Below are 115,343 nucleotides of genomic sequence, written 5' to 3'. Positions count from 1 at the left end.
ATGAAAGCCCGGTATTGGCTCAGCCCAAAGGAAAAGTTCTGGTAGAAGCGCCCCCGGCTGCCGGTGGCTTTTCGGCCGATCGGCTGGCCCGTCTGGAAGCCGGAATGGCCGATTGGGTCAAACAGAAATGGGTAAACGGTTCGGTCGTTCTGATTGCCCGTCATGGTAAAATCGTGTTCTACAAAGCCAATGGATACAATGACCAGGCCCGAAAAGTACCGCTCGACAAAAACGGAATCTTCCGGGTGGCCTCTCAAACCAAAGCGCTTACCTGTGTGTCGGTGATGATGCTTTGGGAAGAAGGCAAATTTTCGCTGGACGACCCGGTTTCCAAATTCATTCCGTCCTTCGCCAATGCCAAAGTACTGGCGACCTTCAATCCAAAAGATACTACCTACACGACGGTTCCGAGCAAACGACCCGTTACCATCCGCGATCTGCTGACCCACACATCGGGACTGGGCTACCCAGCCATCGGCACACCCGCCGAAAATGCCATTTATGCCAAAGGTAATATGACGGGCGGGGTGGGCGTAAAAGGCCAGAAACTTTCCGATGCCATGACCCGTCTGGGTAGTCTGCCGCTCTTTTTTCAACCCGGCGAACAATGGCGATACGGCCTGAATATGGACGTATTGGGCTATTTGATCGAGTTGTGGTCGGGCATGTCGCTGGAAGATTTTTTTCAGAAGCGAATCTGTCAGCCGCTGGGCATGAAAGATACGTATTTCAATCTACCGGCTGAAAAAGGCCCACGATTGGTCAACTTTTTTGTCGGTGACTCTACCGGAACGATCCAGAAGCAGGCATCGGTCTTTGGTGGAGCACTCGATATGAATTTTCCACTCCAGAAGACCGATTACTTTTCGGGTGGTGGCGGGTTGTCATCTACTGTTTACGATTATGCTATTTTCCTGCAAATGTTGTTGAATGGGGGCGAATACAACGGTGTACGGCTGCTGGCCCGCAACACGGTCCGTTTGATGACGATGAATCAAATTGGTGATCTAACCCCCAACATCGGCGACCATGCCCGCGACAATACATTCGGGTTTGGCTTTTTGGTCATCTCCGAAAATGGCAGCAAGTTTACCCCAAGTCAGGTAGGTACGTATTCGTGGGGCGGTGTGTTTTCTACTTCGTATTGGGTCGATCCGAAAGAGGATATGCTGGTGCTGATTTACCGACAAATGTGGGGACCATACGTATCAAATACCGACAAAGCCTTCAAACCACTGGTCTATCAGGCAATCAATGATTGATAGAAGCTAAGTAAATCATTAAAAATAGATTAGGTTGATTTTTGTCATCCCGACGCAGGAGGGATCTCGAATTTCCCGACACTTGAGATCCCTCCTGCGTCGGGATGACAAAAAATCGAATCCAAATAATCTAACTACCTAGATTGAACACTTGTACTACTTCACATTCACGGGTGCACCGTCGCGGATTTCCTCACTGGCGGTCGCCACGAGTTGATCGCCTTCGGTCAGGTCGCCGAATACTTCGATTTTGTTGTCGGCATCGAGTCCTTTCTTAACCGGAACCCACTCCGCTTTTTTGTCTTTAATCCGAATCACAAAGACGCCCGTTGTGGAGTTGACCAGCGCGGCTTTGGGCACAATAAACGTGTTGTTCTGAGTTGGTAAGGGTAGCGTCACTTCGGCGACCATACCGGGCAGTAGCTTTTTGTCGCTGTTGATCACATCGACCTCTACCCGCTCCGACCGTAACCGCTTGTCCAACGCACCCGATAATCGTTTGATCTTGCCCGTAAAGGTGCGATTGGGAAACGTTTTGACCGTAAAGCTGACCTCACTTCCCTCATGCACATAACCCGTGTACGCTTCGGGCACGGCCACCACCAGACGAAGGCGTTTTTGCTCGGTCAGCACAAACAGCGGGAACTCCGACCCTTTGCCAGCGGGCCCAATGTAGGCCCCCGTACTGGCGTTACGCGCACTGATGATGCCATCGAACGGTGCCCGGATAGCCAGGTAGTTTTTGAGCGTCGCCACTTCCCGATAGGCCGATTTAGCCGCTTCCAGTTGAGCTAAGTCGGCATTCCGTTTGGCCAGTGCCTGATCGACATCGTTTTTCGAGACCGCTCCAGAGAATTTGCTGGCTTCCAACACCCGTTCGTAATTGGCCTTACTCGCAATCGACAGGGCTTCCTGGGCTTTTAGCTTCGAATCGGCGGAAGCCAGTTGCGCACTCAACTCGGGCGCTTCGGCCTGTGCCAGCAACTGTCCTTCCCGCACTTCGGAGCCTACATCCGCATTGAGCGTTTTGATAAACCCACTCACTTTAGCATAAATATCCACATCCCGGTACGCGATCAGTTCGCCGGGAATATTCAGTGACGAAGCCAGCTTGCCTTTGGTTAAGGCGAATACTTCGGTGGGTGCTGGTGCCGTAACCGAATCGCTTTCCTCTTCTTCTTTTTCGGCTTTACTTTCAGACGAATGGCATTGGGTAAACAAACTGGCCAGCAACAAGCCCCCAGCTAGGACAAACAAATTACGGACTGAGATTCGACGGTGCATGTCAATTAGTAGTTACGAAACGGAAAGCCGTTTCGATAGAATGGGCAAATGTATGTCTGATGGTTTATCGTTCACGATTTAATTCAGTACATCCACATTCGTGTAGTACTTACTGTCTTTATCTTCGGGGTCGAGCGATACCGATTCGGTGGATGTTTTCTCCTGTACCCAGGCAAAGGCCAGCGGCAGAATAAACAGGGCGGCAAAGGTCGAAGCAATCAGCCCGCCAATCACAGCCCGGCCCAGTGGAGCCGCCTGCGAACCACCCTCTCCTAAACCAGATGCCATCGGAATCATACCCACCACCATGGCCACGCTGGTCATCAGAATAGGCCGAATCCGAATGGAAGCGGCCTCCCGGGCCGACAATAGGGCGTTGCCATTTCGCAGCCGAAGCTCTTCGGCATTGGTCACCATCAGTACAGCGTTGGAAATGGATACCCCCACCGACATGATCATACCCATGTACGATTGCAGGTTAAGCGTTGAGCCGGTCAGCATCAGTAAAATCAGCGAACCGAGCAGTACGGCAGGCACCGTACACAGTACCACCAGCGACACTTTGAACGACTGGAAGTTGGCCGCCAGCATCAGGAAGATCACCACGATGGCCGTCAATAGCCCCGTTTGCAGACTGTCGAGCGTGTCGATCAGCACCTGGGTCAGGCCCTGCATTTTTATGGTTAACCCACGCGGTAATTCACCCAGTGAGTCGATCGCTTTCTGGACATCGCGGGCGGCTGTCCCTAAATCGATGTCGTTCAGATTGGCCGTGACCGACAGGACCGGAATCGCGCCAATGTTGTCGTTTTCACCGTACGAAGTGCCTTTTTGTAACGTAGCTACATCGCTCAGCACCGGCCGATTGGCATTGGGCAGCACGGGTACCTCGCCCAGGTCATTAACGCTCGTCATCCGGTTTTCGGGTACCTGAACCTGTACGGTATAAGTCTGGCTGGACTTTGGGTCGATCCAGACACTTTTTTCGGTATAGCGCGAAGACGAAGTAGCAGCAATCAACGAACGCGAAATAGCCGAAATATCGGTGCCTAACTGAGCTGCCCGTGTCCGGTCGATGTTGACGTTGATGGTTGGGTATTTGGTCGCCTGCCCAATCTGAACATCCCGGAGGTAGCGGATTTTGTTCAGCTTCGCAATGACCTTGTTGGCATACTCTTCGTTCTGTTTCTTGTTTTTGCCCGACAGTTTGACCTCAATGGGCGTGGGCGATCCCTGGCTCAGAATCTTATCCGTTAGCTCAATCGGTTCGAACGACAGCTTGACATCGGGCAATGCCTGCTTCATGCTCGCCCGGAACTTATCTTTCAGCTCGTCCAGATCGACATCGTAGTCTTCGTTCAGGCTCACCTGCAACACACCTTCCTGCGGCCCCGCCATAAACAGATAAATGGGGCTGGTCGAAAACTGCGCCCCGTGCATACCGACCATGGCGGAGGTGATCTCTATATTTTCGCTACCAACCATTTTCTTCAATACGTCGATGGTCTTCAGCATGGTGGCTTCGGTTTTTTCGAGACGGGTACCATCTGGATTCCGCAACCGCACCTGAAACTGATGCCCCGTTACTTTGGGCAATACATCCCGGCCGATGTTCGTGATGAGCAACGCCACAATCGCCATGGAACCCAGCACGTAGGTTGTCACGATCACTTTTCGATAGGGCAGAATCCGGCGGATGAATCGGGTAAATCGGCTGCGTACGCGCTCGAAGTAGCTAATTTTTCCATCGTTGTTTAAATCCTCCCGTTCGGCCAGTGCCTCTTTCGCCCGCAGCAGGGCTTCCTTTTCGTGGTGACCATTCCCATTGGTCGACACCACCGCATGTTTGAATTTAAGCAACTTCCGGCCTTTACGCTTCGGAGCCTTGCCATTGCTCACGTGCGTATGCTCTTTCATCATCCAGTTGGCGAGCACCGGCACCAGCGTTTGTGCCATCAGGTACGAGGTAATCATCGAAAACCCGATAGCCAATGCCAGCGGCAGGAACAGCGCCCCCGGTATGCCCGTCATGGTAAAGGCGGGGGCAAATACCGCCAGAATACAGAATAGAATCAGGAGTTTCGAGAACGCGATTTCCTTACAGGCATCCCAGATCGCCAGCGCTTTGGGCTTGCCCATGTCCATATGCTGGTGGATATTCTCGATGGTTACCGTACTCTCATCGACCAGAATCCCGATAGCCAGCGACAGACCGCTTAGGGTCATGATGTTGATCGTTTGCCCAAATAGCGACAGGAACAATACCCCCGAAATGATACAGGTCGGAATGGTGATAATAACGATTAATGCCCCCCGAACATCGCCCAGGAACAGGAGTACCATTAGCCCCGTCAGAATCGCGCCAATGGCTCCTTCCGTCATCAGACTCTCGACCGCGTTGATTACATACACCGACTGATCGAAGGTATAGGTGAGCTTCACATCTTCGGGCAGCAGCGCCTGGAAACGCGGCAGGGCGGCTTTCAGATTTTGAACCACTTCCCAGGTGGAGGCATCAGCCGATTTGGTAATGGGCAGATACACCGACCGTTTGCCATTCACCAGCACGTAGCCCTGTGTAATGTCGGCCCCGTCTTCGATGGTGGCTACGTCTTTCAGATACAGGTTTTGTACCGTGCCCGTGTAGAGCGGAATATTGCCAAAATCCTCAATGTTTCGGACGGTGGTGTTGGCCGGGGTAAAATAGTTGTAATCGCCAATCCGAACGTTTCCGGCGGGCGTAGCCGTATTATTAATGCGTAGGGCGGCTACCAACTGATCGGGGGTGAGGTTGTGCGCACGCAGCAGTTCGGGATCAGCTTTAATGACAATAGAACGGGCATTACCACCAAAAGGCGCGGGCGATACCAGCCCCGGTACCGACGTAAACCCTGACCGGATATATACGTTGGCTAAATCCTGAAGTTCGTTGTTGGTTCGTTTGGGACTGCTTAACACCAACTGCCCCACGGGTAGTGTGGACGCATCGAATCGAAGAATAAATGGCGGCTGTGACCCCGGCGGAAAACTCGACTGGGCCCGGTTCGAATAGGCCGACACTTCCGCAGCCGCCTGCGCCATATTGGTACCTTCATAGAACGACAGTTTCAGCAGCGTAATCCCCTGAATGTTTTTGGTTTCGATACTTTTCACCCCCGATACATAGAGGAGCAGGTTGACGTATTGCTTCCCGAAAAACGATTCCATCTGGTCGGGTGTGTAACCGCCAAAGGGCTGCGAAATGTAAATAACGGGGAGATTCAGGTTGGGAAAAATGTCAATCTTGATCGTACGTACGGCCCCAATACCAAAGTAGAACAGACTGGCAACAATCACCAGAATGGAGATCGGTTTCCGTAACGCAGCGCGAATTAAATCCATAGTCTATTAAAATATCCTTAAATACAGACCTTCGCCAGTCTCGTCTACCGTTTTCGATTTTTCAACGGACCGATTTCTGCCTGATTTGACTAAAAGTCAATTTTTTCCACGATCTATCCCATACCGGGAATAGCCCTCTTAAAGGTAATGAAATTAGTACTGAAATTCAGTCATTCTTCACCGCTCTGATTTCAGGCATTTTCAAAACAAAACCCGTCACAACCAGCTGGCTTACAGGCATTCTATAAGTAAAAACACTTACTAAATCATTCATCGTTCTACCCTAGTGAAGTTTATAAAAATCAGTTCCTCATTCCCTAAACTTTAGCTATTCCATTTCACGTCAAGTCAAGATTTTCCAGGCTGAAAATTACCTATTGGATACGGCTTTGCCCTATCAAACAAATTTCTCTCTACGGTTGATTTTTATTGCATTCCTCAGCCGCTCCCTCCCCTTCTGTTCAGGACGTTTTCAGGATGTCGATCATCGATCATGACATCGGCTTGCCTTCGCTAATCCCATAATTTATATTTCACTTATTCAATTTATAAACAAATAATATTTTTATATTTGAACTAAACACATAATTAAATTTTTCAAGAAATGTGTTTTTTTAGGATTTCTTCAAGATTCATTTTCCAGCATCGATCCTTCCTGCCAGCCCGCTCTGGCCTGCACCTCATTTTGTAACTGCACGAACCGTTTTTTACCAACAACTAACGCACTCACTGTAATGACTTTTCCGAATGAGAACTTTTTACTAAACCGCGTTTCAACAGGTGATGAAAAAGCATTCCGTAAACTGTACGATTTTTATCGGCCCGACCTGTATCGGTTCGTATTCAAATTCATCAAATCCAACGAATTATCGAACGACATCTGCCAGGAGGTATTCATGAAAATATGGGAAGACCGCTGGACCATGCAGGAAGTCAGTTCATTCAAATCGTATTTATTCACCGTTACCAAAAATCACACCTTCAACATGCTGAAACGGGCGGCTGTTGAAGACCGGATCAAAGGGGAAGTTTTACGGAATTATACGGTCTCGAAAAACGATACGGAAGAGAGTTTTCAGGCCAAAGAATACCAGCAGTTTTTGCAGCGGGTGCTGGACACCCTACCTCCGCAAAGCCGGGAAGTGTTTAAACTCTGTCGGCAGCAGGAAAAGAGTTACGACGAAGCCGCCCAGATTTTAGGCATTTCGAGCAGTGCCATCAAAAAGCATATGGTGCGGTCGATGAAAGTGCTCAAGTTTGCCGTCGAAAAAGATATGGGCATTGCCTTCAGTGTGTTTATGGAACTCCTGGCACAATCGGGCGACTGGCTGCCCGTGCTTGAGGCTTAACTCCGCTCTCATTCCAGCGAAACAGGCCGAATCACCCTGCGGTACAAGGGGTTACTTGCCCACTTGCCTTCCTGCCAATAGCCTGTTCGCGGCTAAGTCGGGTATATCAGGAAACAATTCCTACATCCTTACTTAGCTGCGTCTCTGCATGGGAAACAAATCTATTTCTTTGTCTATGCTCGTAGTGGGCCTGTCGCTCGGAACGGCCTGGGCCATTCGCGGTCAGTTTGGGCATGAATACGGTGCCGCCTGGGCGGGTGGTATTGGCTCTCTAAGTGTTTTGCTGGTGGCAAAACGCACCGATTGGTATGCCCGGGTTTTTGCTGTCACACTGGCGGGCGCTATTGGCTGGGGGCTCGGTGGGCTGGCGAGCTATGGCATTGTGGTAGGCTACGGCCGCGATACCGAATTTGTCAATGTGTTCTACGGGCTAATCATGCTGTTTGTGATTGGTGGCCTGTATGGGTACGTGGGTGGGGGTCTGTTTGGCCTGGCCCTGACCGACTCGGCCACCAAACCTGTAAAGTGGCATAAGCTGATTGTCGAAATGGTAGTTGGCGGGATATTGTTCTACTTTTTCCTGATCGAAGAATTCGACTGGCGAATGACGCCCCCCCGTTCCGAAATGTGGGCGGTTTGCTTCGGAGCCGCTGTAGCCCTTACCTGGTATCTGGTGCGTCACCGACAGTACTCGGCGTTACGCGTGGCCATATTCACCGGTCTGGGTGGAGGCTTTGGTTTCGCATTCGGCAATTTTCTCCAGGTCCTCGGCAATCTGACCGAAATCAAATTCAATTTCTGGAACGTCATGGAATATTCACTGGGCTTTTTCGGTGGCCTGGGTATGGCCTACGGCACCCTGACATCCGAATGGGAATCGGTCGAAACGACTCAGCCTAAAACTCAGGTATGGTTTCCTCTACTGATGGTGATGCTGGTGATTCCGTACATCGTATGGCAGCAATCGTTTGAAACAGAACGGCTTCAGGACATTTTCAGTAAGATCGGCGTAGCAACTGACAGTCCCATCACTGGCTCGGTTCAATTGGTTTCCATTGGCATGGTACTCGCCATGACAGGCTGGTGCTGGGTGCGTTTTTACCAGACTAAAGCCAATCCCGTCTCCTATTCTCAAAACGAGGTGGTTGGCCTCTTTCTCGGTTTATGGGGGCTGTATATTCTGTTTAGCCTGTTTATTACGGGCGCATTTATGAGCGGCTATCGCATTGAACAATACCTGTACATCGTCAATTGGCTAGTAGTCGCTCTGCTTATCGGCAAAACCCATCCCGTTTTCAGTCCCAGACTTTTAGCGCCGAAAAAATGGGCGATCAATTTTGGGGGCTTACTCGTGTTTTTAGCGCTGCTTACGTTTATTCTCATCCATTCTCACGGAGAATTAAAGGGTTCGCACAAACGCTTCGGTGCCCCTCCCCCTGTCGAAAATCCGCAGTAAGTAGCCTTTATTCAAAGGCTTATTCGTAAGCGTATTTTGTCCTAGCGACGAAGGAGCAATCTTCGGGGAATACATAAACGACTTCTTCGAAAATTGCTCCTTCGTCGCTAGGACAGAATTGCCGTACAGCTCGACGATATTACTTCCCTGATTTCGGAAAATAGCTCGCTTCGATCAACTCTTTTACGTCTTTGAATTTCTTATTGGGCTTGAGGTACTGAGCCAGAAAATCATAGATCTTCATCCGGCTTTCCTTTGCTCCGTACGAATCGATCCGGTTGAAGGTATGTCCGCCGGGAGCGTCTTTATAAATTTCGTATTCGAACTTCTTCCCCTCAGCCTTTAGTGACTTGATCAAATGCTCGACCTCCAGCACGTTTACATCCTCGTCGTTGGTGTTGGTATGAATCAGAAGTGGAGTCTGTAGTTTGTGCGCCTGCCAGGCCGGAGAGCGTTTCCGGTATTCTTCTACATTCTGATCGGCGGTTTTGCCCAGGTGATAGTCAGCCGAATACGCATCCCGGTAGCTTTGACTTTTGTAGCCCATCCGGGCAATCAGATCGCTTACGGGTACGCCCGCATACCCTACGGCATAATCGGAAGGGTGATTGAACAGGTTGAGTAGGGTAATCATACCGCCATGACTCCAGCCCAACATACCGACTCGTTTTTTATCGATGAAATCGTAGTTTTCGAGCATGTAATCCCGGCAGGCTTTGGTGTCTTCCACTTCTAGTCCGCCGTAATCGATGAGCTGGTAAAAGCCCTGCCCATAGCCCGTACTCCCCCGATAATCAGGGGCAATGACAACATATTCCTGCGCGGTTAGCTCCTTGATAATGTGAGCGTAGGCTGTGTTAAAGTTGCTATGTACACCCCCATGTGGCAGCACCAGCAACGGGTATTTTTTCGACGGATCGATTTTGGTAGGAATGAACACATAAGCCGAAAACCGAACGGGGTTTTTTGCGCCCTGACCCGTTGGATTTTTAACGACAGCCGGAGGTGGTCCGGTAATGATGACCTTATCGACCAATACGGCATCGCCCAGCCGCTGCGACCAGGTCAGATCGTCGATGGTTTTGTCCAGCGCATCAAACTGGTGCTGCATGCTGGCTAACTGCCGTTGCAGCGCAGCGACCTGATTACTTTGATTACCTTCTGAGCTTTGGGCACTTGTCGGGCTGTATAGAAGTGTTCCCGCAAAAAGAGAAAGGATGAGTCCGGTAACTTTTTTCATTGGTTGTAAAAAAGAGGAAGATGTTAAAGGGTAATCAGACGGCATCTGAAAGGCTACTGAACGTAAAATCACGAATCCGTAAAGGCGGCACCATACTGCCTCGGGTACGCTCAGGAATCCCGAGGGCTTCGAGGTTGTTGAGCATGATGACCGGGCTTTCGTTGAAGCGGAAGTTTTTGATCGGGTGCTTGATCTGCCCATTGTCGATATAAAACGTTCCGTCGCGGGTAAGGCCCGTGTAGAGCAGGGTTTGCGGGTCCAGCCAGCGCGTATACCAGAACCGGGTGACCAGAATACCTTTCTCAGTGCCTTTAATCATGTCGGCCAGCGACTGCGTTCCACCCTGCATGACAAAGCCAGACGGTTCGGGCAAAGGTTTAACCCCTTTTTGCTTCGCCCAATAGGGGGAATACGACAGATTTTTGACCACCCCTTTATCGAACCAGACCACTTTTTCGTACGGATAGCCATCGCCCGAAAACGGCGAACTGGGCACCTGCGAATCGGTTGGATCGGAGTAAATGGTCACACGTTCGTCCAGTAGTTTTTCGCCCAGGCGTGTACCGCCCCCTTTCTTACTCAGAAAACTCCGGCCTTCGTCGGCAGTGCGTGCATCCATCGCCCGTACCATAAACTGAATCAGTTCGCCAGCCGCCAGCGGTTCCAGAATGACGGTATATTTACCGGGCTCCAGCGCAACCGCCTTTTGCGAAGCGCGGGCTTTCTGAATGGCGATGTCGGTCAATGCGCCCGTCTTAAGTTTACTGACGTCGTTGAAATCGCCCGCAGCATAGCCTGAACCCGTTCCGTCGGGCGTGCGGATGGTCAGCGAGAAATTGGCGTTGGTGCTTTTATGATAGCCAAACAGTCCTTTGCTATTGCCGATGGCGTTGAACGTAGCCGAATCTTCCAGAAACCCCGCCCCGCTCAACTGGCTATCCATAACCGATTTAATACTAGCCCCGGCCAGTTTTGCCCGGTCAGGCGCTTTCATGGTAGCCGTGGTTTCGACAAATGCCTGGGGAGTGGTATAGGTTTGTGGTCCCGGCATGGGCATATACTCCGGGTTTTCGGGCGCCAGCCGGGCCATCTCTTCCGCCCGACGAACCGCCTTTTCGAGCGAAGCGTCGTCAAACTCGTTGATATCCGACGTTCCGATCCGCTTGCCTATTACAGCCGTCACCGACACCGTTAGGTTGTTGGTCGCTCCAGCGGTAGAAACGGAATTACGCGCAAACCGGATATTCCCGGTTCGGCCGCCATTCAGCTCTACCTTCATTTCGTCGGCTTTGGAATAACCCAACACTTTATCAATGAGCCTTTTGGCTTCTTCCTGCGATAAAATAGCCATGTGTTTTTATGAGGTATTAGGAGCGAGTAGTGAGGAGCGAGAATGGCTGACGCATACTCTTTTTGGCTTGCGCCAGCATTCTCGCTCCTCACTACTCGCTCCTACTACTACTTTTTTAAATCTTCCGTCCGGTGTTGATTACGTTTACGCCATTGAAACGGGTAGTAGGGCAACCGTGCGAAACAGCGCTGGCCTGCCCCGGTTGTCCTTTCCCGTCGAAGAAGGTGCCAAACAAGCGGTAGTCGTCCTTGTCGCAGATGCGGGCGCAGGAATTCCAGAACTCCTGGGTGTTGGACTGATAGGCTACGTCGTCGAGCATACCCGCAATTTTGCCGTCTTTGATCTCGTAGAAAAGCTGCCCGCTGAACTGAAAATTATACCGCTGCTGATCAATGGACGACGATCCACGACCAAGAATATAAATACCCTTTTCGGTATCCTTAATCATATCGTGGATGCTGTATTTGCCTTCCGATGGCTGAAGTGATACGTTCGGCATGCGCTGAAACTGAACGCTATCCCAACTTTCGGCGAAGCTGCACCCCTGCGACTCCTTTTCACCCAACAGATGCACCTGATCGCGGGTAGCCTGGAAATTGACCAGGATACCATCTTTTACTAAATTCCACTTTTTGCAGGGCACCCCCTCATCGTCGTAGCCAACCAAACCCATGGTGTTGGGTTGAATCTTATCTGCCACCAGATTGACGATTTTGCTGCCGTACTGGAAGTTTTTCGACTGCAGTTTTTCCATCGTTGCAAAGCTGGTTCCGGCCAGATTGGCTTCGTAGCCCAGCACCCGGTCCAGTTCCAGCGGGTGACCAACCGACTCGTGAATGGTCAGGCCCAGATTCGAGGGGTCCAGAATCATGTCGTACTTACCAGCGGGAACCGATTTGGCGGAGAGTTTTTCCTTCGCCTGCAAAGCCGCTGCCGTAGCATCCTCGATCATGTTGTAGGCATACCGATACACCGTTGGCCCATTGGGTATCACGATCTTTTCGGCCGGGTTATCCGACAGATACTCATAGCCCATTCCAATGGGTGCGCTGAGGGCATCCCGCGATTTGAACCGCCCCGTTTGCCGATTTACGGCCGACACCGTAAAGGTTGGCCACATCCGATGCACATCCTGATCGATATACGAGCCATCGGTTGAGGCAAAGTATTTCTGCTCGTTGACAAAGAAGAGGTTTGAGGTGACGAACGAAGCCCCATTTTTCAGCGCGGCCCCGTTCACGTCCATCAGCAGATCGATCTTTTCCTTGACCGGAATTTCGAAGGCATTTTTCTTAATGGGTGTTTTCCAGACCTTTTCTCCTACCCCTTTCTGCGGAGCCAGTACGACGGGCTCCCGCTGGATTTCGGCATTTGCCTTCGCCATATCCACCGCCATGGCAGCACACTCGGCAATGCTTTCGGGCGACATGGTGTTGGTCGATGCAAATCCCCAGGTTCCGTTGGCAATAACCCGTATTCCAATACCATACGATTCGGAATTGACGATGTTCTGCACTTTATTTTCCCGCGTAAACAGGTACTGACGCAGGTAACGGCCAATGCGTACATCGGCATAGGTAGCCCCTTTGCTTTTGGCCGCGTTGAGCGCCACATCGGCCAGTCGTTTTTTGACGGCAACATCCAGCCCCGGATTCAGTAACTCCTCCGCCGAAATCCGATTCCCGGCTATCAGCCCGGCAGGCAGCATGGTTGCTCCAAGCCCTACGCCAGACAGTTTGACAAAATCACGTCGTTTCATACGATTACTTATCGCCTGGATGATAGATTTTTTCGGCGTGTTTGTACACGTCGTCTTTATAGAAATAGATCTCTTTGTACGTGCCGTCGATGTAGCCTTTCACCTGATCAAGGTAGTGGGGCGATGCGGGGTCCGAACTGGCGCCCCCCGTCAGGATGGTTTTAGCCCGGAGTTTATCCCCAAACTCTACCGCAGCCACGAACGTGTTGCCTGTAATACCGTATCGTTTGTGGGTTTTGGCCGTTTTGCGGCTTACATAGGCATTCAGCGAGCCCATGAAACCCGGCGTAGCCGGAACGCCCCAGCTAAGTTTGTCATCGCTGGGCTCCGAATCCGCTATCCGCTGAAACCGATTATCCATACCCCAGGGCACCTGCCAGGTTCCAAACTCTTTCTCTAGATCAGCCACTACCTGCGCTAAAGCCGTCACCTGCTCTTTCGGTGATAAAAACTCGGTCGTAACAGCGGCCCCATTGGTTAGTGAATACTGTTCTTCGGTGGTGGCAGGCTTTGCCAGTCGCGCCATATCGAGCTGGATAATTTTTTCCAGCCAATGCACCGTAAGCGTTGTAGCTACCGAGTTGGTATCGGTCCGAAAATTCCAGGCTTTCAGCGTTTCGATGGGTTGCGCCAGTTTGGCCTTGAGCGAATCACCAACCGTAGCATAAGCCGCAATCAGACCGGGTACAAAACGTTCGCCACTAGGCAGGTAGGTATCATACGAGGCTTTGATCACGTCGTCCATCGTTGCATTTTTGAGGGGTGTCAACACCTTTACGGCATGAACAGCGCGGGGGGTATGACCATCTGGCAACATGTAGGAGGGCAGCTTGTTTAGCATGTCTGTATTCAGCTCACCAGCACCGTACAAAGGCGTTGAATTACAATTCTGTAGCCAGCCATTGGTCGGGTTGATGTAGTGCGGAAGCTCCGAGAGTTCATGTGTACCCTGCCATTCGGTCGCCGACGTGGTTCCATCGACCGGGCGACGCCAGTCGAGCAAGGGGTTTTTCCTGGGTACGAAATTACCGTGCCAGTACGCAATGTTCCCCGCTTTGTCAGCATAGACGATGTTGCTGCCGACCATAGCACGGGCATTGATGGCGCTGGTAAACTCCTTCATATTCCGGGCCTTCATTTTCAGCCAGTGCATGCCCAGCAGTTCGATGTTTGGCTCGTAGGTTTTGAGCGCAATCCAGCGGGTTGCGGTCGCATACACCACTGGGCCATGGTGCGTGCGGTAGGTCACAAATCGTTTGGTCGCCCAGCTATCCCCTTTCTTGTAGCGCAGTTCAGTCGTTGTGCTATCGACGGGTTTCCAGGCTCCATCGTAGCGATACATCCATTTCCCTTTTTTCCACTCCACATCCTCGGCGTACAAATCTTTGGCATCGGACAGCGAAACGGGGTGCATCCAGCCCAGAAACTCGTTGAAGCCCTGGAAGATGTTGAATTGCCCCAGAAACGGTGCCCCGTATGAATTCAGGCCCTCTTCACTGACCAGATGAATTTCGATACGACCGTAGTATTCCGCGTGGGGATTGATAAAGAGCATGGCCTTTTTGCTCTGGGTACGCGACGGAGCCAGGGCGAACCCATTGGAGCCGTCGTTTTTGGGTGGTTCGGCCGTAAAGCTTCGGCCACCCGTTGCGGGTTGTGTCGCTTCTTTCAGGTAAAACGCTTTGAAATCAGCTTCAGAAACGTTGCTGCCACCCATGGCCGGAACGTTATTCATCAGGATCATCCACGGCTCCACCCGAGTGAGCAGCTTGGGTTTTACGGCTGGATGGGTAATCAGATAATAATTTATGCCACCTGCATAGGCGTCGCACAGTTTTTTGAGCCAGTCGGGGGTTTTCTGATACAACTGAACCGCCTGAACCGAGTCGATAAACATCCGGGTCCAGAGGTCTCGGTAGATAGCCGATTCCCCTTCCAGTTCCGCCGAACGGCCCAACCGCCCAATCAGTGACGTTTCAACCTTATCGAAGAACTCTTCGCACTGGATGTACATTTCACCGAATACGGCATCGGCATCGGTTTTGGCGTACACGTGCGGAACACCGTAGGTATCTTTTACGATCTCAATTCCCTTCGCCTGTTTTTGCAGGGCTTTAGCTTCCTGAGCCGCAAAAGTGGTCTGGGCGGTAGCCGAATGGAAGCCCAGACCAGCGATGAGAAACAGCCAATAAATGGGTCGATGCATTTCTGTTCGATCTAATAAGTTCTTATAAACGAGCCTACTTGAAAATAGTGACCGACTCAAACAGGCTCGGTGCTGAACGTGGACTATTGGGGTTCGAGTTTAGCTCATTCTGCGAATAAATGAACCGACCGGGCAACTGGCTGCCGTTGTTGGGCTTCAGTTTAACGCCCAAGCCTTCGGCACGCGTCCGACGTTCATCATTCCAGCCCAGGTGCTGGCCGTAGAAAGTTACGTATCGCTCTTCCAGAATTTCGCGCAGCAATGCCTTATCAGCAGCGATACCGTCTTTATTTTCGATGCCCCCCGAGGCAAAATCGGCTGCAACATAGGGATCATATTTGTAGGTACCGGCCACTTTATACGTTGCATGCAGATAGCCACCACTGTTCAGAAAGCTCCGGTAGGTATTCAGATGCGCCAATGCCGCGTCGAACCCTTTGCCGGAACGCAAGGCCATTTCAGCCAGCGTCAGAATATTCTCCTGATAGGTTACGAGCGGGAAACTGGCATCACGGGCAAAAAAGCCCCGATTCGTTGTGGTGGTCAGCGTGTTAGGCTCGATCACACCGGGTGCGTTCACGCCATTTTCCAGATAGTAGAACTTGAACCGGGCCGTTTCGTTGGTTTTGGCATTGCCTCGATATGTCGCCGTTTTGGCCGGGTTAAGCAGTTCAGCATTGTAAGCGCCTTCGGCTGTAATACTGCCCGCCCGAATGTTGGTCAGGAAGCTGTAATTCTGGTTTTCGTTGGCGCTGGCTGTTGTTCCGTGTGGCGAATACATCGAGTTGGCATAGGTGCTTACCCCCAACTGAGCCGCTGTGTAGGCTTCGTTATACTGCTTCAGATCGATGTACAACCGGGCTTTTAGCGTATTGGCAACCTGTTTCCATTTAGTCAGGTCACCTGCAAAAAACAGATCTTTAGTACCGACCGTACCGATACCCGATTCCAGGTCCGTGATGGCGTCGTTCAACTGAGCGATCAGCTTGGGAATGAGTTCAGCCTGAGTTTCAAAGCGAGGGTTCGGGAATTTGGTCGTATTGGCGGTTTCGGTAAACGGAACATCTCCCCATAGTTCGGTAGCCGTACCGATGTTGTGCGCCTGAATGATTTTGGTGATACCCGCCATGACCCGGTTGCCCAACTGATTCGCCTTGTCCAGTGCCCGCACCGCATTTTTATTTGTTCCGGTATAGAACAGGTTCCAGTCGTCGTCGAAATTGGCGGCTGTAATCTGATACTGCCCCCAGGTACCAAACTGCTGAAACGCGCCAAATCCATAGCCCGTCCAGACAATCGTGAGTCGGCTGGCCATACCTTCCTGCGAAGCAATATGGGCAACCTGGGTGCCTGTAAAAATGTATTCGGCCGACGCATCGGTCGGGTTGTTGGGGTCCTGGTTCATATCCGATACCAGCGACTCGCAGGAAGAGGAAGCCAGCCCAATCAATACGGCAAAAATGGCTTTATATCGTAGTTTCATGAGTTTCCTTTTGCAATGTCGATGGTAAGACGAATGAGAACCGCCTTACCATCGACATTTGGTTAGTAGTTGATTTTCAGGCTAAACACCAGCGATTTGGTACTGGGATTGTTGAAATAATCGACCCCACGGGCATTGCCAACCCCCGATACGTTGGTTTCGGGATCGATACCCACCACGTTTGTCCAGAGCACCGGATTGCGGGCCGTAACGGCGAAACTGACCGATTCGAGTTTGGTTTTCTTGCGGAAACCGGCCGAGTTGAGCTGATAGCCCAGCGTGATTTCCCGAATCCGGGTCCAGCTTCCATCCCGTACAAACTGCTCGGTCAACTGGCCGGAGTGCCCACCGATGGAGGTGTAGAACGACTGGTCCAGCAATACCGGGCCTCCGCCATAATCTTTTACGTTGCCGCGCAGGGTTGTCCCCGCTTTGAACAGCGTACCGGCGTAGTTGTACATGTCTTTTGACAGCGTCACTTCATTGCCCACATCGGCATAGGTGCCGAAATTGACCAGTACACCACGAGTTCCTTCGTAGAAATCGCCCCCCTGGAAGGTTTCGAACAACACATTCAACGACAGTTTTTTGTAGGAAAGATTCGTCCCAAATCCACCACGCCAGTCGGGGTTAGGGTCGCCTACGATACCCAGCGTCGTGCCCAATTTCGGGAAACCATTGGCCGTCAAATTCATGGAGCCATCTTCGTTACGCTGATACACCCCCCCGTAGAAGGACGACAGAGCATCGCCCACGTGCGCCACCGTGCTCAGAGCACCGCCCGTAAAGGTGATGATTTCGGTGCCGCCCAGGCTGGTAACCCGGTTTTTGTTACGGCTCCAGTTCGCAAATACATTCCACTGGAAATCGTTCTTCTGGAGTACGTTCAGGTTGAAATCGACCTCCATCCCTTTGTTTTCCATGCTCCCGGCGTTGGTGTATTTCTGGCTGAAGCCCGTTGAACCTGCCGATGATACTTGCAGGAGCAAATCGCGGATCTGGTTCTGGTAATACGTATAGCCGATGGTCAGTTTGTTTTTGAAGAGCCGCAGATCGCCCCCAATTTCCCATTCCGTTTTGCGTTCTGGCAAAAGGTTGGGGTCGCCCTGTGTGGCACTCTCTACGTAAGCGCCACCGTAGCCCGAACTGGTCAGGGCAGTACCCCAATCGGTAAACGAGGCTGCGATGTATGGGGTGGTGTTTCGATACGGTTCGGGCTGGATACCGACAATTCCATACGAGGCCCGCAGCTTACCGAACGACAGGGGCGTACCCCGGAAAACGGGCAATTGGCTAAACTGCCAGGCCACATCGGCCGATGGATAGTAGAACGTCGATTTGGAAGCACTGCCAAACGTTGAGCCCGATTCGCTGGCCAGCGATCCATTTACAAAAAGCTGGTTAAAGAATCCCAGATTCAGCGTGGAATATAAACGCGCTGTCCGGCGGTGCGTTTCGGTATTGAACGGGGAGTTGTTGGCCGCAATCGAGTTGGCGAAATTAGCCGGGGCTTCTTCCAGAATGAAGTTGTTCATGGTACCGCCCAGCAGATTGGACGTCCGGTCGTTGATGTTGAAGCCCACAATCAGCGTACTGGTTATGTTCTCGCCAAAATCCTTACTGGCCCGACCGATCACATCCAGGTTCAGTTCTTTTTCGGAGATAATCCGCTGGTCGTACGTGCCTGCTCCGGAGTTTTCGACCGAGTTTACCGGGTTATTGGTTACCCGGCGGTCGTTGAACATATCGATGCCTCCCCGCGCCGTAATGCTGAACCAATCCTTGGGCGTAATCACCATTTCGGAGTTCATAATCAGGCGGTCCACTTCCGAGAAATTGGTCAGCTCGTTGATGGTCCAGAGTGGATCGTTATAACTTGGATTGGCCGAAGCGCCCAGATAATTCCGGTAGGCGCGTTGCCGATTTCGAATACCAGCCGCCGTTGGCGAGGCATAGTACGTCCCTTTCCAGTAGCGGCTGTCGAAATCGGGGGCCGAACGCAACATACCCAGATAAAGTGCACTGGTGTTGTCGCCCTTCTGAATCCGATTGGAGGTGGTTCGGATGTAGTTGGCATTGGCCGACGCCCGAACAATGTCGTTGAACTGACGCAGGGCATTGAATCGCACAGAACTCCGTTTGTAATCGCTTTGCCCAGCAAAAATCCCCTTCTGCGCCAGATTGCCCAGACTCAGGTAGAAATTCCCCTTGTCGTTGCCACCGCTTAAGCTTATGTTGTTGTCCAGATAGGTACCCGTCCGAAACACCGCATCCCGCCGGGCTTCATTAAAGGTTTCTTTAGAGTTTTTCGTGACGATAGGGTAAAACGTTTTGCCCTGATACGACTCAAACCGGGCACCGTTCATATTCACCACATCGTCTCCGCCAGCCCGGTTAGCAATTTTGTCGCCCCATGAATACTGCGTGGTTGGATTGAAAACGCCCCCCGTTCCCTGCCCATAGGCTTCCTGCAACGGATGCAGTACGTTCACTTTATCGAAAGAAACCGTCGAGCTGAAGCTGACATTCAGCTTGTTGTCGGTAGCGCCCCGCTTGGTGGTAATGACAATAACCCCGTTGGCCGCCCGCGACCCCCACAGACCAGCCGCCGAAGCCCCTTTCAGGATTTGCATACTGGCAATGTCTTCCGGGTTGATGTCGTTCAGGCGCGACTGCTGCGCTACGCCCCCCCGCGAATCGCCTGTAGTGTTATTGCTCATCGGTACGCCATCAATGATGATCAACGGCTGATTGGAGCCCGTAATGGTATTCTGACCCCGAATCTGGATATACGAACCCGCACCCGGATCGCCGGTTGAGCGCGAAATCAGAACCCCAGCCGCTTTACCCGCCAATCCATTAATGACGCCCGTTTCGCCCGAGCGTTTAATATCTTCGGGTTTAACGGCCGACAGGGTAGAGCCTAGCCGATCTTTTTCTTCCTTAAATCCCAGTGCCGTAACGACCACTTCATTCAGGATTTTGGAATCAGGTGCCAGAGCTACGTTGATCGTTGTCTGACTCCCTACCTTAACCTCTTGGGGTACATAGCCCAGAAACGAAAAAATGAGTACGCTCTCCTGCGAAGGTACACTAAGGGAGTAATTGCCATCGGCATCGGTTGTCGTACCTGTGGTTGACCCTTTAATAGCGATGTTGACCCCCGGCAGGGCAATCCGATCTTCCTGAGCCGTCACTTTTCCTTTGATCAGAATAGCTACCTGTTCGGAGGGGTTAGCCCGATGAACTGTCTTTAGGGACTCAATCCGTTTTGCCTGCCTGAGCTGGTGATCGGCATTATCTCCTTTTTCCGCTGGTCGGGTATGGGCACCCGCTGTGGTGATCAGCGAAGCGGAGACTATCAAACACCCGAAGGTCCGTATCCTCTGTAGTGATAATCTCATTGCTCTCTTTCTGGTTTATTGGTTGTATGAATTGACAAAAGCCGGATTCTCCACGCCCCTGATGTAGGCACGGAATAAGGTAAATAGCCGATTGACGCCTTAAAAACTACCAGAATATCAGGGCAATAGACGCGGCTATTTTCAACCACTGCCCCCAGCCTCGAAACCCGGTACCCAACGTAGATTCAGCCGCCGTTTTCTGGATGAGGTCGCTCTCTCTATCCATGTAGGTCTTGATTAGTTCATCGAACTGCCCCTCCCTGAGCAACTCCATAAATACCTCCAGCTCGTCGTCGGTTGCCTGATTGGCGAGGTATCGTTCCAGTAAAGTTGCCATCATTGGTTGCGCATCCATAGGGTTCTCGTTAAGTACGCATAAGACAATCGAGCCCCCGGACGCGGGTACCCCTCACATTAAAAATTTTTAATCTCTGAGCATAAAAAAATGCCGCACTCTCAGGAGTGCGGCATTTTTGATATTGAACCTGTTTAAACTTTTGTTTCAATTGCTTTTGTCATCCCGACGCAGGAGGGATCTTCGGCATGAGCAGGGAAATTGGCTATTTACCGAAGATCCCTCCTGCGTCGGGATGACAAAAAGCACGCATTACGACTCGATTAGGAAAAGTTTAAACAGCCTCATTGTATAGTTTTAATCGACTACTACGCCAGTCGGTTAATGCAGTTCAGATCTTCGAATGCTACTTTCAGGCGCTGTACCATGCTTTCTTCGCCTTTACGCAGCCACACGCGGGGATCGTAGTACTTTTTGTTTGGCGAATCGGGACCTTCGGGGTTGCCCAACTGCGATTGCAGGTAGCCTTCTTTCGCTTTGTAATAGTTCAGTACCCCTTCCCACATCGACCACTGCATATCGGTATCGATGTTCATTTTCACGGCACCGTAGCGGATGGCTTCGCGGATTTCTTCGCGGCTGGAACCCGAACCACCGTGGAATACGAAGTTCACTGGCAGCGGACCCGTGTTGTATTTCTCCTGAATGTATTGTTGTGAATTGTGCAGGATAATCGGCGACAGCTTCACATTACCGGGTTTGTACACCCCGTGTACGTTACCAAACGCAGCCGCAATGGTGAAGTTTGGCGATATTTTGCTCAGTTCTTCATAGGCATACGCCACTTCCGAAGGCTGGGTATAGAGTTTGGAATCGTCGACATCAGAGTTATCAACGCCATCTTCTTCACCACCCGTTACACCGAGTTCGATCTCCAGCGTCATGCCGATTTTGGCCATCCGCTCGAAGTATTTGGCGCAGATTTCGATATTTTCTTCAATCGGCTCTTCCGACAGGTCAAGCATGTGCGAGGAGTACAGGGGCTTGCCGGTCTGGTCAAAGTGTTTTTCACCAGCCGCCAGCAGCCCGTCGATCCAGGGAAGCAATTTTTTAGCGCAGTGGTCGGTGTGCAGAATGACCGGAACACCATACAGTTCGGCTACATGGTGAATGTGCAGTGCTCCTGAAATGGAACCTGCAATGGCTGCCTGTTGCTTATCGTTAGACAGGCTTTTGCCACCATAAAAAATGCCACCACCGTTCGAAAACTGGACGATAACCGGCGAGTTAACAGCTTTGGCTGTTTCCAGAACAGCATTCACAGAGTTAGTACCAACAACGTTGACGGCCGGAAGGGCGTAATCGTTTTCATTGGCATGACGAAAAATTTCAGTGACACCTTCGCCGGTCACAACACCGGGGGCAAAACGGGCGGCTACTTCGCTCATAATTAGGTCTAAATTTGGATTCGTTCAAGAAATAGTTTACCGAAAGTGCGACCGGTTAACCTATTTGGTTTTCAAGGGTAAAGTTGGGGATATTAGACGAATTTTGCTACAATTCATTCACTTTGAGGAGTTCCGAATGGTTTATCAGCGTAGTACTTCAACAACTCCCTGTCTGGTGAACCCAGCCGGGTAAAAGGAATTTTTCATAGCGAGCCGATACACATACAAACCTGTTCCGACGGGTTGCCCTTTATACGTTCCGTCCCAGGTAGACCAGCCTGCCGAAATACCCGCTTCACTAACCCCCTCATATACAGGCTCGCCCCAGCGGTTGAAAATCGTCAATGTCATACTATCAACTCCCGTACTATACACCACCAGGGTTTCGTTCGCCCCATCCCGATTGGGTGTAAACAGATCGGGGATATACGCTATGGGCGGAGTTGGCGGGCAGTTGGAACGAACCCAGACCGAGTCCGCTGCCTGGCATCCGGCCGATGAGCGAATGCTGATCGTGTACCAGCCATAGTCATTCAATTGGAGCTTCTGTTCCGTGCCGATAATTCTTCCTGCCTTCGACCAGCTATAGACCACATCAGGTATCACCCCGGCATCCAGATTGATAGCATCTGTGGTTGTAAAACAGGTGTCGATCTGCCGGGTAGCCAGTTGCAGTTTCGGATACGGATTCAGGGTTACCATCTGCGAATCACGACTTACACAACCCGTTTTCGTGCTATGAGCTGTCACGAGGTATTGCCCATTCTGCTGGGCCAAAACGGCATTACCCGTTATTGAATGGCCGTCCGGCAATTGCCAGCTAAAAACATCCCAGTCGGAGTTGGGTATGGCCCGGAGCGTAAGCGTATCGCCACAAACGGTTTGCGTCGCACTAACGAACCGAAACGGCGATGGCCGGGTAAAACTGGCGGTTACCTCTTTTTCGGCAAAACAGGAGGCATCTTCGGCACTAGTGACCCGCACCCGGTACGTTTGTACGCCATTTATGTTCGACACAATCAGCGAATCGAGCCGATCATTGGCTAAATTAATTCCCGGCCCGGCCCATTGCGGAACGCCACCCGTGGCATGGGCATTAAGCAAAAACTGCCCACAGGAATCGGGGATGATCGTTGCCGTTGGATCAACCTCGACCAGAATAACCGCCAGCTCTTCGGTAGACGTCATGTGAATGTCAGCGCATTTACCTTCCCGAACTTTCAACAGATAGGTACCCGATTTGGCTGGCTTTAAGGTGGATGACGTAGCTCCGGTCACCGCTGTTCCATTCAGATACCATTGATAGGTCAGATAGTTGGGATCCAGATTCTGAGTTTTCGACGAAAGCAGAAAGTTGTTACAACCACCCAGTTTAGCCAGTTCAATAGTCACCTTAGGTAAAAGCCGGGGAATGGTATCGACGTTGAACGGTAAGCCTGCCAGCGCGGTTCGGCCACCCAGATATACCCCCTGCGATACAAGGTTGCACCCAGCACCTACCTGATTGGGCTGGTTGATTACCAACAGATAGTCTTCGCCCGGCTGGGAGCCATAGATTTTACCATCGGGACCAATTTGCAACGCCCCTACACCCGCCGACGCATTTCGTTGGGCCTGCACGGTGAGCGTTGCCGTAACAGCCAGATCACTGACCCGTATCTGATACACATTTTTACGCGATAGTGTCGATAGATAGATCAGCGAATTATCGGGTGAAAACTCAAGTCCATAGGCCCCAACCGTTGCCGGAACTTCCAGCTTACGGGCATTCGAGATAGCCCCCGACTGATTATCGAAATCGAACAGTTCCAGAAAACCGCCCTCTACACTATCGGAAACGGCTACGGCCAAAAGCTTACCATCGTGCGATGGTTTCATGTACCCCTTACTTTCCCGATGCGGACTGCCTGCCCGATACAGCGATTGATGTATCGACCCTACGTTATATACTTTAGGGGTCAGAATAAGCCCATTATCGTTGAGCAGATAGACCCGAAATGCATTGGTGGTTAGCTCATGCGTGATAATCCAGTGATTCAGATTATTGCAGTGATAGATGGTGGTAATCTTTTCGGACGATGGCGACAGTAGCGATTTATTTTTCACACTCAGGCCGCCCAGACCGCCATTCAGGTTCATATTCACAATGGCATACTGAATACCCGATGACTGGTTCAGGCCCGCTACCGAAAATACATAAAACTGGTCGTTACTATTCTGATAGGGAACAATCAGGGCCGACTGCGTACTGCGGCCCCCTCCGCCCAGATTGACTGCCCCCGGCATAATTTCGTGATTTCGATTCCAGATGGTACTCCCGTCGGTGTAAAACAATAGCTGCCCGTTGGCATCAGACTGGGAGGCACAGCCTTCCATGGAACGAAGCTGGCCGTTGGGTAAGAATTGCGGAGAGCCTCCAGAAAATGTAACCCCTGCCCCATTCCCAAAATACCAGTTACGGGCGTTTGCGGGAACCTGTGCGCTGGCCGAGCCGACACCGGGGCCATTCACCAATAGTACAGTAGCCAGTAAGCCGGTAAAAAGAAAAGCCCGAACCCATACACAGAATCCATTTCCCAGTTTCATAGGTGTGCACAACGAATGAGTAAGAACAGCTCCGCCGTCTACACGTAGAGGTACAGAGTCAGCGGATTAGGTCAAGGTTGAAACATACATATGACCTCTTTATTACTCAAGCAGTTGTAAATTTTAATCTTAACTGTATGAAACTCCGGAAACAGACTTCACGGATCAGACCATCGGGCACTGTTACGGCTACCCATCCAATCGTTGCCTGGCTTCTGGCGTAATGGGCGCGAAAAAATTGACCAGATTACCGTCGGGGTCACGGAACAACAGCGAACGGTTTCCCCAGGGCATAGTAGTCGGTTTTTGTACAATAGCAGCACCCAGAAGATCGGCCAGCTTTGCATAAGTGCTATCCACGTCCTCAACACGAAATTCAAGGATAGCCGAGCGATTACGGGCAGCTTCAGCCACCTCCTCTCCTCCGAATAGTTGTAACGTACGCGTACTTCCGATAGCCAGGGTAGCCAAAGGCGTCCGTAACTCCGCAAAATCATCGGTATACTGCGTGACAGGCATACCCGTCACCTGCTCATAAAACGAAACGAGACGTTTAAGGTCGGCCGTAATGACCCGAACGGAAGAAAATTGCATGGCGTACCTACGTTTATGTTGACTGGCACAAAGAAAAGCCTGCCCACTGACAGCCGTATGTCAGTAGGGAACGGCTTATGACCGGGCCTTGCTAAAGTTGATCAAAAAAGGACTGGGAAACCCCGTTTTTTCCACCAACTTTGAGCGAATAAACTAAGCCTTTACATTCTTGAAAACACTGTTCTTTTGCCCGATGTGGGGCATGGAAAACCTCTCCTATGCTGAAGCCGCCAAACGAGTGAAAGCCGCCGGATACGACGGCATGGAAATTGCGGCTGGTCCTGGCAAACGAAAAGAAGCTGCGCAGGTCATGCGTGATCACGGCCTCGAACCCATTTTGATGGCCTTTGGCGGAGGAAGTAATTTTGCCGAGCATAAGAAAAAGTACCACGACGATCTGCTCGACGTTGCTTCTAACAAACCCCTGTTCATCAACGCCCATACCGGCCACGATTACTTTACCTTCGAGCAGAATGTTGAGCTGATTCAGACAGCCGCCGATGTCCAGAAACAAACTGGTGTCCGGATTTTGCACGAAACGCACCGGGGCCGTTTTTCTTACAGCGCCCCAGCCATTCAATACTACCTGCTCAAACTACCCGGCCTGCGACTCACCGCCGATTATTCGCACTGGGTCAATGTAGCGGAGTCGTATCTGGGCGATCAGGCTGACAATGTGGACCGTGCGATTGCCGTCAGCGACCATATTCACTGCCGGGTGGGCCAGCCCGAGGCCCCACAGGTAACCGACCCGCGAGCCCCCGAATGGAAAGATGCGCTGGAAACACACGCCAAATGGTGGGACGCCATTCGCGACCGGCTCCAGCGTGCCAATGCCCCCCTGCTTACGGTTACCTGCGAATTTGGACCGGCCCCAGGTTATCTGCCTACATTGCCCTATACCAACCTACCCGTCGCCAGCCAGTGGGACATCAACGTATTCATGAAAGACTTCCTGAAGAAGCGGTGGCAAGTATAGCGAGTCCGTTTTTATCAGAACAGTATGATTATTGCTGGTAAGATTTATGGTATCCGTTAAACCGTAAACTGTACGCTGAAATTCGTAAATTTGAGTATATGCTTCGAACGCTCTACATAGTCTGCCTGTTTTTGGTCGTTACCTGTACATCTGTGTCTGCACAGTTGGCTCAGTCGTTACGGCTCGAAATCCCCTCGGACCCCGACGAAGCCGAAGCATTTGACGTAACGCCCCTAAACGACAAGGGCCTTTTGGTTACTATCCGAACGGGTGCCTTTTACGACAATACGCCCGCCAACCTGAACTTCCAGAAATACGACGTCAATCTAAAATTACTCTGGAAAACCCAATTCAAACAGAGCTATGATTACACCCCCGTATTGGACTGTCACACAGACCAGTACGTATATCACCTGTTTCGCGATTACGACCGGGGCAAATTCCAGTTTCTGCGGCTCCATCTCGATGATGGCGTGTTCGAAACCTTTGAGGGGACGCTGCTCGACCAGTTCGATGTCCAGTATTTTAAGGTTTTAGGTAGCCAGGCTTACGTGGGCGGATACCGGCATGGTCGCCCGGTTGTAATGGCGTTCTCGTTCTTCGATCAGTCGGCTAAAGTGCTTCCGGGCATGTACGTAAATCGGATGGAGCTTAGTGGTCTGGAAATTGACGAATCCCGACGGGAGGTCAACGTACTGGTCCATTCGCTGAAGCGGCACTGCCAGTTCTCGATCCGAACCTATAATTACGACTGCAAGCTGGTGCGTACGCTCGATTTCGACGGAGCCGAAAAGAGCCTGATTTCGGGTAAGCTGCTGCCCGTCAATGAGCAGGAATCGTTGCTGGTGGGTAATTACTCGACCGATTGCACCCCCTACTCACAGGGTATTTACGTTACCCGTATCCACCATGGCGAACATGCCGATGAGGCCAGTAAGTCGGTTCAGTACATCGAGTTTTCGCAGTTGCAGCATTTTTTCGATTACCTGAAACCGCAGCGACAGCAAAAACTACTGGCCAAAGCCAACAAGAAGAAAGAGGAAGGTAAGGACTACAAATTCCATTACCGGCTACTGGTCCACGACCTCCAGCCTACGCCTACGGGCCTTACACTGGTGGCCGAAGTGTATTACCCTCAATACCGGGGCAGTACGCTGGCCTATGGCGGCATTGTTCGGGGCTCCGACCGCTACGAAGGGTATCGATACACCCATGCGTTCATCTGTGGCTTCGACAAGCAGGGGAATCTTCTGTGGGACAACTGCTTCCCCATCAAGGAGCTTCTCAGCAAAGAGCTAACCGAAATGGTACAGGTATCGCATCAGGGCGACCGTATGGTGATGGCCTACCCCAACGATGGCGAAATCACGACCGAAGTAATTCAGGAAAGCAAGGTGCTGAAAGAGACCGAAAAGTTTAAACTGAAAACAGCGGCTGAGAATGAGAAAGTAACCTTCTCGGCCCAGGACAATCTGATGGCCTGGTACGATCGGCATTTTCTGGCCTGCGGTTTTCAGAAAATAGCCCCTTCCAGAACCTCAGGCAGCCAACGCGAAGTTTTTTACCTGAACAAGCTGACCTACACCGAAGAGAACGCGGGCCAACCTGCCAAATCGACCAGTGCTAAGACCCGAAAAAGCGACGGATCAGAACGATAATCAGGTTCAGAATCACGCTGACCACAATACAGGTTACGATGGGAAAATAAAACCCACCCCCGTCTTTATTCTCTATCCGAATATCGCCCGGCAACCGACCCAGCCAATGGAGCTTATCGCCGAAAAGATAAACGATCACGCCTACCAGCACAATAGCGGCTCCGATCAGAATAATGTACTTACCAACAGTGGGACTCATGCGTATAGGGGTATTTACAACACCGATTGATGACTCATTTTGACAAAGTTGAAAAATGAATCATCATGAACGAATACAATCAGTACACCTGTTTCGACTTTTGTGTCAGTGTCGTTTTCGTCGTTCTATGCCTGGATAGATCCGAATTGTACGAAACATTAACGTTAACATTTGAGTACTCTATTCGACATAATTTCACCTTCTGATAATCAACCAACTACACGGATCAACTCGTTTCGCTTTAATGAAAAATTACTTAGTTGTCGGGCACAGTTCTGGAATAGGAAAAGCGCTTTCTGCAAAACTCGCGGAAAGCCATTACGTAACAGGCACTTACTATAAAAACGAAGTAGCTTCCTTTCAAAATGTATCGTCGCACTACCTGAACGTGTTGGATGAGCAGCCCGATTTCAGCTTTTTGCCCGATAAATTAGATGGCCTGGCCTATTGCCCCGGTGCTATACAGTTAAAACCGTTTGCTCGGTTTAAAGAAGACGATTTTATTGCTGATTTCAAATTGCAGGTAACCGGAGCGATTAAAGTGATTCAGCACTGCTTGCCAGCGCTAAAAAAAGCAGAAAACAGCAGTATAGTGCTATTTAGCACAGTAGCTGCAAGGCTAGGATTTAATTTCCATAGCCTGGTGAGTACAAGTAAAGGTGCTATAGAAGGGTTAACAAAAGCCTTAGCCGCAGAACTCGCACCGACTGTGCGGGTAAATTGTATTGCCCCCTCCATAACCAATACACCACTGGCCTATAGTCTTTTGAATACCCAGGAAAAAATCGAAGCCAATGCGCAAAGACATCCCTTAAAAAAAATCGGCACACCCGCTGATATCGCGACGATGGCAGCTTATTTACTGAGTGAAGAAAGCCAATGGATTACGGGGCAAATTTTTTCAGTAGATGGCGGCATGAGCAGCATAAAATAAAGGCATACACTTTGTTGCCATACGACTACTTCCAACCAGCAGATTGATCATGTTTACGACAGTCTACAGCGAGATTCTAGATTTAATTGATAGCGTTGATCCGATAAAATACGGCCAGACCAGAAACTACGTAGATGGTGCTGTTACTCGGCTGTCGCCCTATGTATCCCGAGGAGTAATCAGTACAAAACAAATTGCCCAGTGCACGTTAGCGAAAGGATACACAACCAGCCAGATCAGTTCATTTTTAAAAGAACTGGCCTGGAGAGATTATTTTCAGCAGGTTTGGATAGCCAAAGGTGATGCCATTGACCAGGACCTTAAGCAGGCGCAGGAAAACGTAATCCATTACAATACGCCATCTGCAATTCTTAAGGCTAACACAACCATAGAAGCCGTTGATACAGGCATCAGGGAATTGTATGACACGGGCTATATGCATAATCATTGCCGACTGTATGTAGCCAGTATGGCCTGCAACATCGCTCAAAGTCACTGGAAGAATCCGGCGCAATGGATGTACTACCATTTGCTGGATGCCGATTGGGCCAGCAATGCGCTCAGTTGGCAATGGGTAGCAGGTAGTAACAGCACTAAAAAATACGTTGCGAATCAGGAAAATATCAATCGCTATTGCCATACGAATCAGCAAAAAACATTTCTGGATAAAAGCTATGAAGATTTGGCAGACATCGCCATTCCAGTTGAATTAACCGCAACAGAACCTTTCGTATTGCCAACGAATTTACCGATCACGAAACCTCCAATCATTGACGAAGCATTACCAACATACATTTACAATTTCTACAACTTAGATCCCGATTGGAATACGGATATAAAAGCCAATCGGGTTTTACTCCTTGAGCCAAGTTTCTTTAAAAAATACCCCGTCTGCGACAGAACGATTGCATTTATTCTTGAACTGGCAAAAAATATAAACAACATACAAGTAGTAGTTGCTGAGTTTGATGAATTATTGGCAATCAGACCAACCTCAATCCATTACAAAGAACATCCTACAACACAGCACTACCGTGGGATTCAGCATCAGAGAGATTGGCTATCACCTGCTATTCGCGGTTATTTTCCGTCGTTCTTCAACTATTGGAAAAAATTACAGGGCGAATTATTGACCTTGCAAGCGGTGTAAATCATGTTCATACCCCCTTTGTTTATTAGTGCTATTTATGAAACACACTAAAAAAAGTGACTTGCCAACTAAAGTCTGTATCGTATGCAACAGGCCATTTACCTGGCGTAAAAAGTGGGAGAACGTGTGGGATGACGTTAAATATTGCAGTGATCAATGCCGAATGAATAAAGCAAAAGCCCACAAATCATCGTAAAAGAGCCGCCATAAACCCATCTCGTGCCCTATAACCAATCCCAGGGCTACTTTCACCTAACCAGCGTGTAGCGCATTCAGCAGCGGATTGCTGCTGGCTCACACCAGGCAAATTTCGTTCTGTATAGTTAAGCCAATTGACCCCATCTCTACGATTAATACAATATTAATCGGCCTATACTTGCTTTTTTGCGAAGTTCTTCTTACTTTTGCACCAGATTTTCTAAAGCGGCATCCGTCGCGTCTCTGTTTCTCTCCTTTTTAACACGCTGAGTTAGGTCTGACAGAGCTTATGTACGGATGTACAGGATGGGTTTCTGGGTGGACGCTTCATGAGTGAAGTTTTTGCGCGTGGGCTAATCGTTGAATCGGTCATAATCAGTACGTCGTGCGTCGGCACACTGGTTTGTTGTCATTTCCTCTTTGAATAGGTCAGGGGATAGTTGGGGGCCTTTGTTGGGTCGTTGGGCAGCTTCGTTGGGCAATTCTCGCAGTATCGCGCCGTTCACCGGCATACACTCGTCTTCGCTTGGAGAGTTTTAACTCTTATATTCCAGGTTAATGAAAACGAAAACAACTAAATCCGCTGATCAGGTCGATCTGCTGGATATTGAAAAAATTGCTACCGAACTGGCAGCACAGGCCGAACCAAAAAAAGCCAAAACCACCAAAAAGAAAGCAACCCCGGAAGACGAACTCGCCCCTGATACCGCCGTTGAAACCGTAGCCGAAGGAGTGGCCGATAAAGTGATCATCGTAGCCGACGAGCCAACGACAGCGCCAGCCGAAACGCCTAAAGCTACTGTCGAAACAACTCCGAAAGCCGATCCCAACCAGATCCTATTTTCCAGCTTAGATATTTCGGACGAAATTCTTCAGGCAGTAACCGATATGGGTTTTGTAAGCCCATCGCCGATTCAGGCCGAAGCCATTCCGCCCATTCTGGCAGGCCGTGATGTGATTGGCCAGGCCCAGACGGGTACGGGTAAAACAGCCGCCTTTGGTATCCCAGCTCTCGAACTGATTGATGTACAGGACCGTTCGGTACAAACGCTGATTCTATGCCCAACCCGGGAACTGGCCTTACAGGTATCTGACGAAATCCGTAAACTGGCCAAATACAAGCGTGGTGTTCGTGTAGAAGCGATTTATGGGGGCGATTCCATCGAACGCCAGATTCGCTCGCTGAAAGGCGGTGTGCATGTAGTGATCGGTACACCAGGCCGGGTCATGGACCATATGGAACGCAACACGCTGAAACTCGACAACGTCAAGATGATGATTCTCGACGAAGCCGATGAAATGCTGGACATGGGCTTCCGCGAAGATATTGAAAGCATTCTGGCCGATATGCCCGAAGAACGGCAAACGATTCTGTTCTCGGCCACCATGTCGAAACCCATTATGCAGATCACCCAGAAATTCCTGCAAGACCCCGTATTGGTGAAAGTGGTCAAGAAAGAACTGACCAACACCAACATCGAGCAGGTGTATTTTGAAGTGAAACCAAAAGCCAAAGTGGAAGTGATGTGTCGCCTGATCGATACCTACGACCTGAAACTGCTGCTGGTATTCTGTAACACCAAACGTAAAGTAGACGAGATCGTTGAAGACCTGCAAATCCGTGGCTATCAGGCCGAAGGGCTCCACGGCGACCTGCGGCAGGCACAACGAAACAACGTCATGAGCAAATTCCGGGCGGGTACGACCAGCATTCTGGTGGCTACCGACGTAGCAGCCCGGGGGATCGACGTCGACGATGTGGACGCAGTAATCAACTTCGATATTCCACTCGACGAAGAATATTACGTACACCGCATTGGCCGGACAGGTCGGGCGGGCAAGTCGGGCCGGGCGTTCTCGCTGGTCGGTCGGGATGAAAAATTCCGGTTCCGCGAAATTCAGAATTATACGAAAGTTCGGGTCGAAAAGGGCGTTATCCCGTCGTTCGAAGACATTGTAGGCATCCGCAAAGCCCGTTTCATCGAGCAGCTTCAGCAGACCATTGCCGAAAGTACCGACCTGAACCTATACGATGACCTGCTCACACAACTGCACCACGCTGGCTTTACGACCGAACAAATCGTGGCTGCACTGGTAAAACGCAGCATGGGTATCGAGAAAAACGAATTTGCTGACCAGAACCTGGGTCTGGACGATGATCGTCGTCGTGAAGACCGCCGGGATCGTTTCGGCGATCGGGATAAAGGTGGCCGCTTTGACCGGGATGATCGTCGGGGTAGTCGCTTCGGCGATCGCGATGATCGGGGTCGGGGCCGGTTCGGGGATCGTGAAGAACGGGGCAACTCGCGCTTCGGCGACAGAGACCGTGGTGGCTTTGGCGATCGCCCACGTTTCGGCGATAGAGATCGTAATGATCGGGATCGTTCGTCTGGCCCACGTGATGGCGGTCGCGATAGCGGAGGTCGCAATGGGTATTTCGATAAAGACGACAAACGTCAGCCCCGCGAGCGGGAAGCCAATATGACTCGCCTGATGGTAACCATCGGCCGTCGGGATTATGTACGCCCAGGCGACATCGTTGGGGCCATTGCAGGCGAAGCCAACATTCCAGGCAACAGCATCGGCAGCATCGACATCTTCGATAAGTTTACGTATGTGGATGTACCGAAAGATGTAGCCAACCGGGTTGTTGATGCCATGGAAGGCAACACCATCAAAGGCCGTCGGGTAAACATCGAAGTTGCCCGCTAATCCTTGATTTTGATACAGAAACAGGCTGGGAGGCTCGACTTCCCAGCCTGTTTTTTTTGCTTACCATGCTGCCTGCGCCCCCAATAGCTGCTGTTCAGAAACGGACAACGGATGTACGGTTTCGGACAGGTGTTTTCACAAAAAAGGCCATTTCCAGCCAAATTAGACCTATTTACAGGCATGGCATACAAGTTGACCCCATTAGCGTAGCTAATGATTCCTAAACCCTTAATGCTCTCCATTTACAAGACAATCTCTGGCTGTAAGCAACATTCTGCCTCCTGAGCTGTCTTTGCGGGGTAGTCGCGTGGAGGCACTCTATGCAGCCCTTTGCCCCTAAACCCTTAACCCTATGCTCAAAAGTTATTTAACGATTGCGTTTCGAAATCTAGCCAAGAACAAGGCCTACTCAGCCATCAATATAGTCGGGCTGGCCGTTGGAATGGCCATCGCTATGTTGATTGGCCTGTGGATTTACGATGAACTGTCGTTCAATAAATTTCATAAGAACTACGACCGGCTGGCACAACTGTACGTCAATCAGACCTTCAACGGAACTACTGGCAGTAGCCGAGCGGTTTCGCTCCCATCGGCCAATACGGTCAAAAACAACTACAAATCGGACTTCACCGATGTAGCGCTGGCCTCCTGGAATTTTGGCCATCTGCTGGTTAACGGCGACCGAAAAATCAACAAAGAGGGCATGTATGCCGAGCCTGAACTGCCGAAGATGCTCTCGCTTACCATGCTCAAAGGCGATTATGCTACGGCTTTAAAAGAACCGTCGTCCATTCTTCTCTCCCAATCGACCGCCGAGGCTCTCTTTGGTAATGCCGATCCACTGGGTAAGATCGTTAAAGTTGACGCCAAGCGTAATGTGAAAGTGACGGGCGTTTTCGAAGACCTACCCTTCAACTCCACGTTTTACGAGGTAAACTATTACCTGCCCTGGAGCGCTTACCTGGCCGACGAAACCTGGGTAAAAGAATCGCTGCAACAATGGGGCAATCACTCGTTCCAGTGCTATGCCCAAATTGCCGACCGTGCCGATATGACGAAGGTATCGGCTAAAATCCGGGATGTGGAGAAAAAGCACGGCTCGGAGGGCGAAAACCCGGAATATTTTCTGCACCCGATGAGCAACTGGCACCTCTATTCTGACTTTAAAGACGGAAAAAACATCGGTGGTGGTATTCAGTTTGTCTGGCTGTTCAGCCTGATCGGTGTGTTTGTGCTATTGCTGGCTTGCATCAACTTCATGAACCTGAGCACGGCCCGTTCCGAAAAGCGGGCCAAAGAAGTGGGGATTCGCAAAGCTGTAGGTTCGCTGCGTCACCAATTGATTTTCCAGTTCCTGAGCGAATCGATGCTGGTGGTTTTCTTTGCTTTGATCATCGCCCTGATTATTGTTCTGATTGCGATCCCATCGTTCAATGATTTGTCAGGCAAGCAAGTGAGTATCCCCTTTGCCAATCCCGTTTTCTGGCTACTCCTGCTCAGTTTTTCGCTCATTACGGGCTTTTTATCGGGCAGTTACCCCGCCCTGTATTTATCCTCGTTCAATCCGCTAAGTGTGCTGAAAGGGACGTTCCGGGTTGGGCGATGGGCGGCACTTCCCCGCAAGGTGCTGGTGGTTGTTCAGTTTACAGTGTCGATCACGCTCATCATTGGCACGCTTATCGTATTCCGGCAAATCCAGCACGCCAAAAACCGGCCGGTTGGCTACGATCGGTCCAATCTGCTGCAAACCTCGCTCAGTCCAGGCACATACGGCAAATATGACCCCTTACGGGAAGATATGCTTAAGACGGGGGTTGTTTATGAAATGAGCCAGTCCTCAAGCCCGACAACAGGTGTATGGTCCAACCAGATCGGGTTTGACTGGGAAGGGAAGGATCCAAAATCGTTACCACTCTTCGGAATTGTGGCCTGCACCCATCACTTCGGCAAAAGCATTGGCTGGCAGGTTCTGGAAGGACGCGATTTCTCGAAGGACTTTTCGACGGACAGTTCAGCGTTTGTCCTTAACGAAGCCGCTGTCAAACTGACTGGCCTGAAAAATATTGTTGGCAAAACCATTCGCTACAACGGAAAGCCTATGCAGGTCATCGGTGTTGTGAAGAACATGGTGATGGAATCGCCTTATGAACCCATCAAGCCCACTATTTTCCTGATCAACTACGGCTGGGCAAACGTGCTGACGATCAAACTTAAACCCGACGTTCCTGTCGATGATGCGATCAAGCAGGTTAAAGCGGTTTTCAAAAAATACGATCCTGATACACCATTCGACTTCAAATTCACGGACGAAGAATACGACGCCAAGTTTCGGACCGAAGAACGGGTAGGTAAGCTGGCTCGGGTGTTTGCGGTTCTGGCTATTTTCATCAGTTGCCTGGGCTTATTTGGGCTGGCTTCGTTCGTGGCCGAACAACGCATCAAGGAAATTGGCGTTCGGAAAGTGCTGGGAGCGTCGGTCTTTAGCCTGTGGGGATTGCTTTCCAAAGACTTCGTACGGCTGGTTGCTATTTCCTTCCTGATTGCCGCGCCTATTGCCTGGTATTTTCTGGACGACTGGCTCGAGCAGTACGACTACCATACCACGATCACCTGGACTATTTTCGCCCTATCCGGTTTAGGGGCCACGTGCATCACGCTTATGACTGTCAGTTACCAGGCTATTCGGGCGGCCTTAATGAACCCTATAAAATCGTTACGATCAGAATAAATCGCATGAGGCAAAGGGGTAAGGGCAAAGGGTCATTCTAAACCCTACCCTATGCCCCGAGCCCTATGTTCTATGCTCTATGCTACGCAACTATATCAAAATCGCCTGGAGAAACCTCTGGAAAAACAAGACGTTCTCCTTCATCAACATTCTGGGACTGGCCCTGGGCATGGCCTGTAGCCTGCTCATCATGATCTGGGTGCAGGACGAACGCCATATGGATCGGTTTCACAAGAACGATGCCCGGCTGTATCGGGTCATGGAAAACCAGCATTATGTGGGGGTGATCAATACATTTCCATCGACACCGGGAATTCTGGCCGAAAACATCGTGAAAGACATTCCCGAAATTCAGATGGCGAGCCAGATGCTTTGGGAAGAACAAACGCTGTTTACGGTAGGCAATACGTTCGAGAAAGAGAAAGGCCGTTCGGTGCAGGGTGATTTCCTGACAATGTTTTCATTTCCGCTTAAAGAAGGCGACCCCAAAACCGCCCTGAAACGCCCTGATGGCTTGGTGATTAGCCAGAAGCTTGCCGACAAGTACTTTAAGGGACAGAACCCGATGGGCAAAATCATCCGGATCGATAATACCGACGATCTGATGGTAACGGGTATTCTGGCCGATATTCCTGAAAATTCGTCGCTAAAATTCGATTACCTCAAAAGCTTCGATCAGTGGCTGAAGACCAACAAATGGGCGAAAGAATGGGGGAATAATGGCCCGCGCTGTTATGTGATGCTGGCCAATAACGCATCCGTCGATAAGGTCAACGCCAAGATCAAAAATTACATCAAGACCAAGAACAAAGACAGCAACGTCGAACTGTTTTTACAGAACTACGGGGATTCGTATCTTTTCTCGAACTGGGAGGGTGGGGTGCAGAATGGTGGTCGGATCGAGTATGTTCGCATCTTTTCGATTGTTGCCATTTTCATTCTGGCTATTGCCTGCATCAACTTCATGAATCTGGCAACGGCTCGTTCGGTCAAGCGATCGAAAGAAGTGGGCGTTCGGAAAGTAGTGGGCGCCTACAAGGCCAGCCTGATCGGGCAGTTTCTGGGCGAATCCATGCTGATTACGGTTCTCTCCCTGGCCTTTTCGATCCTGATTGTGCTGCTGATTCTGCCCGTTTTCAATGAGTTGACCAGCAAAAAACTGTCACTTGATTTTTCGGACCCCACCTTTCTGCTGCTGCTCCTGGGGTTGTCGGTCGTGACAGGACTGGTATCGGGAAGCTACCCGGCTCTGTTTATGTCGGCGCTGAATCCGGTGGTTATTCTAAAAGGCTCCCTCAAGTTTAAGTCGAGCGCTACCTATTTCCGCAAAGGGCTGGTCGTACTACAGTTTGGCCTGTCGATTATGCTCATTCTGGGAACGCTGGTCGTGTATCGGCAGATCAACTACATCCAGACCAAAAACCTGGGGTATAACCGCGAAAACCTGCTGTACATGTCACTCGAGGGCGACCTGCAACGCAACTTCCCAACATTCAGGCAGGAGTTGGAGCATCAGCCCGGCATCAAGGCTGTCACCTGTGCACAGTCAGACCCGCTCGAAGTGGGCAGCTCTACCCAGGGTGTTCGGTGGCCCGGCAAAGACACAACCCAACTGATGCTATTCAGCCAGAACGCGGTTTCGTACGACTACATCAAAACGATGGGTATCAAACTGCTCGACGGCCGCGATTTTTCGAAAGACTTTACGACCGATACCAGCAACTACATCATCAACGAAGCCTCGGCCCGAAAAATCGGCTATAAAAATCCAGTGGGTAAAGAACTGACGATGTGGGGCCGCAAAGGGAAAATCATTGGCCTGATGAAAGATTTTCATTTCAATTCGCTGCACAGTGCCATCGAACCCCTGATTCTGCACCTACAGCGTGGCAACGATACCACCCGCAACTGGGGAACGATTCTGGTACGCACCCAGGCAGGCGAAACCAAACAGGCCATTGCCAGTATGGAAACGTTACATAAGAAATTCAATCCGCACTTTCCGTTCAAGTATCTGTTTACCGATCAGGAATTCAGCAACTTGTATAAGGCCGAAAACACCGTGAGCAAACTGGCCAGCTACTTTGCCTTCCTGGCTATTTTCATTTCCTGTCTGGGATTGTTTGGTCTGGCTGCGTTTACAGCGGAGCAACGTACCAAAGAAATTGGCATTCGGAAAGTACTGGGAGCCACTGTGCCGAATCTGGTGGGTATGTTGTCGAAAGAGTTTATGCTGCTGGTACTGCTGGCTGCTTTCATTGCTTTCCCGCTGGGTTGGTACTTCCTCAGTGGCTGGCTGGAAAAATATGCATACCGGATCGAGCTGACCTGGTGGTACTTCCTGGTAGCGCTTGTTGGGGCTATGCTCATTGCGCTCATAACCGTCAGTTTCCAAAGTATTAAAGCGGCTTTGCTAAACCCGGTAAAATCGTTAAAAACGGAATAAATGGCATAGGGCAGAGGGGTAAGGGCAAAGGGTCACTCTACCCCTACCCTATGCCCCGAGCCCTACGCCCTTACTCCCTCTGCCCTATGCTACTCAACTACCTCAAAGTCGCCCTGCGCAACCTGATGCGCCATTTGAGTTTTTCGGCCATTAACCTGATTGGGCTATCGGTAGGGCTGGCCTGCTGTCTGAGTATTTATCTGTTCGTACAGGATGAACTCCAATACGACCGATTCGTTAAAAAATCGGGGCAGATCTATCGGCTCGTAAACCAGCGCAGCTCGGAGGGTAAACAGAATCAGTTTGCGGTGACACCCCCTGCGTTTGGTCCGGCGCTGAAAGCTAATTTCCCCGAAGTCATGCAGATGACCCGACTGTTTGCCTTGGGCAACAAACCGCTCGTAACCTATCAGGAAAAGAAATTCTTTGAAAGCGACATCCTGCTGGCCGACTCGACCTTCTTCGATGTGTTTGCCTATCCCCTTACGCGTGGCAATCCGAAGGAAGTGCTGCTGGGCGCGAATACGCTGGTCATTTCGGAATCGATGGCCCGGAAGTACTTTTGCAATCAGGACCCGATCAACAAACTATTGACATTGGGAGGACCGGGTTCGGTGCCTTTTCGGGTAACGGGCGTCATGAAAGACCTACCTGCCCAATCGCATCTGGCCGTTAATGCCGTCGGTTCATTGAGTACCCTGAAAGCCAGTACACCAGCAGGTGTGTTGGAAAGCTGGCGGTGGCAGCAATTTTATACCTACATTGTTTTGCCTGACGGATACGATCCGATGCGCCTACAGGCTAAACTACCCGATTTACTGAAGCGACTGGCAAAGCCTGAACTCGATAAGTTGAACATTTCCTATCAAAGTCGTCTACAGCCGCTTACCGACATTCACCTGCACTCGTCCGATCTGGAGTATGACATTGCCCGGAAAGGCAACATTCGGTACGTCTATGCCCTGATTGCCATTGCGGTTTTTGCCCTGCTGATTGCCTGCTTCAACTTCATGAATCTAAGCACGGCCCGGTCGATGACCCGAGCCAAGGAAGTAGGCTTACGAAAAGCCATCGGCGCCGACCGGAGTCAGCTTATCGGACAGTTTCTGGGTGAATCGCTCCTGCTGACCACGGCCGCCATGGGGATTGCCCTGGCAGTTACGGCTATTGTACTGCCTGTCTTCACCGCCTGGGTAGGCAAAAGCCTTTCCCTGAGTCTGCTGATACAACCTCAGTTTTTGGCTGGGCTTTTACTAGCTATTCTGGTTGTTGGTGGCTTGGCGGGGGTTTATCCGGCCTTTTTCCTATCGAATTTCCGGCCTGTACAGGTCCTAACGGGCAGCCGGGTTCTGTCATCAAAACAAGGAGCAGTATCGCTTCGAAAAACGTTGGTCGTGCTACAGTTTGCTGCGTCAACCGTACTCATCATCAGTACGGCCGTTGTTTTCTGGCAGCTACGGTACATCCAGCAGAAAGACCTCGGATTCGCCAACGAACAGGCGATCGTACTGCCCTTACGAACGCAGGCCATGCGCGACGGGTACGAAACCCTCAAGACTGACCTGCTTCGGAATCCGGCGATACGGGCGGCTACGGCCTGCTATGGCATTCCCGGCGGACTCTTTGCAGGCGACGGTATCAAACTACCAGGCAACGAGGCAGAAATAGCCACCAATATGTTCATCATCGATACCGACTACATTCCGACGATGGGTATGCACATGGTGGCAGGGCGGAATTTTTCCCGCACCTTTGGCACTGATCAGGAAGAGGGATTTATTCTGAACGAAACGGCTGTTCGGAATTTTGGCTTTGGCACGCCACAACAGGCGTTGGGCAAAGAGATTCTATGGCCGAAATGGGTGCATCGTAACCCTGCCGACACGCTGAAACGAGGGAAAATAATCGGGGTCGTAAACGATTTTAACTACAAGTCGCTGCATCAAACGATAGAACCCCTCGTACTCCATATATTCCCGGCGGTATTTTCCAGTCTGGTCGTGCGCGTACAACCGGATGACCTGCAAACTACACTCGATTTTCTGAAAGCAGAATGGCAGAAACAGGCCCCTGACTGGCCATTCGAATACCAGATCGTCGATCAGCAGTTTGCGGCATTTTATCGTTCCGAGCAACTGTTCGGCACGTTATTCAGTTTGTTTACCGGGCTGTCGATCTTTATTGCCTGTCTGGGATTATTTGGACTGGCTACGTTTATGGCGCAACAACGTACCAAAGAGATTGGGGTTCGGAAAGTACTGGGAGCTTCTGTGGCCAGTATTACGCTCCTGCTCTCTAAAGACTTCCTGAAACTGGTCGTGATTGCGATCATCGTTGCGTCCCCCATTGCCTGGTATGTGATGACTAAGTGGCTGGCCGATTTTGCCTACCGCATCGACATGGCGTGGTGGATGTTTGCCGGAGCGGGGCTACTCGCTGTTGGTATTGCGTTTGTCACGGTGAGTTTCCAGAGTATCAAAGCCGCCTTGGCGAATCCAATAAAATCGTTGCGGAGGGAATAAAATTTCCGCTTTATTCCCCTATGTTCGCTGCCAATCCCGCGACTTTGTTTTTGGCACATGAGACCATTCATTTCGTTTTGTACCATCCTCCTTCTTTTAAGTGCCTGCACGGCTAAACAACAAACCGAAAAAACTGAATTCAGCGATTTACCCGTTTCGGGCCTTTCGGGCAAACAACTGGCGGTGGCGCACTGTAGTCGGTGTCATGCGTTTGTAGATCCCGGCTTATTGGCAAAAACAAATTGGCGGGATGTGCTGCCAGCCATGGGGCATCGGATGGGTATCTACAGGAACGGGGCCAGACCTGATAGCTTGTTTGACGAAGGCGAAAGCGGTTCCGTTGTTCGAGAGGCCGACATCTTCCCGGAAAAGCCCATCCTGGCCCGAGAGGACTGGCGCAAAATAGAAGCCTATTTTATTGAAAATGCACCCGATACCATCCTGCCTCCTATTCGCAGAACGCCCATTCGGATGGGGCTTACACATTTCAAATATCGGGAAGCCTCGTTTTCGAATCGCCCTGCTTTAACTTCTATGGTTAAGATTCTGCCCGATAATCGAGGGATCGTTTTTGGGGATGGAAAGCCCCGACGCAACAATCTAACCTTTCTAACCCCCGACCTTAAGGAGAGATATAGTATGCGGCTGGCAACAACACCGATTCAATTTGATGAAAAAGCCAATGAGTTATACCTGACTACCATTGGGAAGGGCGTTTTTCCGACCGATGCCGCGAATGGATCGCTGGTACGATTGCAGAAAAGTGGGTCGGAGCCGGGCTATCAATCCGAGACACTAGCTATTCCCAACTTACGCCGACCCGTGTGCATGACGTATGGCGATTTGACGAAAGACGGGTTCGACGATGTCGTATCCTGTGAATTCGGTAATCAGACTGGCCAATTGGCCTGGTACGAAAATGATAAAAAGGGGCGATATACGAAGCACATTTTACGGGAAAAACCCGGTGCGATCACTGCCATTATCAAGGATGCCAATCGGGATGGATTGCCGGATATATATGTACTGATGGCGCAGGGCGATGAAGGCGTTTTTCTGTATGAAAACCAGGGGGCTGGTCAATTTAAAGAAAAGCGATTGCTCACTTTTTTGCCCCTTAACGGCTCCCAGCATATCGAACTGGCTGATTTCAATAAAGATGGGTTTGAGGATATCGTTTATGTATGTGGCGACAATGCCGATAAAACCCCGATCTTAAAGAAGTACCACGGTATCTATATTTTTCTGAATGACGGAAAATCCAATTTCAAGCAAGCCTATTTCTACCAACTAAACGGCGCTTATAAAGCGATCGTGCGCGATTATGATCTGGATGGCGACCTGGATATAGCTGCCATTTCGTTCTTCCCGGATTATCTTCGCTACCCGGCCGAAAGCTTTATCTACCTGGAAAATAAAGGGAAGTTAACGTTCGAGGACTATTCTTTCCCGGAGGCCACCCGAGGCAGATGGGTCGTTATGGACGCGGGCGACATGGATGCCGACGGGGATATTGACCTGGTTCTGGGTTCGTTCGTCTATTTTATCCCACAGGGTGATACAACCGGATTGGGTAAAAAATGGCTATCGGATGGGCCCTCTATCGTCGTACTGGAAAACACAAGTCGGTGAGAAAAGGGAAAAGAATTGGCCATCAAGCTCCCTCCTCACAAAGGAACTATCTGTTTTAGACAATCAAAATAAGCGGTTAGCGGTCCACTTCAATCAACCTGCCCTCCCGCTCCTGAATCACATTCCGTTCAAGCAGTCGGTTGAGGTAACTCTCAATACTCGAGTCCCCTAAACCGTAAATGTGGTCCGCCGACAACCATTCGCCTACGATCTGCCGGGGCGTTTTAGGGGCAACCTGAACCAGATTCAGCAATTGGTTTTCGATGATCGTTAACCCATCCTCTCTTACCTGCAAACGAGCCAGATGAGCCTGTAAGGCATCGCGCAGGTAACGCAGTCGGCCAAAATCGTCTGACAATAAATGAGTCAGTGCCTGCGCATCCGATGTAGCGTAAGCTGCCCACACACGAGCCGCCAGCGCCAGTTCATAATCGGTCAGGGATTCGGCCTGGGGATACAAAGACGCCAGTTGAGGTCCTGTCAGCTGACCAAGTCCTTTAAAATCAGGAACGCCGTCAAACTGATTGACCGACACCTGTTTCAATACAGGTTTCTCCAAACCCACGTTCGAAAAACGCGACAGCAGAAATACCAGATTGATCTGGCAAAACAGATCGTGTTCAAACCAAAGAACAATCTGATCGTAAGCGTTGGGTTGAACGATGCGGTTAAATTCAGCAATTACGTTCTGCGAATACATCTCCGCATCGTCTGGCTGATTGCCAAACTCAGTACTCAGCCAGTTTTCGCGCAATGCCCATAAGGCGGCATCAGGCTGGCTGGCTTCCAGCAGTGGCCCTTCGGAAAGCATTTCGCGCCATACAGCCACCTCACCAGGCAGCCCCGCTTCCGCAAACGAATACGCCGTAGCATCGCCATTCAATACGTGCAGGATTCTTTCCATAAGTCTATGTTGTTGCTCAAAACCCCTTAAGGCCTATTTACCCAAAGGTACTTTTCTTCTCCCGGAAATCCGTACGAATCAGCGCTTAAGCTGGAAGGTATACCCAAAATGTAGCCCCTGCACCGGGCGTACTGGTCGCTGTAATTCCCCCACCGTGAGCTTCGGCTACGCGCTGGCATATCGCCAGCCCGACCCCCGTGCCCGCGTATTCGTTCTTACCATGCAGGCGCTGAAAAACCTGAAAGATGCGATCTACATACTGGGCGTCGAACCCGATCCCTTTGTCGCACACGCTGATCTGATGAAATACAGTGGCAAGGCTGGTTGGCTTCACGGATGGCGGCAGTTCATTGCGGGGTCGAAGGGCGCTGCGCACCTCCACAATTGGCCGTTGACCAGGGCGGTTAAATTTCAGGGCATTGGCCAGCAGATTCTGAAAGAGTTGTTCCAGTTGCGAAGCATCCCCATTCACCATCGGTAAACTATGGACAACAACCTCGGCTTGCTGCTGGCTAATCGTCCAGTCGAGCGTTGTCAGTACATCAGCCATCACGTCTGCCAGAGAAACCAATTGAAACTCCTGCTGAACAGTTGGCATCCGCGAATAAGCCAGGAGGTCTTTAATCAGCACCGACATGCGAGACCCTGCCAGATTGATTCGCTGAAGATAGTCGCTGGCGGTTTCAGTCAATTGCCCCTCCAGTTGATTCGCCAACAGGGTACTGAACGACTGAATTTTCCGTAGGGGTTCCTGCAGATCGTGACTGGCGATGTAAGCGAACTGTTTTAGATTTTCATTTGAGCGATTCAACGCTTCAATTTTAGCTTCAAGCTGGAGTTGCAGGTGCCTTAACCGGGTAAAATCAGTAAAGTGAATAACGACCTCTTCGTCCAGTTTGAAGGTACTCATCAGATTATACAGGTCAAGCCCATCTTTATCATAATGAATCTCGAAGGTGAGTGACTGCCCCGTTTTATAGGTTTCGACGGGATTGGTAAAACTTACCGTTTCGAAATAACCCGGAAACACCTCTCCTACCCGTTTGCCTTGCAGTTGATCGGGCGTCGTGTTTGCGTAGGCCGCATACGCCTGGTTCGTAAACCGAAAGCGAAAATCCACGATTTCGCCATGCTCAATTACGGGCTGAAGTACCTGCAAAGGCTCTTTCAACAGATTGATAATGGTTTGCAGATATTCGTTTGCCTGAGCCACTTCCATCAGTTGTACTTCATGGGTCACATCCACAACCGTATGAATGATGTAAGCGAGTGCCCCATCAGGGCCGAAAACGGGTTTGTTGACCGGGCGCCAGGCACGCCCTTCCAGTATACCCGTATGTGCATTGGGCCACAGGTGGCGCTGGTCGGCCATCGCCTGAACCTGTCCGGTGTGCAGCACCTGCAATAACGATAGCCGAAGTTGGTCAGCAACACCCTCATTATGGCCATCGCTGAAAAAGGCATCGAATAACCCACATCCAACGAGAGGTTCCCGCTGTAGATTGAGTGCTGCCAGGTACTCGTCCGATACCGCAAGAACGGTGAAGGTCGGGGCATCAGGTTTCAGTACCAGATGCTTACCAGGCATTGCATTAAGAAGATGAATAGGGATGGACTGGCCATCCAGTTCTTTTGAAGAGAAAGGCATCGTCAGGAACCCTCCTGGTGGGTTTTAATGATCGTTGTCCATGAACTGGTGTTCGCTGGAGCAAATCAGAAATATAGAGATCACCTACTACCGATCTAAAATTATAGGCAAAATAGTTATTTACCTAAAACATATGTATAAAACATCGTTTCCGAACGTTATGAGCGGCTTACGAACTGGCTCACAACTAGCTACAGCATCCATCAATCAGCTTATCATCAGAAACTCACCCATTCGTTATAACCAGGAAAAGTCTATAGACTTCTTATCAGCCTTCGTGCCGAATTCGTACCTTGCAGAAAAATTAAGTATAGACAGTACGTACACTATTCTCTCATGAAAACCAACCGATTTTTAAGTCTTTCAGCAGCCGTCCTGCTAACCGTAAGTGCCATCAACCCAACCCTTGCTCAGTTAAAAATACCAGCCGCCAGCCCTTCCCAGACAACTAAACAGAGTTTTGGACTGGGCGAAATTACCCTTGAGTACTCAAGACCTGCCACCAAAGGCCGGGCAATTTTTGGCGATCTGGTCCCTTTCGATAAAGTATGGCGTACGGGCGCCAATGCAACCACCAAAATCACCTTTTCGACCGACGTAAAATTTGGCGGGAAAGACGTAAAAGCCGGAACATATGGCTTATTCACCATCCCCGGCAAATCGAGCTGGCAGGTGATGCTGTCGAAAGATCTGAATCTGGGAGCCAACGTTGGGGATTATAAGCAGGAGAACGAAGTAGCACGGGCTGAGGTAAAAACAACAACCTTACCCTTCAAGGTAGAAACCTTTACGATCAACATTGCCGATATTCTACCCAGCTCGGCCACGCTCGAAATCATGTGGGACAAAACCCGCGTGGCGGTACCGCTCACGGTCGACATCGACCAGACCATTACCCAGAATATAAAGGCGTCGATGGCATCGGAGAAACCAGCCTATTTCGAAGCCGCCAGCTACTACTATGAAACCAACCGGGATTTGCCGCAAGCCCTGACCTGGGTGACCAAAGCAACCGAGCAAAATCCGAGCGCCTTCTGGATCATGCTGCTGAAAGCCCGGATCGAGCTTAAACTGAACGAGAAGAAAAACGCTATTGCCAGCGCCCAGAAAACGGTTGAACTGGCCACTGCGGCCAAGAATGGCGATTACGTAAAAATGGCAAACGACCTGATTGCCAGCGCCAAAAAATAACCGCTTTTGATCAGACCGATTCGAATTTGTTTCAAACAGAAAAGCAGACCGAAGCGCTTCGGTCTGCTTTTCTGTTTGAAACAAAAGGGAGTTATCTGGATAAATCACCCGGCCCAGCTCTCGCGGTCGAGACTCCGGTACTGGATGGCTTCGGCCAGGTGTTCGATTTTGATTTCTTCGCTACCCGCCAGATCGGCAATGGTGCGCGACACTTTCAGAATACGGTCGTAGGCACGCGCCGACAGCCCTAGCCGCTCCATGGCTGTTTTGAGCAGGGCCCGTCCGGCGTCGCTGATTAGGCAAACTTCCTTCACCATTTGCGAAGGCATCATGGCATTGGAATAAATTCCCGCATGCTGCTCAAAACGGGTCGTTTGAATGGCTCGTGCCCGAATTACCCGCTCCCGAATCACTTCGCTTGACTCAGCGGGTCGGTTGGCCGTCATCTGATCGAACGAAACCGGGGTTACCTCAACGTGCAGATCGATCCGGTCCAGCAGCGGCCCACTGATTTTAGCCAGGTATTTCTGGACTACCCCCGGCGCGCAGACACACTCTTTATCGGGATGATTATAATATCCGCAGGGACAGGGATTCATGCTGGCGATGAGCATAAAACTAGCCGGAAATTCTACCGCCCATTTGGCCCGTGAAATGCTTACTTTCCGATCTTCGAGCGGCTGACGCATCACTTCCAGCGCCGACCGTTTAAACTCGGGCAACTCATCCAGAAACAACACCCCATTGTGCGCCAGAGAGATTTCGCCAGGTTGCGGAAAGCTCCCTCCGCCAACCAGAGCCGCATCGGAAATGGTGTGGTGCGGTGCTCGATACGGCCGGGTTGCAATCAACGTCGCTTTGGCTCCCAGCTTACCAGCCACCGAATGAATTTTGGTTGTTTCCAGAGCCTCCTGCAACGTAAGCGGTGGAAGTATAGTTGGCAAACGCTTCGCCAGCATGGTTTTACCGGCTCCGGGTGGACCAATCATAATGGCGTTGTGCCCTCCGGCAGCTGCAATTTCAAGCGCCCGTTTGATATTTTCCTGCCCCTGCACATGCGAAAAATCAACGTCGTAGGCATTCACCTGGGTCATGAACAGATCGCGGGTATCGCTTACCAACGGGGCAATGTCTTTTTTACCCTCAAAGAACTCTACCGCTTCCTGCATACTTGATACGCCAATAATATCCAGATTATTGACAATGGCGGCTTCCTGAGCGTTTTCGACGGGCAGGACAAACCCTTTGTAACCCCGTTTTCGGGCCTCAATCGCAATCGGCAACACGCCTTTTATGGGCCGTAGAGAGCCATCAAGGGCCAATTCACCCATAATGACGTACTCTTCCAGACTACGCTGAGCCGTCGTTTGCTCCGACGCCTGCAATACGCAGAGTGCAATGGGCAGATCATAGGCTGAACCCTCTTTCCGAATATCGGCAGGAGCCAGATTCACGACAATTTTCTGACGCGGCATTCGATAGCCAAAAAATTTCAGCGACGCTTCTACCCGTTGCTCACTTTCTTTAACGGCGCTATCGGGCAGACCCACTAAATGAAAATGCAAACCCTGTGCAACAACAACTTCTATGGTAATCAGGCTGGCATTGACGCCATAAACAGCCGCTCCAAACGTTTTGGCTAACATACTGCAGAACAAGTAAACGAATCAGGTCTATTTGTCTCAAAACTACGCCACCCAGAGGCAATAAAAAAGAACGGGAGAGGTTTAATGTATTTTCGATTCACCTTGTCAAAATAAACTGATTTCTGAAGGGCAAATTACGCCATTCGGCTTATCTTCGTACAGGGCAATCAAGCACCGTAATTCGTACCGCATTCTCAGTATGTCTTTATTTATTACCTCGTTGAATTCGGGGAGCAACGGAAATTGTTATTATGTTGGCAATGAACAGGAAGCCGTCCTGATCGACGCGGGCATCTCATGCCGACAAACCGAAACACGCATGCAGCAACTGGGTTTGTCGCTCCAAACGGTCAAAGCCATATTTGTATCGCACGAACATTCGGACCACATTATTGGTATTCCGCAATTGGCCCGCAAATACCAACTCCCGGTTTTTATTACCCCTCATACGCTACGGCACGCCCGGTTGCCCGAAAAACGATTCCCGATTCGAACCCTACAAGCCTACGAACCTGTGCAGATTGGTGAGCTGAGCATTACTGCGTTTCCGAAATTGCATGATGCCAGCGACCCGCATAGTTTTCTCGTCAGCTTTCAGGGCACCAACGTTGGTGTTTTCACCGATATTGGGGAACCGTGTGAGCATGTCATTCATCATTTTCGCCAATGCCATGCCGCCTTTCTGGAAGCTAATTACGACGACGACATGCTGGAGAAAGGCCGGTATCCGTACTACCTGAAACGTCGGATTCGCAGCGAAAAAGGGCATCTGTCCAACCAGCAGGCCTTAGATCTTTTTCGGGCGCACAAACCATCGTATATGAGTCATGTGCTGCTATCGCACCTTTCGAAAGACAACAACACCCCGCAACTGACCCGCGACTTGTTCACTCCGCATCTCAACGGCACCGAGCTGATTGTGGCCTCGCGTTCCGAAGCTACACCTATTTTCAGAATCAATGCAGAGGTTGAGAGTTCGGTAAGCGTATAACCTGTGTCGGCATCCCGTGTCTGTGGCTTCACAGACACGGGCGTAGCACGAAGACTTCCTGGGCCTAAGCCCGATACCACTGAGCACTTCTGACGATTTAGTCATCGTCATCATCGTCGCCGTCTCCCTCATCGTCGTCCATACCTTTGCCCAGGCGAACGAAGGCTCCGCGACGGGGAGCGGGCATACTACTCTTAGGGCCGCGAACCGTTTGCCAGACGATTTCGCTAAAGATCAGATCGTCGATGTCGTCGGGGTGCGTCAGATTGAATTGTAGGGACCGCTTCGAATTGTAATTGACCGCTACGTTTTTCTCATTCAGATCGATGCCTGCTTCGTGTGATTTGAATGGTGTTGGGTTTGCGGTTTTGGCAAAACACCGCCACATGGGCGTAGCAGCCGCATCGTACTGGCTCATGGGTTTCAGCCCTAAAATCAGTTCGATGGTTCGTAGCATCCCCGAAGTCGAATACATGGTGTGATCGACAAATCCTCGTTTGACGAACCCTCCGGCTACAAACGCAATGGAGCGGTGTGCATCGACGTGGTCAGGACCGTTCTGGGCATCATCTTCCAGAATAAAAACAACCGATTCGTTCCAGATGGGGCTTTTCGACAGATGCTCCACCAATCGGCCAACGGCCAGATCATTATCGGCAACAGCGGCATCGGGTGTGGGTAATCCGACCCGAGCGCCCGACGTATGATCGTTGCCCATACGGATGGTGTTCAGTTTGGGTAAGGTGCCAGCCGCCACCAGTTTATCGAACTCATTCTGCCAGGCCTCTTCGCGTTTTATATCGAGATACCCCAGATCGAACCCTTTAAAATCAGGGCAGTAGTGCCCCTGAAGCACTTTATCTTTCGGCTTCTCGTCGGTAAACCAGCCGTAGCTTCGGTACGAAATCCCGGCCCGCTCGCAGTGATTCCAGATGAAGCCATCGCGCGGGTAAGCAATTTCTTTCTGGCCTTCGTAATCATAGGTGCCCCCCCGACCGCCATAGCTGGTTACCCAGTTTTTTTCGACATAATCATTCGCATAAGCCGCCGATGACCAGTTGTGTCCGTCGGCACTTACTTCGGCATCGACGTAGAAATTATCCAGCAGCACAAACTCTTTTGCCAGGGCATGTTGATTAGGGGTCACTTTCTGCGGGAACAGGCAAAGGCTGGCGTCACCATTTCCTTCGGGCATATCGCCCAGAATCTGGTCGTAGGTCCGGTTTTCCTTAATCACATAAAACACATACTTGATCGGTGATTTGTCGCCTACCCGCATCGGAATCGGATTGCCGGGTTCGCCTTCGGCCTGAAGTTCCTTGCTTTTGGTATAAGGCGTATTGGCGTATACCAGCCGCGAATACGCCGACAGTAACCCCGCATCGGGCCTATCGATGATGGAAAGGGTTCCCTTAAATAGCCCAGCAATATACTGCACTGGCCCCGGATTGGCCTGTGGATTGGGGCCTACCTGCTGCGGAGTTCGGGTCCGGACGGGGTTCGGCCCACGCGGGTTCGCCTGCGATGAAAACCCTTTTCCGTTGGTTACGAAGATTTTTGACCCAATTACTTTAACGGCCGTCGGATACCAGCCCGTCGGGATAAATCCACTGGCCTGGCTGTGACCTTTTCGGGTTACATCGAATACGGCCAGACAGTTGTTATCGGCGTTGGCAATGTACAGGGTGTTCTCATCGTCGCTCAGCGCTAAACCATTCGGCGTAGTGCCCACAGGTGCATTGGGAAAAAGCGATGCGGTGAGGGTTTCGATGACCTGTCGTTTAGCTACATCGATCAGGGCAACAGTATTGTCATTCCCGTTGGCCACAAACAAGTACTTCCCATCGCGGGTCATCAACAGGTCGTTCGGATTTTTGTTGGTAGCGATCCCGGCTGTTACGGTTTGTGTGGCGGTGTTAATGACCAGCACTTTAGATCCTCCCCACAATGATACAAACAGTTCCGTTTTATCGGGCGAGAGCAGGCAGGTGTACGCAGCCGCCCCAAGATTCAGTTTCTGAACCGTTTTTCGGGCTTTGGTATTGACAATATAAAGCGAGCTATCCTCTTTGGTAACGACGTAAAGTCGACTTTTGGCGTCATCGACACACAGCCCTGCCGGAGAGATTTTTACGGGCCACGGCTTACCCAAACTAATCGGCTCATCGGCTTGCAGATTTCCGTTATCGAGCGAGTAAACCAGAATTTTATTGTCATTCCCGCCCGATGCATATACCCATTTCTCGTCTTCGCTGAACGCTAGCCCCAGATACGCTTTTCCAACTTTTGCGGTATCGACAATCTGTTCGGTCTGGGCATCGATCAGGGTAATGCTCTGCGTACTCTGCCCATTGTTGGTAACGGCCAGGTATTTCCGGGATGGCGACACGACCAGATTAAGCGGCAGATCGTCGAGTTTGAGGCTGCGACCCGGTGGAGTCAGCGCCCAGCCATTGGGTAGTTTCACCCGCGTAGCCGCCAGTTTTTGATAGGCTTCGGTCTCTTCCGAAGACGAGGCATTTCGTCGACAACTACCGACCAGCAAAAGGGCCAGCAACGCACAGAGACTACAGATATAACCAGAGCGATTCGCCATGTTTCAAATAGGTTGGAAGGTTAAACCGGGAAGTTTTTTTGAGCCTTCCCGGTTTAATCTAAAGCCAATAGCTGATTTTCTCTAATCGTCTTCATCGTCTTCTTCCTCGGCCCCAGCCAGTTCGGCGGGATAGCGCTTTTTCCCTTTGGCTGCAAACCATAAAATTCGATTCAACAGATCATCATGCCCCCGATCAATCTGGTAAAATCCGTGCTTGATGGATTGGTTGGCAAACCGAAGCGCAGACCCTTTCAACCCCGTTGGCGACGGGTTCATTTCGGCCAGATTGACCCGGTTCGGTAACACTTTATAAGCAAATGAGCGGTCGGGCTGGTCGCTAAAGCAATCAAACATAGGCAGGGCCGTTGCGTCGATCACATTCATGGGTGGCAAGCCCAGAATCTGCTCCATCGTTCTGACCATCGATGTCTGGTTGTAATTGGTATGGACCGTTTTCTGTAAGCGTGAATATTGACTGACGATGTAGCCTGTGGTTCGGTAGGCCGATACGTGGTCCCACCCCGCCTGCGAATCATCTTCCGTAATAAAAATGACCGTCGATGCGGCAAACCGGCTATGAGTAATTGCGTCGACAATCCGGCCCACCGCCAGATCATTGTCGGCAACCATAGCTCTGGGTACCGGAAAAGCCGGATTCAAACCGGACGTATGGTCGTTGGGCAGCGACATCACCATCAGGTTCGGCAGATCGGCATTGGGATTGGCTTCTATCGCCTTCAGTTCTTTAATGAAGGCATCGGCCCGCATCTGATCACTGATATTCTCATCGTCGCAACCCGGAAAGTCCATCGACAAATAGGGACGGATGCGCGAAATAGTCGTGGTATTTGTATACGAGAATGGCTTGCTTTCCTGACGCATCTGGTACAGGTTTTTCCAGTTGTATTGTTTCCCGTCGAAATGGCAGGTGCAGGCTTCGCCATAGAGCCGAACCGTTTTGCCATGATCAAGCGCGTTGTTCCAGATCAGCCCTTTTTTATCGTACACCAACGCGTCGTACAGCACGTGGGGGTAGCTTCGGAACCAGGCCCGGACGTTCTTCTCGGTGTAGTCGGTTACCATAGCAGCACTGGCCCAATGATGCCCCTCGGCCGACGATTTTCCCGATACATAGTAATTATCCATGAGCAAATAATCGCGGGCAATCCGGTGCTGATTAGGGGTTACGCTATCACCAAAAATACATAGGTCGGGCATTCCTGTTCCTTCCGGCATGTCGCCCAGTACCTGATCGTAGGTCCGGTTTTCTTTAATGATATACAGCACATGCTTAAACACCGACGGTTCGCCAATGCGCTCAGGTACGGGCCGGGGTGCCACATTGGGCCGGGGTACCTGTTCGGTCAGCGACAGCCGAAACTGGAGACTTTGCTGCTTCACCTTTTCTGTATAAGCACTTAGCTGGCTTTCCGTTGGGAGAGGAATAAACGAGATAGACGCCAGTTGTTTGTGCGAGTTAAAGGCCTTCAACTCCTTTTTTGTTGGCTGACCTCCCTGCTCGACGGGGTTGGCAATCCGGGGGCCAATCGCTTCGAGGTTCGTTACGTAGAGTTCACCGTTATTGAGCACCAGCCCAGATGGATACGCCTGCGTTGGAATGTACCCTTTGATCTGATGGTTCCCTTTGCCATTTGTTGAGGCAGTCTTCCCCAGCGAAACCACACAAACGGCGTTGTCCATGCCATTAGCCACATACAGCGTCGTGCCCTGCGGATCGATGGCCAGTGCGTTGGGTGTACTGCCAATGTAGCCATTGCCCCGGTTGAATAATCCGACAAAAATAGAATCGGTTACCTGCTGCTTTTGTGCATCAATAACCGACACATGATCGCTATTGCCATTGGCTACGTATAAAAACCGACCATCGGGGCTGCTAATGATGGCATTAGGATGCAGCCCAACCGACAACTCCGATTCAGGTTTACCCTGTTGAAGGTCAATGACCGAAACCGTACCACGAACCATTGCTCCCGTTTTAGGATCAACATAGGCACTCCCCCAGGGTACACCCGCCGTTTCGAAACCATTGGCGGGGTTCGGTACCGGACCGGCCCAGTTGGTTACGTAGGCTTTTTGCCCAAGTAAGGTCAGGCCGTAGGGAGCCACGCCCGTTGGGGTCGCCCAGATGGTATGCTGATCCCGTACCCGAACTTTTACGAGCTGGTTATTCCCGTTCAGCACCGTGTACAAATATAACTCGCCCGACTCTTCCCGAACGGCCACTTCATTCGGCAAGGCGATGGTCGCCGGAGCCAGGGGTTCGAACGGAATGGTCCGAATCAATCGGGCGCGGGTTCCATCCCAAACGGCCTGCACCACATAGGAGTTGGGTTTCCCCCGGCCACCAGCCCCCCAGAAAATATAAGTCGAATCGTGGTAAACAATGGCTTTTATGCCTGAAAACGAACTCATACTCCCGCGCAGGTTCGAGGCTTTGGCATACTCCCAGCGAGAAATAAGCTGATGGGCGTTGGCATCAAAAAAAGCCACGCCATACCGATCTTCAACCGCCAGGGTCTTTCCATCGGGCAGCAATACAGCATCCAGGCTATGATTCTCCTGACTGGCATCACCAAAACTGACCGACTGCCCGGCTGCGTCGATAATCCGGTTGTAGGGCATCAGAAAAGGCGACTTCAGATTGTACAGTGTACTATCGTCCGTTGCGGTTTTGTAAGCAGACGGGCCGTAGCCCGACGACGGATTCAAGGCATGACGGCATCCTGGCAGCAGGACACACACAAGCAGGGTGATCAGCCCGTAGAGTAGCGATGTAAAGTAGGTATTCATAAGACGCAGTTGCCAGCGGAGCCAGAAAGATAGCCAAAGAATCGCTACCCGGCGGCAACTCGCAACGATACGCCTTACGATTTAATAGTATGAAAACATAGATCTACCCACGTCTGTCAAAGAAAACTGATCAGGAATATAGTTTACCATTCATCTGGAGATTTTCTGCTTTACCAGTGTTTGTAAACGAACGATCAGTTTACCCATAGCCGCTTTATTATTCGCCAGAAGTACGCAACCGCTGTTGAGTTCCGGAAAGGCGGAAATATGCGACGTAAAGCCCGGTGTGCTGCCATTATGCTGAATATCCCGATAATTGTCTACCTGACGAACACCCCAGCCCAGGCCCGTACCGTTTTGCGTGGGCTGATGCGTCAGGAGAATAGCTTGATCTTTTTCGGCTAGTTGTGCCAGCATGTACCGCACCATATCCACCAGATCAGCGTGAATATCCCCAGCAGGGCCAAACAAACCCTCATCCTGAAAAAGAATCGGTCGACCATTTTCACTATATGGGGTTGCCAGTTGCCTTTTATCCTCGTTGACCAGTTGGTAGGTTGTATGAACCATACCAAGCGGCCCCGTAATGTACTGCCGTAGCAACTGGGCATACGACTGATGATACACATTTTCCAGAATATGCCCTAGCAGGGCCATCCCCCAGTTAGAATACATAAACTTATAACCCGGTACTGTATCCAATTTTATGGCCCGTAATGCCTGGTAACATAAAACGGAGTCATAATTCGCTTCAGGCATTAAGGGGTTATACCCTCGCTGATCACCTATATTAGTGGGCATTGCGGGTAACCGAGACGTATGATTCGCTAAATCCTGTAACGTAATCGAATGATCGGCATAACTCAAATTAGGAAATTCCCCTGGCAAATAACGCCGAATATCGTCCGATAAAGCGACTTTGCCATCCAGTACAGCCTTGCCCAGCAGGGTAGCGGTAAACGTCTTGGTAATCGAGCCTATTTCGTAAATTGTTTGTGAAGTAGGCAGATGGCCACTTCCTTTCTGCGTTTCACCGTATTGATAGATAGACACTTTACCAGCCTTTATCAGCCCAATGGAAAGTCCGGTTGCTCTGGGTCACGAAAGTAATCTCGTACCAGGCTATCCACCGCCCGATCCATATCTGTTTTCAGTGGGTTATTGCTTTGTACCTGAGGAGCAACGGCCGATAAGCTAATCGGTACATTCGATAAACCGAAACTATTGAATCGTCGATCAGGGGTCACTTTTAAGAATAGAAGCATGTCCCTGATTTCGAATTGCAGATGATACGAAATCCCACCCTTAGTCTCTTCCTGCGATACCACGGAGATAATATTGCCACTATTGCGATTGCTCTTCAGGTAGCTAACCAGTCGATCTTCCGAAATATGGTTGGAGAAGGCTGTATCAGCCAACTGATAGATACCTTTGAAATCATTCCGATTGAACCGGGCAATAATCGAATCCCTTACCGAATTATAGACCACGGAATTGACCTGGGCAACCGCCGGACTGCAAGGAAGTAAGCCGATAACAAGGATACAAATTCGATAAACCATACCGGAGAATAGATTAAATTGTCTTATCAAAGGCGGCAGAAACCACCAATGTACCCCCAATGACTCAGTCACTTATCAAATTGTTGCACAGCACATAGCCTCCCCTCTTGATTAATTCTACATTATTTTTTTCTGCCTTTTTTCGTCTCCCAATCAGTTATAGACCCAATTCAGGCTCGTTCAACCCCTTTTTGTCTCTGTATCAACGGCATTTTATACGGAATAAAATTTTGTGAAACATTCCGTGGAACATTTCTTGCTTTCGTGGAAACTATCCGGCATCTTTGGACCTGCAACGTACAAACCGATGGGTAAAGTCATTGCTATCGCCAACCAGAAGGGGGGCGTCGGTAAAACTACAACAACGATAAATCTGGCCGCCAGTTTGGCCGCCCTCGAATTTCAGACGCTTATTGTTGACGCAGATCCTCAGGCGAACTCCACGTCGGGACTGGGTTACAATCCGAAGGAAATCGAAAACAGCATTTACGAATGCATGGTCGAAGGTGTTCGGCCGCAGGACGCTATTATCCAGACGGACTTCCCGAACCTGGACCTGCTGCCTTCACACATTGACCTCGTAGGTGCTGAGATCGAAATGATTAACCTCCAGAATCGGGAGGATAAAATGAAAGAAGCACTCGGTAGCCTGCGCGATGAGTACGATTTCATAATCATTGACTGTTCGCCTTCGCTCGGATTGATTACCATCAACAGTTTAACGGCTGCTGACTCGGTCATTATTCCGGTTCAGTGCGAATATTTTGCGCTCGAAGGATTGGGTAAATTACTGAACACGATCAAGATCATCCAGTCGCGGTTAAATACGCATCTGGCCATCGAAGGCATTCTGCTGACCATGTATGATTTGCGGGTTCGCTTGTCGAATCAGGTGGTGAGTGAGGTTACGAGCCACTTCCAGCAAATGGTGTTCAATACCATTATTCCGCGCAATATTCGGCTCAGCGAATCACCCAGCTTTGGGGTTCCGGCTCTGGCTCAGGATGCCGATAGCAAAGGAGCCGTTAGTTATTTAAACCTGGCTCGCGAGATTTTGATTAAAAACGGCATGATGCCACAAGAAGCATAAAACATGTATGATGTATGATGTATGATATAGGATTGCTTTTCCGCGATCATGTATCCTATATCATACATCCTATATCATACATCTTTACGCATGGACAACACCAAAGCACCGAATAAGAAGATGATAGGATTGGGCCGTGGCTTAGGTGCCTTGCTGCACGATACCGAAGCGGTCAACCGACAGTCGAAACCGTCGCCGTACGAATCCATCAGTACGATGACCGAAATTGGTCTGTCGCAGATTGAAACAAACCCTTTTCAGCCTCGTACCCGATTCGATGAAGAAGCGCTTCAGGAGCTTGCCGATTCGATTCGGACTCAGGGCATTATCCAGCCGATTACGGTTCGGCAACTGGGCAAAGAACGCTATCAGCTGATTGCCGGAGAACGCCGTTTACAGGCCTCCAAAATAGCCGGGCTTACGCACATCCCTGCCTATATCCGCACAGCCAACGACCAGCAGATGCTGGAAATGGCGCTGATCGAAAACATTCAGCGTGAAAACCTCAACGCCATCGAAATTGCGCTTAGCTATCAACGGCTCATTACCGAATGTAGCCTGAAACAGGAAGAACTGGGCGAACGGGTTGGCAAAAACCGGACCACTGTCAACAACTACATCCGACTGCTGAAGCTGCCCCCCGTGATACAGGCTTCTCTTCGCGACAATAGAATTTCGATGGGCCACGCCCGGGCTATTATCAACATCGAAAATCCCGAAACGCAAATCCGACTTTTCACGAAAGCCGTTGACGAAGAATGGTCGGTTCGAAAAGTAGAAGAAGCCGTTCGGAATTTATCCGATGGAATCGAAGAAACCACTAAAAATCGGCGGATAACGCTCCCTAAACAGGAAATTCGTAGCCTGCAGTTCAAGCTCTCCTCCTTGTTTGGTACCCGCGTGTCGATCAAAGCCGATGAGAAACATAAGGGCGAGATCAAAATTCCGTTCACCTCGCAGGAGGAGTTGGCCAAAATTCTGGAAGTACTGAACTCTCAGAGCTGAACGCATAGCTTAGTCGTGTTAAATTACCTTAAACGGGTGCACCAACGAATCCAGGCCCATGGGTTCGGACGTTGTCTATGTATGAATTCATTATCCACTTCATGCATTGTTGCGCTGTTCGTCGTCTTAACAGCAGGCTCGCTTTTTGCCCAAAATCCAGCTATTAAACCCGCCCCTACACCGGCACCAACGGATTCGACCCGACAACTCCGCTCTGCTTCCGACTCCATACCGACGACCATTCGCCGAAATGGCATCCGTGTGGGCACCTCCATTCTAACCCCCGAAAACGATTCAACCTCGCTGGACCGTCCGGATACGGTTCGGCTAACGGCCAAGCAGGAGCGTGCTATTCACAAAATTGTACCCCGTAAAGCAACCATGCGGGCCCTCGTTCCAATTCTGGCGCTGGGGCAGGCTTACAATCGACAGTATTATAAGATGCCGTTTGTTTATGCGGGTTACGCCGTTATGGGCTATCTGTTCGTCAAATACCGTGGACTGGCCCAGGAAGCGGCAACAGGCTATCGTCGGTTGCTATTTGGGGATGTTGTAGCGGGCTCCTATACGGTCGGACTTGATGATAGTATGTACCCATCTAATTTGATTGGCGCCCCTGTAACAGTCCAGGCAACCTATAGCAAACCTGAGTATGTTGTTATTGGCCCGTATCAGTATCGGACATCGACGGGGGCCAAAAATGCGTACGATACCTACCGGCGCTACAGGGACTTAAATGTTTTATTATCAGTGGCACTTTATGCGGTTTCGATTGTTGAAGCCAATGTAGCGGCCCACTTAAAAACTTTTGATTTATCCGACGACATTTCGATGAACGTCGAACCCAGCGTGCTACCTACCCCCGGTGTTGGCTTAGTCCCCGGTGTTCGGGTGGCATTTACGTTTAAATGATATGAATATACTCCTGCTTGGCTATGGCAAAATGGGTAAGACCATCGAGCAAATTGCGCTCGACCGAGGTCACCAGATTGCGGGCCGTATTGATGCCGACAACCACGCCGACCTGGCGAATCTGGAACCCGACGCTGTTGATGTTGTGATTGAATTTAGCTCGCCCGAGTCGGCGGTCGACAATTTATCCTACTGCTTAAAACGGGGCTGGCCAGTCGTTTGCGGTACAACCGGCTGGCTGAGCCATCGCACTGAGATTGAGGCCTTATGCCGCGACAATAAAGGCGCTTTCTTTTACGCATCGAACTACAGCATTGGGGTCAACCTATTTTTCCGACTGAACAAGATACTGGCTCAGTTTATGCGGAATTACCCATCGTACCATGTGTCGATGACCGAAATTCACCATACTGAAAAGAAGGATGCCCCTAGCGGGACTGCCATTACTTTAGCCGAAGGTGTACTTGAACAACTCCCCCACAAACACCGCTGGGTGGTAAACGAACCGGATAAAGAGCCCGCTATTGTCGGTACAGACGATATTGAAATCAAGTCGCTTCGCGAAGGTACGGTTCCCGGAACGCACATTGTCCGGTACGAATCGGACGTTGACCGGATCGATATTAAACACGTAGCCCACAGCCGGCAAGGGTTCGCACTCGGAGCCGTTGTGGCTGCTGAGTGGCTGGTTGGGCGCGAGGGCGTATTTGGGATGGACGACCTGTTGGGGATGCTGCCGGGGGCGCCTGCGCATTGACAAATGATGAAGGATGAAATAAAACCATTTCATCTTCGTAATTTCGTTGTTTATTCCAGGAGTAGCCAATTGCCTTCTACCTCAACATCGATAATTTATAATTCATAATTCATCAGTATTGAACGTGTCTGAAGTTAAAACCAAGGCCGAAGCACCGGCTAAAACCAAAAAATCGCCCATTCGGGAGTGGTTCGATTCCGTCTTATTTGCGGTTGTAGCGGCTACGCTTATCCGGTGGTTGTTTATGGAAGCGTTTACCATTCCAACGCCTTCTATGGAGAACAGCCTGATGGTAGGCGACTTCCTGTTTGTGAGCAAGTTGCACTATGGCACCCGTACCCCACGGACCCCCTTGCAGGTACCCCTCACGCACCAGAAAATCTGGGGAACCGACATTCCGTCCTACAGCACACTTATCCAGCTTCCCTCCTACCGGCTGCCGGGTTTTACGCACGTCAAGAACGGCGATGTCGTGGTGTTTAACGTACCGCCCAAGTACCTGAACGACAACATCGATTATCCGGTCGATCTGAAAACCAATTACATCAAACGATGTATCGGCATTCCGGGCGATGTGGTTGAAGTACGGATGCGTGAGGTATTTGTCAATGGAAAACCGTTTCCGAAACCTCCCCGCTCAGAACAGAAATACTTCATCAAAACGACCGAAGAGCTGGATGATACGTTCTTCCGCAAATATGACATCGTAAATGACTACCGCGATCCCAATCAACCCACCGAAAACTGGAAACCGCTTGTACAATACGACGATTCGACCAAAACACAAAAGCTGGTAGGTTATAGCATCAATACAACCGAAGAGACAATCGCCAAATTCAAAGGGTTCGACTGGGTGAAAGGCATTGAGCCCATGACCGAAAAACCGGGCGAAGCCGCTCCGATGATATATGGAGCCCCCACCTTCAAATGGAATCACGACAATTTTGGCCCGCTCACCATCCCGAAAAAAGGAGCCACGATCCAGATCACTCCACAGACCATTGCGCTCTATGGTCCGGTTATTCAACTCTACGACGGTAACGAAAAAGTTGAACTCGATTCGGCTAGTATCAAAATTGCCGGGCAGCCTATCAAGTCGTACACGTTCAAGCAGGATTACTATTTCATGATGGGCGATAATCGCGATAACTCTCTTGACTCGCGTTTTTGGGGCTTTGTTCCCGAAGACCATATTGTCGGGAAGGCTGTGTTCGTCTGGATGTCGCTCGATCCGAACCCGGCCAACATCTGGAACAAGATCCGCTGGAACCGCTTGTTCCGAACGATTGACTAGCGAACGGGTACCCTATATCCATAGTCAACCCCCGGTTTTGTGCGTAGAGCCACAAAATCGGGGGTTTATCATAAACGCAATCTGGTGACTCTTTTGTCCGTTTTAAGTCCGAACCTGAAAACGTTTTATCCCTGAAGCATGATCAAGTTACTACCCTACTGTTCTACCCGCAACCCATTCAGCCTGTTGATTTTACTGACGCTATTGCTCGTCCAGGGAAGCAGTCAACTGGTAGTAGCCAAAGGGAAAGAAAAGTCGTCAGCCCTGCGGGCTCGCTCGGCCAAAAAACGACTGTCAGCCAAAAGTACCAAACGCGCCAGTTCAGCCAGGATTCGATCCGTCAGCCATAAATCGGCCAGGAAGGTATCTACAACGACCAAAACAGCGGCCAACTCGACTTCGCTGGCCCTGTTGGGTCCGAAGTATGCCCATGTAACCGTGAGCGATCAAAAGCTGGGTGGTGCCGTTTATTACCTGGCTTCAGGACACGGTGGACCCGACCCCGGTGCTATTGGCCGTTATGGGAAGTATGCATTGGCCGAAGATGAATATGCCTATGACGTCACCATCCGGCTGGCTCGCAATCTGATGGAACATGGGGCAACGGTGTACATGATTGTTCGCGATCCAAACGATGGTATCCGTGATGAAAGTGTCCTGAAACTGGATCACGACGAGGTGACATACCCCAACCAAGCCATTCCATTAAACCAAACACTACGGCTCCGTCAATGTACAGACGCAGTAAATCGGCTTCACCGCAAGCATAAAGAAAGGTATCAGCGCTTTGTCACTATCCATGTCGACAGCCGCAGTGAAGGCCAGAACATTGATGTGTTTTTTTACCACCACGAGAATAGCCACGTAGGGAAGCAACTGGCCAAACACATTCACAAAAGCTTTAAGTCGGGCTATAAACGCAGTCAGCCGGGCCGTAGTTACCTCGGCACTGTGTCGGACCGAAGCAGCTTATATGTTGTCCGGAATAGCCACCCGCCTACCGTTTTTATTGAACTGGGCAACATTCGCAACGATAAAGATCAACGGCGTTTCCTGCTGGCCGATAACCGACAGGCACTGGCCAACTGGATCTACACCGGCTTGCAAACGGATTATACAACCCGATAGATAGTCAATCGACTACCATTCAATTGGCGCTAACCCTTTGCTTTCCAGATAGGCATTTGCCTGACTAAAGTGCTTATTGCCGAACCAGCCACCATAATTAGCCGCCATCGGCGATGGGTGTTTGGCTTTCAGGACCAGATGCTTTTTACTGTCGATCACCGCGCCTTTCTTCTGAGCATAAGCTCCCCAAAGCATAAACACAATGTGCTGCTTTTCTGTCGAAAGCAGTTTGATGACCGCATCGGTAAAAGTTTCCCAGCCTTTGCCCTGATGTGAACCTGCCTGCCCAGCCCGAACGGTTAGGGTTGCGTTCAGCAGCATCACGCCCTGCCGGGCCCAGCGTTCGAGATTACCCGACTTTGGAATAGGCTTACCCAGATCGTCCTGAATCTCTTTGAAGATATTGATCAGCGACGGGGGCTTCGGAATACCATCAGCTACCGAAAAAGCAAGTCCATTCGCCTGTCCCTCACCATGATAAGGATCCTGACCTAGAATAACCACACGGGCATCGTCGAAACTGCATTTATCAAACGCATTGAAAATCAATCGACCCGGCGGATAAACCCGTTGCGTATTATACTCATGGCGCAAAAAATCGGTTAGTTCAGCAAAATACGGTTTGTCAAATTCGGGCTGTAGTCGGGCTTTCCACGATTCAGCAATAGATACATTCATGGACAACGGAACTGATAAGGGATATTTGAGATTATAGACCTAAACCAAAGGCAAAGGCATTCGCTGAAATTTTTTCGCGAACGATCTTGCGTAACAAAACTAATCAACTTAATTTTCGTTCTTAGGTTGCAAACGATACTAAATTTATGGTTTCGTCAGTCACAGAAGGCGTAAAAGTCAGCGTGAAAACAGAGTACCAGGCCGACTATTCCAGTCCGCTTCAGGCACATTATGTTTTCACTTATCGAATCACGATAGAAAATGCCAGCGACTATACCATCCAGTTGCTTCGTCGTCACTGGCTGATTTTCGACTCAAACGGCACAATTCGGGAGGTAGAAGGCGAAGGAGTCGTTGGGCTTCAACCCGTTCTGGAGCCAGGTGAAGTCCATGAATATGTGTCGGGCTGTAACCTCCGGTCAAGCATTGGCAAAATGTCGGGCACTTACCTGATCGAACGAATCATCGATGGCAAGCAATTGCGTGTAAACATCCCTGAGTTTACAATGGTTGTGCCCTACAAACTTAATTAGATGCATGCTCTATGAATGTATATAGCCCCTACATCATATAGCCTACGTCCTACGTCCTACTTCATACACACGTTGATTGCTGCTTACTTTCGTTATTTAAGTCGTGCCCGCGACGAACATTCGCTTCATTCCCCGTTTCTCTTTTCGCTGTATACCCAGGTCATTCGCGCCAGGAATAGCTCCAAAGCAGCGTTTAAACCGATTCAGACACTGCGAAAAGAGCTTCGAAAAAATCGTCAACTGATTACCATAACAGACTTTGGCGCAGGTTCGAAAGTAAACGCGGCCCAGCAGCGTACGGTTGGTGATGTTGCGCGTAATTCCCAAAAATCGGCCCGCTTCGGGCGACTGCTGTATCGGCTTATCCATCGGTTCGAAGCCCGAACGATCATCGATCTTGGCACGTCACTTGGTCTTACAACGGCGTATCTGGCCGAAGCGACCCGACCTTTTCAGGGAAAAGTGCTGACGTTTGAAGGATGCCCCGAAACTGCCGCTATGGCCCGCCAGAATTTTGCGCAACTCGGGATTGATAATGTATCGTTGGTGGTCGGTAACCTGGACGAAACACTCGCTCAGCACGTTGCAGCCAGCAAACCCATCGATTTTGCTTTTTTCGATGCCAATCACCGCTACGAACCTACTGTCCGCTATTTCGAAACCTGCCTGACCAACATCCATAACGACACGGTTTTTGTATTCGACGACATTCACTGGTCGGATGAAATGGAGCAGGCCTGGAACCACATCAAAGCGCATAGAGCCGTTCGGGTAACGGTCGACCTGTTTTGGGTGGGGTTGGTATTCTTCCGGAAAGAGCAGCCAAAACAGGATTTCATCCTCCGGTTTTAACGGGCCTTTAGCAACAAAGTGCAGAAATAACGTTATCTTTCGAAAGGCTTATTGGCCCGAAACGGACTATGAATTTCCTGACTTATACCCGATTAGGTCTTTGTATTGGTGCATCAGCCATGCTGCTGAACCTGGTGTCGTGTAGTAAGACGACAACCGACTCCCCTACGCCTACCGAAACGGGGACCTTCGATCTGATTCAACAGAAAATTTTCACCCCATCCTGTGCTTTATCAGGTTGTCACGCTTCGGAAAAAGATGCGACCTTTAGTCAACACGGCCTGGTGCTGGCCGAAGGAGTTGCGTATGCCAATCTGGTTGGCGTTGACCCAAAAAATACGAATGCTAAAGCCGATGGCCTGAAACGGGTAAAAGCCTATGCGTCGCTGGAAAGCCTGTTGTATCATAAACTGAATATTTCGGCTAGTCACCACTCCGGCAAATCGTATGGTAATCAGATGCCTCTGGGTGGTAATACGTTGCCCGATGGGCAGATCGAATTTGTTCGGCGGTGGATTGAAGCGGGCGCTCCCAAAACAGGTACTGTTGTCGATGCAAGCCTGCTGGCCGATAACACCGTTACCATAACCCCTTATGAATCGTTATCGGTACCAGCCGCCGGAACTGGCTACCAGATGTCGGTACCTGCGTTCGATATTCAGCCAAATTTTGAACGGGAACTGTTTACCCGACGGCTGGTAGGCAATACGGCCGATATTTATGTAAACCGCTACGAAACCAAAATGAGGAATGGAAGCCATCATTTTGTCGCTTACGATTTCTCGAATAAAAGCCTGCTTCCTAACCTGAACGACATTCGTGATCTGCGAAATGCTGATAACTCGCTCAATATTGTAACAGCACTCAGCATGTCGAACCACGTCTATCTGGCTGGCTCTCAGGCGCAGTACCAGAATTACGTTTTCCCCGAAGGGACGGCTCTGCTCATTCCAGCCAATGCGTCGCTCGACCTCAACTCACACTTTGTCAATAAAACGACGTCGGTGATGAAGGGTGAGGCACAGATCAATTTCTACACAGTTGATAAATCGAAAGTAGTCAATGTGGTGCAAACGCTGAATCTGAGTAACACCAATCTGACGATTCCGGCCGGAAAGACCGTTACCCTCACCAAGTCCTTCACCTTCGACAAACCCCGTAAAATCCTGACACTTACCTCGCACATGCACCAGTTGGGAACGAAGTTTGTCATAAAGATCAAGGGCGGCACCCGCGATGGCGAAGTCGTGTTTACATCGACGGACTGGGCGCATCCCGACATCATCACGTTTACGACACCGATTGCACTCAAGAAAGGCGAAGGGCTAACTTCGGAAATCACCTACACCAATACAACCGCCAAAGATGTCAGCTTTGGTCTGACCAGTGATGATGAAATGGGGATCATCTTCGGCTATTATTACGAGGATCAATAGATGTTCTCCACCAGAATTGATACGATTGCGTTAAAGCAATCCTGCCAATAACCAACTCTTTACGGTTCGTATTGACCATTCCCTGGCGTTTCTGCTGGCGGGTGAATTGGTGAACCTTGCCCCCGGTCAGCAAACTAGCCTGGGCTCTCTACTTAACAAAACAGCCCGAAAGTAGGACACTTTCAGGCTGTTCAATACTCCTATCTCAGCTCTAAAATCAGATATACTGGTTGATAATGCTTTCGAGCCACTCCTGCTTACCGCTGCGCATCTGTGGTTCGCCATTTTCCAGGGTGTAAGCCCGCAGATCGTCCAGGGTCAGTGTTCCTTCTTCGAAGGCTTTACCCTGGCCACTATCGAACGAAGCATAGCGATCGGCCCGGAATTTGAGGTAATCTGACTCTTTCAAAATGGCATCGGCAGCGATGAAGGCACGCGCAAAGGCGTCCATTCCGCTGATGTGCGCAATGAACAGGTCGTCGATATCGGTTGAATTCCGGCGCACTTTCGCATCGAAATTAATCCCACCGGGTTTGATACCCCCTGCCTGCTGAATCACCAGCGCGGCCTCAACAAGCTCGTAAATATTGATGGGGAACTGATCGGTGTCCCAGCCATTCTGATAATCGCCCCGGTTGGCGTCGATGCTGCCCAGCATACCCGCATCGGCAGCTACCTGCAATTCGTGATCGAAGGTGTGTCCCGCCAGGGTTGCATGGTTCACTTCTATGTTCAGTTGGAAATCTTTATCGAGTCCGTACTGACGCAGGAAACCAATTACTGTGGCCGCGTCGTAATCGTACTGGTGCTTGGTTGGCTCCATCGGTTTCGGCTCAATGAAGAACGTTCCTTTGAACCCTTGCTTGCGGGCGTAGTCGCGGGCGATGGTCAGGAAGCGGGCCAGATGCTCTACCTCACGTTTCATATTGGTATTCAGCAACGACATATAGCCCTCACGACCACCCCAGAATACGTAATTCTCACCGCCCAGCGCAATGGTGGCATCGATGGCATTCTTTACCTGCGTACCGGCATAGGCCAATACGGCAAAATCAGGGTTAGTGGAAGCACCATTCATATACCGGGGATTTGAGAATACGTTGGCCGTTCCCCAAAGCAGTTTCACCCCACTGGCAGCCTGTTTCTGTTTTCCGTAGTCGACAATGGTCTGTAGACGTTTTTCGTATTCTGCCGCCGACGCCCCTTCATCCACCAGATCAATGTCGTGGAAGCAATAATAAGGTGCACCGATTTTAGTGAAGAACTCAAAAGCAGCATCCATCTTGAGCTTAGCCCGAACGTTGGCATCGCTGTCCTGATCCCAGGGAAATACACGCGTACCGGGACCAAATGGGTCGCCACCCGTTCCGCAGAAGGTGTGCCAGTAACTGATCGCAAAGCGCAGTTGCTCCCGTAATGATTTACCGTTTATGATCAGTTCGGGATTGTACCATTTAAAAGCTAACGGGTTTTTGGATTTAGGGCCTTCGTAGGCAATAGCGCCAATGCCTTTGAAAAACTCCTGGTCGCCAAGCGTGATGTTCGACATGATTTGGAAATTGGTTAAGCGTTAATTTTCCAGCAATTTCTATAGTGTAAAATTGACACTTATTTTTTAATTGTCAAAGTGACAATTAAAAAATAAGTTAGTCCAATGCACCCTACAGGTTTAAACGCCCTAAAGGTCTGGTAGATAGAGGCAGAAGACCCGCTGATTATACTCTTCCGACCTGTCTGAAAATTCAGACTTCTACAGAATGGTATCTGTATTCGGGATAAAGTTCAGAAAGGAATTGGTCAACTGGCCATACTTGACCGCATCGACCTGGTAGTAATACGCCCCTTTTTTCGAAAAGCCTTTCTGTTTTTCATCCAGTTTAATGAGCAGCCCCGTTGAGAGGATTTTCCGGCTAAAATTCCGTTTATCGAAGTCGGTATTGTAGATCGCGTCGTAGAGCTTCTTAAGCTGAGGAATGGTAAATTTTTCGGGCAGGAGTTCAAACCCAATTGGATGCTGGGCCGCTTTATACCGTAGTCGTTTGAGGGCCAGCTCAACCATGTCGGCATGATCGAACAGCAACGTGGGCAGGTCATAAATCGAAAACCAACGAGCCTGAAACGCTTCGGACAGGTTGGATTCATAGTCGGCTACTTTAACCAGCGAAAAATAAGCAACAGAGATCGTACGGACGATGGGATCGCGGTAGGGATCGCCAAAAGCATGCAACTGTTCGAGATAAACGTTGGTCAGCCCAGTCAGTTCAAACAGAATACGGGCAGCCGCCTGTTCCAGGCTCTCTTCTGGCTGAAGCCAGCCACCCATCAGCGACCAGGTACTCCCTTCAATACCCCGTTTTACCAGCAGTACCCTCAAACCCTCCCCATCGAAGCCAAAAATAATTGAGTCTAATGCTAATAAATAAGGTCGCTGCTGTTTATATTGCTCTACCATCGACAAGGTTGTACGATACGATTGGGAAGGTTTTAAACCTGCAAACTACGGAATTTTGATGGCTTATCATATTGGCCTACCCCAACGCGATTTTTCTTGAGACGGGACGGAAAGCTAATTCTCGTGGCGCTTGTGCCCTACAGGAGCTTGCCAACTACTCACTCATCAATCTATCTGTCGTTTGAGTTTAAATTGTTTGCCGATCTCCACAGAGGTTTCCTGGGTTCGGTAAAAGCTTTCGGGGGGGCCGAGGTAGCTTGCTTTTAACCCACCCAAATCAACCACTATTTTTTGGAGCACCACGGCCGGATCTACCATCCAGAATTTCAGAATATGTTCGCCTGGTTTGACCAAGGTATGCTGCGACATCAGAACACGGATATTGTTTGCGACGGATTGCTCCCAGCTTTTATTCGTTTCACCGGCATGCATATCAATCACCTGAGGGGTTTCGTCATCGAACGATAGGGCAAAGCGTAACCCTTTGTTCTCGTTGAAATTAAGTGTTGGCGATAGATAGGTTTGTACCCTGACCCTACCCGTATCTGCGGCATAAATTCGGTATTCCAGATGAGGACTCATTGCATTGAGGTTCTCCTGAGCGGGTGCTGTAACCGGAAAAATCATTATTCCGGCTCCGGTACGTCCAACATCCGGTACTGCCCCCCACCGAATTGAATCGTACTGAATGGCTTTGGTGTAGTGAATGGCTTCCATCGACACATAACCATCACTCGCCAGAAACCCATTCATGTCGGTGCGTTTCGGCTCTGTGAGGTGTTCAACGACGGCTTCGATCACAATCGTCTGGCTGCCATTAAATCCACTGACTGTAATTGGAACCCGATGGACGCCGATGGGGACTTTTTTCCAGTCGATAACCCGAACGGCTAGGCGTTCCTCGTCGGTTATCCGGCTCCCCGAAAGAATTTTCAACCAGGGAACCGGGGCTTCGATCGTACAGGTAAATGGTGTTTTACCCCGGTTGAATACGTCAAAATAAACGGACTGATTCTGGAAAGAATTGATAACGGGCAACACCGGCTTTGTAGCTGCTGAAGGCCACCAATCGTCCGACCCTTCGACAGCTATACCCATTTCGTCTGTTGCTGGCTCATCAATCATTTTCACGTCGGGCATCCTGTTTTTGTCGGGTTGTTGCCAGTAGGTGTAGCCAATATGCGTTTGGTCCATCAGGTGATGCCATTTCCCATTGGCCAGTGTATCATTATAATAGCGCGTAATTTGGGCATCACGCTCAAACAGCTCCCTGGCCCGTTGTGCCAGTTTGTTCGTTAGGGATCGCCTTTGCGCTGCATACAGGCGATTTTTAGCTACGGTTACGTACAGTTCGTTCAGGTTGGCACAGGCTCGTACCGGATGCAACACTAGCTGATAATAGGCATCCCGATAATCGGCCGGCAGATCATTATAAATCTGCTCAGCCTCCCGAAGCAACGCATTGTACTCATTGACAATGGTTTCGGCTTCGCGGTAATGGGTAAGGCTATAGGTATCGGGCGTGAGTAATTCAGGCTTTCGGCGGCTGTTGTAGCTGGTGTATTTCTGAAGGATGCGCCCGATGGCCAGGGCGTGTTTCGGCCCAAACTGACGCTCTGCCCATAGCGATGCATAGGCCTCCAGCCGTTCGGCAGGCCAGCGGTCAGGAGCCCAAGCATAATCCATAAAAAACTCAATGGGAAATTCCATTGGCTTAATATCACCGACATTTACGATCCAGATGCGATCAACCCCATGTTCATACGCCAGATGCATCTGTTCCCAGGTACGGGCAATAGGACTAGTGTTCAGCCATTTGTAGTTGCGGGGCCCACCGACATAATCGAAGTGGTAGTAAATACCATAACCACCCTGCCGTTTGGGGGTACCCAGAGCGGGGAGCTTGCGGATATTCCCCCAGTTATCGTCGCAAAGGAGTAGCGTCACATCGTCGGGCACCCGCATACCTTTGTCATAATAGTCCTGTACTTCTTTGTATAGTGCCCAGAGTTGCGGGGTTTCTGAAGGGTCTTTATGCGTAAGCTCACCAATAACTTTACGTTGATCGGCCACAATTCGCTCCAGCAGCGCGATGTTGCTTTCGCGACTCATGGGCTCATCGCCATCTCCTCGCATTCCGACGGAGACAATACTTTCATTGGCTCCCATTCGCCGGATCCCCTCTTTCCAGAAATCACGGAGAGCGGTTTCATTTTTCTGATAGTTCCAGGGGCCTTTACCGTAGCGTCGCCATTCGTCGTGAGCCCGCATAAGGGGTTCGTGGTGTGTCGTGCCAATCACCACCCCATATTCGTTGGCCAGGTACGGATTCAGGTTATCATCGTCGTAGAACGCACTTCCCCACATGGCAGGCCAAAGGTAATTTCCTTTCAGGCGAAGGATCAGCTCAAATACTTTCTCATAAAACTTGTGGTTGAAGCCGCCAAATTTCTCCTTTGCCCAACCCGACAGAGCAGGCGCTTCGTCGTTGATGAAAATGCCCCGGTATTTAACCGCCGGCGTTCCCTGTGTATGGCGGCCCGGCACTACATACAGTGACGACTGCGGACTGACAGGTACATCGGCCCACCAGTTCCAGGGCGATACGCCTATCTGAGTCGACAGGTCATAAAGGCCATAAATAGTACCCCGTTTATCACTTCCGGCAATGACCAGCGCCCGATCAACACCCGGTATGGGCTGATCGACAATTTGTGTCATGAACGTCTCCCATTTACCGACGACACCAGTCACATCCAGTTTCTTTGTCTGTACCAACCGATCAATCAGGGGGCTTTTTCCCAGTGTACCAACCAGCACGATTTCTTTGGTATACAGGTCCTTATCCGTTTTCAGAATGGGAAGTATCTGGGTTACCTGCTTTATATCGGCCTGTAGATTTTTCAGCGCTCGTATTACCCCAGGATACTCTCCGGTACTGGTTATGAATGGCGTCGCTTTCCCGTTGGCAACTATTGTAAAATAGCCCGTACCCGGTTGGTTCGTCACATAGGCCTGAGTGTCGATAGACAGCGCAATTAAGGGAGACAGGCAGGCCACGAAAATGATGAAAATGATCCGCATAAGAAACCGATTGAAAACATCCCTCCTGCCAACCGACAGGAGGGTGTCTTACGTTAACCTATGATTAAAAAAACTGGGTACTCTTACCTTGCGGTAGCACCTAAAAGCGACCCATGGGTTAGTTATAACGATAGAGCTTCACTTTTTGCCTGACATACTTACCTACTAGACAGTATAGATTTCTATAAATTTCTAACAATAATATAGGCCGTTGGCACGGTATCGGTTAACCAGACGCCATTATCGGACTGGTAAAAAACGTGTCCGGCCATTGCCATTTCGCCCGCTTTTATGGTGAGAACAACGGGCTTTCCATGACGGCTCCCAACCATATAAGCCGTTTGTTCATCGCTGCTTAAGTGTACATGGTGGCGATTCATCTTTCGCAAACCATCAGCCTTGATCGAGTCTATAAATCGCATTGCAGTACCATGATATAGCAATGCTGGTGGCTGCTTTTCGACATATCCCAAATCAACCTCCACCGAATGGCCCTGGTTCGCTCGGATTTGGCTTTCATCCAGACTAAAGGCGAAGCGTTTTTTATTGTTGGTTTCTACAATATACTTTAGCTGATCTCGACTGATTTGGTAGCCTCTATGGTAAAGCTTTGTCAACAATCTATCTACATCGGTCCACCCTTGTTCATTAAGGGTTATACCAAGTGTTTCAGGTTTATGGCGAAGCACTAAACTCAGAAATTTGCTCACACGTTGAGCTTCCTCATCGTTTAACATGGATTATCTATTTTTATATGGGCAAAACGCCCACTTGTAGTAGCTATTTGACTGAAATATAGCGGAATGGTTGCTATTTTTTATCTTTGCTCAGCGCGAAGCTACCAACCGCGCAAAACCCGTTTGAAAAGCCATGTAATACGAATCGACACTGGGCATTGCTAAAGAGCCTTCTCCCCGAAGGCCGTGTGTTTATCGTAGTATCTAATTTTTTGACAGATGGCTTTATCAACCAAGTACGGCCGAACGTACCATTATCCTTTTTCGCCCGGCACTACCAGCGACGACCGCATTAACGACGACTATGCATCGGACCTGGCCCACATTCGAACGCTTATCCATACCGAAAAACTGGATGGCGAAAACAACTGTCTGAGCCGCTATGGCGTTTTTGCCCGTTCCCATGCAGCCCCAACCACATCACCCTGGACTCGTACCATCCGCCAACGATGGGAATTGATCCGGCACGATCTGGGCAATCTGGAAATCTTTGGCGAAAATCTGTTTGCGGTCCATTCCATCCGGTACGAACGGCTGGAAAATCATTTCTTTGTTTTTGCCGTGCGCGAACAGGACGTCTGGTTGTCGTGGGAAGAAACGCAGTTTTACGCCCGCTTACTCGATTTCCCAACAGTGCCCGAACTAGGTAATGCAATGGAGCCGTTGCAACCCAACAACATTGAAACAGAAATCCGGTGGTTTGCCAGTCAGGAAAGTCGGTTTGGCTCTGTCGATGCCCAAACGGGCGAACCGTGTACGATGGAAGGAGTTGTTTCTCGGGATGCAGCATCGTACTCCGTCGAAGCGTTTCCACATCGGGTTTTTAAGTTTGTTCGTAAAGGGCATGTTCAGACCGATGAGCACTGGACACGCACCTGGAAACGCGCTCCCTTAGCGTGGGAAAGGAGGAAGGCATGACCTGGCAATTAACCGACCGAAAAAGCTGGCCCGACCTGTTGCATCAATTCGATTTCGTCCGCGATATGGTTGGTGTTCCGCAAGATCCGATCCATCATGCCGAAGGGGATGTAGCCACGCATACCCGTATGGTACTCGAAGCTTTGGTATCGTTACCGGACTATCAGGCATTACCAACCGGCGAACAAGCCATTCTTTGGGCTGCTGCCTTACTACACGACGTAGAAAAACGCTCGACGACCGTGCAGGAAGATGATGGCCGGATCACGTCGAAAGGCCACGCCCGCAAAGGGGAACAAACCGCTCGACTGCTGCTATACGACACGATTCCGACACCCTTTGCGCAGCGGGAAGCCATTGCCAAACTCGTTCGCTATCATGGCTTGCCGCTCTGGATTTTCGAAAAAGAGAATCCGCGCCAGTCGTTGTTGCAGGCCAGTCTGGAGGTCAACACAGCCTGGCTTAGTCTGCTGGCTCGTGCAGATGTGCTGGGACGAGTCTGCGTCGATCAGGATGAGCTATTGTACCGAATTGATCTGTTCGAAGAGCTTTGCCGGGAACAGAATTGCTTTGGAAAGCCTTATCCGTTTGCGTCGAACCTGACCCGGTTTCAGTACTTCCGGCGCGACGACCTTTCGCCAGACTTTCCGTTGTTTGACGAGACAAAAACAACGGTTGTTGTCATGAGTGGCTTACCGGGTGTGGGGAAAGATTATTACATTCTGTCGCATTATCGGGACTGGCCCGTGGTTAGCCTGGATGTCATTCGACGACAGTATGGTATCGATCCGCTGGATCGAAGGGGTACCGGGCGGGTTGTGCAAATGGCGAAGGAACAGGCAAGGTCATATTTACGAAGTCGGCAACCGTTTGTCTGGAATGCCACCAACATAACCCGGAACCTGCGTTCGCAACTGATCGATTTATTCGTAACCTATGGAGCCTGGGTGAAGCTGGTCTATCTGGAAGTACCCAACACCCGGCGGGCTGAGCAGAACCAGAACCGGACGTACGTGGTACCCGAGCCAGCCGTTAGTCGAATGCTGGAAAAACTGGAGGTTCCGGCCATTTGGGAAGCCCATGAGGTGATTTTTGAGGTAAGCTAATCGTTTATTTTCGAGCCTGATCCAGAACGTCCGTTTCCGATCAGGCTCGAAGCGGTTAACGGTATTGCTCTTTTTTCAACGAGTTGATCCACCGGGTGATCAATTCAACTCCCTCCTGGTGAATACTGACACGGCCTAGCTCGGGCATCATAATACCGGGGTGAACGGAGTTCATACGGAAGGTCATAATAGAAGCCGTTCCCTGACCGGGGTTAATATCGAACTTGTAAGGCCCCGCCCCAATGCCAGCCGCCACCGGCGACTTCAATATACCCCAGTGAAACGGATCTTTTTCTTCGTAATTCAGCAGCAACCCCGATGTACTTGCTGGACCTTTAGGGTTATGACAATGCCCACAGTTGACATCGAGGTACGAACGGGCGCGGGCATCGAGCGAAGCGTTGGGGTCGTTTAGGGCTACCATGGGCGTAACGTTGGCAATGGCTTCGGGTGTAGCCTTCAGGTACCCCATCTTCATCCAGCGGCTGAGCTGGTTTTCGATGCCATCAGCATAGGCATACGGGTGATTTAGTTGCTTCACTTTAGGGCCAATGGGCATCAGAATGTCGTTGCGGGTATGGCAGCTTTTACACTGATTTTTATTGGGCATGGCATAACGGATGCTCTGCAACTGCCCCTTTGTGTCTTTCCAGCCTACTGGAATGGTTTGGCCCGTTACTTTATAGTCGGCTTCGGTTTGTTCATCGTTCCAGCGATAGGGATATGCTTTCCAGACACCACTCTGTTTCACCAGTAAACGCGTTTCTACAATACGCCGTTGGCCAGTAGGTTTCGAAAAATCGGCAGGGTAATAGAAATTTTTAATCAGAATGGCTCGGTCAGGAAAGTTCAGTGGCTCGTCGGGTTGCGAAGCCTCAAACGTTGCCGATGTACCTTCGGGCATCCAGACAAACCGTTGCTTGAAAGCATAATCTGTAAACAGGGTAGCGGCAGGCTCATAAGCCAGCACCCGATCGTTGGGCTGCAACGCGTTCAAATCGCCTTTAAAAAAACCGTATTCTGAGAGTTTTTTCAGGGGAAATTGACTGAAATCCAACGCAGACGGATGAGTCTCAGCCGCTTGATTCGGACTAAAACAAGCCTGTACGGCAATCCCGACAAAGGCCAGTAAAACCAGGAGTTGGACCTTCCGACGACGAATTACCGATAGCATTCGTTTGCAGGTAACCAACCTAAACCCTCCCCGATTACGTGTACGATAATAGAGCATACAAGCTTACAACACAGGTGGAACGGTTTTTACACTGACATGGCACGAATTGAACGGTTTGGAATCGGAGAAGGCTTCGATCTCCGACATTTTCCCGCTGGCAGGAAACAAAAAGCGTGTAAACCGCAGGTCGTCGGTTTTCTCCCGAATGCAAATGTTCATGGGATTTTTTGTTACATCTTTCCCCCGGCTTTCATCAATGATACCGTCGTACACAATGTCCTGTGATTTCAGGCATTTGGCCGCAATCAGCTTCCCCATGTCTTTAGTCAGATCAGGTACGCCAAACTTACGCTCGAAGGTATTGTCGTGAATGGAGATATTAGTAGTGTAGGGCGACCAGCCGGGATGTTTCGGAATGGGTAACTGGGTGATCTGATAGCTGGCTACGGAAATAGATGCCGTTTTCTGGTCGATAAGTTTGTTGTTGAAAATCTCGACCTCGTTGCCAGCAAGTACCACCACACCACTGCCAGGTGGAATCATCGTAATGGCATTGCCGTTGGATACTGGCCCTTGATCGGCAAAGTTTTCGTGATTATTACTCCGAATGGTATTGTTATACACCTTCGTACGCGAACCAAATGCTTTGGGCAGTCCGGGTAGGTTAAACACCAGAATACCGCCGGTGTTATTTTCGGTCAGGTTATTATACACCTCGGCATTGTCGGAATTTTCGATTTCAATACCGGCCACATTTTCAAACACGACGTTGTCCCGAACTATTATATTTTCGGACTGGCCCACATAAATACCTGCATCGCGGGAGTGGGATACCTCGCATTTTTCAATCAGCACGTTTTTGCACTGCACCGGATAAATGCCATAAGTACCATGTTTACCCAGGTCCGTATTGGTCCAGGTCGTATTTATGGCCCGAAATGTCAGGTTTTCGCAGTGCTGCGTTTTAATGCAGTCGCCCGGAGCATCCATGACCGTAAATCCTTCCAACACCACCTGGTTACCCGCTATTTTCATACCCTCGCCCCCGGTCGTGATGGTTTTAAACGACAGAACGCTACTGTACATACCCGCCCCTTTGATGGTTACGTGGTTTACTTTATCCAGAATCAACTGGGTGTTCATCTCATAATACCCTTCAGGAATCTGAATGGTCTGGCCCTCTTTAGCTTCGATAAACTGTTCGACCAACTGTTCCATCTGCTCGGGGGTAGCTTTGGGCAATTTCGTAACATCGAGTTTGGTGCGCTGGGTTGACTCCGTTGTGCAGCCTCCAACCCACAAACAGGCTATTGTCAGGGCTAATAGCGATATGCCGGTTTTCATCAATGAAAAGGATTTAGATTATTCTGTGCAAGTTTTTCCTTTTTTTCAAAATCAGCGATTGATTTTTATCAAATAATAGCTGCGTTCCAAACCCAGGCCAGCGCTATTAAACGGCTGTCTATTGAGTTGGGTAGGCTCATCTCCTTTTATCTGCCGCTGCTCAACTGCCTGGACAAAACCTCCGAAGGCCAGCGAACCGCCTGTCCGTTGTGTGTAAAGGTCGGCATCTGGGCTCCCATTTTTTGTAATTCGTTCGTAAACAGCGTGGTCAGCCGCTTTAGTTGCTGGGGTTCCTGAGCCGCTACGTTGTGTTGTTCGCCGATGTCGTTTTTTAGATTATACAGCTCAAGCTGGCCGGTTTTATGCTGATAAACCAGTTTCCAGTCGCCCTGGCGGCAGGCACTGGCCCACGCAAGGGCTGGCCCCTCCTGGGCAATCCACCGATTGGGGTGATGCCAGACCAGCATACGCGACGGATCAGACCAGGTCGATTTTCTGAGAATGGGCAAAAACGACCGTCCATCTACCGGCTGAATCAGCTTAGGTGATTTGACGGAAGCGATCTGGAGAATCGTCGGGAAAAAATCGTCGATCAGCACATACTGACTGGCGGTACTTCCGGCTTTCACCACGCCGGGCCAGCGAACCAGCATGGGTTCGCGAATACCACCTTCATAAACGGAGCCTTTCCCAGCCCGTAAGGGTAAATTATGGGTATGGGCCTGACCTCCCCGAAGCGGGGTTGTACTGAGGCCACCGTTGTCCGACATGAACAGGATAATGGTGTTGTCGGTAAGCTTATGGTCGTCCAGAAACTGTAGTATATCGCCCAGACTTTTGTCCATACCCTCAACCAGCGATGCGTAATTGGCTTCGGTGCCATCCAGCCCCATCTGATGGTATTTGTCAACGAATCGTTTATCGGCCATGATAGGGGTATGAACCGCATAGTGCGCCATGTACAGAAAAAACGGCTGCTGTTGTTTCAGCGGAGCTTCCAGCGCTTTGAGGGCTTCCTTTGTCAGTGCCTCTGTCAGGAACGTGTCGGTGCCGTGATAGAGGTCCAGCCCTGGTACGGCATTACGGCTGGGCTTACCATTGACCGGGCGATCATAGTTGTCGGTACCAAGATAGCTGGCCGGATGGCCGATTTCACTCCCGGCAATATTGACCCGAAATCCCAGATTCGTGGGGTTTGAACCGGGGGTTCCGGCCGACCCAAAATGGGCTTTTCCGCAGTGAATCGTGTAATAGCCGTTGTCGCTCAGAATAGCGGGTAGCGGAGTGGCATAAACCGTATGTTCGACGTCGGCTACCGGGCTGAGCCCGTTCAGATTCCAGTTTACAGGACTCAGGCTTGAGTCGGGGTAGTCGGTGTTGGTATTTCGGTTGGGCGATGTCCAGTTCGTGACTCGGTGGCGGGTAGCATTCATACCCGTCAGGAGGCTTACGCGCGTTGGTGTACAAACAGGGTTTGCGTAAGCATTGGTAAACTTCATGCCTTCCCGCGCCAGACGTTCCATATTGGGTGTGTGGTAGCGTTTGTTGAAGGCGGTTGCCTCGGTCCAGAAGGGCACCGACGTATCTTGCCAGCCCATATCATCGACCAGAAAAACGATAATATTGGGTTGCTTTGGCAGACTATTCATTCGGGTCATAAAGGCCACCAAAAGCACACTGCCTACGGGCAATACCCACCGGATGAACCGTTGTCCTGAATGCCTCCATTGACGCATAACTAGCCGCACCCCTATCCGTTTTGTTGAAGAGAAAGCCATACAAACCTGTCTTTTTCAGGAAAGTACCTAATGCCGACTCTCTACCGACCCTGTCTGATGGATACAGACTCTACGGTGACGACGGGCGAGGCCATGAGGGAGCCTGACAGGTAAAGGGTTATGATGACGAATTGCCCGGTTTTGCCCGAATACGGCTCAGGGTTTCTTTGGTAATACCCAGGTAAGAGGCAATCATGGATAGCGGAACACGCTGCCCAAGCTGAGGATATTGCGCTAGTACCGCTTCGTAGCGCTGTTTGGCCGTTAAAGCCTGTAAGCAGTGAATATGGAAATCCGTTTTAATCAGGTTTTCCTCTGCCAGTAAGCGACCCAGCCGTTCAAGATCATGAAACTGATCGTAGAGATTATAGAGATCGGTCCGGCTCACCTGTAGGATGGTTGTAGGCTCCAGCGCCTGAATGGCTGTTCGGGCGGGCTGCTGCAACACAAAACTTGGCAGCGATACGGCTATATCCCGCTCAAAGCCAAACCATACCACAACTTCTTCGGATTGATCGGTCAAATAATATTCCCGCACGCACCCACTATGAATAAATGAGATGTGCTCATGTACCGCATGCATGGGTACAATATGTTCTTTTCGGGCTACTTCTTTATAAGTTAAAACGGATAGCAATGCACTGGTTGAATCGGGCGATAGGCGGATATGACGCCCTATTTCATCAATGATAGCCAGAACAGGAGACATGCAGGGCGGGCTTTTTTTAACCCTGCAAGATTACATATAACGATGAACAAGTCAATATAACTGACAATCAAGGCATAAATCGCTACCAACCCCCACTGCCTGATTGGAAGCTGCCACCCCTGCTTTGTTGCTTAAGGTATACTACCCCTGCTGTAGTTTTTTCTGCAACGTTTCCAGTTCCAATTTCCGGGCGATGTAAAAGCGGTGTTCCCACCCAGTGGCAAAATTGACCAGTATGAAGAAAACAACCAGCGCCAAAGCAAGATACAGCGACTGTCCTCCGCTCCATACACCCGACACAACCAGTAAAGCAATCGGCAAATTGTTCCAGCGCATAAGCTGTGAAAGACGCACCTGATAGGTTGCCATCGCGATGGCATGATCCAGTTCGCCAAACAGCGAACGGTCGAATCGATTTTCGCGTCGTAGCCTACGAATTCGGCTCACCAAAACAGCAACGGCCGTCACCAGCATCCAGCCTGCCAGCAGATTCATAAAAAGCGTACTACCCGACTTGGAACCTGCCAGAGCCAGTACGAAACAACCAGCCCCGGCATTGACGCCTATCAGTAGCCCCTCGCTGATCGCGGTTATGCGGCTGGCCTTCTGTTTTTTCGTATGAATGCGGTTGTGCAGTGCATCTTCATTAATCCTATACATGGCCTGTTGATTTTGAGAGTCCCAGATTTTTTGCAGTTCGTCAAATTCCATACGTATTCAGTTGTTTTGATCGGGCGATCAGTTGTTTCTTGATTCGATTGATTTTCACCCCCACATTCGACTCGGTAATCCCCAGCATAGTTGCCATTTCTTTATAGCTGAACCCATCGAGGAGCAATAGGGTAAGGGAGCGATCGATTTCGTCGAGTTTATGAATCTCTTCGTAAAGCCAGGTCAGGCGCTCATCGGGCGGCACTTTGGCTTCCTGTAAGATAACCTGAACGTTATCCAGCGATTCGCGTCTTTCCGAATGCTTATGTTCTTTGCCAACCCACTTAATGGCCGTATTGAGCGCAATTCGATAAATCCAGGTATTAACCGACGATGCTTCCCGAAAAGCCGGAATCGAGTGCCATACCTGAATGGTAATCTCCTGAAACAGATCGTCCTGATCCATTTCGGTCGATGCATAGGCCCGCACAATCTTAAAAATCTGGACTTTGTGTTGCCGAAGCCACAGGTTAAACGTATGATTCTGCTCGGATTCCGTCATTGCCTCATCGGTTTACCCTATTAGTACGCATCGGGAGTCCATTTCTTACAGGCGCAAGAAAATGGCATAAAATTCACAGGCTTTAAACAAACAGCGCGAAGCCGGAAGACTTCGCGCTGTTTGTTTGGGGATGAAAAGGCTTTCCTGACAACTGCCAAAAGTTTAAACAGACTCAAGGCCGAAGAATCATTTACCGCTTTTTCTTGCCGGAAAAATTCCGGTTAAACGATGGTTTACCCGATTTTTCTTTTTTCGGCCCACCCAGCAGTTTCTCTGCCAGATCGGGTCGGTTGAGCTTGTTCAGGCGGTTCCGAATCCAGTCTTTGTATTCGGGTTTGTACCAGAAGAAATAGCGGTTTTGCGCCTGCTTTTCGTCGCGGGTCTTGGCCGTTTTTACGGGTTTCAGCGTATAGGGATGCACCCCAGAGTAATAGATCACCTCGGCCACCGTCATGGGGGTGGGTGTAAAGTCCTGAACCTGTTCGAGCTGAAAACCCATGTCTTTGGTTTCGGCAGCCAGGTTCGCCATATCCTGCTCTTCACAGCCGGGGTGCGACGAAATAAAGTACGGAATCAGGGGTTGCTTGAGGTTGTGCTTCTCCTGAATCTGATCGTATTTTTTCTTGAACAGCTTGAAATATTTGAACGACGGCTTCCGCATGATCCGCAGGGTATCGTCGGCGGTATGTTCAGGGGCTACCTTCAACCGGCCCGAAACGTGGCGGGTCGTCAGTTGCTCCATGTATTCGTCGTGGTTGCCGTCTTCGTTGTTTTTGTTGAAGTCATCGACCAGCAAATCGTACCGAACTCCCGAACCGACAAACGCTTTCTTGATTTTTGGATGGGCATCGACCTGACGATATAGCTGCGTCAGGGGTTTGTGCGAGGTATCGAGGTTCGAGCAGATAACCGGGTGAATACAACTCGGGCTCTGGCAACGGGCACAGATCGACTCGTCTTTGCCCTTCATCTTATACATGTTGGCCGATGGGCCACCCAGGTCCGAAATATACCCTTTAAATTCAGGATGTTTCGTAATCTCTTCAACCTCGCGCATCACCGATTTTTCGCTCCGTGAGGCAATAAATTTGCCCTGGTGCGCCGAAATGGTACAGAAGCTACAACCGCCGAAACAGCCCCGGTGCATATTGACCGAGAACTTGATCATTTCGTAGGCGGGAATTGGGCCACGCTTTTTGTATTTCGGGTGGGGCAAACGCGTGTAGGGCAAATCGAACGACTTGTCGATCTCGGTTTCGTCCATCGTTTTGAACGGCGGATTAATCACCAGTACCTGATCGCCAACTTTCTGCGTAATGCGATTCGCCTGCCACTTATTCGACTCAACTTCAACAATCTTGAAGTTAGCCGCGTACTTAATCTTATCGTCCAGACACTCCTCATGACTCGACAGTTCGACCGTGTTCCAGTTGTTGTAATCACGGAGTTCGGTACTGGCATCGTGCATAAACGCCACCTGATTGATGTTGCGCATCGACGAAAATGGCACGTTTTTCCGGACCAGCTTCAGGATTTCGCGGAGTGGTTGTTCCCCCATGCCATACACCAGCATATCAGCCCCCGAGTCGACCAGAATCGACGGCATCAGTTTATCCTGCCAATAGTCATAGTGGGTGACCCGACGTAGGGAGGCTTCGATACCACCGAGCAGTACGGGCACATCTGGATACAGCGTTTTCAGAATGTTGGCATACACAATAGTCGCGTAGTCGGGACGGAAACCCGCTTCGCCACCAGGTGTATAGGAGTCATTGGAACGCAGGCGTTTGTTGGCCGTATAGTGATTCACCATCGAATCCATACAGCCAGCGGTTACGCCAAAGAAATATTTTGGGCGACCATATTTTTTGAAATCGCGTAGATCGTCTTTCCAGTTGGGTTGGGCAATAATGGCTACGCGAAACCCTTCGCTTTCCATAATCCGACCGATAACGGCCGTTCCGAAAGCCGGATGGTCAACATAGGCGTCCCCCGACACCAGCACAATATCCACTTCGTCCCAGCCTCTCTTGTCAACTTCCTGTTTTGTGAGCGGCAACCAATCGGTAAGGGGTCTTTCCAGCATAAATACGTGAGCTAATCTTTCTGAAAACCACCGATTAGTTGAAATGATTCACTCAAACGGCATTCTTAAACCCTCGTTCGGATAGAACACAGATTCGTATGCTCATTATGGTTTCGTATGATCTTAAGGAATCATAACAATCTGTGTTCTATTCATACATCAAAATTGCGTATTATCGTTTTTCTAAACCGAAACCTACTATGAATAACTCCTCCGGACGTCGTCAGTTTCTGGCAACCCTTACGAAAGCCGCTGGTACATCGCTTATTATCAATACGCCTTTTTTAACTCTGGCGAGTGTACCAACCGCAGCCACGTTTACCGTTGGGCAGGTAATGGACCTGATTCTGAAAACGATACCGGGTGCGCCATTCCCCAAAACCGTCGATACGCTGAAATCGGGTAGCTCCTCCCAGACCGTTACAGGGATTGTCTCGACCATGTTTACAACCGTTGACGTCATTGAAAAAACCATAGCTGCCGGAGCCAACTTCATCATCGCCCATGAACCGACGTTCTACAATCACCTCGACGAAACCGACTGGCTCAGCAACGATCCGGTTTTCAAACATAAACACGACCTGCTGACGAAAAATAACATTGCCGTCTGGCGGTTTCATGACTACTGGCATTCGCATAATCCAGACGGTATTCGGGCCGGGATGCTGTCGGCACTGGGCTGGGAGAAACAGGTAGATCCCAAAAATCCACAGGTTCTGTTGCTGCCTTCAACCACAGTTGGCCAGGTGATTGCCCATGCTAAGCAAAAGCTGGGCATTAAACAGGTGCGGGTCGTTGGCGATACGCATCAGAAATGTCAGCGGGTACTCCTATTGCCCGGTGCTGCGGGTGGCCGAAATCAGATCATGGCCATCGAAAAAGCCAAACCGGATGTAGTGCTGTGCGGAGAAGCCAGTGAGTGGGAAACGCCCGAATACATTCGGGATGCGCGTCGGCAGGGCCAAACCATTTCGCTGGTCGTGCTGGGGCATATTATGAGCGAAGCTGCCGGGATGGAATGGCTCGTTTCGTGGCTGCAACCCAAAGTACCCGGCGTCAAGGTCAGCTACATCCCATCAGGCAATCCCTTCAGTTACGAATAGAAGGGATTTAAGGACATGGGCTTATTTACTGAACCTGTTTAGACTTTCCGAATAGTTGTCAAAACTGGGCCATTTTTGTCATGCTGAGGAACGAAGCATCTTCGCTAGGCGCTATTTTCCTAAATACCGAAGATGCTTCGTTCCTCAGCATGACAAAAACACTCAATTTTCAGCTAATAATAAAAGTCTAAACAGGTTCACTGATTGAATTGAATGTTTTTCAACTGAATAATACCGTCGTTGGGTTTGTCGCGCTTAACAACGATCACATACACATCATGGCGCCCCGTGAAAGGGGTAGCGAAGGTACTGGTTACCTGAGCGGTCTTGTTCCAGGCTCCGGTCGCTTTATACGGCACCCGGCTTACCACGGGTCCTGCATACGAATCCAGCCGAACTTCAATTTCGCCATCTTTATCCTGCGATGAATAGTCGTACGTCAGCGACTTAATGGTAGTCATATCGATGCCTTTCAGCAGCACATAGGATTTGTGGTTACCCGCACTCAGGTTGTTGCCGAATCGGGGGAAGCCGACATACGCATCGGCATTGATCGTTTTGACGTTGGCGCTGCGCAGGGTTACTACTTCCGAACTTGTCAGTGGCCCAACGGCCTTAGCGCCCGGTGTAGATTCGCCTTTATCCGTATAAGAAGCCAGGATCGTGTACTGTCCACGAGTCTCTTCAGGTTTGTGCTCATTCAGCGTCAGGCTTCCCTGTAACGGAAGTGTCTTTTGCTTCCGGGCATCGGTCAGCGAGAAGATGTATTTCACCATTTCCTGCGCGTCCTGTACCGGAATTTGGGGGTGGGCACTCATCAGGTGATCTTTGCTCCAGTTGCCGCCACCGCCTTCGATGATTTTTTTCGCCAGTCGTTCTACACTACCTGCCTGACCTTTGTACCGATCTGCCACCGCCAGAAACGTGGGCCCAACGGAGGGTTTGTCGATTGTATGACAGGCTTTGCAATCGCTACCCGCAACCAGCGTTTTACCGAGCGAACCGTTTCCAACCATTGCCAGATCCTGGTGACCCTGCTGCGGCCCCAGAACGGGTGTACCGCGTGGCTGGGCGTTGTATTCGTAAACAACCTTGATGCGTTTGGGATCGATTTTACCATCTTCTTTATCCGTCACTTTAACGGCGTAGGTAAACGGTTTGCCCTCCCAGAAGAACGACTTATTATCTGGCGTCGCAATTACGACATCGGGTTTAGCGTTCCCGACTTTCACCACAATGGTATCAGTTCCTACCAGACCTGTTTGATCAGAAACCCGCAGAATGGCGTTGTAAACACCCGGCTGGGTATAGGTGTAGGTTGCCATTGGCTGGGTGGCCCCAACGGTTTTCCCATCAAACAGCCACTGGTAGGTGAGTTTGTCGTCTTCATCCAGGTCCGTGCCTCGCCCGCTGAATTTCACCCGCAATGGAGCCTGCCCAATGGCCTCCCGAATTATCGGTGCATTTCGACCATCGGACGTCAGGTACGACCGGGCATTGAATTGAACCATGGCCAGTGAATCGACGACGTTAGCCCGAACCGTAGGGGGGCGGCTACCGGTATTGTATTCAATTTTGACTAACCGGGCATCGTCGTTGTCGGCACCGTAAACCGAACCGTATTCGAGCATGTACATAACCCCATCTTTGCCAAACGCCAGGTCGATTGGACGGCGGAAATCACCATTCCCCGCCATAAACGGTTCGGTACGGATGTAGTTGTCGTTCTTATCGATCCGAAGGGCCATTACCCAGTTGCGCATCCAGTCGAAAATAAACAGCGCCCCATCGTAATAGTCCGGGAACTTGTTTTTGGAGGACGAATTGGGGTCGTAGGTATAAAATTCCCCGGCCATGGCACTCCGTCCACCCTGTCCCAACTCCGGAAACTCCTTCGAGGCCGCATACGGATACCAGATCATGGCCGGATTTACGGGCGGCAGATGTTTCAGTCCCGTGCTTTTAGGGGAATCGTTCACCGGGTCATTGGGATCGAAACGAGGGCCGATTGCATTCGTAGCAAAGTCATTGGCAGCATAGGGCTGGCTGTTGCCAATAAACAGCGGCCAGCCAAAATTACCTGCTTTTTTCGCCTGATTAAACTCGTCATAGCCACGCGGCCCCAAGGTACTATCTTTCCCGGCATCCGGCCCGATTTCGCCCCAATACAGTACCGATGATTTAGGGTTCAGCGCAATACGATACGGATTTCGCAGGCCCATCGTATAAATTTCGGGGCGAGTCTGTGCTGTACCTTTCGGGAAGAGATTGCCGTCGGGGATGGTGTAGGTGCCATCGGCCTGCGGACGGATGCGCAGAATTTTCCCCCGAAAATCGTTTGTATTGGCAGCAGTGCCCCGTGCGTCGGCCGCTAAATGATCGGGTCGGGCATCAATAGGCGCGTATCCGTTCGATGGAAATGGGTTGGTATGGTCGCCTGTCGACAGATACAGATTCCCTTCTTTATCGAACGCCAGTGAACCACCGTGGTGCGCACCCGGCTCGGCAATGCTGGGAACTTTGAGTAATACCTTTTCAGATGCCAGATCGAGGGTATTATCGTCTTTCAGGGTAAAGCGCGACAGATTATAAAACGGATCTTTGTCGAGCGGAGGAGAGTAGTATACGTACAGCCAATGGTTCGTCGCAAAGTTCGGATCGAGGGTAATCCCCTGCAAGCCATGTCCAAATTTGGTAGGCGCGTCAAATTTATGGACGAGCTGGTGCTTGCTGGCCTTCGTGTCGTAAACCGACAGATTGCCACTACGCTCGGTGAAGAAAACGCGTCCATCGTTGGCAACCGCTACTTCCATTGGCTCGTTCAGATCGTTGACCAAAACTGTTTTGACAAACCGATTATCTTCCGGCATCACGACTGAATAGGACTTGCTATAATCCAGTGGTTTACCGTTCCCCATTACCCAATTGAGTGCGCCCAGCAGATGCTGTACAAACAGTGGTTCGCTAAAGCTGGAATCTTCGTGCCCGCCACCCGTATAATACGCCCGGCCCCCATCGAACTCATGATACCAGGCAATGGGGTGATTGGCCCCGTTGGTTCCACCATCGTAGGTATTTTCGTCCAGGTTGGTCAGTACATGCAGGTCCGAATAAAGAGACCGATAATTGTACCACTCGTCGGTACGTTCCCAGTGATCGGGAAGCATGTTCGTCGACGGGTGGGTTTTGTCGATCACATCGACGGTTGCTTTGCGCACGTTGGAGTTGCTGGGGTGGCTGGCAAAATAGCCTCCTGCCAGTTTGTTGTACCAGGGCCAGTCGTATTCCGTGTCGGCAGCCGCGTGAATGCCCAGATACCCGCCCCCTGCCTGGATATATCGCTCAAAAGCAGCCTGCTGTACCTGATTCAGGACGTTGCCAGTGGTGCTGAGCCAGATAACAGCCTGATAATGCTTCAGACTATCGTCGTTGAAATAAGCGGCATTCTTGGTGGTATCGACCCGGAAGTTATTTTCCCGGCCCAATTTCTGAATAGCCGCAATCCCAAAGGGGATGGAGGTATGTTTCCAGCCTTTTGTTTTAGAAAAAACCAGTACCCGTTTGGGCGCAACTGGCATGGGTGGGGTTGGCGCAGCCGCAACCGTAGTGGTTGAGGTGGTTTGGGTAACCGTGGTTGTGGTAACCGTTTTCGGATTGCTTGCACAGGCATACAGGCTAGCCACAGCGCTTGCAGCCACCAGCCAGCGAAGTATAGGCTTAGGAGAGTTGGTTAACGAAATCATAAAAAAGGTAGGTTGGGCCGCCGAATCGGTCACACAATTCGTTGCTTATCGGGCCGAATCGGTTCGTGGGTTAATAAGCAAATTGGTGCGGCAAACTACCTGTATGCGCTCGCTCACGATTCATCTAACCACTCATACGCTAAAGCCGCAATCCCGTACCCTTCGTTACCTAAGAAGAATTACTCACGCCCTGGCTGGCCTATCCATGTCGGTTTTGCCCACCCGACGAAAAAGTTCATGTATGAATCAAGCCTGTTCATGTACGATTCAGCCTTGTTGATGGACTCGTTAAAAACAGATTTCCATCCGACTTACTCAAAAATTATTTTTGTTGTTACGGAATCGATTCAGGACGCTTATAAGCTATTGACTATTACCAACGAACGCCCGGTCGTTGCGTTCAGCCCGCCGTTATTACCATGAAAAAAAGACTAACCATTGCTAAGGGCCATTACCGTTTCGACATCAATACGGTGCTTTACCTGACTGGTGATGCCAACTATTGCTACGTACACACATTAAACGGCGACATGATTTTGACGAGCCGTACGTTGAAATGGTTTGAAAAACAGTGGCCCTCCTTTCTACGGGTTCATAAGCACGCGCTGATCAATCCGCAGCATGCCTTTCAGGTAAATAGAGCCGCTCGGTTAACCTCACCCAGCTATCTGATCATGCGCGATCAGACCCAGCTTCTGATCTCCCGTCGACGCTTGTCGGATGTTGTGGAGCAGTTGAGTCCACTGCACAAAGTTGTTTATGCCAAACGGCATCGCGCTGCCGTGTCCTGAAAAGCCAACCTATACCTGTTTAGCCGCGTTTCCAATCCCTCCATCATACACTCTATCACAGAATGCCATAAAGCCGTTCATACTACGGCTTTATGACAACAAACTCATGACGCAGGCCATTCAATAGGCATTACCCCCTTTTGCGTTCTTCAGCACCCGATCAGTTCTCGATCAACCCTTTATCGGTAAGGCCTTTAACCCGCGCATACGAGCGCTCGCCCGGACTGATACCAAACCGTTCACGATAAATACGGATGAAGTAGGACGTATTCTGATACCCCACCTGATAGCCAATCGATTTGACCATAGCCTGGGGCTGGGTGTTGAGTAGTTCCTGGGCCACCTGAAGCCGCACTTCCTGAATAAACTGATTGGGCGACATGCCCGTTAATTCTCTGATACGCCGATACAACTGTCGTTCGCTCAGGGAGCTTACCTCAGCCAGAAAATGAATCGTTAATACCGAACTCGTTAGATTTTTCCGAATGAGTTGCTGAAGGGAATCGATCCATTCGGCGTCCTGATCTGAGGTTGTTTCCACTAGTCCCTCGCTTTCGTCGGGCACCTGACCACGCAAACGAGCCTGCTCATCGGCCCGATCAATCAGGTGCTGGCACCTTACCAGCAGTTCGGTTTCGTTGAACGGCTTGGTCAGGTAATCGGCAATACCCAGCCGTAGCGCCTGCAATCGGGTTTCCAGGTCTATCCGCGCCGTCAGCAGTATAATGGGGATATGAGCGAAAGATTTAGTTTCACGAAGTGCATTTACCAGAGCCATTCCATCGAGTTCGGGCATCATAATATCCGAAACAATCAAATCGGGAAGTTGATCGGCAGCCAGTTGATGCAACAGATCGAGTGCCTGCCGCCCATTACGGGCAATGAGCAACGCATACTGCGGTGATAGCACCATCTGAATGTAGAGCAGCATATCGGCATGATCCTCTACAATCAATACCGATTTACCCGTTGCCGGTAACACCAGTTCCTCAAACGCATTTGCCCGTATTAAAGCGGGTGAGGTTGTCTCGCCATCCTTCGGCTGGATTTCAAGGGGTCGATCAGCCCAGCTAGTCTCCGGCACCTTTCGAATGGGATACGTAATGGTAAATGTACTTCCTTTACCCAACTCACTGCCAACCCTGATTTCTCCTCCCCATAGCAAACAGTACTCCTGGCAGATCGCCAGCCCAATACCTGTACCACCCCGTAGCGGCTTATCGATCTGCTTCGACTGAAAGTATCGTTCAAAAATATGCGGCAGATCATCAGCATGAATACCACTCCCAGAATCTGTCACCCTGATTTCGGCCAAACCGTCTGCTTCCGAGAGTTGAATCTGTATCGTACCTCCTGCCGACGTATAATGGAGCGCATTGGCCAGCAGATTCCGCAGAACGGTTTCCATTTTAGGAGCGTCAAGTGCCATCCAGACTGGCTCATCCAGGCCAATGGCCTGAAGATAAACCCCCATATAATGAGCCTGGGGTATAAAATTATCAATGGTTTGACGAACCAGCAGAGCCAGATCGGCAGGTTGCTCCACCAGTTGGGTCTGTCGATTATCGAGTCGGGTTAAGTCGAGCAGGTCATTGACCAGCGTAAGCAACTGTCGGGCATTACGATCCATAACGTTCAGCAACTGTTGAGCTGAGTTGTCGGAAACCCGATTGGTCAGGTACTGAATCGGCCCCAGCATCAATGTCAATGGAGTACGTAATTCATGCGATACATTGGCAAAAAACCGGGACTTAAGCGTAACGCTGGCCTGCAAATCGGCAGCCTGCCGTTCAATGATTGCTTTATCTTCCTCGATCTGAGCCGTCCGACGCGCTACTTCGGCTTCAAGCTGGAGCTTATCCTGCATCAGTTGCCGGTTACGCCAGCGAAAAACCACAACTACCCCTACTGCCAGCATCAGTACACACAGCACCAGAAACCAACCGCGCAAATAAACGGGTTTATCGACCGTAACAGGTATACTCAGGATCGACGATGCCCAATTCCCATTGCTGGTCTGGGCACGCACCTGTATCGTATAGTCACCAGCAGGCAGACTATTGAGCCGAAGCTCTAATTGATTCTGAGCCACCCATTTGTCCTGCCAGCCTTCAATCCGATACCACAACCGGGCCTGCCCTATGTAACGGTAGTCCAGCAACGAAAAGCCCAGGCTAAACAATCGGTCGCTGGCTGTTAAGTGAAGCCCCTTCTGCTCGCTAAACTCGGCAAAGTGGTTATCCATCTGTCCGGTTTCGGTATTCAGCTTCTGGTACTGCGTCAATAATAACGGAACCGGAGTGAGCGTACGCTCCTGAATCTGGTCTGGATAGAAAGCCGTAACCCCATTGACGCCCCCAAAAAACAACCGACCGTCGGGGGCGCGGTAATGTGAGATCAGATTGAACTCTTCGTCGGCAATACCATCCTTGACATGGTAAATATGTACCTGATGAGTTTTACGATGGAAACTCATCAGGCCATAATTGCTCGGTAACCATAAGCGCTGATGGCGATCTTCGTAGAGGGCATGAAGGCTATTGTCCGAAAGCCCCTGCTTCTGGGTAAATACCTGGAACGTTCCCTGCTGCTTATCCCAGCGAATAAGCCCACCCCGGGTGGCCAGCCAATAGATGGCTCGCTGCTCCGGATCGGGGTGAACATACGTGATATGGTCCAATAAGGACGTGGTGCTATTTTTTCCCTGAAATCGGTATCTTGCCTGAATACCCCTCAAGGTATCGAGCAGATACAAACCTGAAGAAGCTGCTATCCAAATTATTCCCGTCCGTTTATCGGGGAAGAAACCATTGACCCGACTTTGCGCTAGTTCGGGATAATGATTGTAGAGGGTAAATGCTTCATGCTCCCCTCGTTGGGTGTTAAAAATAGATATCCCCTGCTGATGCCCCAGCCAGAGCTTCGACCGCCCATCGGGCCAGATCGTCACGCAGGTATTATCCCAGCGGAGTTTATACGCAAAGGGTTTGAGTGTGCCGGGCTCAATCCGAAGGAGTTCACTAAAGGCCGACCAGACGGTGCCATGCTGGTCCTGAACCAAAGGGCATAAGTTAACTGTATACGATCGGCTGATGGGTACATTCTGAAAAACAAACTGACTGTGTCCCGTCTTTAGATCGACCCGTTGAGTTTCCTGCGCATTGACCAACAGGCGATTGCCTAATTGCACCATTCCCCGCGTAGACCACCGGAGTCCTACCGGGCTCGTACTGTTCTGATGAAGATACCGCTGAAAATGAATAAGTTCCAGGCTTAATAGCAGCACCCCATTGGTGGTGCAAACCCAAACGGCTCCCGTCCGGTCTACCACCACCTGATTAAACTTCTGGATACTTTCCAATGAAAAACGGGTCGTTGCCAGATCGAAGACAACACCTTTCTGAGGGTGCCAGGCCAGCAACATCTGCGGACCAAATACCCAGAACAATCCATGATGGGCATCAAAATACGCAGCCAGTTCCGAAATCGGATAATGCGCCAGGTCGGAAACTGGCTTGCGAGGTAATGTAATGGGCATGGGCGACAACTTACCCGTCGGCTCGAGCCGATACAGAAAACCGTCGAGAAAAGGGGTAGAGGCCGACACAAGCTCACCGTGCTTAAAATGCCGCCGGAGGTAAATCGTCCCATCGGCCTCTTTCCAGACCGGACGAAATAGCCGGGGCAAGGTATGGTGTCGAAGAACATGGCCAAGCGAATCGACCTCAAACAGCTCACCATTCTGTTCTGTTTCGTCAGTCGAATAGGTGATCAGCAGCGTCTGCTGAGCCGTTTCGTGCAGGAATAAATCACCGGGGCCGGACCGTTGAAACACGTTCCGAAATTGATCTTGCCCCTTATGCCACCACACAGCCCCGCTCTGCGTCCAGACATACTGAAATGAGTTATCAGGAGCGGAGACGTACTCATAAACGGCGTCGGCCTGTAGAGGGTCTGGATGGCCAAATGCCTGAGTCACCAACTGAGCCTGAGTCTGCCCTGGTTTAATGATGTATTTCTGCCGCTTTCCCGATAACACGCTGCTTACTACCCATAGATTGCCCTGTCGGTCGGGCTTAACCACATTGATACTCGGATTAAAGGACTGCTGCCGGGCCAGGTGGGTGGGCAAGGATAATGGCGCAAAGCGCTGGCCATCGAACCGATAGGCACTCTGCAATGTCCCCATCCAGACAAATCCCTCCCGATCCTGCCCTACTGTGAGAACACCCCTACTTGGCAATCCCTGTTCGAGCGAGAAATGTCGTACACCAACCACAACGGGAACATCCTGGGCCTGTGCATACGCCCTGAACAACATACCGCAAAGGCATAAAGCCAGACAGCCGCTGTAAACTCGGTGGAACAATTTCATTGGTTACGGTGACGAATAGTGCTTGTTGGGACTAGACAATCTCCAACTGGGTCAAGTTAAGTAGCCAAAACCGATAAATCAATTAAAAACAGATAAACCCGGCAGGATCAGGCTATTCTGTCCAAATCAGACTATCATTTGGCAGGATCGGACTATCGTTTGGCAGGATTGGATGTACCAGAATTCCGTCCTTTGTACCAGCTAAAACGGAGTAGTCATGCAGTTGAATCAGGTCGCAGCCCAATACCCCTGAAAAGTCTTTGCGCACCGCTATCCTGCCTTAGTTCCTGACTTCACTATCGCTGGCCTGGCTAGTCACAATACCCGACTCACCCCCCATCCAACTTGCATGAAAACACCATTACGACCCAAAGGCTGTCACAACCGATTCGACCAACGCACGATCCTGTATCTGACCGGCGAAGAAAACTATAGCCACGTCCATCTGATGAATGGGAAGGTTATTTTGATGTCGCGCACCTTAAAATGGTTTGAGAAACGCTGGCCTTCCTTTTTGCGCGTCCATAAGCACACCCTGATTAATCCTCAACACGCATCTCGGGTGAAACGAGGGGCTCGGTTAACCTTACCCAGCTACCTCATCATGCGTGACCAGACTCAACTTCTGATCTCCCGTCGACGCGTAAACCATGTAATCGCTCAGTTAAGTTTACAGCAGGGCGTTGTCTATGAAAATCGGACTTATCGTTCGCAACAGGAAACCAGTCATGGAATGTCGATTCCGGGTTTACCCAAAACCATCGTATACGGTGAAATGAGCCGAGTGGGCCACTGACCCGCTCAGGCCAGCGAAATACCCGCTTTATCGGCCTGACCAATAACAAACTGACGGGCTTCATCGTATTCCTCTGCTGTGCGGAGGTGCTCCAGCATCAGGGGTACTTCGCGCGGCAGAGCCGTTACGTTACGTATGTAGGTCTGATAATCCATCTGCCCTCGCCCAGGCATGGTTTCGGCAAAATGGCCGTCTTTTCCGTAAATATCCTTGGCATGAACGGAGACGATCCATTTCCCCAGCTTCTGAAACGTTTCGTTAATGAGTGCGGTGTTGTTGTAATACCGTGCCGGACTGTTCATGATGTTGGCTATATCGACGTGAGCTGCAAAGGCAGGTCGATCAATGGCCCTGATAAATTTTAGATACGAATCCGGTCCATCGGGTAAACTCCAGCCCATCATTTCGAGGGCAAATCTGGCTCGTTTAGGCTTCACGGCATCGATCACTTTCCGGCAGTTTTCAACCGTGGCATCGATGTAGTCCTGGGTCAGGTTTCGGGCATCGGGCCCGTCCCACTGTTTTGGATTGAACGAGCCCGCGATGTTCACGCAGGTCAGGGCGCCAACGGCTTCGGCCAGTGCCAGCCGTTCGGTCACGTAGTCCAGGTTTGTCTTCCGTTTTGCCGGATCGGCCTCCAGCATATTCACCCACGCCCCTACCTCAGCAATCAGTACGTTCTGGGCGGCAAAAGCTTTTCGAATGGTGTCAATTCGCACCGTATCGGCCAATTCTACCTTTGGCACGTAAGCCGCACTGTAACGTAGGCGACGGTGCTCCCGCGCTAGCTCGTCGGGATCATCACTTTTCAGAAAGATGGGGCCACCTAGTCGTAACGGACTTTGTTTAACTAACTGACCGACAATAAGATCAGAGAATACAGCACTACTCGCCAGAACAGACGACGATTGCAGAAATTTACGACGGGAGAGCAGGGCCATAATTTACCAATCAACGTTTTTTACTATTTCCTAACCACAGTAATGCATCGATCAGAAAGCGGTTCTGGATTTCGCTACTGAACGAGGACGAAAGTTCTTTGTTGGTCTTACCCTCGTAATCAATATCGTTGTGCCCCATATTCACGTAGAGCATTTTATACTTTTTGTTCGTCCAGACCACCGGATAATAACCGCTATGCCAGATTTCATGCGGTTTCGGTCCTGTACCTAACGGAAAGCTAGTGGAATCGATCGACATTAGGATGTCGATGTTGGGATTGGCTTTCAGATCATTGGTCCACCGATACCACTCATTGGGAGCGGCTTTGAACGTTTCGGGCAACCGCTTCGTGGCCGGGTGTTTCCGATCCTCTACCCGTAGAATAGCCGATGTGGGTCGCCAGGTGTTGCTTTTGTACGATCCGGCCCCAATAAATTCGTTGTGATACCAGTCCCAGTTTTGCGGATATTTGGAAGGAGTCAACGCAAATGCGGCAAAGTGAAACCCCAGCCAGCTTCCGCCGTTTTCCATGTATTTTTGAAAGGCCTCCCGCTGGGCCGGTTCATCGGGGCGGGTATCCAGAAACAGCACGACCTGGTACCTGGCCAGAAACGTCGGATTCAGGTTCGTCCAGTTGTCGGTCGAATCATACGAAAACCCGTATTTCTCACCCATTTTTGGAAACCAGCGGTTGGCTTCATGCACAAAGCTGATGTGAGCGCGATCGTTTTGAGCCGTGTAAAACGCAACAACCCGAAACTTAGGATTTTGCTGGGCCTGTAATCCGGTTATCAGCCAAAACAGGCATACTATCAGGCTATACGCAAATTTTCTCGGAGAAGATGCCATGAAATCAATTAATACATTCATGGTATCTGAATACCTTAATCAGCCGTTTCTACTCCATTTTGAGCACACGCCCCACTTCTTTGTGGTACAACCGGCCAATAGGCAGCTCCTGACCAGCTATATCGACATAGCTGGGAGTGTAGGCAGTAATCTTATCGACGGCAACGATATACGACCGATGAATCCGTAAAAAACTAGCCTCGGGCAGCATCTCCTCCAGCGAACTGATGCTCTGCTTGACCACTAAGGGTTTAGCCGAAGTGGTTACGATCTTGACATAATCTTTCAGGCTCTCCACATATAAAATATCGCGGATGAAGACTTTTACCATCCTGCGATCGGCCCGGAAGTAAAGAAATGAATTTTCGGCCACGGTGGAGGCTGGTTTTTCGTCCAGCGACACCAGCCCATGCTCGGCAGGTACAGCGCCAATGGTACTGGGCTCAATCCGCATAACTTTGGATACCGCCCGTAAAAAGCGTTCAAATGAAATCGGTTTCAGCAGATAATCGACCGCATCAAGTTCGAACCCATCCAAAGCATAATCCCGATAGGCAGTCGTAAAAATAACTTTGGGAGGCTGCCGCAAACTCCGGATAAAATCGGTGCCGAGCAACTTGGGCATTTTTATGTCTAAAAACAACAGATCAACGGGCGTAGACTGTAATACCCCAAAAGCCTGAATGGCATTGTGGCATTTGCCCACAATATCGAGTCCATCGATCATCGCAATGTGCGACTCAATCACAGCCAGCGCAGGGGGTTCATCATCAACCAGTAAGCAACGAATCGGAGGCATGGACAATGTACAACAATTAGCAAAATAGCCAAGATAGGGAATCAGACGGTTTCTACCAACTGAGCAACAGGCGTTTGGGCGATCGGTTTGGCCGATTGTAACTCAAGGGTCAGCAATACCATAAAGGTTTCTTCCTCGACCACAATTCGTAAATCATGCCGATTTTCGTACAGTAGTTTCAAGCGTTTTTTTACGTTTTGCAGACCAATTCCTCCTACATACCCCTCGGCTTTACCGGGCGCTTCCCGGCTGTTGATCAACTTGAATTTCAATTGATTATCCTGAACCGACAGGTCAATGTGCATCCAGGCCTGCTCCAGTTGTTCGCTGGCCCCATGCTTGAACGCGTTTTCCAGAAAAGGAATCAGTAACAGTGGAGCAATCAGTTTGGTCTGATAATCGCCGGTAATGCTGAGGGATAAATCGAGCCGCTCACCGTACCGAAGTTGCTCCAGCCCGATGTAGTTGCGCATGAAAGCAATTTCTTTCTGAAGCGGCACTTCAGCCGCGTTGCAGTCATACAGCATATAGCTCAATAATTCCGACAGCTTCAGGACTACCTCGGGCGAATGGTCGGACTTATGCAGGGTCAGGCCATACAGGTTATTCAGGGTATTGAACAGAAAGTGCGGGTGTACCTGCGATTTCAGCAACTGCAACTCGGCCTGTAACTTTTCGTGCTCGATCTGCTGATACGCTTCCTGCTTCTGATACCAGATTTTCACCAGCTTGATCGCTACCGCAAACCCCGCAATGGTTGTAGCTCCGCGCATACCCGCCATCATGGCAAAAAAGAAACTGTTTCCCGAGTTGCGGTTGAAGACCGCCATACGAATCGGATACACGACAAACTCGGCCAGTACCGCCGATATAGCGGCCGTAACCACAACCAGTAAAATAGTACTCAGGATAGCGATCAAATACTGCCCCCGCATCAGATAACGCGGCACTACCCAGTACATAAGGGTGTAGGACAGAAACATATGCGCAGGCATGAACAGGATCGAATCGATACCCGCAACGGTAAATCCTGTCAGAAAAGCCATTGGCCACGCAACGCCTTCATGCAGCAGGTAATTGGCGGGTAGAAATCCGTAGGTCAGCGTAAAAAAAAGCATCCAGACCGACCAGAACAATCCATGCCGGATCAATCGTTGCCGGGGGTGATTGGAGAAGACAAATTCTTTGTTCAGTCGTTGCATAGCGCATCCGATTACCTACCCGAAGATAGACAAACGGAACTGCTTCGCCTACCGAACAACCGAAAAGTCGACATACGACCTACTCTCGTCGCTAAACAGCAGCTTTTCGGCCAAAATCCCATTAATAGACCGCTCGCTGACGTATGGCGATAAACGGCTGTAAACTGGCGAATTTCCTGGCAGCCAATCAATTCAGGCAGTACGTTTGACCCAGTTAACAACAAATCGAAAACACATAAACGTAAACCAATGAACACACGTAAACACCTCTGCCTGACCTTTATCGGCCTTTTCCTGCTGGTTATCTCATCCGGTACAAAAGCCCAGTCTTTAAACCCATCCATACCCCCACAGGATGGGTTCTGGGTGATCGAAACGGCTCCGAAAAGTACTGTATCAACGGTTCGTTTTTATACGAACGACCAACGCCTGATTTATCAGGAAATCATCCATCGAAAATTGAACATCCGTCGCCTACAAACCAAGAAGCAACTAAACGTAGCGCTCGAACAGGCTTTATTTGTTTGGAATGCTACCCATAAAGTCCCAACCGACCGCCAGTGGGTAGCTATGCAGTTCGATAAATAGTTTGGAGAGGGCAGTACGAGGCTTTTTACCGTATCTGTATGCGTTCGTATCAATCTTCGTACTCGAAACTTCAAACTATTTTTTTCTAAGAAAAACGGTTTTTTATACGAAATGGGAATCCACTCAAGCTGGATTCCCATTTCGTGCCTTTAGCCCTGGCTTCATTCCGCAGCCTGCGTTGCAGCTCCTGATTTATAGAAGGATTCGACCAATTGCCGGGCCCGAACCGATGGATGTTCATCATGCCAGTCAATACGATCAAATGCAGCTAATTTACCAGGCTGGTCATAATACACATCGTTGAGGTTATGCGCTGTGATCAAATAAACTGGCGAATTAAGCTCCCGGCTAAAATAGTAGGTATTCCATCCTGACCCGATAATCGTATTGGCGGGCAAACTGTAAATAATTACCCGATCGGCATGCTCAACCCGATAAAGCTGACCATCCACAATTCGGTAGTCAACCCCAAGTTTGCGTTCGCCCCATACAGTAGCCATTGCCAGCTTAACCTCCTGCTGGTTGGGCTCATCGACCTTCACCACCGGCTCAAATAATTCATTCTTAAGCCGATACCCAGGCTGGCCTGTATTGAACCCATCGGTTAAAGTACGCGATGCGAAATCGGAAGCTGACCGATAAATCCCGTTGTCAGGAAAGGAAATTCGCTGGCTATTTTGCTGACCCAGAACTGAAAAGGGCAATGCGGCAAGCATTGCAAAGACAATCGTTTTCATACCCATTGATGACTAAAAATGAAACAAAATAAATGAACCCACTCGCTGAGTGGCAACCTGCTTATACGGTCTGGTAGCGTTGTATCATCCTTCGGTAATGATGCGGCTATGAGTCGTTTGCCGCTTGCTGTGCAAACTTGCGCCGGTCAGATTAGGATGAACTAAAAATGATTTTAACAATCCATTAAAATGTGGTTCTGCCTGCTTAGCCGGGTTCGCATCCATCGGGTAAATCGGGTCGTCTGTCAGCTTTATATAAAAACCTCTCAACTCTATGCAATCCAATAGACGCACGTTTATCAGGACCCTGTCGGCAGCCTCGGCCATCGTCGCAACGGAGGGTATTGCGAAGCCATTCGGTGCCCCTGCCTACATCCCCAATCTGATGAAAATCAGCCCAAACGACAAAATTCGGATTGCCACGATCGGGATGGGTATTCAGGGCAATTTCGATACGCGGGCCGCTTTACGAAACCCAGACATTGAACTGGTTGGCGTCGCTGATTTATACACAGGCCGGCTCGAACACGCCAAAACTGAATATGGGAAGGATAAAACCCTCTTCACAACCCGCGATTACCGGGAGATTCTGGCCCGGCCCGATGTAGATGCCGTACTGATCGTAACGCCCGACCACTGGCACGATCATATTACCATAGCCGCCCTGAAAGCCGGAAAGCATGTGTATTGTGAAAAGCCGATGGTTCAGCATCTGAATGAAGGCAAAGCCGTGATCGACGCCTGGAAAAAGTCGGGCAAAACAATGCAGGTGGGTAGCCAGCGCATCAGCAGTGCTGCGTTTCAGGAAGCCAAACGGCTGGTTGAAGCGGGCGAAATCGGGGCCATCAATTACATCGAATCGAACAGTGATCGGTTTAATGCAATCGGGGCCTGGAACTACTCGATTCCACCCGATGCGTCTCCCCAAACCGTCGACTGGGACCGATTCCTGGGCGATGCCCCCAAGCGGCCGTTCGATGCCACCCGGTTCTTCCGCTGGCGAAATTATAAGGACTATGGCACAGGCGTTGCGGGCGATCTGTTCATCCACCTCATTACCGGGGTTCACTTCGTAACCAACACCCTGGGGCCAACCCGTATTTTTTCGTCGGGCAACCTGGCCTACTGGAAAGACGGGCGTGATGTACCCGATGTCATGTCGTGCATCATGGACTATCCCAAAACCGACCAGCATGAAGCATTCCAGATGGTGCTGCGGGTAAACTTCGCCAATGCAGGTAAAATCAGTAATATGACCCGTATTATTGGCAACGAAGGGCAGATTGAGTTTTCGGAAGATAACCTCATCATGACCAAGAAGAAACTACCCATAGCACCCGGCTATGGTAACTACGATAGCTTCTTCACGTTTACGGAGCCCGTTCAGCAGGAATTTGTCAAGCAATACGACGCCAAATATCCACCCGATACCCGAACCGCTGAGCCCGTAAAAGAAGTGAAGTTTACGGCTCCGAAAGACGACGACGCCCACGCAAAACACTTTGGCAATTTCTTCGAAAACGTTCGTAAAGGCAGTCAGGGTACGGTCGAAGACCCCGTGTTCGGCTTCCGGGCAGCAGCTCCTGTACTGGCCTGCAACGAAAGCTATTTCGAGCAAAAAGTAGTGTATTGGGACCCGGTCACAATGACGCAGAAGAATCCATCTGCTTCGACATCGGGAAAAAAGAAGCCATCCGCTACGGCTTCGTCGAAAGCGAAGAAATCGTAAGGCCATAGAGGCAGATAGCCCATTACGGGCTCATTTAACTAGGGTGAGTAACGTCAGGAAAGGCATCCTGGATTCGCTGCTGAATTCTAGGATGCCTTTTTGCGGCTCTGTACCTGTTGCATAGCCAGTCGTAATTGCTGCCGAACGGTTTCGACAGGTATCCCCAAGGACCGGGCCGCTTCTTCGGGCGTGCAGTTTTTAAATAAAATCATATCCAGCAATTGGTTTTGCTGCGGGTCGAGTGATATGGTAGACTGTGGCCCTGGAGCCGTTGCCTTATTTTCGCCCCAAAGCGGACGAATTACCTGCCCCGTTTTAGTTAGCTGAAGGGCTGGCCTGGATATGGGCGTACGCTCTTTAAGGGCATCCAGAGCGGTGCTTCGGGCAATCTGCAGAAGCCATACAAACAGGGGCTGTTTGGTCGGCTTAAAATAGGGAAGCTCAGAACGTATTCGGCTAAATGTTGTCTCCAGCAGCAGCACAGCCTCTGCTTTGTCCGAAATAATTTTTGTGATTACTCCCAGCAACGCAGCCGCGTACCGATCATAAACGGCTGACAATGTAAGTTGATTATCGGCTTCCGACTGACCCAATAATCCCTGCTTCCGCGGGAGCGTAATAGGGATTTTCATACGTATGTAGGGAAAAATTGTTCATGTTGATTAGAAAATCCTTGGGGCATTACGGCAGAACGGGCAGGTCATCTGAAGTCGTTTTATCAGAATACTATTGGCTCCTAACCTTTTGTTCAGAATTAAGTTTAATTAATTTTTTTTGTGGCAGATCAACCATTCTTTTCTCCCCTTTATCCGAACGACAGTAGGATTGCCAGACGGTTCGTTTGTACCTTTGAACCTGCATTCAATCTGACTTTATGAAATACAAGAAGCACGTTTTCATTTGCAATAACCAGAAGCCAGCCCCCAAGAAGTCGTGTGGCGAAGCCCATGGTAATGAACTAGTCGATGCGTTCAAGGCCGCTCTGGCCGAACGCGGGTTGCTGAAAGAAATGCGGGCTCAGCGAACCGGCTGCCTCGATGCCTGCGCCTTCGGTCCTAGTCTGGTGGTGTATCCTGAAGGGACGTATTATGGCAATGTACAACTTTCCGATGTGGATGAAATTGTTGACAGTCACCTGGTGAACAACCAGCCCGTCGAGCGGTTGAAACTGGAGTTTTAAGGTAGCCATAGCGTTATAATGTGAAGGCAACTGGCAGGCACTTTATAACGCTATACCCATCCAGCTTTATAACTCTATGAAGTACAAGCACCTGTTTTTTGACCTGGATCATACGCTGTGGGATTTTGACCGAAACTCAGCCGAGTGTATCGCTGAGTTGTTCGATACGTTCCGGCTCGCCGATCTGGGTATCGAATCAGCGGCCGAATTCAGCAGGCAATTTATTGCCGTCAACCGAAAACTATGGGCCGACTACGACAAAAACCTGATTGAACACAGCTACATCCGGCAACATCGGTTTCCGATGGTATTTCGGGCATTGGGCATCGATGAGTCGGCTGTTCAGGCCGATCTGAATGCCGAATACCTGAATCTCCTGCCTTACAAACCGCACCTTCTGGAATCGGCCCGCGATATTCTGGACTATCTGAATGGCCGATATGTCATGCACATCATCACCAACGGCTTCGCAGAAATTCAGGCCATCAAGATGAACAGTTCTGCGATTGCCCATTATTTCGTGAACGTAATCACCAGCGAGAAAGCCAACGCCAAAAAGCCCGATCCACGCGTATTCCAGTACGCCATGGAGATTAGTAGCACTACAGCCGCCGAAAGCCTGATGATTGGCGATAACTACGAGGCCGATATTCTGGGCGCTAAAAGCGTAGGGCTCGACACGTTATTTTACAACCCTGAGGGTATTCCTGCCGACGACAAACCTACGTATGAGATTCGCCACTGGAATGAACTTAGGGCTATTTTGTAGAATGTGAAGTTTGTTTTCAAACACCATAAACGAAACCCAACCCATGAACTTAACCAATAAAACGGCCATCGTTTCGGGAGGTGCTTCGGGCTTAGGCGAAGCCACTACGCGCATGCTGACAGCAAACGGAGCTAATGTTGTGATTCTGGACCTGAATGACAGCCGTGGACAGGCGCTGGCCGACGAACTCGGGGCTCAGGTACGTTTCCACCGAACCAATGTTACGGATGAAGCCGACGTACAGGAAGCGATCAATCTGGCTATAGAAACGTTTGGTAGCTTGCACATCAACATCAACTGTGCTGGCGTGGCCGAAGCCCGAAAAACGGTTGGCAAAGTCGATGGTGTCTATGGCGCCCATTCACTGGCCGCTTTCCAGAAAGTAATTTCTATCAATCTGATCGGCACCTTCAATGTTATCCGGCTGGCTGCGTTGGCTATGGAGGCTAATCAGCCGAATGAGGAAGGTGAACGTGGTGTCATTATCAATACCGCTTCTGTGGCGGCCTACGATGGGCAGATCGGTCAGGCAGCTTATTCGGCGTCCAAAGGAGGTATTGTTGGTATGACCTTACCCATTGCCCGCGACCTGGCCCGCTCCGGCATTCGGGTGATGACCATTGCGCCCGGTTTATTCGAAACGCCCCTGCTCGCCAGCCTACCCGAAGAAGCCCGATTATCGCTAGGCCAGCAGGTCCCGTTCCCTTCCCGGCTGGGTCGCCCGAGCGAATACGCTATGTTGGCCAAAAGCATCATCGAAAACCCTATGCTCAACGGCGAAGTGATCCGGCTGGATGGGGCAATTCGTATGGCTCCGAAGTAAGACCCGATCTGACGTTGACTGGAACGCATTGACTTCATATACTGTGGTCAGTGAGGAGATAGACCACGGGAACGAGTTGGCACTTTACAACACCTCCCCAATAATCAGCAATTGCCCAGCGTAGCAATTCTTAGGTGCATATTGAGCTGGATCTGTAATGATCTGATTTCGTTGTTTTAAAATCGCGGCTTTATCCAGCGTTTGTGAATCAACGATGAGTTCGATGGTGTGAATTCCACCGGGAAGAGGGGGAAGCAGAAAGTAGTTGGACCGATAATACGTACAGAAACCGTCGAATCGGGGAAATAAAACGGGCTCCTTTCCATCGATAATCACCCGGTACTGACCACAACCCGGACCCATCACATCATAAATACCAAAATGAGTCCCTCGGAACCGGACCTTCAGTTGTTCGCCAGGATTAGCTGCTTTCAACAGAAAAGTGAAGCGATTGGCGAGTTTCCGGGCTACTGAATCGGTGGCTGGCGTAATCACCTGCCAGCCCGGCGATCGCGTAGCCTGTTCGGCACTCACCATTTGTGCATTTTCCCAATTGTCTGGATACAGTGGCTCTTTAAGCTGGGGTTTTCGCAGGGTAGTTGTTTTGGCCAACACGCCAAACGCCCGAATCAGCGCTTCGGTATATAGCCGATGACCCGTTTGTGGATACGGATGTACATTATCGGCCGAAAAAACCAGCTTACCAGGGTAATCGTCGGGCTTACCGCTAAAAATCAGTTCACCTTTTTCGACCAGTTGTACCACTTCCAGCCCCATATGAATGGATGGAATGTCGTAGTGATCAGCAATGGTTTCCATCACCGAAGCCGACAGGGGAAAATAGCCTTTTGCCAACGTAGGAGCCATTGGTGCCGAAAGCGTATAGACAAAACAAATATCTGTCTGCGGATTGGCTCGCCAGATTTGCCGGACAATCCCCTCCATCGCTACCGCAATTGGCCTGGGCTTTTTACCATTGTCGTTTACGGCAAACTCCACAAAAACCAGGTCAGGGTTGTTAGCCAATACCTGATCTTTGAGTCGAAAAACGCCCAGATCGGACCCTGTACCACCAACACCAGCCGCAATCTGTTCGATTCTGGATTTTGGGTATTGTTGTTGAAACCACTTGAGTGATTGGTCTCGCCACCCTCCGATAGCTTCGGTAATACTACCTCCCAGATACCCAATTTTGACAGGTTGACCGGCTTTTACTGTCTCAAAGAAATTAGGCAGTCCCCCACGTGGTCTGCACTCTTTAGCACTCACCAGCGTATCGGGCTGGGCAGTACTTACCCAAGCCAGGCAAAGAAGCTTGAGCAACAGGGCATAAAAAGAAGCTGTTTTTAGCATAGCGAAGCGATAATCCGTTGATTGCATTCTTCGTAGCTAACCGCTGCCGACGGCCTACTCCGGAATACAATAAATGACTGCCTTATCAAAACCGCTGTAACAAAAAGCGACTTACGGAATCCGCAAGTCGCTCAAAGATTTAGCACAATGCATGGCTTACTGCACAGAAACCAGTTCTATGTCAAACCGCAATGGAGCATAAGGCGGGATTATATAACTGGCCGTACTCGAATTTGTTACGCCCTTGCTGCTGTATCCTAGTTTGGAAGCAAACACAATCGTTGCTTTTTCGCCTACTTTTAGTTTCGATAAGCCTTCCGAGAAACCAGGTATAAATTGAGAAGCGGTCGAAGCGAGTGTACCTGTACCCGTACTATCAAAGGCGGTTCCTAGTTTCAGGTTAGACGTAGCTCGCAGCAATTGGCCTCTGTACTTGATCACCAGCGTTTGCGTCGGGCCTGGCGTTATACCTGTAGGGTTCGACTGGGTTTTAATAAACCGTAATCCGGTCGATGTCACCTCCGTTGGCGTCATTTTCTGGGTGGTCAGGTACTCATCCATCTGCTGATCTTCGGTGCGTACCCGGTTGAGCTTTACATCGAACCGCACGGGCGAGTTGGCCGGAAGATCGGATGTTGACCCATTCCCAAACGCTAAGATCGATGGCATAATCATAACCGCCTGATCACCTTCGTGCATTTTTAGCAGTCCCTCTTCCAGACCAGGCAGCAGCACCCCCTGATATAAATACCGATACAACGGTGTGCTAATGTAGGTTGTATCCAGCAGACGATCTGTAACCGTAACAGCCCCACTCGAATTGCTAGGCCCATACAGGGCATAGAGTCGATAATTGAACTCTATTTCTGTACCGTACGTAGCAGTAACCCCCGTGGAGTTCACTTTCAGTGGGGCGAAGAAAAGGCCTGTACTACTGGTTGTCCCCGTCAATCCTTTAGCGCTTGTATAGGTATTAATGTCAGCTACATTGGCCTGAAAAATAGTATTAGCATCCTGGCTCGGATCGACAACGCTATTCGAGCAGGAAGTCAATCCGCAAACGAGCAGAAGACCTAAAAAAAAGAAAGGTATTGTACGCATGAAAAATTGAATTGATAATCGTTTGAATTCTTACATTACCTGGCCGAAACCACGGTTACGGTGTACAACAACGGGGTATAGGGCGCTACCCGATATAGATAGTTTCCATTGCTGGTGGTTGTCGTTGTCTTAACCCCAACCTCAGCATACCCTCTGGCCGACGGGAAAATAAGTGTAGCCGTTTCGCCCACACGCAATTGGTTTATCCCCTCCGTATAACCGTTTAGATTCTTGACATTAGCTCCGGTTGTATCAAAATCCACCGCTGTTTTCCCGCGAAGTTGCTTCACCAAAGCCGTTGTGGCGATTACGGTATTTCCACTTACGGCCGCTCCTGTCGGATTGGCCGTCGTTCGAATCACGCGCACACCGTTTGTGGTGGTAGTAGTCACCGTCAGGTTATTAGCGGCAATGTACTCGTTAATCTGCTGCTCCTCTGTTCGTGCGCGCACGAGCGTCACATCGTACCGAACGGACGAGTTGGCAGCCACCGTTTTATCGGGCGACCCTACATCCTTAAATGCCAGACTCGCGGGCATCAGCATGGCAGCACTTTCCCCTTCGTGCATTTTCAGAACTCCCTCCTGCAAACCTGCCTTGAGCGAGCCGTTGAAAAAGGGAAAAAAAGTCGAGGTTGTATCATAAGCCGTATCAACAGCCTGCGATACGATAACATTGGTATTGCTGGTACTGCGCGTCAGGACCGATAACGTATATCGTAGTTCAAGCTCTTGGCCAAAAGCCGGAAGCACCGTGGATGAACTCGCTTTTGTGGTTACGAAATACAATCCACTCCCCGTAGCCGAGAACGACAGGGGCTGTGTATCAATATAGCTTTGAATAACTTCCAGATTCGACGTATTTGTAGGGTCCACTGAACTGTCGGAGCAGGAAGCCATCCCAACCAGGGCTAAGAAGCTCAAAATGAGTAACTGAACGTTAGGCATCAACACAATACAATATAAGAACTACGCTAATTGATCCACAAACGTGGCAAAACGTTGGGAAAGAGATTAAAATTTATTGGTATAAAGCGGAAGCCAACTAGGGCAACAGCACCTGATCGATCAAATGAAGGACACCATTATTGGTGAGTACATCGGCTTGCTTCACACTTGACAGGGTCGCGTTCTTTGCCCCTTTCACGGTAATCTGCCCCGCCCCTACCGTCACAATAAGCTTACTGCCACTCAATAATGTATTGTAGGTACCCGACTGAAGCTGATTTGAAAAAACCGCTCCCGGTATCACATGATACAATAGCGTGTTGGTCAGTGTCTGGACATTGGCCGACTCAATCGCCGTTTTTGTGTTGTATACCTTGTCGGCCATAAAAGCAGCATCGATTGGAGCAAATACGGTTACCCCATTGGCGGCTGTTGTACTCGTCAGCATATCGACCAGCGCCGGGCTACTTGTGCTTACACGCTTGAGGGCGGTTGCCAGGTAAGTCAGATTCGGGTTATTCTGGATAGCGGCCAGCATCGTACCCGTAGCCGGAACCAGCACCCGGTCAATGGTATGTATGTACCCATTGGCGACTGTGATGGTCGTCTGGGTTAGTTTGGCACCGTTGATCGACACTGACCCATCGGTCGATTTATTGATGAACGCAATGCCTTTACTAGCCATTTCTACTGAGTTCGCTCCTGAAGGAATAGCACTAATGGCAACCTGGCCATATAGGACGTGATAGAGCACCAGTGCCCGCGCCTGGGCAGGCGTCATAGCCCGAATCGATTCGGCCGTAATGCCTGATGCCTGGAAAGCGGCATCGGTTGGTGCAAACAATGTCATGTTACCATCTTTAAGTGCATCACTGACACCGGCATATGCAACAGCCGCCCGCAACAAGCCAAACTGGCTATCTTCCAACAGCCGATCGGTTATGGTTTGTGGTTCCGCAACGGCCTCCTCACGCTTCTGACAGCCAAATGTAACGAGCAGGAGCACAAGCACCGAAAGACGACTTAGAGACATCAAAAACGAAGTGATCATTACAATGAATGGAAAAAATAGGTTCGTACCCAAACAACGTACCGCCCTACTTTATGTTTTCTGCGGGCACAAAGATACCCAACAAACAGCGAAAGAATGAACGACGAAACAAGTGAATAGTGTATATCAACTTTTTTCACGCTTTTCGTTCAGATTGAGTACTTAAGACGCGTTTACGACAACCAGCCCCCAGCAAGGCACAGGAAGTTTTACCCATATGGACCTGCCAGTAACGGCGGAGCCTGCTTCCGCTCCCGATCCGATTTTCCATACCCTTTGAACCACTTTCAGTAAACCACCATTGTCCTCAATTCTACGATGATACACGGATGTTGGCTGAAGAATATAGAAGAGAATGTCTGACTATCAATAAAATAATATTACGATGTTAAGGCCAATACCTTGGAATTACCATTTATAGTCACGTACTTCGTACTAAATTAGAAAAAAATGCAAACAGGAACTGTAAAATTCTTCAATGAGACCAAAGGGTTTGGCTTCATTAAACCTGATGACGGTAGTGCTGATATTTTTGTTCACGCTTCGGGTGTCATTGATCTTATCCGTGAAAACGACAAAGTAAAATTCAGCGTCGAGCAGGGAAAGAAAGGCTTGAATGCTGTTGATGTCGAGCGAGCTTAATTGTGCGATATACGTATTGAGTCATAAAAAAAGCATCCCTTCAATGGGATGCTTTTTTTATTTTATAGTGACTATAATCAGGGCCATAGGCTACCTAGAGCACCAACGCCGGCAAGTACCCTTTATCTGCACCTATTCGGGTTGATAAACCGACTTATCGACCAAATTGAGGAATCAAATCGACCCGTTTTGTTGCCTGTTCGTCGCTTAAATACAGAATTGTTTTGGGCATACCTTTTACCAGATACGGCTTTTTAGCTGCTTCTGCCTGTTGGCGTGCCACTACCTGCCGCTCTTTAGCCGTTAATTTTGAATATTCTCTCATGATAGTCAGTAACTCGTTAACACCCTGAATTCGCGAAGGCTGTTCATGCTCACGTTGACATAAGCGCTGGCTTATACCTGTTTTTTTACCTGAACAGCACTCGCTCCCTTAGGAGTATTTTTTATTTCGAAAATGACACGATCATTTTCGCTGATTGGTTCGATCAATTCATTCTGGTGAACAAAAACACTTTGCCGACTCTGCGTATCCCGAATGAAACCGTACCCCTTTACGGGATCAAACCGGGTAAGAACTCCCTCCCGACTGCTTTCATTTCTTACCCGATGCTGCTGGCCATTGGTAGCCCCATTCTCTTTCGATTCAGAGGGCTTGTAGATAGGGGGCGTAGACGATAAATTACCATTTTCATCCACGTACGCCAACATCTGGTCCAAACTCTTGCCTTTATTGAGGTTCGCTTTCCGGTCTTCCTTCTTTTCCTGCTTTTGCAGTTTCTTTTTTTGTCTTGCTTTCTCTTTCTCTCGTTTGTTAAATGTTTCTTTGGATGTGCTCATATAGAGAATTTATAGTACTGAATTTTAATGCCGAACTCCACCAAAGCGCAGTCCTGGATGTAGAATGGTTATAAAAACGAGGCAATTTCTTAGAATCCCTAAACAGAAAATGGCTAGCCGAAAACCACTAACCCTCTGTCTTTCAATCAGAAGCACTCACCTACCGTCTGGAATTATACGTTGATCAATCGATCTAAGTCTCTATGCGTCATTCACTATTGAAGGCCGTAGCAAGCTGGACATCTTTACATTGAGCCACCATTGGCGTACCCCAGGTTACCCCTCGGCTATAGGTACAAATCAGGTACTCTTCAGATTGCCTGAAGATTGCCAGCACGATTTCATTATTCTGACAAGAGGCTTCTCCAACCGTATCCGACACCACAGCCCCCTCAAAGAGATAGCTGACCTGATAGAAAAAACCTTGGTTCAATGGGTAGCCATAAGCCCGCAAATTATCGCTTATTCGTTTCAGGATGCGTTGAGCCTGGGCCTCACTAGCCGCAAAGGGGATAAAAAACTGCATGAGTTGATGGCTAAAGGACGTGCTAGACCGTCAACTCAAAGGGAGGAGAAGGAGAAGTAGTCGATAAACAACTATTTTTTTCTAAAGGTATGTAAATTAATCCTAACCTCAACGAATTATTAGTTGACCAAACGCCCTCAGAGCTGCAATAACGATACGGAGAACCACTACTTACTTATTAAAATAAGTTAAGACCCTCTCGCTTGCTTCATCTCTATTCTTTTGATCTAATAGAATTTAGTAACTTTGCAGACTAGGCAGTCGAATATAGGCGATCTAAAGGCATATATCTTAATTCTTGTTAAAACGCCCCACTTGGGATGAAGGAACATATTAACCCGAGCAATCTGCCCCAGCACATAGCCGTTATCATGGATGGAAATGGACGCTGGGCAAAACGACAGGGAGCAGCCCGGGTATTTGGTCATCGCAGTGCCATCAAGGCCGTGCGTGAAGTTACGGAAGGATGCGCCGAACTGGGCGTGAAATACCTTACCCTCTACGCGTTTTCAACCGAAAACTGGAATCGTCCGAAATTCGAAGTAGACGCGCTCATGACGCTCCTGGTCCATACCATTCGGGATGAGATAAAAACACTGATGAACAATAATGTTCGGCTGGCAACCATCGGAAATACCGACAGTCTGCCATCCGACTGCCGACGAGAACTGGCTGAAGCCATCCGTGAAACAAGCCAGAATACCGGTTTAACCCTCATTCTGGCCCTGAGCTACAGCGGTCGTTGGGAAATCGTGGAAGCCGCAAAAAAACTGGCTGAAGATGTTCGGGATGGCAAGCTGACGCCTGACCAGATTGATGAGACGGCCTTTAGTCAACAGTTGACCACGGGGGGTATACCCGACCCGGAACTGATGATCCGAACCAGTGGCGAGATGCGCATCAGTAACTTTATGCTTTGGCAACTGGCGTACGCAGAACTATACATGCCCGATGTACTCTGGCCCGACTTTCGGAAAGTTCATCTGTACGAAGCAATTGTCAACTACCAGCAACGTGAGCGCCGGTTTGGCAAAATCAGTGAGCAACTTGTCAAATAAGGACTATACGAAATACAGGTTGGAGCAGAGAGATAAGCGTCTGTCTATTCCAACGCTTACGATAAAAACGGAATCTAAACAACTGATCGAAAACGAGGTAGCAATTGGCTAAGCCTACATTCTACCCTCTCGTCTGGTCAGTAGATCATTAATATAAATACCAACTTGGAACACCGTATAAAAGTTATATTAGGAGCCGTTTGTCTGCTCATGAGCTTATTACCCGCTCAGCTAAGGGCTCAGGTACGCGTAGGTGTAGGTCGCGATACACCGCCTGCATCCACTGAAAGTAACGATCTGCTCAATTACGCCAGCCCCAAAGAGTACGAAATTGTTGGTTTGACCGTAACAGGTACCCGCTATCTCGACCCTAACTCGCTGGTATCGCTGGCAGGCTTAAAAATGGGCGACAAAATACGAATTCCGGGCGAAGCGGTTGGTTCATCGGTACGTAAGCTGATGGAGTCAGGCTTGCTCGACAATGTAGAGTTGTTCGCTACCAACGTCAACGGCGAAAAAATCTCGCTTATGTTCCGCGTTCAGGAACGGCCCCGTCTTTACCGGGTCAATTTCATTGGTGTTAAAAAAGGGGAACAGGATAACCTGAAAGACAAAATCAAGCTCAATCTGGGCAAGATTGTAACGAACACCATTACAAAAAATACCCAACTGGCCGTCCGTAAATACTTCGTCGACAAGGGGTATCTGAACACGAAAGTCAAAATCACAACCATTCCCGATAGCACGCGCAACAACGCGACCATGCGGGTATCGGTCGATAAAGGTCAGAAAATCAAAATTGCAAAAATCAATTTCGAAGGGATCGATGAAGTCGACGAAGATGCTGTCCGAATGAAGATGAAAAGTACCAAAGAAATGCGTTTCGGACGACTCTTCTCGCCATCGAAGTTCATTCCCAAAAAGTACGAAGAGGATAAGCAAAAACTGCTCGAATACTATAACAAGCTCGGCTACCGCGATGCTGCCATCGAGCACGATACCGTCATCAATAACGGAGGCCGGACCATCAGCATCAACATGAAGCTGAATGAAGGCCATCAGTATTATTATCGTAAAATTGATTTTTCGGGCAACTACCTCTATACCGCCGATCAGCTTCGGCAGGTACTGGGTATCACGAAAGGCGATATCTATAACCCGGAAGACCTGGAGAAACGCCTGAACGGAAACCCAGGGCAGGATTTGAGTTCGCAGTACATGGATCTGGGGTATCTGTATTACAATGCCCAACCCATCGAACGGGCGATCGAAGGGGACTCTATCGACCTTGAAATCCGGATTTTCGAAGGGAAGCAGGCGACAATCAACAAAGTTATTCTGAACGGAAATACTAAAACCAGTGATCACGTGGTAATGCGTACCATCCGGACGCTGCCCGGCCAGAAATTCTCAAAAACCGCCCTGATTCGTACACAGCGTGAGCTGGCCACACTGGGCTATTTTGACCCCGAAAAAATTGGTATTAACCCTGTTCCACAGAGCGACGGAACGGTAGATATTGAGTACTCGGTTGAAGAAAAGCCTTCCGATCAGATCGAATTGTCGGGTGGCTGGGGTGGTTACGTTGGTTTCGTCGGAACCCTGGGTCTGACGTTCAACAACTTCTCGGCCCGTAATATTCCGAACTTCAGTGCCTGGAAACCCCTGCCTGCGGGTGATGGTCAACGGGTCCAGTTACGCTTCCAGGCCAATGGTAGCCAGTATCAGGTGTACTCCCTGTCGTTTACCGAACCCTGGTTAGGCGGGCGCAAACCAAACGCTTTTTCAGTAAGTGCCAGCCACACGGTGTACCGGACGTTCTACGACCCGCTCAACCCGTACAGTATCTATCAAAGTTTGCAGGGCCGCACCCCAACGGGTTCGTATACCAACACAGCCATTACGATTGGCCTGGGTCGTCAGTTGAAAATTCCGGATGATTACTTCTCGCTGACCAATTCCCTTTCGTATCAACGATATGACCTGAACAACCTTGACCTATTCTATATTGGTTATAAGGATGGTATTTCAAATAATATTACGTTCAACACAACCTTATCGCGCAATAGCATCGACAATCCGCAGTTCCCACGGAATGGTTCTTCGTTCACACTGAGCGGTTCGTTTACTCCTCCGTATTCAGCCTGGCGCACAACCACTGCGGCAGAGGCACCACGAGATAAATATAAGTTTGTCGAATACCACAAATGGATGTTCGATGCAAGCTGGTTCCAGACAGTATTTGGCAAACTGGTTCTAAATACTCGTGCGCACCTCGGCTTCCTGGGTAGCTATAACAAACGCACATCAATTGGGCCGTTTGAACGCTTCGTATTAGGCGGATCGGGCTTGGCTGGCCAGGGCCAGTTTGCGCTGGCCCAGGACATCATCGGTCTGCGTGGGTACGACGACCGTAGTGTGTACACAGCCGATTACGACCGGGCTGTCGATCAAACTTCTCGTAGTCAGGGCGGTGTCGTGTACAACAAGTTCGTTGCTGAACTTCGCTACCCTGTATCGCTGAACCCATCGGCTACCATTTTTGTGCTGACCTTCCTGGAGGCCGGTAACAACTGGGCTAGTTATAAGCAATACAATCCGTTCGACCTGAAGCGGTCGATGGGCTTTGGGGCTCGTATTTTCATGCCCGCCTTTGGTCTGATTGGGATTGACTACGGCTATGGCTTCGACAAGATTCCGGGCGTTAAAGACAAGGCATCAGGTCAGTTCCACTTTACAATTGGGCAGCAAATCAGATAAGATTTTAGAAGAATCGACGTTAAATGGATTTACGAGTCTGGCTACCGGAGCGGTACGGTTTTTGTAACGGTTTGTTCGCCAATTGCTCATAAATCCATTTGACAATCAACACCTTCCCGCAAAATTTAGCTGGCTCCTGATGAAAAAAGTCCTGTTTTTTGTATTTTTGTATGCTATTGCGTTGAGTATTCCTGCTCAGGCCCAGAAGTTTGGCTACATTGATTCGGAATACATCTTCAGCAAAATGCCTGAATACCAAAAAGCGCTCAGCGAAATCGACAAGTTTGCTGATAAATGGTCAAAGGATATTCAGGACAAATACGTCGACATTGAAAAATTGCAAAAGGCGTATCAGGCCGAAGAAATTCTGCTGACTGAAGATATGAAGCGGGATCGCCAGCGCATCATCAGTGACAAAGAACGGGAGGCTCGTGAATACAACAATAAAGTCTTTGGCTATCAAGGGCTTTTATATGAGAAGAAGAAGGAGTTGATGAAGGCTCCGATGGAGTTGATAAACCGGGCCGTTGAAAAAATATGCCTGCAAAAAAAATTAGATTTCATGTTCGATAAAGCCTCTGATTTTGTTATGCTTTATACGAACCCCCGACACGATTACTCCGATTACGTAATGGAAGAATTGGGGCTGGATACTAAACCAATAGCTACCCCAACTAATCCAACAAACAAAACAACCATAGTAAAACCGAAGTAAGCTAACACAACTAAAAATTCGAAATGAAGAAAAACCTCGTCATGGCGTTTGCTGCTGCTCTACTGATGGGCGGTTTAAACGCACAGGCACAAGCCCCAACAACAACGCCCACTACGACCTCCGCAGCGGGTCCGCTGAAGTTAGGCTATACGAACATCGATTACGTTCTGTCGCAAACACCCGAAGCAAAAGATATTCAAAACCAACTGACCATCCAGCGTACGCAATCAGAAAACGAACTGAAGCGGATGCAGAAAGAGTTGGAAGACAAATACAGCGCCTATGAAAAGGGAGCTGCGCAAATGTCGGATGTGATTCGCAAAGACCGTGAAACGGAATTGCAAAGCCTACAGGCCCGAATTCAGGAGTTTGGCCAGACATCGCAGCAATCGTTGCAGAGTAAGTATCAGCAATTGGTGAACCCGGTTGTTCAGAAAATTCAGAAAGCCATTGATGCGGTTGCTAAAGAAAGTGGCTTCCAGTATGTATTTAATCTGGACGCTGGTGCCAACACCATCCCCATTCTGCTGGTAGCGCCTGAAGAAAACAACATCACCGAACTGGTGCTGAAAAAGTTAGGGATCGATCCTGCTAAAGCTGCCGCAGCCGCTAAGCCTGCTACAACAGGTGGTAGCACAGCTCCGGCCACTAAGCCTGCACCTACTCCCGCAGGCGGTACCGCTCCGAAGAAAAACTAGATTTCTTTATCCTAGAAAAAACGCTTTACCAGGTTGGTAAAGCGTTTTTTTATACCCTCTATTTCAACTATGCGTATATGCTGCAAGTCCAATCCGTAGATTTTCCTGAATAAGCTACCAAACATTGAGACTGGAAATCTTTAAAAAAATCAATTATTTCAAGATAAAAGTAAGTAATTCATAAGAAAAATCTTAAAACTGACGATTATCAGCCGTTAGACGAAATCTTGGTCGTATTTTTGCGTTTTTTAAGACAGACTACCCTCGAACGTCCTTATGACCCGAACTGTCGGTTTAGTATCATGGCTGTTGGTGCTCGTACCTTTCGTTAGCAGCTATGCGCAAGAGTCGAAACCATTACAACTCGTTTTCCCAACTCAGAATAACTGGAATATCGTTTCGGAAGGAACGCCTGTCCGGTTTGATCTCAAAGCTACTGGCTCTACAACGGATACCCTATTGTTTGCATTCGGCAGTGATCCTGTAGAAGGCATGCACCTGGATTCGCTGGGCCATTTCTCCTGGAATCCCGGATTCGATCTGGCCGATCGGATTCAGACTACAAAAACCTATCCCGTAACTTTTGAGGTGCGGAACACTCATGGCCAAACGGCCTCACACACGGTCGATTTCAAAGTTCAGCATGTCAATCGCCCGCCCGTAATTGGCGAGTTACGTCCCTTTTACGTGAGCTACCGAACGCAGAATACCTATAAAATGGATGCGCAGATGGTACACGACGACGATGGCGACCCAATCGTGTTCATTCCGATTGCCGACCAGATGCCCGAAGGTAGTAAGCTATCATCACAGGGTGAGTTGACCTGGACACTGTCGCTCAACCAATTCAATCGGTTGAAACAAAATCCGCAGTATATCGAATTTTGGGTAGAAGATCAGCCCTCGAAAGTCCGCACCAAAGGTCGGCTTAAGGTTGAGGTTACGCAAATGGACCTCCCCCCTAGCATAGATATCATTCCGAAAGAATCGCATTACAAACTGCGCGAGAACGCAACGGTAAATCTAAAGTTTTATCTCTCCGACCTAAATGGCGAAGATGACGTAGCGGCTTTTGGCTTTTTATCAGATAACCAGAACATTCCAAAGTCGGCCTTAATTAAAAATACCAACAACCAGTACGAATTTATCTGGCAACCGGGCTACGATTTCGTCAAAGACCCGTATGACTCGCTGAATGTTCAGATTACGTTTTATGTGCTGGATAAAGAGCAAAATCGTGAAGAACGACGTATTACGTTCACCATATTAAACACGGTCAATGAGGCTGAAAAAGACCGCTACTATTATGCCCAGTACCGTCAGGCGCTGGTGCAG

At 49.9% G+C, this 115,343-nt stretch carries 87 protein-coding genes (2 of these 87 running past the window's edge); 40 read left to right on the top strand and 47 right to left on the bottom strand.

Annotated elements, in window-relative coordinates:
- On the top strand, window positions 1-1,262 hold the 3' portion of the coding sequence (locus tag B153_RS0101825; RefSeq protein ID WP_020594950.1) for a serine hydrolase domain-containing protein. It extends 49 nt beyond the left edge of the window; the window shows 1,262 of its 1,311 coding nt (coding positions 50-1,311); its start codon lies off the left edge, out of view; it ends in the stop codon at window positions 1,260-1,262.
- Window positions 1,263-1,418: 156 nt separating this feature from the next.
- Here the strand turns inward: B153_RS0101825 and B153_RS0101820 are convergent, their stop codons facing one another.
- A complete protein-coding gene (locus tag B153_RS0101820) occupies window positions 1,419-2,546 on the bottom strand; it encodes an efflux RND transporter periplasmic adaptor subunit (protein WP_020594949.1) in 1,128 nt (375 codons plus the stop codon).
- Window positions 2,547-2,624: 78 nt separating this feature from the next.
- A complete protein-coding gene (locus B153_RS0101815; RefSeq protein ID WP_020594948.1) occupies window positions 2,625-5,927 on the bottom strand; it encodes an efflux RND transporter permease subunit in 3,303 nt (1,100 codons plus the stop codon).
- A gap of 734 nt (window positions 5,928-6,661) precedes the next feature.
- Here B153_RS0101815 and B153_RS0101810 point away from each other — a divergent pair.
- Window positions 6,662-7,276 (top strand): RNA polymerase sigma factor, encoded by a 615-nt coding sequence (locus tag B153_RS0101810; protein ID WP_020594947.1) that lies wholly within the window; start codon window positions 6,662-6,664, stop codon window positions 7,274-7,276.
- A gap of 175 nt (window positions 7,277-7,451) precedes the next feature.
- Window positions 7,452-8,732, top strand: coding sequence for a hypothetical protein (locus B153_RS0101805; protein WP_020594946.1), 1,281 nt, complete (start codon window positions 7,452-7,454; stop codon window positions 8,730-8,732).
- 139 nt (window positions 8,733-8,871) lie between these two features.
- Here the strand turns inward: B153_RS0101805 and B153_RS0101800 are convergent, their stop codons facing one another.
- The 10 genes from B153_RS0101800 to B153_RS0101755 form a co-directional block, all read right to left on the bottom strand.
- Window positions 8,872-9,972: an alpha/beta fold hydrolase gene (locus tag B153_RS0101800; protein ID WP_020594945.1), complete on the bottom strand. Its 1,101-nt coding sequence runs from the start codon at window positions 9,970-9,972 to the stop codon at window positions 8,872-8,874.
- 34 nt (window positions 9,973-10,006) lie between these two features.
- A complete protein-coding gene (locus B153_RS0101795) occupies window positions 10,007-11,323 on the bottom strand; it encodes a TldD/PmbA family protein (RefSeq protein WP_020594944.1) in 1,317 nt (438 codons plus the stop codon).
- Window positions 11,324-11,438: 115 nt separating this feature from the next.
- On the bottom strand, window positions 11,439-13,082 hold the full coding sequence (locus tag B153_RS0101790) for a TldD/PmbA family protein (protein WP_020594943.1): 1,644 nt from the start codon (window positions 13,080-13,082) through the stop codon (window positions 11,439-11,441).
- A 4-nt stretch (window positions 13,083-13,086) separates the two neighbouring features.
- The gene (locus B153_RS0101785; RefSeq protein WP_020594942.1) at window positions 13,087-15,288 is read right to left on the bottom strand and encodes a penicillin acylase family protein; all 2,202 of its coding nucleotides are present in this window, start codon (window positions 15,286-15,288) and stop codon (window positions 13,087-13,089) included.
- Window positions 15,289-15,322: 34 nt separating this feature from the next.
- Window positions 15,323-16,771 carry a SusD/RagB family nutrient-binding outer membrane lipoprotein gene (locus tag B153_RS0101780; RefSeq protein WP_020594941.1) on the bottom strand — a complete coding sequence of 483 codons (1,449 nt, stop codon included), beginning with the start codon at window positions 16,769-16,771 and terminating at the stop codon, window positions 15,323-15,325.
- A gap of 62 nt (window positions 16,772-16,833) precedes the next feature.
- A complete protein-coding gene (locus B153_RS0101775) occupies window positions 16,834-20,136 on the bottom strand; it encodes a SusC/RagA family TonB-linked outer membrane protein (RefSeq protein ID WP_020594940.1) in 3,303 nt (1,100 codons plus the stop codon).
- A gap of 145 nt (window positions 20,137-20,281) precedes the next feature.
- Window positions 20,282-20,530, bottom strand: a complete 249-nt coding sequence (locus tag B153_RS0101770) for a hypothetical protein (protein WP_020594939.1) — start codon at window positions 20,528-20,530, stop codon at window positions 20,282-20,284.
- 308 nt (window positions 20,531-20,838) lie between these two features.
- On the bottom strand, window positions 20,839-21,918 hold the full coding sequence (gene fbaA / locus B153_RS0101765; RefSeq protein ID WP_020594938.1) for a class II fructose-bisphosphate aldolase: 1,080 nt from the start codon (window positions 21,916-21,918) through the stop codon (window positions 20,839-20,841).
- A 144-nt stretch (window positions 21,919-22,062) separates the two neighbouring features.
- The gene (locus B153_RS0101760) at window positions 22,063-24,504 is read right to left on the bottom strand and encodes a T9SS type B sorting domain-containing protein (RefSeq protein WP_020594937.1); all 2,442 of its coding nucleotides are present in this window, start codon (window positions 24,502-24,504) and stop codon (window positions 22,063-22,065) included.
- A gap of 189 nt (window positions 24,505-24,693) precedes the next feature.
- Window positions 24,694-25,098 (bottom strand): VOC family protein, encoded by a 405-nt coding sequence (locus B153_RS0101755; RefSeq protein ID WP_020594936.1) that lies wholly within the window; start codon window positions 25,096-25,098, stop codon window positions 24,694-24,696.
- Window positions 25,099-25,267: 169 nt separating this feature from the next.
- On the opposite strand from B153_RS0101755, the gene B153_RS0101750 reads away from it, so the two are divergent.
- Together B153_RS0101750 and B153_RS0101745 are read left to right on the top strand one after the other, a co-directional pair.
- Window positions 25,268-26,077, top strand: coding sequence for a sugar phosphate isomerase/epimerase family protein (locus tag B153_RS0101750; protein ID WP_245564815.1), 810 nt, complete (start codon window positions 25,268-25,270; stop codon window positions 26,075-26,077).
- A gap of 98 nt (window positions 26,078-26,175) precedes the next feature.
- Complete coding sequence (locus B153_RS0101745) at window positions 26,176-27,735, top strand: hypothetical protein (RefSeq protein WP_020594934.1); 1,560 nt, start codon at window positions 26,176-26,178, stop codon at window positions 27,733-27,735.
- Here B153_RS0101745 and B153_RS0101740 read toward each other — a convergent pair.
- Window positions 27,701-27,934 (bottom strand): DUF2905 domain-containing protein, encoded by a 234-nt coding sequence (locus tag B153_RS0101740; RefSeq protein WP_020594933.1) that lies wholly within the window; start codon window positions 27,932-27,934, stop codon window positions 27,701-27,703. The genes B153_RS0101745 and B153_RS0101740 overlap by 35 nt on opposite strands.
- Before the next feature lie 244 nt (window positions 27,935-28,178).
- On the opposite strand from B153_RS0101740, the gene B153_RS0101735 reads away from it, so the two are divergent.
- The 8 genes from B153_RS0101735 to B153_RS0101700 all read left to right on the top strand — a co-directional run bounded on the left by B153_RS0101735 (window position 28,179) and on the right by B153_RS0101700 (window position 42,256).
- Window positions 28,179-28,868, top strand: a complete 690-nt coding sequence (locus B153_RS0101735; RefSeq protein WP_020594932.1) for an SDR family NAD(P)-dependent oxidoreductase — start codon at window positions 28,179-28,181, stop codon at window positions 28,866-28,868.
- A 49-nt stretch (window positions 28,869-28,917) separates the two neighbouring features.
- Window positions 28,918-30,018, top strand: coding sequence for an FAD-binding domain-containing protein (locus tag B153_RS0101730; protein WP_020594931.1), 1,101 nt, complete (start codon window positions 28,918-28,920; stop codon window positions 30,016-30,018).
- A gap of 37 nt (window positions 30,019-30,055) precedes the next feature.
- The gene (locus B153_RS37150) at window positions 30,056-30,214 is read left to right on the top strand and encodes a DUF2256 domain-containing protein (RefSeq protein WP_083928157.1); all 159 of its coding nucleotides are present in this window, start codon (window positions 30,056-30,058) and stop codon (window positions 30,212-30,214) included.
- Window positions 30,215-30,774: 560 nt separating this feature from the next.
- A complete protein-coding gene (locus B153_RS0101725; protein ID WP_020594930.1) occupies window positions 30,775-32,928 on the top strand; it encodes a DEAD/DEAH box helicase in 2,154 nt (717 codons plus the stop codon).
- A 352-nt stretch (window positions 32,929-33,280) separates the two neighbouring features.
- Complete coding sequence (locus B153_RS0101715; protein ID WP_020594928.1) at window positions 33,281-35,656, top strand: ABC transporter permease; 2,376 nt, start codon at window positions 33,281-33,283, stop codon at window positions 35,654-35,656.
- 79 nt (window positions 35,657-35,735) lie between these two features.
- The gene (locus B153_RS0101710; protein ID WP_020594927.1) at window positions 35,736-38,102 is read left to right on the top strand and encodes an ABC transporter permease; all 2,367 of its coding nucleotides are present in this window, start codon (window positions 35,736-35,738) and stop codon (window positions 38,100-38,102) included.
- A gap of 86 nt (window positions 38,103-38,188) precedes the next feature.
- Window positions 38,189-40,624: an ABC transporter permease gene (locus tag B153_RS0101705; protein WP_020594926.1), complete on the top strand. Its 2,436-nt coding sequence runs from the start codon at window positions 38,189-38,191 to the stop codon at window positions 40,622-40,624.
- A gap of 57 nt (window positions 40,625-40,681) precedes the next feature.
- Window positions 40,682-42,256 (top strand): FG-GAP repeat domain-containing protein, encoded by a 1,575-nt coding sequence (locus B153_RS0101700; protein WP_020594925.1) that lies wholly within the window; start codon window positions 40,682-40,684, stop codon window positions 42,254-42,256.
- Window positions 42,257-42,332: 76 nt separating this feature from the next.
- Here B153_RS0101700 and B153_RS0101695 read toward each other — a convergent pair whose 3' ends face one another.
- Together B153_RS0101695 and B153_RS0101690 are read right to left on the bottom strand one after the other, a co-directional pair.
- The gene (locus B153_RS0101695) at window positions 42,333-43,160 is read right to left on the bottom strand and encodes a DUF1835 domain-containing protein (protein ID WP_020594924.1); all 828 of its coding nucleotides are present in this window, start codon (window positions 43,158-43,160) and stop codon (window positions 42,333-42,335) included.
- Between the two features lie 85 nt (window positions 43,161-43,245).
- A complete protein-coding gene (locus tag B153_RS0101690; RefSeq protein WP_020594923.1) occupies window positions 43,246-44,808 on the bottom strand; it encodes a sensor histidine kinase in 1,563 nt (520 codons plus the stop codon).
- A gap of 336 nt (window positions 44,809-45,144) precedes the next feature.
- On the opposite strand from B153_RS0101690, the gene B153_RS0101680 reads away from it, so the two are divergent.
- Window positions 45,145-45,999, top strand: a complete 855-nt coding sequence (locus B153_RS0101680; protein WP_020594921.1) for a DUF2911 domain-containing protein — start codon at window positions 45,145-45,147, stop codon at window positions 45,997-45,999.
- A 104-nt stretch (window positions 46,000-46,103) separates the two neighbouring features.
- Here the strand turns inward: B153_RS0101680 and B153_RS0101675 are convergent, their stop codons facing one another.
- On the bottom strand, window positions 46,104-47,645 hold the full coding sequence (locus B153_RS0101675) for a YifB family Mg chelatase-like AAA ATPase (protein ID WP_020594920.1): 1,542 nt from the start codon (window positions 47,643-47,645) through the stop codon (window positions 46,104-46,106).
- Window positions 47,646-47,844: 199 nt separating this feature from the next.
- Between B153_RS0101675 and B153_RS0101670 the strand changes: the two genes are divergently transcribed.
- Complete coding sequence (locus B153_RS0101670) at window positions 47,845-48,636, top strand: MBL fold metallo-hydrolase (protein WP_020594919.1); 792 nt, start codon at window positions 47,845-47,847, stop codon at window positions 48,634-48,636.
- Between the two features lie 97 nt (window positions 48,637-48,733).
- Here the strand turns inward: B153_RS0101670 and B153_RS0101665 are convergent, their stop codons facing one another.
- The 4 genes from B153_RS0101665 to B153_RS0101650 form a co-directional block, all read right to left on the bottom strand.
- Window positions 48,734-51,232, bottom strand: coding sequence for an alkaline phosphatase family protein (locus B153_RS0101665; protein WP_020594918.1), 2,499 nt, complete (start codon window positions 51,230-51,232; stop codon window positions 48,734-48,736).
- An 81-nt stretch (window positions 51,233-51,313) separates the two neighbouring features.
- The gene (locus B153_RS0101660; protein ID WP_020594917.1) at window positions 51,314-54,043 is read right to left on the bottom strand and encodes an alkaline phosphatase family protein; all 2,730 of its coding nucleotides are present in this window, start codon (window positions 54,041-54,043) and stop codon (window positions 51,314-51,316) included.
- A 150-nt stretch (window positions 54,044-54,193) separates the two neighbouring features.
- Window positions 54,194-55,096 carry a serine hydrolase domain-containing protein gene (locus B153_RS0101655; protein WP_020594916.1) on the bottom strand — a complete coding sequence of 301 codons (903 nt, stop codon included), beginning with the start codon at window positions 55,094-55,096 and terminating at the stop codon, window positions 54,194-54,196.
- A gap of 14 nt (window positions 55,097-55,110) precedes the next feature.
- Window positions 55,111-55,605, bottom strand: coding sequence for a hypothetical protein (locus B153_RS0101650; protein ID WP_020594915.1), 495 nt, complete (start codon window positions 55,603-55,605; stop codon window positions 55,111-55,113).
- A gap of 307 nt (window positions 55,606-55,912) precedes the next feature.
- Between B153_RS0101650 and B153_RS0101645 the strand changes: the two genes are divergently transcribed.
- From B153_RS0101645 to B153_RS0101620, 6 genes are all read left to right on the top strand, one after another.
- A complete protein-coding gene (locus B153_RS0101645; RefSeq protein ID WP_020594914.1) occupies window positions 55,913-56,695 on the top strand; it encodes a ParA family protein in 783 nt (260 codons plus the stop codon).
- A 90-nt stretch (window positions 56,696-56,785) separates the two neighbouring features.
- Window positions 56,786-57,700 carry a ParB/RepB/Spo0J family partition protein gene (locus tag B153_RS0101640; protein ID WP_020594913.1) on the top strand — a complete coding sequence of 305 codons (915 nt, stop codon included), beginning with the start codon at window positions 56,786-56,788 and terminating at the stop codon, window positions 57,698-57,700.
- 81 nt (window positions 57,701-57,781) lie between these two features.
- Window positions 57,782-58,612, top strand: coding sequence for a DUF5683 domain-containing protein (locus tag B153_RS0101635; protein ID WP_020594912.1), 831 nt, complete (start codon window positions 57,782-57,784; stop codon window positions 58,610-58,612).
- Between the two features lies 1 nt (window position 58,613).
- Window positions 58,614-59,369 carry a 4-hydroxy-tetrahydrodipicolinate reductase gene (gene dapB / locus B153_RS0101630; protein WP_020594911.1) on the top strand — a complete coding sequence of 252 codons (756 nt, stop codon included), beginning with the start codon at window positions 58,614-58,616 and terminating at the stop codon, window positions 59,367-59,369.
- 124 nt (window positions 59,370-59,493) lie between these two features.
- Window positions 59,494-60,663, top strand: a complete 1,170-nt coding sequence (gene lepB, locus B153_RS0101625; protein ID WP_026261839.1) for a signal peptidase I — start codon at window positions 59,494-59,496, stop codon at window positions 60,661-60,663.
- Window positions 60,664-60,801: 138 nt separating this feature from the next.
- Window positions 60,802-61,791 carry an N-acetylmuramoyl-L-alanine amidase family protein gene (locus B153_RS0101620; RefSeq protein ID WP_020594909.1) on the top strand — a complete coding sequence of 330 codons (990 nt, stop codon included), beginning with the start codon at window positions 60,802-60,804 and terminating at the stop codon, window positions 61,789-61,791.
- Window positions 61,792-61,803: 12 nt separating this feature from the next.
- Here B153_RS0101620 and ung read toward each other — a convergent pair whose 3' ends face one another.
- Window positions 61,804-62,469: a uracil-DNA glycosylase gene (ung, locus tag B153_RS0101615; protein ID WP_020594908.1), complete on the bottom strand. Its 666-nt coding sequence runs from the start codon at window positions 62,467-62,469 to the stop codon at window positions 61,804-61,806.
- A gap of 146 nt (window positions 62,470-62,615) precedes the next feature.
- Here ung and apaG point away from each other — a divergent pair, with 146 nt between their 5' ends.
- From apaG to B153_RS0101600, 3 genes are all read left to right on the top strand, one after another.
- Window positions 62,616-63,002 carry a Co2+/Mg2+ efflux protein ApaG gene (gene apaG / locus B153_RS0101610; RefSeq protein WP_020594907.1) on the top strand — a complete coding sequence of 129 codons (387 nt, stop codon included), beginning with the start codon at window positions 62,616-62,618 and terminating at the stop codon, window positions 63,000-63,002.
- A 72-nt stretch (window positions 63,003-63,074) separates the two neighbouring features.
- Entirely contained in the window at window positions 63,075-63,854 is a 780-nt protein-coding gene (locus B153_RS0101605; protein ID WP_020594906.1) for an O-methyltransferase, read from the top strand.
- 68 nt (window positions 63,855-63,922) lie between these two features.
- Complete coding sequence (locus tag B153_RS0101600) at window positions 63,923-65,290, top strand: monooxygenase (protein WP_020594905.1); 1,368 nt, start codon at window positions 63,923-63,925, stop codon at window positions 65,288-65,290.
- Between the two features lie 217 nt (window positions 65,291-65,507).
- On the opposite strand, the gene xylA is transcribed toward B153_RS0101600, so the two are convergent.
- The 4 genes from xylA to B153_RS0101580 all read right to left on the bottom strand — a co-directional run bounded on the left by xylA (window position 65,508) and on the right by B153_RS0101580 (window position 71,563).
- Window positions 65,508-66,839, bottom strand: coding sequence for a xylose isomerase (gene xylA, locus B153_RS0101595; RefSeq protein ID WP_020594904.1), 1,332 nt, complete (start codon window positions 66,837-66,839; stop codon window positions 65,508-65,510).
- A 201-nt stretch (window positions 66,840-67,040) separates the two neighbouring features.
- Window positions 67,041-67,742 (bottom strand): NUDIX hydrolase, encoded by a 702-nt coding sequence (locus tag B153_RS0101590; protein ID WP_020594903.1) that lies wholly within the window; start codon window positions 67,740-67,742, stop codon window positions 67,041-67,043.
- A gap of 165 nt (window positions 67,743-67,907) precedes the next feature.
- A complete protein-coding gene (locus tag B153_RS34490; protein ID WP_020594902.1) occupies window positions 67,908-70,826 on the bottom strand; it encodes a glycosyl hydrolase 115 family protein in 2,919 nt (972 codons plus the stop codon).
- A gap of 182 nt (window positions 70,827-71,008) precedes the next feature.
- Window positions 71,009-71,563 carry an RNA 2'-phosphotransferase gene (locus B153_RS0101580; protein ID WP_020594901.1) on the bottom strand — a complete coding sequence of 185 codons (555 nt, stop codon included), beginning with the start codon at window positions 71,561-71,563 and terminating at the stop codon, window positions 71,009-71,011.
- Between the two features lie 219 nt (window positions 71,564-71,782).
- On the opposite strand from B153_RS0101580, the gene B153_RS0101575 reads away from it, so the two are divergent.
- Entirely contained in the window at window positions 71,783-72,481 is a 699-nt protein-coding gene (locus B153_RS0101575; protein WP_020594900.1) for an RNA ligase family protein, read from the top strand.
- Window positions 72,460-73,587, top strand: a complete 1,128-nt coding sequence (locus B153_RS0101570) for an AAA family ATPase (protein WP_245564814.1) — start codon at window positions 72,460-72,462, stop codon at window positions 73,585-73,587. The genes B153_RS0101575 and B153_RS0101570 overlap by 22 nt, the downstream gene beginning before the upstream one ends.
- Before the next feature lie 55 nt (window positions 73,588-73,642).
- Here B153_RS0101570 and B153_RS0101565 read toward each other — a convergent pair whose 3' ends face one another.
- The 7 genes from B153_RS0101565 to B153_RS0101530 all read right to left on the bottom strand — a co-directional run bounded on the left by B153_RS0101565 (window position 73,643) and on the right by B153_RS0101530 (window position 81,891).
- Window positions 73,643-74,761 carry an SO2930 family diheme c-type cytochrome gene (locus B153_RS0101565; protein ID WP_020594898.1) on the bottom strand — a complete coding sequence of 373 codons (1,119 nt, stop codon included), beginning with the start codon at window positions 74,759-74,761 and terminating at the stop codon, window positions 73,643-73,645.
- Window positions 74,762-74,824: 63 nt separating this feature from the next.
- Entirely contained in the window at window positions 74,825-76,105 is a 1,281-nt protein-coding gene (locus B153_RS34485) for a parallel beta-helix domain-containing protein (RefSeq protein ID WP_020594897.1), read from the bottom strand.
- Between the two features lie 146 nt (window positions 76,106-76,251).
- Window positions 76,252-77,883, bottom strand: coding sequence for a sulfatase (locus B153_RS0101550; RefSeq protein WP_245564813.1), 1,632 nt, complete (start codon window positions 77,881-77,883; stop codon window positions 76,252-76,254).
- A 118-nt stretch (window positions 77,884-78,001) separates the two neighbouring features.
- Entirely contained in the window at window positions 78,002-78,592 is a 591-nt protein-coding gene (locus B153_RS34480; protein ID WP_020594894.1) for a Crp/Fnr family transcriptional regulator, read from the bottom strand.
- A 141-nt stretch (window positions 78,593-78,733) separates the two neighbouring features.
- Window positions 78,734-79,303: a hypothetical protein gene (locus B153_RS0101540; protein ID WP_020594893.1), complete on the bottom strand. Its 570-nt coding sequence runs from the start codon at window positions 79,301-79,303 to the stop codon at window positions 78,734-78,736.
- A complete protein-coding gene (locus tag B153_RS0101535) occupies window positions 79,293-79,805 on the bottom strand; it encodes an RNA polymerase sigma factor (RefSeq protein WP_020594892.1) in 513 nt (170 codons plus the stop codon). The genes B153_RS0101540 and B153_RS0101535 overlap by 11 nt, the downstream gene beginning before the upstream one ends.
- A gap of 190 nt (window positions 79,806-79,995) precedes the next feature.
- The gene (locus tag B153_RS0101530; protein WP_020594891.1) at window positions 79,996-81,891 is read right to left on the bottom strand and encodes a YgiQ family radical SAM protein; all 1,896 of its coding nucleotides are present in this window, start codon (window positions 81,889-81,891) and stop codon (window positions 79,996-79,998) included.
- Between the two features lie 200 nt (window positions 81,892-82,091).
- On the opposite strand from B153_RS0101530, the gene B153_RS0101525 reads away from it, so the two are divergent.
- Window positions 82,092-82,994, top strand: a complete 903-nt coding sequence (locus tag B153_RS0101525; RefSeq protein WP_020594890.1) for a Nif3-like dinuclear metal center hexameric protein — start codon at window positions 82,092-82,094, stop codon at window positions 82,992-82,994.
- A 197-nt stretch (window positions 82,995-83,191) separates the two neighbouring features.
- Here the strand turns inward: B153_RS0101525 and B153_RS0101520 are convergent, their stop codons facing one another.
- Window positions 83,192-86,737, bottom strand: coding sequence for a ThuA domain-containing protein (locus tag B153_RS0101520; RefSeq protein ID WP_026261837.1), 3,546 nt, complete (start codon window positions 86,735-86,737; stop codon window positions 83,192-83,194).
- Window positions 86,738-87,156: 419 nt separating this feature from the next.
- Here B153_RS0101520 and B153_RS0101510 point away from each other — a divergent pair, with 419 nt between their 5' ends.
- Window positions 87,157-87,528: a LytR/AlgR family response regulator transcription factor gene (locus B153_RS0101510; protein WP_020594887.1), complete on the top strand. Its 372-nt coding sequence runs from the start codon at window positions 87,157-87,159 to the stop codon at window positions 87,526-87,528.
- Window positions 87,529-87,688: 160 nt separating this feature from the next.
- Here the strand turns inward: B153_RS0101510 and B153_RS0101505 are convergent, their stop codons facing one another.
- Window positions 87,689-91,903, bottom strand: coding sequence for an ATP-binding protein (locus B153_RS0101505; RefSeq protein WP_020594886.1), 4,215 nt, complete (start codon window positions 91,901-91,903; stop codon window positions 87,689-87,691).
- Between the two features lie 349 nt (window positions 91,904-92,252).
- On the opposite strand from B153_RS0101505, the gene B153_RS0101500 reads away from it, so the two are divergent.
- Window positions 92,253-92,699 carry a LytR/AlgR family response regulator transcription factor gene (locus B153_RS0101500; RefSeq protein ID WP_020594885.1) on the top strand — a complete coding sequence of 149 codons (447 nt, stop codon included), beginning with the start codon at window positions 92,253-92,255 and terminating at the stop codon, window positions 92,697-92,699.
- A gap of 5 nt (window positions 92,700-92,704) precedes the next feature.
- Here the strand turns inward: B153_RS0101500 and B153_RS0101495 are convergent, their stop codons facing one another.
- The 4 genes from B153_RS0101495 to B153_RS0101480 are packed head-to-tail and all read right to left on the bottom strand — an operon-like array spanning window position 92,705 to window position 96,491.
- Window positions 92,705-93,640 carry a sugar phosphate isomerase/epimerase family protein gene (locus B153_RS0101495; protein ID WP_020594884.1) on the bottom strand — a complete coding sequence of 312 codons (936 nt, stop codon included), beginning with the start codon at window positions 93,638-93,640 and terminating at the stop codon, window positions 92,705-92,707.
- A gap of 10 nt (window positions 93,641-93,650) precedes the next feature.
- Window positions 93,651-94,490, bottom strand: a complete 840-nt coding sequence (locus B153_RS0101490) for a ThuA domain-containing protein (protein WP_040760688.1) — start codon at window positions 94,488-94,490, stop codon at window positions 93,651-93,653.
- A gap of 49 nt (window positions 94,491-94,539) precedes the next feature.
- Complete coding sequence (locus B153_RS0101485; RefSeq protein ID WP_020594882.1) at window positions 94,540-95,289, bottom strand: LytR/AlgR family response regulator transcription factor; 750 nt, start codon at window positions 95,287-95,289, stop codon at window positions 94,540-94,542.
- 41 nt (window positions 95,290-95,330) lie between these two features.
- Complete coding sequence (locus B153_RS0101480; protein WP_020594881.1) at window positions 95,331-96,491, bottom strand: sensor histidine kinase; 1,161 nt, start codon at window positions 96,489-96,491, stop codon at window positions 95,331-95,333.
- A gap of 249 nt (window positions 96,492-96,740) precedes the next feature.
- Here B153_RS0101480 and B153_RS0101475 point away from each other — a divergent pair, with 249 nt between their 5' ends.
- Window positions 96,741-97,079 (top strand): hypothetical protein, encoded by a 339-nt coding sequence (locus tag B153_RS0101475; protein WP_020594880.1) that lies wholly within the window; start codon window positions 96,741-96,743, stop codon window positions 97,077-97,079.
- A 161-nt stretch (window positions 97,080-97,240) separates the two neighbouring features.
- On the opposite strand, the gene B153_RS0101470 is transcribed toward B153_RS0101475, so the two are convergent.
- Entirely contained in the window at window positions 97,241-97,816 is a 576-nt protein-coding gene (locus B153_RS0101470; RefSeq protein ID WP_157634540.1) for a hypothetical protein, read from the bottom strand.
- A gap of 274 nt (window positions 97,817-98,090) precedes the next feature.
- On the opposite strand from B153_RS0101470, the gene B153_RS0101465 reads away from it, so the two are divergent.
- Window positions 98,091-99,545, top strand: a complete 1,455-nt coding sequence (locus B153_RS0101465) for a Gfo/Idh/MocA family protein (RefSeq protein ID WP_020594878.1) — start codon at window positions 98,091-98,093, stop codon at window positions 99,543-99,545.
- Between the two features lie 86 nt (window positions 99,546-99,631).
- On the opposite strand, the gene B153_RS0101460 is transcribed toward B153_RS0101465, so the two are convergent.
- A complete protein-coding gene (locus B153_RS0101460) occupies window positions 99,632-100,177 on the bottom strand; it encodes an RNA polymerase sigma factor (protein WP_020594877.1) in 546 nt (181 codons plus the stop codon).
- Window positions 100,178-100,419: 242 nt separating this feature from the next.
- On the opposite strand from B153_RS0101460, the gene B153_RS0101455 reads away from it, so the two are divergent.
- The 3 genes from B153_RS0101455 to B153_RS0101445 all read left to right on the top strand — a co-directional run bounded on the left by B153_RS0101455 (window position 100,420) and on the right by B153_RS0101445 (window position 102,317).
- Window positions 100,420-100,725 (top strand): (2Fe-2S) ferredoxin domain-containing protein, encoded by a 306-nt coding sequence (locus B153_RS0101455; protein ID WP_020594876.1) that lies wholly within the window; start codon window positions 100,420-100,422, stop codon window positions 100,723-100,725.
- Window positions 100,726-100,801: 76 nt separating this feature from the next.
- Complete coding sequence (locus B153_RS0101450) at window positions 100,802-101,494, top strand: YjjG family noncanonical pyrimidine nucleotidase (RefSeq protein ID WP_020594875.1); 693 nt, start codon at window positions 100,802-100,804, stop codon at window positions 101,492-101,494.
- A gap of 43 nt (window positions 101,495-101,537) precedes the next feature.
- On the top strand, window positions 101,538-102,317 hold the full coding sequence (locus tag B153_RS0101445; RefSeq protein ID WP_020594874.1) for a 3-hydroxyacyl-CoA dehydrogenase: 780 nt from the start codon (window positions 101,538-101,540) through the stop codon (window positions 102,315-102,317).
- A gap of 84 nt (window positions 102,318-102,401) precedes the next feature.
- Here B153_RS0101445 and B153_RS0101440 read toward each other — a convergent pair whose 3' ends face one another.
- From B153_RS0101440 to B153_RS0101425, 4 genes are all read right to left on the bottom strand, one after another.
- Window positions 102,402-103,697 carry an SGNH/GDSL hydrolase family protein gene (locus B153_RS0101440; RefSeq protein WP_083928155.1) on the bottom strand — a complete coding sequence of 432 codons (1,296 nt, stop codon included), beginning with the start codon at window positions 103,695-103,697 and terminating at the stop codon, window positions 102,402-102,404.
- A gap of 129 nt (window positions 103,698-103,826) precedes the next feature.
- Complete coding sequence (locus tag B153_RS0101435) at window positions 103,827-104,771, bottom strand: FKBP-type peptidyl-prolyl cis-trans isomerase (RefSeq protein ID WP_020594872.1); 945 nt, start codon at window positions 104,769-104,771, stop codon at window positions 103,827-103,829.
- A 35-nt stretch (window positions 104,772-104,806) separates the two neighbouring features.
- Window positions 104,807-105,694, bottom strand: coding sequence for an FKBP-type peptidyl-prolyl cis-trans isomerase (locus B153_RS0101430; RefSeq protein WP_245564812.1), 888 nt, complete (start codon window positions 105,692-105,694; stop codon window positions 104,807-104,809).
- Between the two features lie 121 nt (window positions 105,695-105,815).
- Window positions 105,816-106,751: a fasciclin domain-containing protein gene (locus B153_RS0101425; RefSeq protein WP_245564811.1), complete on the bottom strand. Its 936-nt coding sequence runs from the start codon at window positions 106,749-106,751 to the stop codon at window positions 105,816-105,818.
- Between the two features lie 468 nt (window positions 106,752-107,219).
- Here B153_RS0101425 and B153_RS0101420 point away from each other — a divergent pair, with 468 nt between their 5' ends.
- Complete coding sequence (locus B153_RS0101420) at window positions 107,220-107,411, top strand: cold-shock protein (protein ID WP_020594869.1); 192 nt, start codon at window positions 107,220-107,222, stop codon at window positions 107,409-107,411.
- A 154-nt stretch (window positions 107,412-107,565) separates the two neighbouring features.
- On the opposite strand, the gene B153_RS37970 is transcribed toward B153_RS0101420, so the two are convergent.
- The 3 genes from B153_RS37970 to B153_RS0101405 all read right to left on the bottom strand — a co-directional run bounded on the left by B153_RS37970 (window position 107,566) and on the right by B153_RS0101405 (window position 108,777).
- Complete coding sequence (locus B153_RS37970; protein ID WP_020594868.1) at window positions 107,566-107,736, bottom strand: hypothetical protein; 171 nt, start codon at window positions 107,734-107,736, stop codon at window positions 107,566-107,568.
- 71 nt (window positions 107,737-107,807) lie between these two features.
- The gene (locus tag B153_RS0101410) at window positions 107,808-108,251 is read right to left on the bottom strand and encodes a cold-shock protein (RefSeq protein ID WP_020594867.1); all 444 of its coding nucleotides are present in this window, start codon (window positions 108,249-108,251) and stop codon (window positions 107,808-107,810) included.
- A gap of 208 nt (window positions 108,252-108,459) precedes the next feature.
- Window positions 108,460-108,777, bottom strand: a complete 318-nt coding sequence (locus tag B153_RS0101405; protein ID WP_020594866.1) for a hypothetical protein — start codon at window positions 108,775-108,777, stop codon at window positions 108,460-108,462.
- A 320-nt stretch (window positions 108,778-109,097) separates the two neighbouring features.
- On the opposite strand from B153_RS0101405, the gene B153_RS0101400 reads away from it, so the two are divergent.
- The 5 genes from B153_RS0101400 to B153_RS0101380 form a co-directional block, all read left to right on the top strand.
- Window positions 109,098-109,835: an undecaprenyl pyrophosphate synthase gene (locus B153_RS0101400; protein WP_020594865.1), complete on the top strand. Its 738-nt coding sequence runs from the start codon at window positions 109,098-109,100 to the stop codon at window positions 109,833-109,835.
- 210 nt (window positions 109,836-110,045) lie between these two features.
- On the top strand, window positions 110,046-112,595 hold the full coding sequence (gene bamA, locus B153_RS0101395; RefSeq protein ID WP_020594864.1) for an outer membrane protein assembly factor BamA: 2,550 nt from the start codon (window positions 110,046-110,048) through the stop codon (window positions 112,593-112,595).
- Between the two features lie 139 nt (window positions 112,596-112,734).
- Window positions 112,735-113,310: an OmpH/Skp family outer membrane protein gene (locus tag B153_RS0101390; RefSeq protein WP_020594863.1), complete on the top strand. Its 576-nt coding sequence runs from the start codon at window positions 112,735-112,737 to the stop codon at window positions 113,308-113,310.
- 23 nt (window positions 113,311-113,333) lie between these two features.
- Entirely contained in the window at window positions 113,334-114,008 is a 675-nt protein-coding gene (locus B153_RS0101385; protein ID WP_020594862.1) for an OmpH/Skp family outer membrane protein, read from the top strand.
- A gap of 276 nt (window positions 114,009-114,284) precedes the next feature.
- A protein-coding gene (locus B153_RS0101380) for a hypothetical protein (RefSeq protein ID WP_020594861.1) crosses the window boundary here: on the top strand, window positions 114,285-115,343 show its 5' portion. 513 nt of this gene lie beyond the right edge of the window; only the first 1,059 of its 1,572 coding nucleotides appear in the window; it begins with the start codon at window positions 114,285-114,287; its stop codon lies beyond the right edge, outside the window.

Origin of the sequence: Spirosoma panaciterrae DSM 21099 (assembly GCF_000374025.1) — a bacterium.
Classification (GTDB): Bacteria; Bacteroidota; Bacteroidia; order Cytophagales; family Spirosomataceae; genus Spirosoma; species Spirosoma panaciterrae.
Note: the sequence above shows the minus strand (reverse complement) of the source record. Positions and strands in the feature narration are given on the sequence as shown.

Excerpts from the sequence above, each read along its gene's own strand:
- B153_RS0101565 (WP_020594898.1), bottom strand. The coding sequence starts at position 74,761 with ATGCTATCGGTAATTCGTCGTCGGAAGGTCCAACTCCTGGTTTTACTG.
- B153_RS0101770 (WP_020594939.1), bottom strand. The coding sequence starts at position 20,530 with ATGGATGCGCAACCAATGATGGCAACTTTACTGGAACGATACCTCGCC.
- B153_RS0101755 (WP_020594936.1), bottom strand. The coding sequence starts at position 25,098 with ATGCAATTTTCTTCCGTTCGGGTCATTACGGCCGACCTTAAACGTCTC.
- bamA (WP_020594864.1), top strand. The coding sequence starts at position 110,046 with ATGAGCTTATTACCCGCTCAGCTAAGGGCTCAGGTACGCGTAGGTGTA.
- B153_RS0101745 (WP_020594934.1), top strand. The coding sequence starts at position 26,176 with ATGCTTCGAACGCTCTACATAGTCTGCCTGTTTTTGGTCGTTACCTGT.
- B153_RS0101520 (WP_026261837.1), bottom strand. The coding sequence starts at position 86,737 with ATGATTTCGTTAACCAACTCTCCTAAGCCTATACTTCGCTGGCTGGTG.
- B153_RS37970 (WP_020594868.1), bottom strand. The coding sequence starts at position 107,736 with ATGAGAGAATATTCAAAATTAACGGCTAAAGAGCGGCAGGTAGTGGCA.
- B153_RS0101450 (WP_020594875.1), top strand. The coding sequence starts at position 100,802 with ATGAAGTACAAGCACCTGTTTTTTGACCTGGATCATACGCTGTGGGAT.
- B153_RS0101535 (WP_020594892.1), bottom strand. The coding sequence starts at position 79,805 with ATGACGGAATCCGAGCAGAATCATACGTTTAACCTGTGGCTTCGGCAA.
- B153_RS0101810 (WP_020594947.1), top strand. The coding sequence starts at position 6,662 with ATGACTTTTCCGAATGAGAACTTTTTACTAAACCGCGTTTCAACAGGT.
- B153_RS0101425 (WP_245564811.1), bottom strand. The coding sequence starts at position 106,751 with ATGTCTCTAAGTCGTCTTTCGGTGCTTGTGCTCCTGCTCGTTACATTT.
- B153_RS0101780 (WP_020594941.1), bottom strand. The coding sequence starts at position 16,771 with ATGAAACTACGATATAAAGCCATTTTTGCCGTATTGATTGGGCTGGCT.
- xylA (WP_020594904.1), bottom strand. The coding sequence starts at position 66,839 with ATGTCGAACATCACGCTTGGCGACCAGGAGTTTTTCAAAGGCATTGGC.
- B153_RS0101680 (WP_020594921.1), top strand. The coding sequence starts at position 45,145 with ATGAAAACCAACCGATTTTTAAGTCTTTCAGCAGCCGTCCTGCTAACC.
- B153_RS0101590 (WP_020594903.1), bottom strand. The coding sequence starts at position 67,742 with ATGGTAGAGCAATATAAACAGCAGCGACCTTATTTATTAGCATTAGAC.
- B153_RS0101530 (WP_020594891.1), bottom strand. The coding sequence starts at position 81,891 with ATGCTGGAAAGACCCCTTACCGATTGGTTGCCGCTCACAAAACAGGAA.
- B153_RS0101645 (WP_020594914.1), top strand. The coding sequence starts at position 55,913 with ATGGGTAAAGTCATTGCTATCGCCAACCAGAAGGGGGGCGTCGGTAAA.
- B153_RS0101670 (WP_020594919.1), top strand. The coding sequence starts at position 47,845 with ATGTCTTTATTTATTACCTCGTTGAATTCGGGGAGCAACGGAAATTGT.
- B153_RS0101815 (WP_020594948.1), bottom strand. The coding sequence starts at position 5,927 with ATGGATTTAATTCGCGCTGCGTTACGGAAACCGATCTCCATTCTGGTG.
- B153_RS0101500 (WP_020594885.1), top strand. The coding sequence starts at position 92,253 with ATGAAAACACCATTACGACCCAAAGGCTGTCACAACCGATTCGACCAA.
- B153_RS34485 (WP_020594897.1), bottom strand. The coding sequence starts at position 76,105 with ATGAAAACCGGCATATCGCTATTAGCCCTGACAATAGCCTGTTTGTGG.
- B153_RS0101455 (WP_020594876.1), top strand. The coding sequence starts at position 100,420 with ATGAAATACAAGAAGCACGTTTTCATTTGCAATAACCAGAAGCCAGCC.
- B153_RS0101505 (WP_020594886.1), bottom strand. The coding sequence starts at position 91,903 with ATGAAATTGTTCCACCGAGTTTACAGCGGCTGTCTGGCTTTATGCCTT.
- B153_RS0101405 (WP_020594866.1), bottom strand. The coding sequence starts at position 108,777 with ATGCAGTTTTTTATCCCCTTTGCGGCTAGTGAGGCCCAGGCTCAACGC.
- B153_RS0101800 (WP_020594945.1), bottom strand. The coding sequence starts at position 9,972 with ATGAAAAAAGTTACCGGACTCATCCTTTCTCTTTTTGCGGGAACACTT.
- B153_RS0101540 (WP_020594893.1), bottom strand. The coding sequence starts at position 79,303 with ATGGAATTTGACGAACTGCAAAAAATCTGGGACTCTCAAAATCAACAG.
- B153_RS0101735 (WP_020594932.1), top strand. The coding sequence starts at position 28,179 with ATGAAAAATTACTTAGTTGTCGGGCACAGTTCTGGAATAGGAAAAGCG.
- B153_RS0101715 (WP_020594928.1), top strand. The coding sequence starts at position 33,281 with ATGCTCAAAAGTTATTTAACGATTGCGTTTCGAAATCTAGCCAAGAAC.
- B153_RS0101580 (WP_020594901.1), bottom strand. The coding sequence starts at position 71,563 with ATGTTAAACGATGAGGAAGCTCAACGTGTGAGCAAATTTCTGAGTTTA.
- ung (WP_020594908.1), bottom strand. The coding sequence starts at position 62,469 with ATGAATGTATCTATTGCTGAATCGTGGAAAGCCCGACTACAGCCCGAA.
- B153_RS0101575 (WP_020594900.1), top strand. The coding sequence starts at position 71,783 with ATGGCTTTATCAACCAAGTACGGCCGAACGTACCATTATCCTTTTTCG.
- B153_RS0101420 (WP_020594869.1), top strand. The coding sequence starts at position 107,220 with ATGCAAACAGGAACTGTAAAATTCTTCAATGAGACCAAAGGGTTTGGC.
- B153_RS0101440 (WP_083928155.1), bottom strand. The coding sequence starts at position 103,697 with ATGCAATCAACGGATTATCGCTTCGCTATGCTAAAAACAGCTTCTTTT.
- B153_RS34490 (WP_020594902.1), bottom strand. The coding sequence starts at position 70,826 with ATGCGGATCATTTTCATCATTTTCGTGGCCTGCCTGTCTCCCTTAATT.
- B153_RS0101695 (WP_020594924.1), bottom strand. The coding sequence starts at position 43,160 with ATGGAAAGAATCCTGCACGTATTGAATGGCGATGCTACGGCGTATTCG.
- B153_RS0101480 (WP_020594881.1), bottom strand. The coding sequence starts at position 96,491 with ATGCAACGACTGAACAAAGAATTTGTCTTCTCCAATCACCCCCGGCAA.
- B153_RS0101510 (WP_020594887.1), top strand. The coding sequence starts at position 87,157 with ATGAAAAAAAGACTAACCATTGCTAAGGGCCATTACCGTTTCGACATC.
- B153_RS0101785 (WP_020594942.1), bottom strand. The coding sequence starts at position 15,288 with ATGCATCGACCCATTTATTGGCTGTTTCTCATCGCTGGTCTGGGCTTC.
- B153_RS0101490 (WP_040760688.1), bottom strand. The coding sequence starts at position 94,490 with ATGGCATCTTCTCCGAGAAAATTTGCGTATAGCCTGATAGTATGCCTG.
- B153_RS0101635 (WP_020594912.1), top strand. The coding sequence starts at position 57,782 with ATGAATTCATTATCCACTTCATGCATTGTTGCGCTGTTCGTCGTCTTA.
- B153_RS0101705 (WP_020594926.1), top strand. The coding sequence starts at position 38,189 with ATGCTACTCAACTACCTCAAAGTCGCCCTGCGCAACCTGATGCGCCAT.
- B153_RS0101385 (WP_020594862.1), top strand. The coding sequence starts at position 113,334 with ATGAAGAAAAACCTCGTCATGGCGTTTGCTGCTGCTCTACTGATGGGC.
- B153_RS0101795 (WP_020594944.1), bottom strand. The coding sequence starts at position 11,323 with ATGGCTATTTTATCGCAGGAAGAAGCCAAAAGGCTCATTGATAAAGTG.
- B153_RS0101495 (WP_020594884.1), bottom strand. The coding sequence starts at position 93,640 with ATGGCCCTGCTCTCCCGTCGTAAATTTCTGCAATCGTCGTCTGTTCTG.
- B153_RS0101760 (WP_020594937.1), bottom strand. The coding sequence starts at position 24,504 with ATGAAACTGGGAAATGGATTCTGTGTATGGGTTCGGGCTTTTCTTTTT.
- B153_RS0101640 (WP_020594913.1), top strand. The coding sequence starts at position 56,786 with ATGGACAACACCAAAGCACCGAATAAGAAGATGATAGGATTGGGCCGT.
- B153_RS0101400 (WP_020594865.1), top strand. The coding sequence starts at position 109,098 with ATGAAGGAACATATTAACCCGAGCAATCTGCCCCAGCACATAGCCGTT.
- B153_RS0101650 (WP_020594915.1), bottom strand. The coding sequence starts at position 55,605 with ATGGTTTATCGAATTTGTATCCTTGTTATCGGCTTACTTCCTTGCAGT.
- B153_RS0101460 (WP_020594877.1), bottom strand. The coding sequence starts at position 100,177 with ATGAAAATCCCTATTACGCTCCCGCGGAAGCAGGGATTATTGGGTCAG.
- fbaA (WP_020594938.1), bottom strand. The coding sequence starts at position 21,918 with ATGAGCGAAGTAGCCGCCCGTTTTGCCCCCGGTGTTGTGACCGGCGAA.
- B153_RS34480 (WP_020594894.1), bottom strand. The coding sequence starts at position 78,592 with ATGTCTCCTGTTCTGGCTATCATTGATGAAATAGGGCGTCATATCCGC.
- B153_RS0101390 (WP_020594863.1), top strand. The coding sequence starts at position 112,735 with ATGAAAAAAGTCCTGTTTTTTGTATTTTTGTATGCTATTGCGTTGAGT.
- B153_RS0101700 (WP_020594925.1), top strand. The coding sequence starts at position 40,682 with ATGAGACCATTCATTTCGTTTTGTACCATCCTCCTTCTTTTAAGTGCC.
- B153_RS0101435 (WP_020594872.1), bottom strand. The coding sequence starts at position 104,771 with ATGCGTACAATACCTTTCTTTTTTTTAGGTCTTCTGCTCGTTTGCGGA.
- B153_RS0101805 (WP_020594946.1), top strand. The coding sequence starts at position 7,452 with ATGCTCGTAGTGGGCCTGTCGCTCGGAACGGCCTGGGCCATTCGCGGT.
- B153_RS0101465 (WP_020594878.1), top strand. The coding sequence starts at position 98,091 with ATGCAATCCAATAGACGCACGTTTATCAGGACCCTGTCGGCAGCCTCG.
- B153_RS0101790 (WP_020594943.1), bottom strand. The coding sequence starts at position 13,082 with ATGAAACGACGTGATTTTGTCAAACTGTCTGGCGTAGGGCTTGGAGCA.
- B153_RS0101730 (WP_020594931.1), top strand. The coding sequence starts at position 28,918 with ATGTTTACGACAGTCTACAGCGAGATTCTAGATTTAATTGATAGCGTT.
- B153_RS0101820 (WP_020594949.1), bottom strand. The coding sequence starts at position 2,546 with ATGCACCGTCGAATCTCAGTCCGTAATTTGTTTGTCCTAGCTGGGGGC.
- dapB (WP_020594911.1), top strand. The coding sequence starts at position 58,614 with ATGAATATACTCCTGCTTGGCTATGGCAAAATGGGTAAGACCATCGAG.
- B153_RS0101485 (WP_020594882.1), bottom strand. The coding sequence starts at position 95,289 with ATGCCTCCGATTCGTTGCTTACTGGTTGATGATGAACCCCCTGCGCTG.
- B153_RS0101525 (WP_020594890.1), top strand. The coding sequence starts at position 82,092 with ATGAATAACTCCTCCGGACGTCGTCAGTTTCTGGCAACCCTTACGAAA.
- B153_RS0101410 (WP_020594867.1), bottom strand. The coding sequence starts at position 108,251 with ATGAGCACATCCAAAGAAACATTTAACAAACGAGAGAAAGAGAAAGCA.
- B153_RS0101470 (WP_157634540.1), bottom strand. The coding sequence starts at position 97,816 with ATGAAAACGATTGTCTTTGCAATGCTTGCCGCATTGCCCTTTTCAGTT.
- B153_RS0101620 (WP_020594909.1), top strand. The coding sequence starts at position 60,802 with ATGATCAAGTTACTACCCTACTGTTCTACCCGCAACCCATTCAGCCTG.
- apaG (WP_020594907.1), top strand. The coding sequence starts at position 62,616 with ATGGTTTCGTCAGTCACAGAAGGCGTAAAAGTCAGCGTGAAAACAGAG.
- B153_RS37150 (WP_083928157.1), top strand. The coding sequence starts at position 30,056 with ATGAAACACACTAAAAAAAGTGACTTGCCAACTAAAGTCTGTATCGTA.
- B153_RS0101665 (WP_020594918.1), bottom strand. The coding sequence starts at position 51,232 with ATGGCGAATCGCTCTGGTTATATCTGTAGTCTCTGTGCGTTGCTGGCC.
- B153_RS0101710 (WP_020594927.1), top strand. The coding sequence starts at position 35,736 with ATGCTACGCAACTATATCAAAATCGCCTGGAGAAACCTCTGGAAAAAC.
- B153_RS0101660 (WP_020594917.1), bottom strand. The coding sequence starts at position 54,043 with ATGAATACCTACTTTACATCGCTACTCTACGGGCTGATCACCCTGCTT.
- B153_RS0101600 (WP_020594905.1), top strand. The coding sequence starts at position 63,923 with ATGAATTTCCTGACTTATACCCGATTAGGTCTTTGTATTGGTGCATCA.
- B153_RS0101475 (WP_020594880.1), top strand. The coding sequence starts at position 96,741 with ATGAACACACGTAAACACCTCTGCCTGACCTTTATCGGCCTTTTCCTG.
- B153_RS0101445 (WP_020594874.1), top strand. The coding sequence starts at position 101,538 with ATGAACTTAACCAATAAAACGGCCATCGTTTCGGGAGGTGCTTCGGGC.
- B153_RS0101725 (WP_020594930.1), top strand. The coding sequence starts at position 30,775 with ATGAAAACGAAAACAACTAAATCCGCTGATCAGGTCGATCTGCTGGAT.
- B153_RS0101740 (WP_020594933.1), bottom strand. The coding sequence starts at position 27,934 with ATGAGTCCCACTGTTGGTAAGTACATTATTCTGATCGGAGCCGCTATT.
- B153_RS0101690 (WP_020594923.1), bottom strand. The coding sequence starts at position 44,808 with ATGCCTTTCTCTTCAAAAGAACTGGATGGCCAGTCCATCCCTATTCAT.
- B153_RS0101675 (WP_020594920.1), bottom strand. The coding sequence starts at position 47,645 with ATGTTAGCCAAAACGTTTGGAGCGGCTGTTTATGGCGTCAATGCCAGC.
- B153_RS0101550 (WP_245564813.1), bottom strand. The coding sequence starts at position 77,883 with ATGGCTTTCTCTTCAACAAAACGGATAGGGGTGCGGCTAGTTATGCGT.